103 protein-coding genes, 1 tRNA gene and 1 pseudogene (1 of these 105 running past the window's edge) are annotated in these 112,227 nt (G+C 64.5%); 53 read left to right on the forward strand and 52 right to left on the reverse strand.

The window, feature by feature from the left end:
* The first annotated feature begins 226 nt into the window (after positions 1-226).
* Complete coding sequence (locus tag QXZ85_RS26440) at positions 227-652, forward strand: hypothetical protein (protein ID WP_316175135.1); 426 nt, start codon at positions 227-229, stop codon at positions 650-652.
* On the opposite strand, the gene QXZ85_RS26445 is transcribed toward QXZ85_RS26440, so the two are convergent.
* From QXZ85_RS26445 to QXZ85_RS26480, 8 genes and pseudogenes are all read right to left on the reverse strand, one after another.
* On the reverse strand, positions 638-1,219 hold the full coding sequence (locus QXZ85_RS26445; RefSeq protein ID WP_316175137.1) for an ATP-binding protein: 582 nt from the start codon (positions 1,217-1,219) through the stop codon (positions 638-640). The two genes, QXZ85_RS26440 and QXZ85_RS26445, sit on opposite strands and share 15 nt — an antisense overlap.
* A gap of 216 nt (positions 1,220-1,435) precedes the next feature.
* Positions 1,436-1,667 (reverse strand): annotated as a pseudogene (locus QXZ85_RS26450) (cytochrome P450); the annotation flags it as partial.
* 110 nt (positions 1,668-1,777) lie between these two features.
* Positions 1,778-2,251 (reverse strand): hypothetical protein, encoded by a 474-nt coding sequence (locus QXZ85_RS26455; protein WP_316175139.1) that lies wholly within the window; start codon positions 2,249-2,251, stop codon positions 1,778-1,780.
* A 440-nt stretch (positions 2,252-2,691) separates the two neighbouring features.
* Positions 2,692-3,222 (reverse strand): ParB N-terminal domain-containing protein, encoded by a 531-nt coding sequence (locus QXZ85_RS26460; RefSeq protein ID WP_316175142.1) that lies wholly within the window; start codon positions 3,220-3,222, stop codon positions 2,692-2,694.
* A gap of 264 nt (positions 3,223-3,486) precedes the next feature.
* Positions 3,487-3,705, reverse strand: a complete 219-nt coding sequence (locus QXZ85_RS26465) for a hypothetical protein (protein WP_315701399.1) — start codon at positions 3,703-3,705, stop codon at positions 3,487-3,489.
* Positions 3,706-4,291: 586 nt separating this feature from the next.
* A complete protein-coding gene (locus tag QXZ85_RS26470; protein WP_315730297.1) occupies positions 4,292-4,900 on the reverse strand; it encodes a hypothetical protein in 609 nt (202 codons plus the stop codon).
* Positions 4,901-5,046: 146 nt separating this feature from the next.
* Entirely contained in the window at positions 5,047-6,483 is a 1,437-nt protein-coding gene (locus tag QXZ85_RS26475; RefSeq protein ID WP_315701397.1) for a glutamine synthetase family protein, read from the reverse strand.
* A gap of 172 nt (positions 6,484-6,655) precedes the next feature.
* Positions 6,656-8,014, reverse strand: a complete 1,359-nt coding sequence (locus QXZ85_RS26480; protein ID WP_316168600.1) for an aromatic ring-hydroxylating dioxygenase subunit alpha — start codon at positions 8,012-8,014, stop codon at positions 6,656-6,658.
* Between the two features lie 123 nt (positions 8,015-8,137).
* On the opposite strand from QXZ85_RS26480, the gene QXZ85_RS26485 reads away from it, so the two are divergent.
* Both QXZ85_RS26485 and QXZ85_RS26490 read left to right on the forward strand, forming a co-directional pair.
* A complete protein-coding gene (locus QXZ85_RS26485; protein ID WP_316175145.1) occupies positions 8,138-8,923 on the forward strand; it encodes an IclR family transcriptional regulator C-terminal domain-containing protein in 786 nt (261 codons plus the stop codon).
* Between the two features lie 157 nt (positions 8,924-9,080).
* Positions 9,081-10,253, forward strand: a complete 1,173-nt coding sequence (locus tag QXZ85_RS26490; protein ID WP_316175146.1) for a GGDEF domain-containing protein — start codon at positions 9,081-9,083, stop codon at positions 10,251-10,253.
* Positions 10,254-10,311: 58 nt separating this feature from the next.
* Here the strand turns inward: QXZ85_RS26490 and QXZ85_RS26495 are convergent, their stop codons facing one another.
* The 5 genes from QXZ85_RS26495 to QXZ85_RS26515 form a co-directional block, all read right to left on the reverse strand.
* Positions 10,312-11,262: an ABC transporter substrate-binding protein gene (locus tag QXZ85_RS26495; protein WP_315767155.1), complete on the reverse strand. Its 951-nt coding sequence runs from the start codon at positions 11,260-11,262 to the stop codon at positions 10,312-10,314.
* 105 nt (positions 11,263-11,367) lie between these two features.
* The gene (locus QXZ85_RS26500) at positions 11,368-12,408 is read right to left on the reverse strand and encodes an ABC transporter permease subunit (protein WP_315701392.1); all 1,041 of its coding nucleotides are present in this window, start codon (positions 12,406-12,408) and stop codon (positions 11,368-11,370) included.
* A complete protein-coding gene (locus QXZ85_RS26505) occupies positions 12,401-13,924 on the reverse strand; it encodes a sugar ABC transporter ATP-binding protein (protein ID WP_315701391.1) in 1,524 nt (507 codons plus the stop codon). Before QXZ85_RS26505 ends, QXZ85_RS26500 begins: the two co-directional genes overlap by 8 nt.
* 157 nt (positions 13,925-14,081) lie before the next feature.
* Positions 14,082-15,527, reverse strand: coding sequence for a xylulokinase (gene xylB, locus QXZ85_RS26510; RefSeq protein WP_315701390.1), 1,446 nt, complete (start codon positions 15,525-15,527; stop codon positions 14,082-14,084).
* A 3-nt stretch (positions 15,528-15,530) separates the two neighbouring features.
* Positions 15,531-16,487, reverse strand: coding sequence for a LysR family transcriptional regulator (locus tag QXZ85_RS26515; protein ID WP_315701389.1), 957 nt, complete (start codon positions 16,485-16,487; stop codon positions 15,531-15,533).
* A gap of 117 nt (positions 16,488-16,604) precedes the next feature.
* Between QXZ85_RS26515 and QXZ85_RS26520 the strand changes: the two genes are divergently transcribed.
* From QXZ85_RS26520 to QXZ85_RS26570, 11 genes are all read left to right on the forward strand, one after another.
* Positions 16,605-17,906: a citrate:proton symporter gene (locus QXZ85_RS26520; protein ID WP_315744896.1), complete on the forward strand. Its 1,302-nt coding sequence runs from the start codon at positions 16,605-16,607 to the stop codon at positions 17,904-17,906.
* Positions 17,907-17,920: 14 nt separating this feature from the next.
* Positions 17,921-19,255: an acyclic terpene utilization AtuA family protein gene (locus QXZ85_RS26525; RefSeq protein WP_315730293.1), complete on the forward strand. Its 1,335-nt coding sequence runs from the start codon at positions 17,921-17,923 to the stop codon at positions 19,253-19,255.
* A gap of 2 nt (positions 19,256-19,257) precedes the next feature.
* On the forward strand, positions 19,258-19,575 hold the full coding sequence (locus QXZ85_RS26530; protein WP_315701386.1) for a hypothetical protein: 318 nt from the start codon (positions 19,258-19,260) through the stop codon (positions 19,573-19,575).
* Positions 19,576-19,623: 48 nt separating this feature from the next.
* On the forward strand, positions 19,624-21,282 hold the full coding sequence (locus QXZ85_RS26535; protein ID WP_316175148.1) for a tannase/feruloyl esterase family alpha/beta hydrolase: 1,659 nt from the start codon (positions 19,624-19,626) through the stop codon (positions 21,280-21,282).
* Positions 21,283-21,476: 194 nt separating this feature from the next.
* Positions 21,477-23,027, forward strand: a complete 1,551-nt coding sequence (locus QXZ85_RS26540) for a GMC family oxidoreductase (RefSeq protein WP_315701384.1) — start codon at positions 21,477-21,479, stop codon at positions 23,025-23,027.
* Positions 23,028-23,102: 75 nt separating this feature from the next.
* Positions 23,103-23,834 carry a class I SAM-dependent methyltransferase gene (locus QXZ85_RS26545; RefSeq protein WP_315701383.1) on the forward strand — a complete coding sequence of 244 codons (732 nt, stop codon included), beginning with the start codon at positions 23,103-23,105 and terminating at the stop codon, positions 23,832-23,834.
* Positions 23,835-23,972: 138 nt separating this feature from the next.
* Positions 23,973-25,466 (forward strand): amidohydrolase family protein, encoded by a 1,494-nt coding sequence (locus QXZ85_RS26550; protein WP_316175150.1) that lies wholly within the window; start codon positions 23,973-23,975, stop codon positions 25,464-25,466.
* Complete coding sequence (locus QXZ85_RS26555; RefSeq protein WP_315730291.1) at positions 25,463-26,392, forward strand: GTP-binding protein; 930 nt, start codon at positions 25,463-25,465, stop codon at positions 26,390-26,392. The genes QXZ85_RS26550 and QXZ85_RS26555 overlap by 4 nt, the downstream gene beginning before the upstream one ends.
* A gap of 111 nt (positions 26,393-26,503) precedes the next feature.
* Positions 26,504-27,928 (forward strand): 3-isopropylmalate dehydratase large subunit, encoded by a 1,425-nt coding sequence (gene leuC, locus QXZ85_RS26560; protein WP_315767158.1) that lies wholly within the window; start codon positions 26,504-26,506, stop codon positions 27,926-27,928.
* 1 nt (position 27,929) lies between these two features.
* Positions 27,930-28,535, forward strand: a complete 606-nt coding sequence (leuD, locus tag QXZ85_RS26565; protein WP_315730289.1) for a 3-isopropylmalate dehydratase small subunit — start codon at positions 27,930-27,932, stop codon at positions 28,533-28,535.
* Positions 28,523-29,452: an alpha/beta hydrolase gene (locus QXZ85_RS26570; RefSeq protein WP_315730287.1), complete on the forward strand. Its 930-nt coding sequence runs from the start codon at positions 28,523-28,525 to the stop codon at positions 29,450-29,452. The genes leuD and QXZ85_RS26570 overlap by 13 nt, the downstream gene beginning before the upstream one ends.
* On the opposite strand, the gene QXZ85_RS26575 is transcribed toward QXZ85_RS26570, so the two are convergent.
* The 4 genes from QXZ85_RS26575 to QXZ85_RS26590 all read right to left on the reverse strand — a co-directional run bounded on the left by QXZ85_RS26575 (position 29,449) and on the right by QXZ85_RS26590 (position 34,075).
* Positions 29,449-30,336 carry a LysR family transcriptional regulator gene (locus QXZ85_RS26575; RefSeq protein WP_315744880.1) on the reverse strand — a complete coding sequence of 296 codons (888 nt, stop codon included), beginning with the start codon at positions 30,334-30,336 and terminating at the stop codon, positions 29,449-29,451. The genes QXZ85_RS26570 and QXZ85_RS26575 overlap by 4 nt on opposite strands.
* A 134-nt stretch (positions 30,337-30,470) precedes the next feature.
* Positions 30,471-31,694, reverse strand: a complete 1,224-nt coding sequence (locus QXZ85_RS26580; protein WP_316175151.1) for an ABC transporter substrate-binding protein — start codon at positions 31,692-31,694, stop codon at positions 30,471-30,473.
* Between the two features lie 154 nt (positions 31,695-31,848).
* Complete coding sequence (locus QXZ85_RS26585; RefSeq protein ID WP_315701379.1) at positions 31,849-32,997, reverse strand: diguanylate cyclase domain-containing protein; 1,149 nt, start codon at positions 32,995-32,997, stop codon at positions 31,849-31,851.
* A gap of 106 nt (positions 32,998-33,103) precedes the next feature.
* Positions 33,104-34,075, reverse strand: coding sequence for a DnaJ domain-containing protein (locus tag QXZ85_RS26590; RefSeq protein ID WP_315701378.1), 972 nt, complete (start codon positions 34,073-34,075; stop codon positions 33,104-33,106).
* Between the two features lie 651 nt (positions 34,076-34,726).
* On the opposite strand from QXZ85_RS26590, the gene QXZ85_RS26595 reads away from it, so the two are divergent.
* Positions 34,727-35,602, forward strand: coding sequence for a dihydrodipicolinate synthase family protein (locus QXZ85_RS26595; RefSeq protein WP_315730283.1), 876 nt, complete (start codon positions 34,727-34,729; stop codon positions 35,600-35,602).
* 255 nt (positions 35,603-35,857) lie between these two features.
* Entirely contained in the window at positions 35,858-38,194 is a 2,337-nt protein-coding gene (locus QXZ85_RS26600) for a xanthine dehydrogenase family protein molybdopterin-binding subunit (protein ID WP_315728855.1), read from the forward strand.
* 433 nt (positions 38,195-38,627) lie between these two features.
* Here QXZ85_RS26600 and QXZ85_RS26605 read toward each other — a convergent pair whose 3' ends face one another.
* Both QXZ85_RS26605 and QXZ85_RS26610 read right to left on the reverse strand, forming a co-directional pair.
* The gene (locus QXZ85_RS26605; protein WP_315730282.1) at positions 38,628-40,016 is read right to left on the reverse strand and encodes a sensor histidine kinase; all 1,389 of its coding nucleotides are present in this window, start codon (positions 40,014-40,016) and stop codon (positions 38,628-38,630) included.
* Positions 39,991-40,656, reverse strand: coding sequence for a response regulator transcription factor (locus tag QXZ85_RS26610; protein ID WP_315728853.1), 666 nt, complete (start codon positions 40,654-40,656; stop codon positions 39,991-39,993). The genes QXZ85_RS26605 and QXZ85_RS26610 overlap by 26 nt, the downstream gene beginning before the upstream one ends.
* Positions 40,657-40,766: 110 nt before the next feature.
* Here QXZ85_RS26610 and QXZ85_RS26615 point away from each other — a divergent pair, with 110 nt between their 5' ends.
* The 6 genes from QXZ85_RS26615 (at position 40,767) to QXZ85_RS26640 (ending at position 45,690) form a co-directional block, all read left to right on the forward strand.
* Entirely contained in the window at positions 40,767-41,546 is a 780-nt protein-coding gene (locus QXZ85_RS26615) for an ABC transporter ATP-binding protein (RefSeq protein WP_316175153.1), read from the forward strand.
* 26 nt (positions 41,547-41,572) lie between these two features.
* On the forward strand, positions 41,573-42,439 hold the full coding sequence (locus QXZ85_RS26620; protein WP_315728851.1) for an ABC transporter permease: 867 nt from the start codon (positions 41,573-41,575) through the stop codon (positions 42,437-42,439).
* Between the two features lie 40 nt (positions 42,440-42,479).
* Positions 42,480-43,496 (forward strand): ABC transporter substrate-binding protein, encoded by a 1,017-nt coding sequence (locus QXZ85_RS26625; protein WP_316175155.1) that lies wholly within the window; start codon positions 42,480-42,482, stop codon positions 43,494-43,496.
* Positions 43,497-43,640: 144 nt separating this feature from the next.
* The gene (locus QXZ85_RS26630; RefSeq protein ID WP_316175157.1) at positions 43,641-44,252 is read left to right on the forward strand and encodes a LemA family protein; all 612 of its coding nucleotides are present in this window, start codon (positions 43,641-43,643) and stop codon (positions 44,250-44,252) included.
* Between the two features lie 16 nt (positions 44,253-44,268).
* On the forward strand, positions 44,269-45,174 hold the full coding sequence (locus QXZ85_RS26635) for a TPM domain-containing protein (protein WP_316175159.1): 906 nt from the start codon (positions 44,269-44,271) through the stop codon (positions 45,172-45,174).
* 18 nt (positions 45,175-45,192) lie between these two features.
* The gene (locus QXZ85_RS26640; RefSeq protein WP_315767160.1) at positions 45,193-45,690 is read left to right on the forward strand and encodes a TPM domain-containing protein; all 498 of its coding nucleotides are present in this window, start codon (positions 45,193-45,195) and stop codon (positions 45,688-45,690) included.
* 13 nt (positions 45,691-45,703) lie between these two features.
* Here the strand turns inward: QXZ85_RS26640 and QXZ85_RS26645 are convergent, their stop codons facing one another.
* Complete coding sequence (locus QXZ85_RS26645; protein ID WP_315728846.1) at positions 45,704-45,955, reverse strand: hypothetical protein; 252 nt, start codon at positions 45,953-45,955, stop codon at positions 45,704-45,706.
* A 334-nt stretch (positions 45,956-46,289) separates the two neighbouring features.
* Positions 46,290-47,255 carry a YafY family protein gene (locus QXZ85_RS26650; protein ID WP_316175161.1) on the reverse strand — a complete coding sequence of 322 codons (966 nt, stop codon included), beginning with the start codon at positions 47,253-47,255 and terminating at the stop codon, positions 46,290-46,292.
* An 84-nt stretch (positions 47,256-47,339) separates the two neighbouring features.
* Between QXZ85_RS26650 and QXZ85_RS26655 the strand changes: the two genes are divergently transcribed.
* Positions 47,340-47,984 carry a glutathione S-transferase family protein gene (locus tag QXZ85_RS26655; protein ID WP_316175163.1) on the forward strand — a complete coding sequence of 215 codons (645 nt, stop codon included), beginning with the start codon at positions 47,340-47,342 and terminating at the stop codon, positions 47,982-47,984.
* Positions 47,985-48,254: 270 nt separating this feature from the next.
* Positions 48,255-50,693: a mechanosensitive ion channel family protein gene (locus QXZ85_RS26660; protein WP_315701364.1), complete on the forward strand. Its 2,439-nt coding sequence runs from the start codon at positions 48,255-48,257 to the stop codon at positions 50,691-50,693.
* A 112-nt stretch (positions 50,694-50,805) separates the two neighbouring features.
* Here the strand turns inward: QXZ85_RS26660 and QXZ85_RS26665 are convergent, their stop codons facing one another.
* The 3 genes from QXZ85_RS26665 to murI form a co-directional block, all read right to left on the reverse strand.
* The gene (locus tag QXZ85_RS26665) at positions 50,806-51,183 is read right to left on the reverse strand and encodes a protease inhibitor I42 family protein (RefSeq protein ID WP_316175165.1); all 378 of its coding nucleotides are present in this window, start codon (positions 51,181-51,183) and stop codon (positions 50,806-50,808) included.
* 242 nt (positions 51,184-51,425) lie between these two features.
* Entirely contained in the window at positions 51,426-51,833 is a 408-nt protein-coding gene (locus tag QXZ85_RS26670; protein ID WP_316175167.1) for a PaaI family thioesterase, read from the reverse strand.
* Positions 51,834-51,988: 155 nt separating this feature from the next.
* Entirely contained in the window at positions 51,989-52,837 is an 849-nt protein-coding gene (gene murI / locus QXZ85_RS26675; RefSeq protein ID WP_316175169.1) for a glutamate racemase, read from the reverse strand.
* 279 nt (positions 52,838-53,116) lie between these two features.
* On the opposite strand from murI, the gene QXZ85_RS26680 reads away from it, so the two are divergent.
* The 5 genes from QXZ85_RS26680 to QXZ85_RS26700 all read left to right on the forward strand — a co-directional run bounded on the left by QXZ85_RS26680 (position 53,117) and on the right by QXZ85_RS26700 (position 58,882).
* Positions 53,117-53,596: a GNAT family N-acetyltransferase gene (locus tag QXZ85_RS26680; RefSeq protein ID WP_315701360.1), complete on the forward strand. Its 480-nt coding sequence runs from the start codon at positions 53,117-53,119 to the stop codon at positions 53,594-53,596.
* A gap of 350 nt (positions 53,597-53,946) precedes the next feature.
* Complete coding sequence (locus QXZ85_RS26685; protein ID WP_315701358.1) at positions 53,947-54,594, forward strand: HAD family hydrolase; 648 nt, start codon at positions 53,947-53,949, stop codon at positions 54,592-54,594.
* Between the two features lie 911 nt (positions 54,595-55,505).
* Positions 55,506-56,900 carry a hypothetical protein gene (locus QXZ85_RS26690; RefSeq protein ID WP_316175171.1) on the forward strand — a complete coding sequence of 465 codons (1,395 nt, stop codon included), beginning with the start codon at positions 55,506-55,508 and terminating at the stop codon, positions 56,898-56,900.
* A gap of 215 nt (positions 56,901-57,115) precedes the next feature.
* Positions 57,116-58,639 carry a hypothetical protein gene (locus QXZ85_RS26695; RefSeq protein ID WP_316175208.1) on the forward strand — a complete coding sequence of 508 codons (1,524 nt, stop codon included), beginning with the start codon at positions 57,116-57,118 and terminating at the stop codon, positions 58,637-58,639.
* Between the two features lie 75 nt (positions 58,640-58,714).
* On the forward strand, positions 58,715-58,882 hold the full coding sequence (locus QXZ85_RS26700; RefSeq protein WP_315701356.1) for a hypothetical protein: 168 nt from the start codon (positions 58,715-58,717) through the stop codon (positions 58,880-58,882).
* Between the two features lie 2 nt (positions 58,883-58,884).
* Here the strand turns inward: QXZ85_RS26700 and QXZ85_RS26705 are convergent, their stop codons facing one another.
* The 3 genes from QXZ85_RS26705 to QXZ85_RS26715 all read right to left on the reverse strand — a co-directional run bounded on the left by QXZ85_RS26705 (position 58,885) and on the right by QXZ85_RS26715 (position 62,522).
* Positions 58,885-60,093 carry a CoA transferase gene (locus QXZ85_RS26705; protein ID WP_315730274.1) on the reverse strand — a complete coding sequence of 403 codons (1,209 nt, stop codon included), beginning with the start codon at positions 60,091-60,093 and terminating at the stop codon, positions 58,885-58,887.
* A 230-nt stretch (positions 60,094-60,323) separates the two neighbouring features.
* A complete protein-coding gene (locus tag QXZ85_RS26710; protein WP_006609369.1) occupies positions 60,324-60,524 on the reverse strand; it encodes a cold-shock protein in 201 nt (66 codons plus the stop codon).
* 249 nt (positions 60,525-60,773) lie between these two features.
* Positions 60,774-62,522, reverse strand: coding sequence for an adenylate/guanylate cyclase domain-containing protein (locus QXZ85_RS26715; protein WP_316175173.1), 1,749 nt, complete (start codon positions 62,520-62,522; stop codon positions 60,774-60,776).
* 224 nt (positions 62,523-62,746) lie between these two features.
* Between QXZ85_RS26715 and QXZ85_RS26720 the strand changes: the two genes are divergently transcribed.
* Positions 62,747-64,285, forward strand: coding sequence for a glycosyltransferase family 39 protein (locus QXZ85_RS26720; RefSeq protein WP_316175210.1), 1,539 nt, complete (start codon positions 62,747-62,749; stop codon positions 64,283-64,285).
* A gap of 3 nt (positions 64,286-64,288) precedes the next feature.
* Here QXZ85_RS26720 and QXZ85_RS26725 read toward each other — a convergent pair whose 3' ends face one another.
* Positions 64,289-65,317 carry a TIGR01620 family protein gene (locus QXZ85_RS26725; protein ID WP_315730272.1) on the reverse strand — a complete coding sequence of 343 codons (1,029 nt, stop codon included), beginning with the start codon at positions 65,315-65,317 and terminating at the stop codon, positions 64,289-64,291.
* Entirely contained in the window at positions 65,314-66,780 is a 1,467-nt protein-coding gene (locus QXZ85_RS26730) for a YcjX family protein (protein ID WP_315701352.1), read from the reverse strand. Before QXZ85_RS26730 ends, QXZ85_RS26725 begins: the two co-directional genes overlap by 4 nt.
* A gap of 186 nt (positions 66,781-66,966) precedes the next feature.
* Between QXZ85_RS26730 and trhA the strand changes: the two genes are divergently transcribed.
* The 4 genes from trhA to QXZ85_RS26750 all read left to right on the forward strand — a co-directional run bounded on the left by trhA (position 66,967) and on the right by QXZ85_RS26750 (position 71,477).
* Positions 66,967-67,662, forward strand: coding sequence for a PAQR family membrane homeostasis protein TrhA (gene trhA / locus QXZ85_RS26735; RefSeq protein ID WP_315701351.1), 696 nt, complete (start codon positions 66,967-66,969; stop codon positions 67,660-67,662).
* Between the two features lie 21 nt (positions 67,663-67,683).
* A complete protein-coding gene (locus QXZ85_RS26740; protein ID WP_315701350.1) occupies positions 67,684-68,478 on the forward strand; it encodes an SDR family oxidoreductase in 795 nt (264 codons plus the stop codon).
* 296 nt (positions 68,479-68,774) lie between these two features.
* Complete coding sequence (locus QXZ85_RS26745; protein WP_315701243.1) at positions 68,775-69,875, forward strand: IS4 family transposase; 1,101 nt, start codon at positions 68,775-68,777, stop codon at positions 69,873-69,875.
* Between the two features lie 831 nt (positions 69,876-70,706).
* Positions 70,707-71,477: a class I SAM-dependent methyltransferase gene (locus QXZ85_RS26750; protein WP_315764368.1), complete on the forward strand. Its 771-nt coding sequence runs from the start codon at positions 70,707-70,709 to the stop codon at positions 71,475-71,477.
* On the opposite strand, the gene QXZ85_RS26755 is transcribed toward QXZ85_RS26750, so the two are convergent.
* On the reverse strand, positions 71,469-71,939 hold the full coding sequence (locus tag QXZ85_RS26755) for a MarR family winged helix-turn-helix transcriptional regulator (RefSeq protein ID WP_315767165.1): 471 nt from the start codon (positions 71,937-71,939) through the stop codon (positions 71,469-71,471). The two genes, QXZ85_RS26750 and QXZ85_RS26755, sit on opposite strands and share 9 nt — an antisense overlap.
* An 81-nt stretch (positions 71,940-72,020) precedes the next feature.
* On the opposite strand from QXZ85_RS26755, the gene QXZ85_RS26760 reads away from it, so the two are divergent.
* Positions 72,021-72,818, forward strand: coding sequence for a glucose 1-dehydrogenase (locus QXZ85_RS26760; RefSeq protein ID WP_315767166.1), 798 nt, complete (start codon positions 72,021-72,023; stop codon positions 72,816-72,818).
* A gap of 181 nt (positions 72,819-72,999) precedes the next feature.
* Here QXZ85_RS26760 and mdlC read toward each other — a convergent pair whose 3' ends face one another.
* From mdlC to QXZ85_RS26800, 8 genes are all read right to left on the reverse strand, one after another.
* Positions 73,000-74,622, reverse strand: a complete 1,623-nt coding sequence (gene mdlC, locus QXZ85_RS26765) for a benzoylformate decarboxylase (RefSeq protein ID WP_410052144.1) — start codon at positions 74,620-74,622, stop codon at positions 73,000-73,002.
* 130 nt (positions 74,623-74,752) lie between these two features.
* Complete coding sequence (locus tag QXZ85_RS26770) at positions 74,753-75,601, reverse strand: MaoC family dehydratase N-terminal domain-containing protein (RefSeq protein ID WP_316175180.1); 849 nt, start codon at positions 75,599-75,601, stop codon at positions 74,753-74,755.
* Positions 75,601-76,716 carry a CaiB/BaiF CoA-transferase family protein gene (locus QXZ85_RS26775; RefSeq protein ID WP_316175182.1) on the reverse strand — a complete coding sequence of 372 codons (1,116 nt, stop codon included), beginning with the start codon at positions 76,714-76,716 and terminating at the stop codon, positions 75,601-75,603. The genes QXZ85_RS26770 and QXZ85_RS26775 overlap by 1 nt, the downstream gene beginning before the upstream one ends.
* A gap of 8 nt (positions 76,717-76,724) precedes the next feature.
* Positions 76,725-77,891 (reverse strand): acyl-CoA dehydrogenase family protein, encoded by a 1,167-nt coding sequence (locus tag QXZ85_RS26780; protein WP_315701344.1) that lies wholly within the window; start codon positions 77,889-77,891, stop codon positions 76,725-76,727.
* Positions 77,892-78,027: 136 nt separating this feature from the next.
* Complete coding sequence (locus QXZ85_RS26785) at positions 78,028-78,609, reverse strand: thiamine pyrophosphate-dependent enzyme (protein WP_316168348.1); 582 nt, start codon at positions 78,607-78,609, stop codon at positions 78,028-78,030.
* Positions 78,609-79,154 carry a thiamine pyrophosphate-binding protein gene (locus tag QXZ85_RS26790; RefSeq protein ID WP_315767170.1) on the reverse strand — a complete coding sequence of 182 codons (546 nt, stop codon included), beginning with the start codon at positions 79,152-79,154 and terminating at the stop codon, positions 78,609-78,611. The genes QXZ85_RS26785 and QXZ85_RS26790 overlap by 1 nt, the downstream gene beginning before the upstream one ends.
* A 308-nt stretch (positions 79,155-79,462) precedes the next feature.
* On the reverse strand, positions 79,463-80,737 hold the full coding sequence (locus tag QXZ85_RS26795; RefSeq protein WP_316175212.1) for a cytochrome P450: 1,275 nt from the start codon (positions 80,735-80,737) through the stop codon (positions 79,463-79,465).
* Positions 80,738-81,050: 313 nt separating this feature from the next.
* Positions 81,051-82,331: a cytochrome P450 gene (locus QXZ85_RS26800; RefSeq protein WP_316175184.1), complete on the reverse strand. Its 1,281-nt coding sequence runs from the start codon at positions 82,329-82,331 to the stop codon at positions 81,051-81,053.
* A 252-nt stretch (positions 82,332-82,583) separates the two neighbouring features.
* Between QXZ85_RS26800 and QXZ85_RS26805 the strand changes: the two genes are divergently transcribed.
* The 3 genes from QXZ85_RS26805 to QXZ85_RS26815 all read left to right on the forward strand — a co-directional run bounded on the left by QXZ85_RS26805 (position 82,584) and on the right by QXZ85_RS26815 (position 86,136).
* Entirely contained in the window at positions 82,584-83,756 is a 1,173-nt protein-coding gene (locus QXZ85_RS26805) for an isovaleryl-CoA dehydrogenase (RefSeq protein ID WP_315701340.1), read from the forward strand.
* Between the two features lie 118 nt (positions 83,757-83,874).
* Complete coding sequence (locus QXZ85_RS26810) at positions 83,875-85,008, forward strand: DUF898 family protein (protein ID WP_315767451.1); 1,134 nt, start codon at positions 83,875-83,877, stop codon at positions 85,006-85,008.
* A 33-nt stretch (positions 85,009-85,041) separates the two neighbouring features.
* A complete protein-coding gene (locus QXZ85_RS26815; RefSeq protein WP_316168347.1) occupies positions 85,042-86,136 on the forward strand; it encodes a M48 family metallopeptidase in 1,095 nt (364 codons plus the stop codon).
* 211 nt (positions 86,137-86,347) lie between these two features.
* Here the strand turns inward: QXZ85_RS26815 and QXZ85_RS26820 are convergent, their stop codons facing one another.
* Together QXZ85_RS26820 and QXZ85_RS26825 are read right to left on the reverse strand one after the other, a co-directional pair.
* Positions 86,348-87,127, reverse strand: a complete 780-nt coding sequence (locus QXZ85_RS26820) for a DUF2927 domain-containing protein (protein ID WP_315701338.1) — start codon at positions 87,125-87,127, stop codon at positions 86,348-86,350.
* 51 nt (positions 87,128-87,178) lie between these two features.
* Positions 87,179-87,766: a L,D-transpeptidase gene (locus QXZ85_RS26825; RefSeq protein ID WP_315701337.1), complete on the reverse strand. Its 588-nt coding sequence runs from the start codon at positions 87,764-87,766 to the stop codon at positions 87,179-87,181.
* 283 nt (positions 87,767-88,049) lie between these two features.
* Between QXZ85_RS26825 and QXZ85_RS26830 the strand changes: the two genes are divergently transcribed.
* Together QXZ85_RS26830 and QXZ85_RS26835 are read left to right on the forward strand one after the other, a co-directional pair.
* Positions 88,050-89,597, forward strand: a complete 1,548-nt coding sequence (locus tag QXZ85_RS26830; protein ID WP_316175186.1) for an acetolactate synthase large subunit — start codon at positions 88,050-88,052, stop codon at positions 89,595-89,597.
* 135 nt (positions 89,598-89,732) lie between these two features.
* Complete coding sequence (locus QXZ85_RS26835; protein ID WP_315701335.1) at positions 89,733-90,248, forward strand: hypothetical protein; 516 nt, start codon at positions 89,733-89,735, stop codon at positions 90,246-90,248.
* Between the two features lie 202 nt (positions 90,249-90,450).
* On the opposite strand, the gene QXZ85_RS26840 is transcribed toward QXZ85_RS26835, so the two are convergent.
* Positions 90,451-90,651, reverse strand: coding sequence for a hypothetical protein (locus QXZ85_RS26840; RefSeq protein ID WP_315701334.1), 201 nt, complete (start codon positions 90,649-90,651; stop codon positions 90,451-90,453).
* A gap of 198 nt (positions 90,652-90,849) precedes the next feature.
* Between QXZ85_RS26840 and QXZ85_RS26845 the strand changes: the two genes are divergently transcribed.
* Positions 90,850-90,990, forward strand: a complete 141-nt coding sequence (locus tag QXZ85_RS26845; RefSeq protein ID WP_315701333.1) for a hypothetical protein — start codon at positions 90,850-90,852, stop codon at positions 90,988-90,990.
* Positions 90,991-91,880: 890 nt separating this feature from the next.
* Here QXZ85_RS26845 and QXZ85_RS26850 read toward each other — a convergent pair.
* Positions 91,881-92,402 carry a GNAT family N-acetyltransferase gene (locus tag QXZ85_RS26850; RefSeq protein WP_315767174.1) on the reverse strand — a complete coding sequence of 174 codons (522 nt, stop codon included), beginning with the start codon at positions 92,400-92,402 and terminating at the stop codon, positions 91,881-91,883.
* Positions 92,403-92,557: 155 nt separating this feature from the next.
* Between QXZ85_RS26850 and QXZ85_RS26855 the strand changes: the two genes are divergently transcribed.
* Both QXZ85_RS26855 and QXZ85_RS26860 read left to right on the forward strand, forming a co-directional pair.
* A complete protein-coding gene (locus QXZ85_RS26855; protein WP_315701330.1) occupies positions 92,558-93,385 on the forward strand; it encodes a cysteine hydrolase in 828 nt (275 codons plus the stop codon).
* 48 nt (positions 93,386-93,433) lie between these two features.
* Positions 93,434-93,994, forward strand: a complete 561-nt coding sequence (locus tag QXZ85_RS26860) for a helix-turn-helix domain-containing protein (RefSeq protein WP_409977732.1) — start codon at positions 93,434-93,436, stop codon at positions 93,992-93,994.
* Positions 93,995-94,076: 82 nt separating this feature from the next.
* Here the strand turns inward: QXZ85_RS26860 and QXZ85_RS26865 are convergent, their stop codons facing one another.
* The 4 genes from QXZ85_RS26865 to QXZ85_RS26880 form a co-directional block, all read right to left on the reverse strand.
* A complete protein-coding gene (locus QXZ85_RS26865; protein ID WP_315701329.1) occupies positions 94,077-94,463 on the reverse strand; it encodes a hypothetical protein in 387 nt (128 codons plus the stop codon).
* Between the two features lie 515 nt (positions 94,464-94,978).
* Positions 94,979-95,053 (reverse strand) — tRNA-Val (locus tag QXZ85_RS26870).
* A 176-nt stretch (positions 95,054-95,229) separates the two neighbouring features.
* Positions 95,230-96,513: a hypothetical protein gene (locus tag QXZ85_RS26875; RefSeq protein WP_316171579.1), complete on the reverse strand. Its 1,284-nt coding sequence runs from the start codon at positions 96,511-96,513 to the stop codon at positions 95,230-95,232.
* 280 nt (positions 96,514-96,793) lie between these two features.
* A complete protein-coding gene (locus tag QXZ85_RS26880; protein ID WP_315701270.1) occupies positions 96,794-97,402 on the reverse strand; it encodes a DUF1134 domain-containing protein in 609 nt (202 codons plus the stop codon).
* A 117-nt stretch (positions 97,403-97,519) separates the two neighbouring features.
* Here QXZ85_RS26880 and QXZ85_RS26885 point away from each other — a divergent pair, with 117 nt between their 5' ends.
* Complete coding sequence (locus QXZ85_RS26885; protein ID WP_315701269.1) at positions 97,520-98,035, forward strand: YHS domain-containing (seleno)protein; 516 nt, start codon at positions 97,520-97,522, stop codon at positions 98,033-98,035.
* Between the two features lie 16 nt (positions 98,036-98,051).
* On the opposite strand, the gene cysQ is transcribed toward QXZ85_RS26885, so the two are convergent.
* A complete protein-coding gene (gene cysQ, locus QXZ85_RS26890; protein WP_316175189.1) occupies positions 98,052-98,894 on the reverse strand; it encodes a 3'(2'),5'-bisphosphate nucleotidase CysQ in 843 nt (280 codons plus the stop codon).
* Between the two features lie 277 nt (positions 98,895-99,171).
* Here cysQ and chpT point away from each other — a divergent pair, with 277 nt between their 5' ends.
* The 9 genes from chpT to QXZ85_RS26935 all read left to right on the forward strand — a co-directional run bounded on the left by chpT (position 99,172) and on the right by QXZ85_RS26935 (position 109,670).
* Entirely contained in the window at positions 99,172-99,834 is a 663-nt protein-coding gene (chpT, locus tag QXZ85_RS26895; protein ID WP_316175191.1) for a histidine phosphotransferase ChpT, read from the forward strand.
* Positions 99,835-100,047: 213 nt separating this feature from the next.
* On the forward strand, positions 100,048-102,792 hold the full coding sequence (locus QXZ85_RS26900; RefSeq protein WP_316190343.1) for a hybrid sensor histidine kinase/response regulator: 2,745 nt from the start codon (positions 100,048-100,050) through the stop codon (positions 102,790-102,792).
* A gap of 28 nt (positions 102,793-102,820) precedes the next feature.
* On the forward strand, positions 102,821-103,291 hold the full coding sequence (locus tag QXZ85_RS26905) for a chemotaxis protein CheW (RefSeq protein ID WP_315732722.1): 471 nt from the start codon (positions 102,821-102,823) through the stop codon (positions 103,289-103,291).
* Between the two features lie 158 nt (positions 103,292-103,449).
* A complete protein-coding gene (locus QXZ85_RS26910; protein ID WP_315701264.1) occupies positions 103,450-103,815 on the forward strand; it encodes a response regulator in 366 nt (121 codons plus the stop codon).
* Between the two features lie 86 nt (positions 103,816-103,901).
* Positions 103,902-105,095, forward strand: a complete 1,194-nt coding sequence (locus tag QXZ85_RS26915; RefSeq protein ID WP_315701263.1) for a chemotaxis response regulator protein-glutamate methylesterase — start codon at positions 103,902-103,904, stop codon at positions 105,093-105,095.
* On the forward strand, positions 105,092-105,964 hold the full coding sequence (locus tag QXZ85_RS26920; RefSeq protein ID WP_315730259.1) for a protein-glutamate O-methyltransferase CheR: 873 nt from the start codon (positions 105,092-105,094) through the stop codon (positions 105,962-105,964). The genes QXZ85_RS26915 and QXZ85_RS26920 overlap by 4 nt, the downstream gene beginning before the upstream one ends.
* A gap of 157 nt (positions 105,965-106,121) precedes the next feature.
* Positions 106,122-107,876: a circadian clock protein KaiC gene (gene kaiC, locus QXZ85_RS26925; RefSeq protein WP_315730258.1), complete on the forward strand. Its 1,755-nt coding sequence runs from the start codon at positions 106,122-106,124 to the stop codon at positions 107,874-107,876.
* The gene (locus QXZ85_RS26930; protein ID WP_315701261.1) at positions 107,873-108,169 is read left to right on the forward strand and encodes a circadian clock KaiB family protein; all 297 of its coding nucleotides are present in this window, start codon (positions 107,873-107,875) and stop codon (positions 108,167-108,169) included. Before kaiC ends, QXZ85_RS26930 begins: the two co-directional genes overlap by 4 nt.
* Before the next feature lie 10 nt (positions 108,170-108,179).
* Positions 108,180-109,670, forward strand: a complete 1,491-nt coding sequence (locus QXZ85_RS26935; protein ID WP_316175192.1) for an HWE histidine kinase domain-containing protein — start codon at positions 108,180-108,182, stop codon at positions 109,668-109,670.
* A 16-nt stretch (positions 109,671-109,686) separates the two neighbouring features.
* Here the strand turns inward: QXZ85_RS26935 and QXZ85_RS26940 are convergent, their stop codons facing one another.
* From QXZ85_RS26940 to QXZ85_RS26960, 5 genes are all read right to left on the reverse strand, one after another.
* Positions 109,687-110,067, reverse strand: coding sequence for a hypothetical protein (locus QXZ85_RS26940; RefSeq protein ID WP_315701259.1), 381 nt, complete (start codon positions 110,065-110,067; stop codon positions 109,687-109,689).
* A 131-nt stretch (positions 110,068-110,198) separates the two neighbouring features.
* Positions 110,199-111,356, reverse strand: a complete 1,158-nt coding sequence (locus tag QXZ85_RS26945; protein WP_315701258.1) for a glutathionylspermidine synthase family protein — start codon at positions 111,354-111,356, stop codon at positions 110,199-110,201.
* Positions 111,357-111,364: 8 nt separating this feature from the next.
* Positions 111,365-111,616 carry a hypothetical protein gene (locus QXZ85_RS26950; RefSeq protein ID WP_315701257.1) on the reverse strand — a complete coding sequence of 84 codons (252 nt, stop codon included), beginning with the start codon at positions 111,614-111,616 and terminating at the stop codon, positions 111,365-111,367.
* 153 nt (positions 111,617-111,769) lie between these two features.
* The gene (locus tag QXZ85_RS26955) at positions 111,770-112,159 is read right to left on the reverse strand and encodes a hypothetical protein (protein WP_315701256.1); all 390 of its coding nucleotides are present in this window, start codon (positions 112,157-112,159) and stop codon (positions 111,770-111,772) included.
* A 2-nt stretch (positions 112,160-112,161) separates the two neighbouring features.
* Positions 112,162-112,227, reverse strand: partial view of a DUF350 domain-containing protein gene (locus QXZ85_RS26960; protein WP_316168359.1) — the 3' end only. 339 nt of this gene lie beyond the right edge of the window; only the last 66 of its 405 coding nucleotides appear in the window; its start codon lies beyond the right edge, outside the window; it ends in the stop codon at positions 112,162-112,164.

Here is a 112,227-nt window from a genome sequence, read left to right on the forward strand (position 1 = left end):
ATTCTTCCCAAGACCGTAAACTCCGGACAAGCAAGACGCAAACGCCGTACGGTGACATTCCCGCCAAGTTCCATGTATAGATGTGTTGAAAGCCGGTGGAAATCCTGTTGTTCAATTTTTCCCATATCGTCCCATGAGCGCTGGTCGCGAGCCAAACTGGAACCCGGTGTCACGGGTGCATCCTTCGGTCTGGACGGAGGTCGTGGGGCTGTCTTCGAAAGATCGGGTGTCGATTCCGCTGATGGCCCGGCGACGTGTGGAATGGCTGTCGACTGGGACGACCGAGCTCCTGGCGATCCTCGAAGCCAACGGATCGGCCGAGGTCGTGTCGTGGAAGGGGGAGGGAGCGGACCGGATCGCCCAGATCGAAGCGGTCCTGCAAGGTCTCACCGAGCCGGACCGAAGCGAAGTCGCGCTGGCGGCGATGGACCGGTACATCCGGCTCCACCTCGACGGCACAGGACGTATGGTCCTGCCGACGACGCTGCTCTCGCACCTCGAAGCGGTCGATCCGCCCGCTCTCCGGCTGGTGGTGCGCGATGGCAGATTGTGGTTCTGGTCGGAACGACGGTGGCGCGCAGGCCAGCTGAAGCGATACCTGCAGATGGCGAAAGCCATCGAGGATCGCAGCCGCAATTCAGGAGCGCGATAGTCTCGCGACGAGTTGAGATGCCAATTGCTCGCTTGGCACGGCGGAGTCGAAGAAGTGTATCGCCGTCCCGAGGTGCATTCCGTAGGTGATGGCGACGCTGGCCTGAAGTTGCGTGTGGAAGCGCGCTTCCTCTTCCGTGATCTGCGGTCGCCCCTGTGCGTTGGCAGCGATGCGTTGGAGCGCCACCTCCGGTTCGGTGTAGAGCACCCAGATCTGGGTAGGCCCGAGATTCTCGAATTCCTTGAGGCTATAGGGCGTTACCCGATAGCCGTAGTTTTCCTTGGTGACCGCGTGGCTGTCGATAATAACGGGGCACGTCGCCCTGTGCATCGCCACGAAATCTAGTAGCTCACGATCCACTGCCCGTACATCGTCGAGGGTTATCGCTCGCGCCGATTGGGACCGGAGTTCAGCCTGATCGCTCACCCGGCCTGAGCCCAGAAGCCTTGCCGTCAGTCGTTCGCCAAACTCGAAGATCTGTAAATCCTGAATCTGAGCTTTCAAAGCCCGAGTCAGAGTACTCTTGCCTGTAGCCGGTGCCCCAGTGAGGTAGACCACTTCAGCCATTCGAACTCCGAGCGAAGTAACAAAGGTAGTAACTTAATTTTTCTGATTCCCCATTGCCGCACGAGCGCCGGAGATCCGAAGCGATAAATGACGTGCCGCGACAGTGCACTAAACATTTGCGCGTCGTGCGGCGACTTGAAAAGCATGGTCTCAACGAACTCGCGGCTGGATCAAGTGTACCGGAGCAACACGCAGTCGAACGATGCCCTCGCGCCGCTACTGTAGCCTCACCACCAACCCCAGCGGCCCCCGAAACCCGAGCCCGTGCCACCGCACGCTCGCCGCATCCACCAGCTCCATCTTCGGAAACCGCTCGAACAGCATCGGCAGCAGGATCGTGCCGACGGTGCGGCGGGAGAGGTGGGCGCCGGCGCAGTGGTTGGGCGCGCAGCGCGTCGTGTTCGCTGTCTTCGAACAGGTGCTCGTCGCGACTGGCCGACGGTGATAGTGCGCGAAATAGCGAGACTTGGCGCCGTCTCCATTCGGAGTTGGATCGCAGCGCGGGATGGATCGCTGAAGTGCACGTTCACCGTAACAAGTTGGGGTGGCGCGCTCGTTTCAGTCCCTGGGAATCACCCGTGGCTGTTCACAAAGCGGAAATCCGGCCTCCGCGGCTTCCGGCCATGTTGCTTTCTGGCCGTACATAAGATGCGCGCCGCCGCCGCGAGGATCGTAACAAGATACGGCGTGAATGGCTGCCTCCCACATGTCTCCTGATGTGCATTCGGCTGCCGCCTGCTCAGCTTTGCTGCCACTCATGTATTTTTGTGCACCGCTATAAAACCAGCCGATCCCTTTGCGATCTTTTTTCTTTACAAGAGCAGTAAGCATTTTTACTCGCTCTTCTCGAGATACGTCGGCTTTCTCACATTTGGTTGTCAGTACGTCACTGGTTCCCCAACAGGATTGGTATGCTCCTTCACCTGCGTACCAATTCCAAACCATGTGCGTTTGCATTTCAGTATAGTTGCAGGCTGCGAATGACACATTTGTGCCCGCCAAGATAAGCAAAATAACAATCAAATTTCTCATGGCACTACCCTCCAGCTCCTTTAGCAACAAGTTAGCTACAACAAAATTAACTGACAAGTAGTCCGTGCTGATGCATAAAAATGTCCCCTGGACGTGGCGCGGTCTAATGTCCACGTGCTAAGCGACAGCACTCAGGCGAAGAAGAGTAGCAGCTCCTCGTGCCTTTCGTCTACTGCAGCTTCACCCCCAAATTCAGCGGGCCCCGAAACCCGAACCCATGGGTGGTTACGGTGACAGTGCACTTAATTGCTGGGTATGGGCGTCGGCGCTGGGGGCAACAATCATGATCGGGTCGCGCCGGATTAAGCACACTGTCAACGTAATTCCGGTATTCCACAAGAATATCGCGGTGGATCATGCTGCGCTGCTCCGCCCTTCGGGCTGCTGCCGACTGGAACTTCGCGGGCGAGTCAGGGCCGGCCGGTCGTGCGGTTAGACGCTCAATATCGACCGCCACTGCGCTCTTGTTGCTTGATCCAGTCCGACAACGTCCGCGGTGCTGATCCGGAACGCGTAGGACGCGATTGTTTCGACGTTGCGGTGGGCTTGCTCCGCATCGTCGTCTCCAGGTACGCGCGCTGACGCCTCGCAGCGTCCGCCTCTGCACCAGCTCTTGATGCATGGGCGAGCTGCTCCGCAGCCTCTTTTTCGAGACGGAGTTTCCTCAGTCGCTCCATCTTCTCGCGTTCTGCGTCTAAAGCTTGAGACGGTTGCGTCCTCTCGCGGGCCGCCTCGGCCGAGACCAGCCGTCCGAGGATCGCGCGTTCCCCGAGCGCCTTGCACGCTTCCAGCCGATGAAGTCCCTCGACCAGGACGAAGTGGTCCTTCTCGCGCCGAATCAGGATCGCATCCTGCTGTCCGATGTCCAGAATGCTCTCCGCGATGTCTTGCACCACCTCGGGGTTGAGAGCGCTCCGTTTCTTCTCGGGAACGCGGATCTTTTCGATGGGGAAGCTTTCCGGCTCGGACACAGTTGATGCTCCCTGGTGATCGCGCCCGATCCGACGGACCGGTCGGAATGTGTCGCGGATCCCAAGTCGGAACGAGCATCGCGCAAGCGATGGAGACACGGGGCACGCGCATCCACAATAGGGACATTGCGCTTCGGATCGCAAGCGTGGCGATCGGGGCGTGCCTTGCTTGCGCGACGGCACCATCGCGACGTCATTGAATGCAGCTGCGGCGCTCAGGTGCGGGACACCCGCGAACTCGCGCGGGACGTTGAGCCGCAACGCTCAGACGGAGCGGCGCGGGGAGCCGCGAAAATCCGCCAGCGCCTTGCGGGCGACGATGCCGAGTTCCCCGAGCGTCGTCCTCCGGCTCTGGGCGGCGTCTGCCAGGCGCTGGGCGATGAAGGCGCGGACCTCATGATCGCCGCCATTCGGCAGCACGCGGCAGGTCTCTTCCAGCGCTCGTTCCATGTAGGTTTTGATGGGATCGGTCAGCTCGTACACGTTACCCTCTCGCCGAACTCGCTGAGCTCAAAGCTTCCATGCCGTCAGCATTCGCCTCGGAATGCACGCCGACTGGCCCTGAATCACATGAGCTAACCGCCGCCGGTTTGGAATCCGTTAGCCTACGGGGCAGGCATGCAACGGAGCATGCGTGCCGGCGCTGGCAGCTTCTCAAATTTGCGTGCGCCAAAATTGCGCCGCAATGCTGCATTGCGACGCGATCGTCGCGACGTGAAGACGTTGCGATCGCGGGAAGCGCGCAGGGCTTGGGAAAACAGGCCGACGATGTCTCGCGCGGCCATCCTTCGAGACGCTCGTCTCCGGTGCGTTCCTCAGGACGAGGGCGACTTCGCGGCATAATGGCGGATCCTCACCATGAGGGTCTACGATTCACCGCGGAAAATGTCCTCATCCTGAGGAGCCCGCCGCAGGCGGGCGTCTCGAAGGATGGCCGCAAAGAAGGCTGCCCGAAGCTATTCAAGCCATAGGCGATTGCCCTGCGGCAGAAGGGAAGGCCTGCTGCCGGCGCGTGCACAGTCGGGTGCCGGGTGGAAGTCGCATCGATCCGATCGCCCGGCGCGGGCACTTATTTCTTCGAGCTTGCGCCTTTCAGCGCATCCCACGCGGCCTGGTTGGCCTGGTCGAAGGTCTTGCGGGTGTCGGCGAGCGCTGCGCTCAACACGGCCCAGGAGTCCGTGCCGGCCTTCTTCAAAGTCTGCAGCCTCGCCTCGGCCTCCGCCGCATCCGACTTCATCTGCGCGATCGCGGCTTCGACATTGGCCTGGCCGGTGGCTGCGATCTTCGCGGCGGCGTCATGGAATGTCGCGGCCGCCTCGCGCCACGCCTTGGCTTGCGCCGCGGCGACGTCCTTGAAGGTGGCCTGCTGCTGCTCGATCTGCTGGCCGAGGCCGTCGAAATAGGTCTTCACCTGCGCTTCGAAGCCGTCCCACTGCGTTTCCATATCCGCCTTGGCGCGCTGCCAGGCGGCCTCGCCGGCGTCACCTTGCGATTTCAGCGCGGCCTTGAACTCGTCGCGGCGCTGCTTCAGATCCGCGATCAGCTGATCGACTTTCGGCTTCATCTCGGCGGCCGACTGGCTCGCCTTGACTTCGAACGAGGCCAAAGCGGCATCCATCTCGTCGATGCGCTCCTTGGCCCAATTCAGATAGACATGCACACTGCTCTGCTCGGGCATCCTTGCCTCCATGCGTTGATCTCGCGGGATCATCGCCGGATCGGTGCCTGCTCATATTGACGTGAGTCAACGGACCGGAACGCAACGGTTTTGTGGCGGCGCGGGTCTTTGAAGCGAGTCTTTGAAGATCGCCGGTCCCGGTGTGTTCAAAACATCTCGAAATATTCGCGCTGCTCCCAGTCCGACACCTCGGCCTGGAAACGCTCGATCTCCGCGGTCTTGATGTGCACGTAATAGTCGATGAACTGCGCGCCGAACTTCTCGCGGAAGAACGGATCGTCATGCAGCGCGAACACCGCCTCGCGCAGCGACTTCGGCAACAGCTCGGCCTTGGTCTCGTACGGCGTATCCGCCGATGGACCGGGATCGAGTGCGCGGTCGACGCCGTCGAGGCCGGAGAGGATCTGCGAGGCCATGTAGAGATAGGGATTGGCGGCCGGCTCGCCGATCCGGTTCTCCAGCCGTGTCGCAGAATCGCCGGCGCCGCCGAGCACGCGGATCATCACGCCGCGGTTGTCGCGGCCCCAGATCGCGCGGTCCGGCGCCAGCGAATAGGAGCGGTAGCGCTTGTAGCCGTTGATGGTCGGCGTCGTGAACACGGTGGAGGCGCGGGCATGCGTGAGCAGGCCGGCGAGATAGTTGCGGCCGAACGCGGAGAGCGGCTCGCCGCCCGCACTCGCCATGAAGGCGTTGCTGCCATCGGCGCGCGAGACCAGCGATTGGTGCAGATGCCAGCCGGAGGCGAACACGTTCGGCAGCTTCGGCCGGCACATGAAGGTGGCATGATAGCCGTGGCGGCGCGCGATCTGTTTGATCGCCGAGCGGAACAGCACCATGGTGTCGGCGGGCTCGAGCCCCTTGCGCGGCTGGAACGTGAACTCGCATTGGCTCGGGCCGAACTCGACCTCGACCGAGCGCAACGGCAGGCCGAGCGCGAGGATGTCGCGGCGCAAGATCTCCAGCACCGGCTCCATCTGATCGAAGCGTTGCTCGGTGAGATATTGATAGCCGTGCGAGAGCAGGCTGACGGACGGCGGCTGTCCCGGCTGGCCGGCATCTTCGACCGCCATCCTGGCGTCCTCGAGCTTGAAGACGTGAAACTCGACCTCCAGCCCCGCGACATAGTCGTAGCCGCGCTGGGCGAGATCGCCGAGCACGTTGCGATAGATCTGGCGGGTGGCGAACGGCACCGGCCGGCCGTCGCTGAAATAGACGTCGCACAGCACCCAGCCCGTGGTCGGCGCCCACGGCAGCACGCGGAAGGTTGTGGGATCCGGCACCATCACGACGTCGGCGGCGCCCTCCATTTCGCTCATGCCGAAGCCGCCGCCCTTGGTGAACACCGGGAACACCGTGCGGTGCGAGGTGTCCTTGGCCAGCATCGTGGTCGTGATCGAGCAGCCGCTCTCCAGCGAGGCGACCGCCTCAGTCGCGATCAGCGTCTTGCCGCGCAGGATGCCGTGCTGATCAGGGAACGAGAGCCTGATCACTTCGAGGTTCTTCTCCTCGACGATGCGGGCAAGCCTCTGCGCCGCTTCCCGCTGCTCGTCAGTCCACAGGCCATGGCGGCTTACGAAGGTCACGCGATCCTCTTAAGTATCTTGAATGGAAAACGAGCCACATAGTCGGTCATTCCGGGGCGATGCGCACGACAAAATGGCGAAGCCATTTTGCCGGAGCATCGAACCCGGAATCTCGAGATTCCGGGTCTGGCGCTTACGCGCCATCCCGGAATGACGGGAGTCGAAAGCGCCACTACTCCGCCGCGGTGAGATGCGTCACCTTGCCGGCGATGTCCTTCGGCACCGGGGCCGCCCAGGGCGCGCCGCGCCGGCGCTTGACGTCGACCTCCATCCAATAGAGCTCCCAGCCCTTGGTCGGGCCGATGCCGTCCATCGTCGCCGGGCCCTGGATGCTGCGCGCGGTCTCCGCGTCCAGGCACAGGATCGGCTTCTCGCCGCGCGCGACCTTCTCGATCTCGCCCCGCAGCAGGCGGCGATATTGCACGATCGCCTTGTCGCTGGTGCCGAGATGCTCCTTGGTGCGATCCTGGATCGGCCCCATCGATTCCACCGCCCACTGGTCGTGCACGTTGATGTCGTGGCCCATGCCGGTATAGGTCGCGGTCTGCTGCTCGCTGGCGTCGAAGCCGTAGTTATTTGCCTTGTTCCGGCGCGAGATGTAGTCCGGCAGCTCGTACATCTGGAGGCGCTGGTCGCGCATCTTCTGCTTGTCGACCGGCGCGCCATAGCTGGTGAAGATCGAATACCAGTAGCAGTTCTCGTCGTCGATCGGCACGTGATACTGCGTGATCGTCATCTCCGTGCTCATCGGAATCACGAAGGCATGCGGGAACAGCTGGTTGGTGACACGCACATGGGTGCTGACGTCATCGATCTCGCGCAGCGTGATCAGCCGCAGTCCATACTCGGTGTGCTCGACATTGATGATCGGGCGATCATATTCGCGCAGGATCTTGGTCATCGGCAGGTCGGTGCCGGCGGAGGCTCCGCGGAACTGGCGGCCATAGGCCGTCGAAGTGTCCTCGTCCTCGAAGAACCGATGCAGATACGAGGCGTGCGACGGATCGATGCCGACCTCGAGCGCCTGCAGCCAGTTGCAGGCCCAGTGGCCCTTGAAGGCGAAGACGTGCGTGTCGGGCGCGCTGAAGCAGTCGAGTTCGGGGAAGGCGGGCGGGGTGCCTTCGCCGAGATAGGCCCAGAGGATGCCGCTCTTCTCGACCACCGGATAAGAGCGCTGCCTGATGTTGGCGCAGAGGTTGGAGCCCGCAGGCTCCGCCGGCGTCTCCAGGCATTGGCCGCTGACGTCGAACAGCCAGCCGTGGAACGAGCAGCGCAGGCCGCCGCCTTCGAGCCGGCCGAAGGCCAGATCGGCGCCGCGATGCGCACACTGGCGGTCGATCAACCCGTAGCGGCCCTGCGGGTCGCGAAACAGCACGAGATTTTCGCCGAGCAGCCGCACCGGGCGCACCGGCCGCTCGCCGCTGAGCTCATCGACCAGCGCCGCCGGCTGCCAGTACTGGCGCATCAGCCTGCCGCAAGGGTCCTTGGGCCCAACGCGGGTGATCAGGTCGTTCTGCTCCTGGCTCATCATGGTGGGGCGTTCCTTCCGTGGCTGCAGCTCTTGTTCGGCTATTGAACATATGGGCGAATTATGCCATGTCCGGACAGGGCCGCAAGCACGAGTTTTCACCGCGTTGCGGCGCGGAACGAGGCAATGCCGAAGCTGAAGCGCGAGGACGGCGGCGAGGCCGCCACCGATTACGTCGAGAGCCTCGATCGCGGCTTGCGGCTCTTGCAGGTGTTCGGCACGCGCCCGGGCGCGATGACATTGAGCGATATCGCGCGCGCATCCGATTTGCCGCGGGCGACTGCGCGCCGCATCCTGCTGACCCTGCAGCGGGGCGGTTTCGTCACGAGCGACGGCAAGCTGTTCGCGCTGACGCCGCAGGTGCTGACGCTCGCCTCATCCTTCCTGCGCTCGAGCCAGCTCGTCAGCGTGCTGCAGCCGGTGCTGGATCGTGTGGCCGAGCGCGCCAGGGAGATCGCCTCGCTGGCGGTGCTCGACGGCCAGGAGGTGGTCTTCATCGCCCGCGGCGGTCCGGTGCGCGTGTTCTCCGGCGGGCTGGAGATCGGCTATCGCCTGCCGGCGTTCTGCACCTCGGTCGGCCGCGCGATGCTCGGCCAGTTCAGCGACGCCGAGCTTCGCGAGCGGCTCAAGTCAGCGCCGTTGCAGGCGCTGACGCCGCAGACGGTGACCGATCCGCGGCGGCTCGTGGCCATGATCGCTGCCGATCGCAACAACGGCTACTCGCTGGTCGATCGCGAGGCCGAGCCGCATTTCCGCTCGATCTCGGTGCCGGTGCGGCGCTATGACGACGTCATCGTCGCCGCCATCAATATCGGCAGCCATGTCGACCGCATCTCTGTCGACGAGATGATCGCGCGCTTCCTGCCGCTGCTGCAGGACGCCGCCGCATCGGTGCGGCCGCAGCTGCTTTGATCCGACGAGCGGGCGCTTCATGCGGCAGGCAATTCACCGCCGCGGCCGATTGATACACCCTTAATCATGATCATCGCATGGCTGCCTCGCCGCGGCATGGCGATGTTTCATTAAGGCCGGCGCCTGATAGTGCGCGCCTTGATGCAATGAGGCAGTCATGGAGCGGCAAGACCCGGATACGCGACGCGAGCTGGTTCATCTGCTGTACGGATCGATGCTGCTGGTCGGGACCATCTCGGTGGCGGCCGTGGTGATCGGCGCGGGGATGGCCGTCGTGGCGCGCGATCCCGGCTACGCCGTGCTGACCCTGCTGCTGTTCGTCGTCGGCGCCGCCCGCATCATCAAGCTTCACCTGTTCGCTGTTCGGTTCGATCGCTTCAATGGCGCCGACATCGTCCACTGGGAGCGGCTCTATGGCGTCGGTGCCGCCGCTTTTGCTCTTGCAGTGGGGGCCTTGTCGGCGCGCGCCTTCCAGATCGGCGATGCCCCGGGCATCTGGATTTGCTTCGGCCTGTCGATGGCCTTCTGCGTCGGCATCGTCTCGCGGGTCAGCCCGTGGATCGTCATGTCGTCGTCGGCCTTGCTGCTGATCCCGACTGCACTTTCCTGCCTGCTGCAGCCCGAGCCGATCTATCGCATGGGCGCCGGCATGTTGGTGCTGTTCTGGATCACCCTGCGCGGCACGTCGTATCGGTTGACGGCCGCCTTCACCGAGCGGATCGAGGCCAAACAGGCGCTCGCCCGCCAAGCGAACCAGGATTTCCTCACCGGCCTGCCGAACCGCGCGGCATTTCTTGCCGCACTCGACCGCCTCGATTGTCGCGCGGCGATCGTTGCGATCGATCTCGACGGCTTCAAGCCGGTCAATGATCGCTTCGGACATCTGGCCGGCGACGAACTGCTTCGGCAGGTCGCCATGCGCTTGCGCGGCTGTGTCGGTGCAGGGCTGGCGGCGCGCTTCGGCGGCGACGAGTTCATGCTGTTGCAGGAGGTCCCGGACGGACCGGCCGGGCGGGAGGCGGCGCTTGCGCTGACCCGCGCCGCGGTCGGGGGATTGTCACGTCCGTTCCTGCTGGCGGGCGAGAGCGTGCTGATCGGCGCCAGCGCCGGCATCCTGATCACGCACGAGCCCGGCCGCATCGGCGCCGATGCGTTGCTCGACCGCGCCGACCGCGCCCTCTATGCGGCCAAGCACGCCGGTGGCCGCCGATGGTGCTGGGCCGACGAGATTGCACCAGCTGCGGCTGATGCCGCAGCTGCGCTGTCGCTCGCGAGCCCTCCGATTCAGCCTGCGGCCGACGCTCGCTTGGTCGCAGGGTCCGTCGTGTGAGACGGCGTGGACGCCGGGCGCGCGGCGTCCGCACGAGATATCGTGACGGCAGGCCGACTTACTCCTTCCGCTCGGACGTCCAACCCTTGTACTCGCCGACATTGTCGCGGGTGATGAGTTTCGACGGCAGGAGCTCGACGGTGGAGGCCGGCTTCTGACCGTTGAGGATGCCGACGCCGACCTGCACGGCGCGGCGCGCCATGAAGAACGGGTCCTGCGACGCGGACGCCTGGATCTGCTTCGCGGCGGGATCCTTCAGCGCGGCCTCGATATCGGGCGCGCCGTCGACCGACGTGATGACGATGCCGGTGCGCTGCTGCTGCCGCGCGGCGAGATCGGTGCCGATCGCCTGCGGATCGTTGATGGCGAAGATGGCGTCGATCTTCGGGAAACGCGTCAGGTAGCCCTGCGCCACCGTCAGGCCGCCCTCGCGTGAGCCCTTGCCGTCCTGATCGCTGGAGAGCACCTTGATGCCCGGTGCCTTGGCGAACACGCTCTTGCAGCCAGTGACGCGGTCGATCACCGCCGAGACCTGCGGCCCGTTCTCGATGATGACGTCGCCTTTGCCGCCGAGCTTGTCGACGATGTACTGGCAGGAAATCTCGCCAGCCTGGACGTTGTTGGTGGTGATGGTGGCGTCGGCGCCTTCGGCCGCAGTGTCGACCGCGACGACGATGACGCCCGCGGCCTGCGCCTTCTTGATCGCCGGCCCGATCGCCTTGGGATCGCCGGGGTTCAAGAGGATGAGGTCGACACCGGCGGCGATGAAATTGTCGATCTGCGTCACCTGCTTGCCGAGATCATATTCGAAGCCGACAGTGGTGATCTTGACGTTCGGGTTGGCTTTCTTGGCCTCGAACTCGGCGCCCTTCGACAGCGCAACGAAGAACGGGTTGCCGAGCGAGCCCAGCGAGATGCCGATCGATTTCAGCTCCTTGGCCGATGACGGCGCGGGGCTCAGCGCGAGCGCGACGGCGGCAACGCCGCAAAGCAAGACAGTCTTCAACATAGGTTTCCTCCCTGGTCCTTTCATCACTTCTCGGCACGGTGGACCAGATGCCGTGAGAAAATCGATGGAGTGGCGCGGACGCTCGCTCCTCTGTGCAGAGATGGTTCAAGTCCGCGCCGAGCCTTGCAGCCGGTAGCGGTCGAGCGCGACGGCGCCGATGATGACGAGGCCCTTGATCACATATTGCCAGATGTCGGAGACGCCGGTGAGAATGAGGCCGTTCGACAACACGGCGATGATCAGCGCGCCGACCAGCGTGCCCCAGATCGAGCCGATGCCGCCGACAAAGGATGTGCCGCCGAGGATCACCGCGGTGATCGCGTCGAGCTCGTAGGACTGGCCGAGCTGCAGCCCGTTGGCCGCATAGAGCCGCGCCGCCTGCATCGCGCCGCCGAGGCCGGCGAGCAGCCCGGAGATGCCGTAGACGAAGATCAGCACCGCCCACACCTTGATGCCGGCGAGCCGCGCCGCGCTCTCATTGCCGCCGACCGCGTAGATGTGCACGCCGAGCACGGTGCGGCGCAGGACCAGCCACGACACCAGGATCACCAGCAGCGCGATCACCGAGAGCCAGGGAAGCGAGATCACGCCGGGAATGAGCGGCAGCGAGGCATTGCCGATGAAAGCATAAGGGATCGACGGATTGAACACAGTCGTGTCGGCACCCATCAGCCGCGCGAGCCCGCGCACCGCCGTAAGCGAACCGAGCGTGACGATGAAGGGCGGCAGGCGCAGCAGCGCAATCAGCGCGCCATTGATGACACCGAAGCCGAGGCCGGTGAGCACGGCCGCCGGCAGCCACAGCGAGCCGAGATCGGGAAGCTTTGAGACGGTGAGACCGGCCATGGCGGCCGCCGCGAGGATCGAGCCGACCGACAGGTCGATGCCGCCGGTCAGGATCACGAAGGTCATGCCGGCGGCGAGCACCGTGTTCACCGCAGCCTGCTGCAACACGATGCCGAGATTCTGTCCGCTGAAGAAGCGGCCGTCCGAGAGGAAGTGAAAGCCGATGCAGAGGATCAGCAGCACAGGCAGCATGCCGACGGCGCGGATGACCATGCGGATGCGCTGACGCTTTGTCTCCTGTGCGGCTGCGAAGCCGGGAGCAGGGGCGGCCTTCGCCTGAACTGAACTGTTGTCAGGCATCGACGTGCTCCGTTCCGGTGGCCAAGGCCATGATATCCTCCTGACTGATAGATGATGTCGCGCTGCGCCGGACCTCGCCGGCGATATGGCCTACGCGCATCACGAGCACGCGGTCGCAGATGCCGATGATCTCTGGCAAATCGGAGGAGATGACCAGGATCGCAGTGCCGGACTTGGCGAGATTGTCGATGATCGCATAGATCTCCGACTTCGCGCCGACATCGACGCCGCGCGTCGGCTCGTCCAGGATCAAGACCTTCGGCGTCGTCGCCAAGAGGCGCGACAGCAGCACCTTCTGCTGGTTGCCGCCGGAGAGGCCACCGACGGGAACACCAACGCTGGCCGCGCGAATGCCGAGCGCGCTGAAAGCTTTTTCCGCGCGGTCGCGCGCCTTGTCGCGATCGAGAAAGCCGGCGAGCTTGGCGTCGCGGCCGATCACGGCGAGGTTGATGTTGTCGAGGCAGGACATGTCCAGAAACAGGCCGAGCGCCTTCCTGTCCTCGGTCAGATAGGCGATGCCGGCGTCGAGCGCCTCACCGGGCGTGCGGATCGCGACGGGGCGGCCGTCGAGCTCGACATGACCTGAAATCTTCGGTGCCGCGCCGATGATGAGATGCGCAAGCTCGGTGCGGCCGGCGCCGATGAGGCCGGCAAGCCCGACCACCTCGCCCGCGTGGACGGTGAGCGAACAACCCCGGACGCGCTGCCCGTCAGCCATGTCGGTGGCCGTGAGCACGGGCCGGCCTGCGGTCGCATTCGGATCGTGTTCTTTCTTATAGAATGAGGACACCTCGCGCCCCACCATCAGCCGCACGATGGTGTCGGCGCGGATCTCCGGCTTGTCGAGCGAGCCTACGAGGCGACCGTCGCGCAACACGGTGACGCGGTCGCCGAGCGCATAGACCTCGTCCATGCGATGCGAGATGTAGATGATGGCGAGGCCCTCGCTGCGCAGCTGCCGGATCAGCGTGAACAGCCGTTCGCTTTCGGCCGCCGACAGCGAGGTGGTCGGCTCGTCCATGATCAGGATCTTCGAGCGCGCGTGCAGGGCTCGGGCGATCTCGACCAGCTGGCGCTGGCCCATCGACAGCTCCGCCACCAGGGTCGACGGCGTGAAATCGGCGCCGAGCCGGTCGAGGATCGGGCCGACGCGCTCGCGCATGGTGCCGCGTGCGAGCAGCCCGGACTGCGAGACCTCGCGCCCGAGATAGATATTCTCCGCGACCGTCAGGTTCGGCGCGAGCGACAACTCCTGGTAGATGATCGCGATGCCGGCCGCGCGGCCGCCGAGCGGTCCCTCGATGCGGACCTGATGGCCATCGATGCGGATCTCGCCGCCGGGATCGGGACGATAGGCGCCCGAGAGGATCTTCATCAATGTCGATTTGCCGGCGCCATTTTCGCCCATCAGGGCGTGAATCTCACCGGCATAGACGGTCAGGTCGACCTTGTGCAGCGCCTTGATGCCGAAGAAAGACTTTGAGACCCCACGCATCTCAAGGATCGGACCGCTCATCGTGCCTCCCGGCGCACGTCGTCTTTTATGTTCCACGTCTCGTTTGCAGGCGACGCAGAACGCACATTAAACTAGAGGCTGTCGCCGAGAGCAATACTGAAGAGGTATGTGTTGACGGATCGAGGTCGGCTGCAGATTGCGGCGTTGCGCAGGACTCTCAGCGGCCGGGCCGGTACAGCTTCCGCCAATGGGGCAGCCGTTCGGCATAGGCTTCCGCGAGCGCAGGCTCCGGCGCGAAGGTCTCGATTCGTCGCGGCGGCGTGCATACGACTTCGATGGCCTCGCCCGTGACTGCCAGGCGTCCCAGCCGTGCGGCGCCAAAGGCCGCACCGGTTTCGCCTTCGGCGAAGCGATGGATGGGAACATCGAGCACATTCGCGAGCACCGACAGCCAGAACGGCGAGCGTGAACCGCCGCCGATGGCGTCGGCTTGCGTCATCGCGATGCCGGCGCTTGCGAGCGCATCGCGGCAATCGGCGAGCGCGAAGGCCACGCCTTCCAGCACGGCCTGCACCAGCGCGGGCCGGTCGGTGGCGTGGCTCAGTCCATCGAGCAGGCCGCGCGCATCGGGATCGTCATGCGGCGTCCGTTCGCCGGCGAGATAAGGCAGGAAGCTGACGGGCGAGGGCGCCTTTGGCCGCGCCCCGAGCGGCGCCAGCAGTTCGGCCTCGGAGGCACCAAGCAGCCGCGCCAGCCAGGCTAGGCACGATGCCGCCGAGAGGATCGCGCCGGCCTGGATCCACATCTTTGGGATCGCGTGACAGAAGGTGTGGACCACACGCTCGGGATTGGCGGCAACGTGATCGGTCGGTGTCAGCACCGCGCCGGAGGTTCCGAGCGTGATGAAGGCGGAGCCAGGCCGGATCGCGCCGATCCCGACCGCGCCGGCCGGATTGTCGCCGCCACCGCCGGCGATGATCGGGTGCTTGCGCATGCCCCAGCGCTGCGCCAGTTCGCTGCGCAGCCGGCCAGCTGGCGACGAGCCCTCGACGAGACGCGGCATCTGCGCGCGCGACAGGCCGCTGGCGGCGAGGCCGTCATCCGACCAGTCCCGCTCGTGGACATCGAGCCATAATGATCCGGATGCGTCAGAGACATCCTCGATCGCCTCGCCCGACAGGATCAGGCGGAGATAGGCTTTCGGAAGCAAGACCAGTTTGGTCGCCGCAAAGATCTCCGGCTCGTGCACGGCGATCCACAGGAGCTTCGGCGCGGCAAAGCCGGGCATCGCCTTGTTGCCGGTCACCGCGCGTAAGCCCGGCCAGCGCTGCTCCAGCAGCCTGCATTCCGCCGCCGATCGCCCATCGTTCCAGAGGATGCAGGGCCGCAACGGTGTGAAGCTGCTGTCGAGCAGCACCGGGCCATGCATCTGCCCTGACAGGCCGATGCCCTCGACCTCGGCCAGCTCGCGCGGATGCTCCGCCTGCAATGCGTCCAGCGTCGCAAAGGCGGCATCGATCCAGTGCGCAGGATCCTGCTCCGAATAGCCGGGCCTGGGCGTGCTGATGGTCAAGGCGTGGCTGCGGCTTGCGACCACCCGTTGCGCCTCATCGACGAGGATGGTCTTGACCGCCGAGGTGCCGAGATCGATCCCGAGATACATGTCTTATTCGCCCGACGGCTTCGATGTCTTTGCGCGACCAGTGTGCGTCTTGATCTTGCGATGGTTCAGGCTCGTCTTCAACTCGCCGATCAAATGTTTTGCAAAGGCCTCGCTGAGCGGCGGCAAGGTGCGCCCGGCGCGCTTGATGACGCTGAGGCGTCGGGCAAAGGCGGGATCATCGATCGGCCGCGACCGCACATCGCGTTCGGCGCGGATCTCGCGCGCCGAGCCCGGCAGGATCGCCAGGCCCAGGCCGGCGCGGACCATCGCGACCGCCGTCATCATATAGGTCGCTTCGCAGGCCGGATGCGGGATCAGGCCGCGCTGATGGAAGGCGCGCTCGACCACCGCGCGCACGCTGGTGTCCGACGCCATCATGATCAGCGGATATTGCGCCAGATGCTCGGGCGTCACCATCGCCTCGCGCCCGATCCGGTGCCGCGAGGGATAGATGACATGCATCTGGTCCTGCAGGCTGAAGATGACCTCGATGCCGGGCTGCGCGACCTCGTCGCCGGCCACGCCGAAATCGACGTCTTCGTTGCGCACGAGATCGAGCACCTGCTTTGCGACCACGTCGCGCAGCGCGAAATAGACGTTCGGCTTGTCGCTGCGGAACGATTGGATCGCGTCGGGCAGCAGCCCCGAGGCGATCGAGGGCAAGGCCGCGAGGCGGACGGTGCCGCGTTGCCTGGTGCTTCCGCCGCGTAGGTCGTGCACCAGCGTCTCGATGTCCTGCAGCAGTTTCTCGAAACCCGGCAGCGCCTCGGCGCCGGTGCGTGTCAGCTCGACCGAGCGGCTGGTGCGGTCGAGCAGCCGTGCGCTCAGCGTTTCCTCGAGCCGGCGGATCTGCACGGTCAGCGCCGGTTGCGACAGGTGCAGCAGCTTTGCCGCGCGCGTGAAGCTCTTCAGGCGCGCGACGGTGACGAAGGAGCGGATATGGGCGAGGGCAACATCCATAAGAAGAGACTATTGCTGCGATAAATTCATTTCAATTGTTTAATCACCAACCCGATGGCAAGCAGCGGCAAAACGGAACTAAACGCTTGCGCGACTAGAGACGCGCCGGGGGGAAACATGCTGCCGCTGCTTGGCCTCATCACCATCGCGATCCTGCTGCTCGTCATCATGACGAAGCGGATGTCGCCCCTGATCGCACTGATCGTCATTCCCATCTTGGCGGCGCTGATCGGCGGCTTCGGCTGGGACACCTCCAAGTTCATCGTTTCCGGCCTGCAAAGTCTCGCGCCCGTCGTCGGCATGTTCGTGTTCGCGATCCTGTTCTTCGGCATCGTCAGCGACGCCGGCATGCTCGACCCGATCATCGATCGCATCCTGCGCACCGTCGGCACCCGCCCGACCCGGATCGTGATGGGCACCACGCTGCTTGCGCTGCTGATCCATCTCGACGGCTCCGGCGCGGTGACCTTCCTGGTCACGATTCCCGCGATGCTGCCGCTCTACGAGCGGCTCGGCATCGACAAGCGCATCCTGGCCTGTGCGGCCTCGATGGCCGCGGGTGTGAATTTCCTGCCCTGGACCGGCCCGATGATCCGCGCCTCGGCCTCCCTCAAGCTGCCGATTCCGGAGATATTCAATCCGCTGGTGCCGGTGCAGATCGTGGGCATCGTTTTCATCTTTGCCGTCGCCTGGTGGCTCGGCCGCCGCGAGGAGCGCCGGCTCGGCCTTGGCGCGGGCACCACCGTCGAAGCGCCGCAGCGCGTCCTCACCGACGCCGAGAAAGAGCTGCGTCGGCCGAACAATTTCTGGATCAACATCGTGCTCACCGTCGTCGTGCTCGGCAGCATGGTGATCCTGGGCGAAAAGCTCGCACCTGCGATCGTCTTCATGGTCGGCACGTGTGTGGCGCTGCTGATCAACTATCCCGACGTGGACATGCAGCGCCGCCGCATCGATGCGCATGCGAAGGCCGCGCTGCTGATGGCCTCGATCCTGATCGCCGCCGGCGTCTTCGCGGGCATCATGCAGGGTACCGGCATGCTGAAGGCGATGGCGCAGACCGCGGTCAGCTTCGTGCCGGCGGATGCTGCGAAGTTCATTCCGGTCGCGCTCGGCGTCGTGTCGATGCCGCTGAGCCTGCTGTTCGATCCGGATTCCTTCTATTTCGGCGTGCTGCCGGTCGTCGCCGAAGTCGGCGCGCAACTCGGGGTGCAGAAAGTCCAGGTGGCGCAGGCTGCCTTGCTCGGCCAGATGACGACGGGCTTTCCGGTCTCACCGCTGACGCCTGCGACCTTCCTGGTGGTGGGATTGTCGGGGATCGATCTGGCGGATCACCAGAAATTCACGATACCCTTCCTGTTCGGCGCCTCGGTCGTCATGACCACCGCCTGCGTGCTATTCGGATTATTTCCCATTTGAGCCGGAGGACCGCCATGCGGAGCATCAGGATCGGCGCCGGTGCCGGCTATTCCGGCGATCGCATCGAGCCCGCGGTCGAGCTCGCCCAGCACGGCGAGCTCGATTATCTCGTGTTCGAATGCCTTGCCGAGCGCACCATTGCGCTGGCGCAGCAGGCGCGGATGAAGGATCCGGCCGGCGGTTACGATCCGCTGCTCACGGCCCGCATGCAGGCGGTGCTGCCGATCTGCCGCGCGAAGAACATTCGCGTCATCACCAACATGGGCGCTGCCAATCCGCTCGGCGCCGCGGAGGCGACGCGACACGTGGCGCGCAAGCTCGGCCTTGCCGGCCTGAAGATCGCGGCCGTGACCGGCGACGACGTGCTCGCGGCGGCGAAGGCGAATAATCTCGCGCTCGACAATGGCGAGACCATTTCCGGCCTCGGCAACCGCCTCGTCTCGGCGAACGCCTATACAGGCGCGCGTGCGATCGCCGACGCGCTGGCCGCCGGCGCCGATGTCGTGATCACCGGCCGCGCGGCCGATCCGGCCCTGTTTCTCGGCTGTCTCGTGCATGAGTTCGGGTGGGCGATGGACGATTGGGACCGGCTCGGCCAGGGCACCGTGGTCGGCCATCTGCTGGAATGTGCGGGCCAGATCACCGGCGGCTATTTCGCCGATCCCGGCGTGAAGGACGTGCCCGGCCTTGCGCGGCTCGGCTTTCCGATCGGCGAGGTACGCGAGGACGGCGATCTCGTCGTGACCAAGGTCGCCGGCTCCGGCGGCTGCGTGACGCCGGCGACCGTCAAGGAGCAGCTGCTCTACGAGATCCACGATCCCGCGCAATATTTCCAGCCCGACGTGGTCGCCGACTTCTCGCAAGTGCGCGTGGCAGAGGTTGGCCCCGATCGCGTCCATGTCAGCGGCGGGCGTGGCAGGCCCAAGTCGGGCCTGCTGAAGACGTCGATCGGCTATGTCGACAGCTATGTCGGCGAGGGTCAGCTGTCCTATGCCGGGCCCGGTGCCGTCGCGCGTGGCCGGCTCGCGCTCGACATCGTGCGCGAGCGGCTGGCGCTGACAGGCGTGCAGACGAGCGAGCTGCGCTGCGATCTGATCGGGGTGAATGCGTTGCACGGCGAGGCGAGTTCGCAGGGTAGCGAACCGTACGAGGTGCGAATCCGCGTGGCCGCACGTACTGAGAGTCTGGCCGAAGCCGTCAGGATCGGCAACGAGGTGGAGACGCTCTACACCAATGGACCGGCCGGCGGCGGCGGCGCCTGGAAATCGGCGCGCGAGGTGGTCGCGGTCGCCTCCTGCCTTATGCCGGAAAGTGCGACGCAGATGCAGTTGGCGCTGCTGGAGGTCTAGAGATGAAGCTGCGCGACATTGCTCATTCCCGCACTGGCGATAAGGGCGACATCTGCAATATCTCGGTGATCGCCTATCGGCCCGAGGACTACGCGTTTCTGTGCGCAACCGTCACCGCTGCCCGCGTGAAGGCGCATTTTGGTGACATCGTGCAGGGTGAGGTGCTTCGATTCGAGATGCCCGGCATCGCTGCGCTCAACTTCGTTCTGAAGGATGCGCTTGGCGGTGGCGTCACCCGCTCGCTGCGGCTCGATGCGCACGGCAAATCGCTGAGCTCGCGCCTGCTCGATCTGGAGATTCCATCCGCTGACGACTCGTGACGGGCTTCGACTCAACCACGTCACGCAGAAGAACATTCAGGAGGCTTGATGATGATGATTGCGAGCCGACTGCCTGGCTGTACATCCCGGTCCGGTCATGCCGCACGCGAGGCCTTCGCCGGTGCGCTGGCGGTGATGTTGCTGTCCGCCTCGCCAGGGGTTGCCGCGCCGTGCGAGCAACTGCTGATCCTGCAGATCGCGGACACGACGATGTCGGGCGCGGAGGCGCGGCCGGCCGGATCGTTCGCACCGCCCACTGGGGCCGAAATTTCCGAACTTCCTGCATTCTGTCGCGTACGCGGCGTCATCTCGCCGGTGCCGGGCTCGCGGGTCGGATTCGAACTCTGGCTGCCGCAGGCCGGCTGGAACGGCAAGCTCGAGATGGTCGGCAATGGCGGTTACAGTTCGGCGATCGCCTACAAGGCGATGGGGCCGCTGCTCCGCCGCGGCTATGCGACGGTGGCCACCGATACCGGGCACACCGGAGATGACCCGGGCTTTGCGATCGATCGCCCCGAGGCGATCGTCGACTGGGGATACCGCGCGGTGCATGTCTCGATCGGTGTTGCGAAGTCGGTGGTCGCGGAGTTCTACGGCGAAGCGCCGAAGCACAGCTATTTCGCGGGTTGCTCCACGGGCGGCCATCAGGCGCTGATGGAAGCACAACGTTACCCGGCCGACTTCGACGGCATCATTGCCGGCGATCCCGGCAACAACCGCACGCATCTGAATGCCGGCTTCCTCTGGCAGTTCGTCAAAAATCATCGGCCAGATCTCAGCCTGATCATTCCGCCGCTGAAGCTCGCGGCGATCACCGATGCTGTCGTGAAAACCTGTCGCGGCAAGGACGGTGGTCTGCCGGCGGACAATTTCCTGACCGATCCGGAAGCTTGTGACTTCCGCGCCGAGCAGATGCTCTGCAAGCAGGATGATGCTGACGATTGCCTGACGCAGGAGCAGGCCAACGCGCTGAATGCGATGTATGACGGCGCGCGCGATTCCCGCAATGGTGCGCAGGTCTATTACGGCTGGCCGAAGGGCAGCGAGAATTCCGCTCGCGTGCTCGCGGCGCTTCCCGGCTGGAGCCTGTATTGGGCCGATCCGATCCATCCCGAGCGACCGGCGCGGCTCAACTTCTGGAAGGTGTGGGCGTTTCCGGACACGAATTGGGACTGGCACAGGTTCGATTTCGGTTCGGCCATGAAGGCCGTCGACGATCGGCTCGCATCTGAGATCAACGCCATGAGTCCGGACCTCTCCGCCTTCAAGGCGGCGGGCGGCAAGCTCATTCACTATCACGGCCTCGCCGATCCCGTGGTGCCGCCGCGGGACTCGATCGACTATTACGAACGGGTGGAGGCGATGGTGAGCGCCGACAAGCGCGCTGACGCCGGCGCGGATTTCTACCGGCTGTTCCTTGCGCCGGGACTCTATCATTGCGAGGGCGGCCCGGGGCCGAACGTGCTGGACACGCAGGTGGCGCTCGAGGCCTGGGTCGAAAACGGCGAGGCGCCCGAGACGATCGGTGCCACCAAGTTCCGCAATGATAGACCATCCGACGGCATCGAGATGAGCCGCCCGCTTTGCCCTTACCCGAAGATGGCGCGCTACAGGGGGGAAGGTGATCCGGCCGATGCCGCGAACTACGCCTGCGCTGACGGGCACCGCTATCCGACGCCGCTACCGGCCGCGGCTTATTTGCGATAGGCGCGCCCGTGCGGACCATCAGGTCGGCGCACTGCCGGCCGTTCCGGCGATCGCGCCGAAGTCTGGTCACGGAAAGCTCGGCCCAGCTCTGCGTATCGCTGCTGGAGGTTTGAGCTGGGCGGCACTTCACGGATCGCGCCGGACAGCGCAAGGTGATGCCGGCCGCTTACCTCCGGAAGTCGAGAAATAAGCTTATGCATGATATCATTGTCGTCGGCGGCGGTTCTGCCGGCGCCGCGGTTGCCGCCAGGCTGTCCGAGAGCCCCGAGAAGCGGGTGCTGCTGCTCGAGGCCGGCGCGGATTGGCGCGCCGATCAGGCGCCCTGGGAGATCACGACACCGAACCCGATCCCGATCATCCACAACCGCGAATTCCAGGAGAAATGGCAGTGGCCACATCTGCTGACGCGTCGGGTGGCGGGTCAGGATGCGCGCTTCTACTGGCGCGGCAAGGGACTGGGCGGCAGCTCGATGATGAACGGCCAGATCGCCATTCGCGGCGTGGCCGCTGCGTTCGACGAATGGGCTGAGAATGGCTGCACCGGATGGTCGGCCCGCGAGGTGATGCCGCTGTTCTCCGTGATCGAGGACGATCTCGCATTTGGTGATCGCGAAGGGCACAGCCGCGGCGGCCCGCTGCCGGTCTATCGCGCGCCGCTGGACCATTGGGGCCCGATCGATCGCGGCCTGCGCGATGCGGCGCTCGCCAGCGGTTATCCCTGGTGTGCCGACGTCAACGGGCCGGATGGCGAGGGCGTTGCATGTTACCCGATCAACAGCCGCAACGGCCGGCGCATCTCGACCAACGAAGGCTATCTGGAGCCGGCGCGCGGTCGCGCGAACCTGGAAATCCGCGGGCGCACGCTGGTCGATCGCCTTGTCATCAGGGATGGCCGCGCCACCGGCGTGCGGGTCCAGATCGAAGGCCAGGGCTTCAGCGAGATTTTTGCCCGCGACATCGTGCTGTGCGCAGGCGCGATCCACAGCCCGGCGATCCTGCTGCGCTCCGGCATCGGTCCTGCCGACGATCTGCAGGCGATGGGGATCGCGGTTGAACGTGACCTGCCGGTGGGCCGGAATTTCTTCGACCATCCGCTGTTCCGCACCACCATTCAGTTGCGCGAAGCCATTCGCCCGACCGACCGCGACACCCGTCATACCAATTGCTGCGTTACCTATTCGTCGGAGCTGGCCGACGGCGGCAAGCGCGACATGATCCTGATCGCCTTCAATCATCGCGGCGTCGGCATTGCCGGTGCGATCGGTGCGGGCCTGTTCAACGCGTTTTCTCGTGGTACCGTGAAGCTCGCCTCGGTCGATCCGGAGATCGACCCTGTCGTCGAGGAGAACATGCTGTCCGATCCGCGCGACATCGCGCGGATGAGGGATGCGGTGAAACGGCTTTCCGTGCTGACGTCGCAGCCGGCGCTTTGCGATATCGCCGACTGGATCCGCCTCGCCGATACGGATCTCAGCTTGCCGCAGGCCGCCGCGCTGCCGGATGCCGAACTCGACGCGCTGCTGCGTCGGATCACCGGCGACATCCAGCACGCGGCCGGCAGCTGCCGCATGAGCGGCTTCAAGGACGCCAGCGGCGTGGTCAATCCAGACGGCACGGTCAAGGGGATCGCGGGCCTGCGCGTCGTCGACGCCTCGATCATGCCGTCGGACTGCCGCGCCAACACCCATTTCACCACGGTGGTGATCGGCGAGGCGATTGCGCGGATGATGCTGCGGCAGAGTTGAGACGCATACAGAACCGATCGGCGGTAGAGTTGTCGTTTGCAGTTGGTCGAGTCGAGCGCGCGAGGGAGGTCAGCGGTGGCGCAGAATATCTACGACACGCCGGAGTTCTTTGCCGGCTATCAGCGCTTGAACCGTTCGGTCCATGGCCTCGACGGCGCGCCGGAATGGCCGGCGCTCCGAGCCATGCTGCCCGAGCTCAAAGGCAAGCGCATCGTCGATCTCGGTTGCGGCTTTGGCTGGTTCGCGCGCTGGGCGCGAGACCAGGGAGCGGTCGAGGTCCTCGGCATCGATCTCTCGGAGAACATGCTGGCGCGGGCGCGGGCGGAAACCGACGATCAGGCGATCCGCTACATACAGGCGGACATGGAAGCGCTGGAACTGCCCGAGGCCGGCTTCGATCTCGCCTACAGTTCGCTCGCCTTCCACTACATCAAGGACCTCGGTCGGCTGTTTGGCGCCGTGCAGCGCGCGCTGCTGCCGGGCGCCCAATTCGTGTTTTCGATCGAACATCCGATCTACATGGCGCCGACGCAGGCACGCTGGCAGGTCGCCGACGACGGCCGCAAGGTCTGGCCGGTCGACAGCTACGCCATCGAGGGCAGGCGCGTGACCGACTGGCTCGCCAAGGGGGTGGTGAAGCAGCATCGCAAGCTGAGCACGACGTTGAACAGCTTGATTGGTGCCGGCTTCCGAATCGATCACGTCGACGAGTGGGCACCCACGGCCGAGCAGATCGCGAAACAGCCGGCGCTCAGGGACGAAGTCGAGCGTCCCATGATGGTCCTCATTGCTGCACGCAGCACTTAGGACGCGAAATTGCAGAGCAGTTGCCACCTTAATGGTGTTGAGCCGATTGCTTGGGCATGCGACGTTTTTCATCACGACGTATCCCGATCGTTTTTGATCTCCGGTATTCCCGGTTTCTGGAACTGGCTGCAGATTGCAATGGACCAATACGACCTGATCATTCGCGGAGGACGCGTCCTCGATCCCGAAACCAACTTCGATGCGACAGCCGATGTCGCGATCAAGGACGGCGTGATCGCGGCCGTCGGCGACATCGCCGGATCGGCGGCGCGGACCATCAATGCCGAGGGCCTCGTCGTCAGCCCTGGCTTCATCGATCTGCACGCCCATGGCCAATCGCTGCCGGCCGACCGGATGCAGGCTTTCGACGGCGTCACCACCACGCTCGAACTCGAGGTCGGCGTGCTGCCGGTCGCGCGCTGGTATGACGAGCAGGCCGCGCTCGGCCGCGTGCTGAATTACGGCGCCTCGGCCGGCTGGGTGTTCGCGCGCATCGCGACCATGACCACGCAGCAGGCCGCGTCGAGCGTGGCGGGCATGGGCGAGGCCATGCGCGACAAACGCTGGGTGGAGGAGGTCGCAACATCAGCGGAGGTTGCCGAGATCGTCGAGCGTGTGCAGGTCGGGCTGGAGCAGGGCGGGATCGGGATCGCCTTTCCCAACGCCTATGCGCCGGGCACCGGCGTCAAGGAGTTGTCGGAGCTATGCAGCCTCGCCGCGCGGCATGGCGTGCCGACCTACACGCACATCGCCTACATGTCGAATGTCGATCCGCGCAGCTCGGTCGATGCCTATGTCAGGCTGATCGGCCTGGCTGGCGCGACCGGCGCGCACATGCATATTTGTCACTTCAACAGCACCAGCCTGCAGGATGTCGAGCGCTGCGCCGAACTGGTGCAGACAGCGCAAGCCCAGGGCCTGAAGGTGACCGTGGAGGCCTATCCCTACGGCACCGGCTCGACCGTGGTCGGCGCCGACTTCTTCGCCGATCCCGCCTTCTGTCAACGCATGGGCACCGGCTACGATGCGATCGAGATGGTCGCCGAGCGCCACAGGCTGGCGAACCGCGAGGAACTGCTGGCGCGGCAGCAGAGCGAGCCCGGCGCTCTCGTGCTGATCCATTTCCTCGATGTCGCCGTCAACCAGCGTCATCGCGATCTGCTGGATGTTTCGGTGATGTATCCCGGCGGCGCGATCGCCTCCGACGCGATGCCGTGGATCCTGTCGAACGGCACGCTCTACACCGGAGACGCCTGGCCGCTGCCGGATGATGCGGTCTCGCATCCGCGCTCGTCGGCGACCTTCACCAAGTACCTGCGCGGCTGGGTGATCGAACGCCAGACCGCGTCGCTGCTCGACGGCATCGCCAAATGCACGCTGATTCCGGCGCAGATCCTGGAGGCGAGCACGCCGTCGATGTGCAAGAAGGGCCGGCTGCAGGCCGGCTGCGATGCCGACATCGTCGTGTTCGATCTGGAGACCCTGAGGGACCGCGCCGACTTCCTCAACATGAACCGGCCGTCCGAGGGCGTGAAGCACCTGCTGGTCAACGGCCAGGCGGTGATCGCCGACGGTGCGCTCAGACGCGACGCGCGGCCCGGTCGCCCGGTGCGTCGCGCCGAGACGCAATGATCGTCCCGGTCCTCCTGGTTGCCGGTTATCTCGGCGCGGGCAAGACCACGCTGCTCAATCATCTGCTGGCCAATCCCGGCGGGCGCCGGATTGCAGCCATCGTCAATGATTTCGGCGCCATCGACATCGACGCGCAACTGCTCGGCCAGATATCCGATGGCGTGGTCAGCCTGAAGAACGGCTGCATCTGCTGCTCGTTGCAGGGCGACCTGTTGCGCACGCTGTCATCCGTCATCAAGCGCGACCCGGCCCCCGATGTGATCGTGATCGAGACATCCGGCATTTCCGATCCGGCCGAGATCATCCGCAACCTGATGGACCCGGTGATCTTCAAGGTGGCGCCGCTGGAGACCGTGGTGACGCTGGTCGATGCGCGCCGCGTTCTGGACCAGCCTGAGCTGGCGCAGGATGCGCTGTGGCGCTCGCAGCTGCGTGCCGCGGATTTCGTGCTGCTGACCAAGGCGGATCTGCTGCAGACCGGGGAGCGCGCCGATGTCGCGGACGTGATCGGCCGCACCAAGCCGAAGGCCGCGATCTTCGACGTGATCGACGGCGCCGCCCCGCCCGACCTGCTGTTCAGCCGTCGCTCCGGCGAGCCGCGCGCAGTAGCAAGTGCGGTGCCATCGGCGTCCGAGCCGTTCGCGGCGGTGAACTGGACCTCGCGGGCGCCGCTGTCATTGGCGCGGTTTCAGCAGGTGATCGGTCCGCTCGCCGCGCGCACGCTGCGGATGAAGGGCATTCTCGTCTTCACCGAGCAGCCACGAGAGCCGTTGCTGTTTCAATGCGTCGGCACGCGCGCGACGTTTGCGCCGGCGCCACTGCCGCCGCCCGACGGCCTCACCGCGCAACTGGTGCTGATCGGACGAGAAGGCGAGATCAGCGCTCGCGACATCGAGGAGACGTTGCAGACCATCATCGTGCCCTGAGCGCGGGCGCCTACAGGATTTGCGGATCAATTCATCGAAACATTGCATGACCCTGCCAGCCGCCGCGCCGCTATAGCTCGTCCAGAACGACTGACGACGGAGACGTGGTCCTTGGCTCAAGCGCGCACATTGTACGACAAGCTGGTCGACAGCCACACTGTCCGCCGGCTGAACGCGGATGGCGAGCGGGTGCTGCTTTACGTCGATCGCACTGTGCTCAACGAATATACCTCGCCGCAGGCCTTCACCGGATTGCGCGAGGCCGGGCGGCCGGTGTGGCGCCCGCAGGCGGCCTTGGGCACGATCGACCATGTCAATCCGACCTCAGCGTCACGAACGACCGACATGGCCGACAAGGCGGCAGCCGCGCAGATCGATTATTTCGTCAGGAATTGCCGGGATTTCGGCATCGAGCTGTTCGACATGCTGCATCCCCTGCAGGGCATCGAGCACGTCGTGATGCCGGAGATCGGTCTGGTGCTGCCGGGAATGGTCATTGCCGCCGGCGACAGTCACACCACGACCTATGGCGCGTTCGGCGCGCTCGGCTTCGGCATCGGCACCTCCGACATCGAGCACTATCTCGCGACGCAGACGCTGATCTACAAGCGGCTGAAGACGATGCGGGTGTGCGTGGACGGCCCGCTGGCACCCGGCGTCCGCTCCAAGGACGTCGTGATGGCCTTGATCGAGCGGATCGGCGCGTCCGGCGCCACCGGCTACGCGATCGAATTCCAGGGCTCGACCATCGAAGGCCTCAGCGTCGAGGCACGCATGACCCTGTGCAACATGGCCGTCGAATGCGGCGCGCGGGGCGCTTTGATCGCGCCTGAGGACAAGGTGTTCTCTTATCTCGAAGGACGCCCCCGCGCACCGGCGGGCGAAAACTGGCAGGCCGCGTTGACCGCCTGGCGAGATCTGCACAGCGATGCGGATGCCATCTTCGATACGGAGGTCAGACTTGTCGCAGCCGAGATTGCGCCCATGGTCACCTGGGGCACCAGTCCGGATCAGGCGGTGAAGATCACGGCGCGGGTCCCGGACCCCGCCAGTGAGCCCGATTCTGGCCGCCGCCGCGATCTGGAGCGGGCGCTGGCCTATATGGGGCTCGCGGCCGGCCAGCCGGTGGAGACGATTGCGATTCAGCGCGCCTTCATCGGCTCCTGCACCAATGCCAGAATCGAGGACCTGCGCGACGCCGCGCGAGTCCTGAGAGGGCGCAAGGTGGCCGATGGCGTCAAGGCGATGGTGGTGCCCGGCTCGAGCTCGGTGCGGCGGCAGGCCGAGCAGGAAGGTCTCGATCGCATCTTTCTCGCGGCCGGTTTCGAATGGCGGCAATCCGGCTGCTCGATGTGCCTAGCCATGAATGACGACATCCTTGGCAGCGGTGAACGCTGCGCCTCCAGCACCAACCGCAATTTCGAGGGACGGCAGGGGCTCGGCGGGCGCACGCATCTGATGAGCCCGGCAATGGTCGCGGCCTCCGCCGTGGCCGGCCGCCTCGCCGACAGCCGCATGTTCGCGGAGGAGGAGTAGCATGCAAGCCTTCATTCGCGTTCGTGGGGCGGCAGCGGCGATGCCGGCCGCCAACATCGACACCGACGTGATCATGCCGAAGCAGTTCCTGAAAGGCGTCGATCGCAGCGGGCTCGACCGCGGCCTGTTTCACGATCTGCGCTTCGACGGCCATGGCCGTGAGCGCCCGGATTTCGTGCTCAACCAGCCCAGCTGGCGCAACGCCGCCTTTCTGGTGGTCGGGCCCAATTTCGGCTGCGGCTCCAGCCGCGAGCACGCCGTCTGGGGCCTGATGCAATACGGCATCCGGGCGCTGATCGGCACCAGCTTCGCCGGGATCTTCTTCGACAATTGTGCGCGCAACGGCCTGCTTGCGATCACTTTGGATGATCAGACGCATGCGGAAGTGAGCCGCGCGGCCGCAGCTGCGGAGCGCTGCGAGCTCGATGTCGATCTGGATCGGCAAGTCATTTCGGGCTCTGCGCTGGAGATCGGCTTCGCGATCGATCCGATGCGCCGGCATGCGCTGTTGACTGGCCTCGACGCCATCGGCCAGACTCTATTGGCGCGCGATGAGATCGCAGCTTTCGAGCAGCGCTATTTGCGAGAGACGCCATGGCTGAGCTGAGCCTTCTATCGTCGCGATTTGCGTCCGTCGGCACGTCGGATTTCCTGCGCGGATTTGCGCTGCATGATTTCCAGACCGACAGCGAAGTCCGGATCCGATTCGCGATCGCCGGGGAGGGGCCGCCGCTGCTGCTGCTGCATGGTCATCCGCAGACCCATGCCACCTGGCGCAAGATCGCGCCTGCGCTGGCAGAGCGATACACTGTGGTCGCAGCCGACCTGCGCGGCTATGGCGACAGCAGCAAGCCGGAGGGCGGCGAGGACCACGTCAACTATTCGAAGCGCGCGATGGCGCGCGACCAGGTCGAACTGATGCGTGCGCTCGGGCATGATCGCTTCTTCGTGGTGGGTCACGACCGCGGCGGCCGCGTCGCGCACCGGATGGCGCTCGATCATCCGGATGCCGTGGCGCGGCTGGCACTGTTCGACATCGCCCCGACCGCGACGGTGTATGCACGCACTGACAAGGCGTTTGCGACGCGCTATTTCTGGTGGTTCTTCCTGATCCAGCCTTTTCCGCTGCCGGAGAAGCTGATCGCGGCCGATCCGGAGTTCTTCCTGCGGCGGCATATCGATGGGCAGAACAAGATCGCCGGTGCCACCGAGCCGGACGCGTTGGCCGAATATCTGCGCTGCTATCTCGATCCGATGACCCGTCACGCCATCTGCGAGGATTACCGTGCCGCTGCCGGCATCGACCTCGTCCATGACGAGGCGGACAAGGAGAAGCGCATACTGGCGCCGCTGCTGGCGCTGTGGGGCGGTCGCGGCACGGTCGGCGCGCTCTACGATGTGCTGCAGACCTGGCGCGAGAAGGCGGTCGACGTGCGCGGCCATGCGCTGGATTGCGGCCACACGCTTCAGGAAGAGCTACCCGAGGCCGTCATCGCCGAGCTGCTCGCGTTCTTCTCGGGCTAAATCATCCGCGCGCTGATGCGGCTCCAGAACTGCTCCGCGGCCTGGGTCTGCCGCGCCTTTGGCCGGAACAGATGGATGGCGATGCGGACCTGGTCGGCGGGCGCGCCGATCTGGACCAGTTGGCCGGCGGCGAGCTGGTCGGCGACCAGGCTGAGCGGCGACCAGACCAGGCCGCGCCCGTCGCGCGCCATCATCGCCAGCACGGTCGCCAGATGGGACGAGAATACCGGCTCCGGCGGCGGCCGCCGTCCGGCCTCGCTCCAGGTCGCAGCCAGGATTCGTCCCATGCCCGACTCGGCCGAATAAGCGAGATAGGGGCCTTGCTCCAACAGATCGGGCGCGGCGAGCGCAGGTGCTGCGACCGGCACCAGCACGTCCTCGCCGAGCGCGATCGAGCGGAAACGGTCGCTGGTCAGCCGGGTCGATGCGGCCGGATGGTGATGGCAGAGCAGGAACTGCGCATGGCCCTCAATCATCAGCCGCTCGCAGGCCGCCATGCTGTCGGCGGTCAGCTGGATCGCGGTCATCAGCGGCTGTTCGCGCTCCAGCAGGCGCAGCCAGGGCGGAAAGAAGGTCAGCGACAGCGCATGGGTGGAGGCGAACAGCAGCGTCTCGGTTGCGGCCGTGGCGGCGCTCTGGGCGTCCCGCCGGCCGGTTTCAAGCTGCCGCAGCACCTCTTCGGCGAAAGGCCGCAAGCGCTCGCCGGCGGACGTGAGTTCGACCGCATGGGTGGTGCGATCGAACAAGGGGGCGCCGACCCATTCCTCCAGGCACTTGATGCGGCGGCTGAACGCCGGCTGGCTGATGGACCGGCGTTCGGCGGCACGTGAGAAGCCACCCTCGCTGATGACGGTCAGAAAGTCCTCGAGCCAGACCGTGTCCATATCCGATGCACCCTCATGAAGTGCGACACCGGGCCGGCGCGCCGATCGGCGACGGCGTTCAGCATCCCACCAGAATCCCGACTGCAAGTCTAAGAGACCGGCAGCCGGGAGTCATGAGGTCGGAAGACGCGAGGTTACTGCGCTTTTGTGAGATAGGGACAACCGCCCTCGGCCATCGGGCGGAACGCCTGGTCGCCGGGCACGGTGGTTTGATACTCGTAGAGATCCCATTTGCTCTTGGACTCTTCCGGCTTCTTGATCCGCATCAAGTACATGTCGTGCACCATGCGGCCGTCCTCGCGCACCACGCCGTTCTGTGCGAAGAAGTCGTTGACCGGCGTCTTGCGCATCTGAGCCATCACGGTGTCCGATTCGACCGAATTGGTCGCGGCAACCGCTTTGAAGTAGTGGCGCAGCGCCGAATTGACGCCGGCCTGATAGGCGGTCGGCATCGCGCCATGGCGCTTGAAGAATTCCTGGGCGAAAACCCGCGTCTCCGGCGTCCGGTCCCAGTAGAACGAATCGGTGAACAGCAGGTCGTGCGCATGCGCAAGTCCCAGCGCCGGCACGTCGGTGAGCGTCACCTGCAGCGCGACGACCTGCATGCCCTGACGGACGTTGAATTCGTCCGACTGCGCCACCGCGTTGCGGAAGTCGGAGCCGGCATTGGCGAGCGCCAGCACCTTGGCGCCGGACGATTGCGCCTGCAGCAGGAAGGACGAGAAGTCGGCGGTGTCGAACGGGTGCCTGACCGCGCCGAGCACTTTGCCTCCGGCCGCGATCACGGCCTTGCTGGCATCGCGCTCCAGCGCCTGGCCGAACGCGTAATCGGCGGTCAGGAAGAACCAGGGCGTGCCGCCGCGTGCAACGACCGCCTTTGCGGTCGCATTCGAGGAGGCATAGGTGTCGTAGGTCCATTGCACCGAGGTCGGCGAACATTGCTTGCCGGTGAGGTCGGAGGAGCCCGCGCCGGAGATCAGGAAGATCTTCTTGCGTTCGCGCGTCAGGTTCTGGATCGCGAGCGCGACCGCCGAGTTGACGCCTTCGGCGACCACGTCCACACCCTTGTTGTCGATCCAGTTGCGGACGATGCCGACAGCGACGTCTGGCTTGTTCTGATGATCGGCCGAAATGATCTCGATCTTGCGGCCGGCGACGGTGCCGCCGATCTCCTCGGCCGCCATCTGCGCCGATATCACCGAGCCCATGCCGTTGCCGTCGGAATATTGGCCGCTCATGTCGGTAATGATGCCGACGCGCAGGACGCCGTCTTCCGCATGCGCCGCCGCATTGGCCAGCAATGTCGCCAAGCTGAATGTGAACAACGCCTTCAGCGCTGAACGCGCAACTCTCTGCATTTCGCCTCCCGGAATTTTTATTAGTTATCGTCAGCCTGACCTGAAGGATCGGCACACCGCTGGCAAGGTCATGCGAAGCATGGCCGCCCTGCGACGGCGAGGCCAGGACGTGGATGGCAGACGCAAGACGTGCGATGCGAACGCGCTCGCTCGATCAGGCGGTCTGGCGCAGTTCGGCTTCGTGTTGCTCGGCCCAGGCCCAATTGCCGCCGCCGGCGCGCTTGGCGGCATAGAGCGCGGCGTCGACCCGCTGCAGAATGTCGGCCACCTCGCTCTCCGAGAGCGGTTCGTCGCTGACGAGCAGCCCGGCGCTGGCCCCGATCACCACGGGAATGTCGGACAACAGGAACGGCATCGACAGCGCGCGAATTGCGTCGCGCGTCAGGGCCAGGGCTTCCTCGCGTCCATTGGCTCCCTCGGCGACCGGCTTCAGCAGCATGAATTCGTCACCGCCAAAGCGCGCAGCCATGCCGCTGCTTCCGATGCAGTCCGACAGCCGTGTCGCGACCTGGCGCAACAGATCATCGCCGGCGTGGTGGCCGTGGCGGTCGTTCACCGGCTTGAAGCCGTCGAGATCGATGGCGACGATCGAAACGCTGCCGGCAATGGTTTCCAATGCGTTGAGAAACGCGGCGCGGTTGGGCAGTCCGGTCAGGAAGTCGTGGTTGGCTTGCCGCGCGAGCGCATGCTTGGCCTCCAGCCGCTCGATGAAGGCCTTGCTTAGATGGCGCGAGGCCTCGCGGATGGTGAACCAGAACAACACCAGCATGCCGGCGCCGAGCCGGTAGGATATTTCGGGGCGTATCAACCCGGCGATCAGCGTCGGCGCCAGCAGCACCGCGGTGGTGCTCAGTACCACCCAGGGGCGGATCGCCGCCCGCGATACCATGCCGACGCAATAGGACATCGACAGCCCGAAGGCGAGCCAGGCGCCGGGCTGGTCGTCGAGCTGAAAGGCACGAAATGACAAGGCGCCGAGTGCAAGGCCGAACGAAGCCGCGCCCGCGGCATAGATGCGCTCCCAGTGAATGACATCCTTGTCCGAGAGTCGCGCAGCCCGCCGCTTGTAGCGCAGGAGGCTCACCATCCGGCCGATCGCATTGATCACGATCGCACAGGTAATCGCGATGTAGCCGGGGTCACGATGCGCGGCCGCCAGTGCGACCGAGCCGGTGATCGAGGCGGCATTGATGGCCGTGACCTGCGGCAGCGAAGTGTAAAGCAGATCGACGAGCTCGCGGCGGATCGCCGGATTCGGATGTAAAAATCTTGAAAACAGCCCTGGTCCCATGGTGGGCACCATGGGGCAGCTTTCCTAACAAGACGTGGCCGCGGAGGTGCCGCGCCGGGAAGGCTTCTTACTACCTTAAACTTTAGTCAATGACAGTTCTGTGGAGCCGAAACCAGGCTCAATCCGCGACGCCTGCCGTATGCCGCTGCGAGACCCGCGTCATCCGCGGCGGGTCGAGCTTGAGCGGCCGCAAAGGCTGCTTCTTCGCCATGGCATCCATGACCGCGCGGTCGGCCTTCTCGATCCGTTTTGCGGCAGCCGCATCGGCGAAGGCGCGATCGAATTTGTGCAACCGATAAAACACGATGCCACGGTCGATATAGGCTTCCTTCAGCCGCGGGTCGATCTGAATGGCCTGGTTCAGGTCGGCGATCGCAGCCGCCAGATCGCCCTTCCGATACGCGGCCATGCCACGTTCTCGGTAGAATTTGGCGTCGTTGATTGGCGCCGACGCCGGCAGCGCCGCCGTGACGTCTGCATTGCAGGAACCCGCATGCGGCTGCGTGCAGGACGTGCGATCCTCGTCGGAAGCATAGACGTCATCGATCTTTTCGACCGGTAACGGCAGCTGCTCGGGCGAAGCGCTGACCATCGTCGTCGCGGAGGAGGCCGAAGCCAATTCGGCGGACGCAGCGGCGGCCTCCGACCCGGCCGCTGCGCTGTCGGCCAGCTTGGCCGGCAGAGATCCGCCCTTGATCCTGTCGACCGCAACGAGGGTCGGCCTGAGCGGTGCGACTGCAGCCGCCGACATATGCATGAACAGCAGGTAGCCGCCGACCGCAGCCGCCGACGCGACGGTCAGCGCCATCACGCCCGATGCCACCCGATGCACCTTGGCGGCGACGGCGAGCTTAGAATCCTGCTCCTGCTCTTCGTGCGCAAGCGTCAACAGATGATCGTAGGCGGCGCGCTGTTCGCGATCGCTCAGGATGTCGTGGGCACGGACGATCTGCCGGAACTTCAGCGCCGCTTCGGGATCGCCAGGATTGACGTCGGGATGGACGCCCTTGACGGCCTTGCGGAATGCGGCTCGGATCTCTTCGGCATCGTCGTTTGGAAGAGCACCGAGCAAATCGTAAAGCGTCGTCATCGTCGCTCTCGCTGCAGGGCTCCCTCGTCTCCGATCGAAATTCCCGCCGCGAATTTACGCTGGAGCACTCGTACTAACTCTTTCACACGCTGGATGATGCTCATCCAGTACGGCGGAAAAATGACTGAATTACGCGGAGTTGGGACCATTTCGTCGTCGCATCGTCGTTAACGTTCCGGACCCTTATGGTTCCCTTGTCCGCGCACCCATGCCGATCGCCGAGCGAACATCCTGAAGGACAGTCCGCTTGCAATCAGGTCGCGAGGCGACGTCTCTCGCGTGAGAGGCGCCCCTCGCCACACATGGTGAATGGAAAGTTTGAAGCAGGTTCTAACGATTAAGGTTAAGGTTTTCTTTCCTGCGCGCCTGTTGCGAGACGGCCACGCTCATCGCCGCCTTGGTTTCTTCCCTGGCCGGAGCCGGTGAGTTGAGTTGTTGCGTGTAACGCAATCAAAGGGTGTTGCGTTTCAAGTCGATGAAAGAAGCGATCCGGCACGCTCCAGCCGAAGAGGCCGGTCGCTGCGAAACCGGCGGCTGCCGCCGCGGGCAAGCTGCGTCGCTCGCGCCGCTGCGCCGCGACCTGGCGCGACGCGCTTTCTTCGTGGCGTCAGATGAGTTAGCAGTTCTCGAGCCATGTCGAGAGCTGCCTGCATGTCCGATTTCCACGGTGTGTTTCCTTATCTTGTCTCGCCCATCGATTCGGACGGCAGTATTCGCGCCGGGGTGCTCGGGCGGCTCTGCGATGATTTGATTCATGCCGGCGTGCACGGGCTGACGCCGCTCGGCTCGACCGGCGAATTCGCCTACCTCAATGCGGCCCAGCGCATGACCGTGGTGGAGGCCACGATCGAGGCGGCTGACGGCCGCGTGCCGGTGGTGGCCGGCGTCGCTTCGACGGCAACCGCGGATGCCGTGGCGCAGGCCAAGGCGTATCAGAAGCGCGGTGCCGATGGCATCCTCGCCGTGCTGGAGGCCTATTTCCCGCTCACCGATGCTGGTGTGGAAGCCTATTTCCGTGCGATCGCGGATGCGGTCGACATTCCCGTCGTCATCTACACCAACCCGCAATTCCAGCGCTCCGATCTCTCGCTCGACGTGATCGCGCGCCTCGCCGAGCATCCGCGCATCGGCTACATCAAGGACGCCTCAACCAACACCGGCCGATTGCTGTCGATCATCAACCGCTGCGGTGACGCGATCAAAGTATTCGCCGCCTCTTCGCACATCCCGGCGGCCGTGATGCTGATCGGCGGTCACGGTTGGATGGCCGGACCCGCCTGCATCATTCCACGGCAGAGTGTCGAACTCTACAATCTCTGTCAGGCTGCATGCTGGGACGATGCGCTCAAGTTGCAGAAGCGGCTGTGGCGCGTGAACGAGGCGTTCGCGAGGTTCAATCTCGCCGCCTGCATCAAGGCGGGACTTGCGATCCAGGGCTATGACGTGGGCGATCCCGTCCCGCCCCAGGCCGCGCTCACGGCCGAGCAGCGCAAGGTGGTGGAAGAGGTGCTGCAGGGACTGGGGTGAGGTTTGGCTTCGGCTTCGCTCGCACTCTCTCCACATCGTCATTCCGAGGCAGCCCGAAGGGCTGAGCCCGGAATCCATACTCCCTGGCCGGTGTGCCGAAGCACGCGGGCAACGATCGGCCGTCAAACTTCTGTTCGTGGTTATGGATTCCGGGCCCATCGCTTCGCGACGTCCCGGAATGACGGCGACTGTTGTTTCGGTCGGCAGATCGGCTAAAACGCCTGCCATATTTCGACGTAATGTGAAGGACGACGAATGAACATTCTTCCCGGCAATATGCGGTTCGGCGCAGGACAGCCCGTCAAGCGGCTGGAGGATCAGAGGCTGCTCACCGGGAAGGGGCAGTTCATCGACGACAGGTCGGAGGAGGGCGCGCTCTGGCTCTACGTGCTGCGCTCGCCGCATGCCCATGCGAAGATTGCCTCCATCGACGCGACAGCGGCGCGTCAAATGCCCGGCGTCGAAGCCGTGTTCACCGGCGAGGATCTGATCGCGGACAACATCGGCACGATCCCGACGCTCGCCATTTTCAAGCGGCCCGACGGCAAGCCGATGACGGTGCCGCCGCGGCGGCTGCTCGCGCACGATCTGGTGCGCTTCACCGGCGAGCCGGTCGCGGCCGTGGTCGCCACCTCGCGCACGATCGCACAAGAGGCAGCCGAAGCCATCAGCATCGACTACAAGGTGATGCCGGCGGTGGTCGACCCGGTCGGTGCCATCAAGCCCGGCGCGCCGGTGGTGTGGGCCGAGGCGCCCGACAACATCGTGGCCGCGATGAGCTATGGGGATGCCGCCAAGGTCGAGGAGGCCTTTGCCGGCGCCGCGCACAAGGTCTCGCTCGAGATCGCCAGCCAGCGGTTGATTCCGTCCGCGATGGAGCCGCGCTCGACCATCGCCGAGATCGAGAAGAAGACCGGCCGTCTCATCCTGCACGTGCAGTCGCAGACGCCGGGCTCGACCCGCGACGTGCTGGCCGATATCTTGAAACGGCCGAAGGAGAATGTGCGCGTGCTGGTTGGCGACATCGGCGGCGGCTTCGGGCAGAAGACCAATCTCTATCCGGAAGACGGCATCGTGGCCTATGCCGCGACCAAGCTGAACCGCAGGATTCGCTGGCGCGCCGAGCGCACCGATGAATTCGTCGGCGGCACCCATGGCCGCGATCTCACCTCGACCGCCGAATTCGCGCTGGACGCCAAGGGCAAGGTGCTGGCCTATCGCGTGCGCTCGATCGGCGCGACGGGCGCCTACTCCTCAGGTGCCGGCAACATCATTCCGCTGGTGCTCGGACCCTTCGTGCAGACCGGCGTCTACGATCTGCCGCTGGTGCATTTCGAGGTCAAGACGGTGATGACGCACACCGCGCCTGTGGGTGCTTATCGCGGCGCGGGCCGACCCGAGGCGGTGTTCATCGTCGAGCGGCTGTTCGATGCCGCAGCGCGCCAGATTGGCATCGATCCGCGCGCAATCCGCAAGGCCAACTACATCAAGCCGGCGCAGCTGCCCTACACCAACGCTGTCGGGCAGGTGTACGATTCCGGCGCCTTCGCCCACATGCTGGAGCGCGCCTCCAAGCTCGCCGACTGGGATGGTTTCAATGCCCGCAAGCGCGAGGCGAAGAAACGCGGCATGCTCTATGGCCGCGGCCTCACCAGCTATATCGAGTGGACCGGCGGCCGCGCCCACACCGAGAAGGTCTCGCTGCACGCGACCGCCGAGGGCCGCGTCATCCTGCATTCCGGCACCATGGCGATGGGGCAGGGTCTGCAGACCACTTACACCCAGATGATCTCGGACACGCTCGGCATTCCGCTGGACAAGATCGATGTCGTGCAGGGCGACACCGATCTCGCCACCGGCTTCGGCAGCGTCGGCTCGCGCTCGCTGTTCGTCGGTGGCACGGCGGTCGCGGTTTCCTCCAACGACCTGATCACGAAGGCGCGCGAGAAGGCCTCAAACCTGCTGGAAACCTCGGTCGAGGACATCGAATATCGCGACGGCGTCCTCAGCGTGGTCGGCACCGACCGCCGCATCAGCCTGTTCGAGCTCGCGCAGAAGGAGCAGGGCGCCAAGCTCTCGGTCGACAGCGAAGGCGAGGTCGATGGGCCGAGCTGGCCCAACGGCACCCATATCTGCGAGGTCGAGATCGATCCGGAGACCGGCGTCACCCGCGTGGTGCGCTACACCACGGTCGATGACGTTGGCGTCGCCGTCAATCCGATGCTGGTCGCAGGCCAGATCCACGGTGGCGTGGCACAGGGCATCGGACAGGCGCTCTACGAGGGCGTCGCTTATGATGCCGACGGCCAGCTTCTGACCGCGACCTATCAGGACTATTGCATCCCGCGCGCGGACGACGTGCCGCCGATCGCGGTCACGCTCGACGATTCCGCGCCGTGCAAGACCAATCCGCTGGGCTCCAAGGGCTGCGGCGAGTCGGGTGCGATCGGCGGTCCGCCCTGCGTCACCAACGGCGTGATGGACGCGCTGTTCGAGCTCGGCATCACCAATCTGCAGACACCGCTGACGCCGCAGAAGGTCTGGCAGGCGATCCGCGATGCCAAGGCCGCGAAGGTGCAGGCCGCGGTTTGACGCCGCCATTACGGAGACTCCAGTGATCTTCCAATCTCCGTAGTTGGAGCCGGCCTCTCATCACAGCGACGGTGCGCTCCCCTCCCCCTTGCGGGGAGGGGTTGGGGGTGGGGGTCCACGAGTCCTTCTCTAAATTTGAGAGTTCGAGTCCCAGAGACATCAGCGATCATTGTGGTTCTAGCAACTGCAACCGAGCGCATGCTCTGACCTGCGCGTGGCGGGAAGCGGCCCGATGTCCTATTCCGCCTTTCCTGGAAATACTGAAAGCGAACTCAACTAAGTTAAGCGCGCGTGGACCCCCACCCCCGCTCCCCTCCCCGCAAGGGGGAGGGGAGCGCACGGTTGTTGCGGTGAGAGCTCGAACCGCTTTCCGGGAGAGTGCGCACGCGGGGAGGACGAATTTTGATCTCGTGCCGCGCTTCCGATCAACTGGCTAAGAAGGCCTACCTGTATCCCCTGCGGGTAGCTCCATCAGCACACTGAAATCGCCATCGCCTCCGCTGAAGCGCAAGCTTCCGCCATGCGCTTGCGCGACTTCGCTGGCGATCGCCAGTCCAAGCCCGGAGCCGCGTGAGGTCTCACCCTTTTGAAAAGGTACCACAAGGCGCGCCTGCGCCTCGGGCGGAATGCCCGGACCATCATCCCGGATGCAGATCGCAAGACCAGCGCCGCTCGGCTCGACGATCACCGTCAAGCTGCTTCGCGCGCCATGAACGAGCGCATTGTGGATCAGATTGGCCAGTGCTTCGCGCAGGCTGATCGCGTCGGCCTCGATCACGGCGTCAGCGTCGCACGGCACGAAGCCGATCGAAACTTCACGGTCGAGTGTCAGCGGCACTGCTTGCGATAGCACCGATTTGGCCAAGGCATTGATATCAGTCGGAGCAAGCCGCGGCGCCTGCGCCCGGTGCAGCACCATCGCGTGGTCCAAGAGCTGGTTGGTCAGCCGTCCGAGATCGGCGATCCGTTCCCGCAAAGCCTCCAGCGCCTTGGGCTCCTCGCCATCGGCCGCGAGAAGCTCGGCTTGTGCATCGATGGCGGCGAGCGGCGTCCGCAATTGATGCGTGGCGTCGGCGATGAAGCGCTGCATGATCTTGATGCGCTCGTCGAGCCGCTGCATGAAGCCGTCGATGGCGCCGACCAGCGCCCGCACCTCCGATGGCGGCGTGACCGCGATCGGGCTCAGGTCATCCGGCTTTCGCCGCGCGATCTCGGCCTCGATCCGCGTCAGCGGCGAGAACACCAGCCGCAGGCAGAGCGCGGTGGCGGTGAGTGCGAGCACGCTCATCGCGGCGATGATGCCGATTGCTTTGGAAGCCAGGTCCCAGGTCAGCGCCTCGCGCGCGGCAAGGGTCTGCGCCAGGACGATCTCGGCCCAGCCATCGCCCGGCGCCCCGTCGATCTTGCGGGCCACCGCGGCGATGCGCACCTTCTGGCCGCGGAAGGTGCCATCGCTCAAGCGCACGCCTTTGCGCAACGCGGCCGGCGGTATGTTCGCTGCGAGGTCGTCATAGCCGGCAACCACCACGCCACGCGGATCGGTGACGCGGTAGAAGACAAGATCGTAGGCCGAAAGCGTGGAAAACGCGGCAGCGGGCGGGTCCAGCGTCACCACGCCGCCCTGCAGGTAGACATTCTCGGCGATTTGCACCGCGCCGCCGACCAGAAGCTTGTCATAGGCATCGCGCGCCGCGGTGGCAGCATATTGCCATGCCGCGAAGCTGAGAACGAGGGCGCCGACCGCGAGGATCGCGCCGATCGCAACGAGCAGCCGCGCGCGGAGCGAGCCGCTGAGCTTACGAAGCTGAGAGCTGATAGCCAAGGCCGCGCTCGGTTCGGATTTCGACTGACGTGCCCGCGAGCTTGCGGCGCAGCCGCGCCACGAACTGCTCGACCGCATTGGGGCTCGGGTCCTGTTCGAAGCTGAACAGCTGTTCGACCAGTTCCTCCTTGCCGACATAGCGGCCCGGCCGCGCGGCCAGGATCTCCAGCACGGTCAGCTCGCGGCGCGTGAGATCGAGCGGCTGGCCCGATACGCTTGCCGTCCGGCCGGCGCGATCGATCGTCAGCGGTCCGATCGTCAAGGTGTTGTCCGACAGCCCGCAGGCACGCCGCAGCAGGGCGCGGGCGCGCGCTTCCAGCTCGCGATAATCGAACGGCTTGACCAGATAATCGTCGGCGCCGAGATCGAGCGCGCTGATGCGGTCGTCGACGGCGGAGCGGGCGGTGAGCACCAGCACCGGCGTCCGCAATCCCTTGCGGCGCAGATGTTTCAGGATGGCGAAGCCGTCCATGTTCGGCAGCATCACGTCGAGCACGATCAGATCGTAGGATTGCACCTCGACCAGCTCGCTGGCGGTGCGGCCGTCCTTCTCCCAATCGACCGCATAGCCGATGCGCTCGAAGCGGTTCACGACGGCGCAGCCGATCTCTGGCGTGTCCTCGACCAATAGGATGCGCAACGGCGTCTCAGCTCCGAGTCAGTTTGGGGTCAGTTCGCCCGTCTATCATCTCCGCCAAGGTTGCCGAAGTGCGCCACGTAAAATTTCGCACTGCAACATGGGGAGGATCGATGACAGTGCATCAGCCGCAGACCCAATTTGCGCCCCTGCTCACCGTCGAGCGCGTGACGCTGCAATATAAGACGCCCGATACGCTCGTCACCGCGACCTACCGCGTCGATTTCAACGTCTACAATTCCGACCGCTTTGTTCTGCTCGGGCCGTCCGGCTGCGGCAAATCCACGCTGTTGAAGGCGATCGGCGGCTATTTGCGTCCGACCGAGGGCCGCATTCAGCTCAAGGGTCGCGACGTCACCGAGCCCGGGCCGGATCGGATGATGGTATTCCAGGAGTTCGACCAATTGCTGCCCTGGAAGACGGTCGGCGAGAACGTCGTCTTCGCGCTCACCGCGAGCGGACGCGTCGCCCCGGCGGAGGCGCGCGAGCGGGCGCGGGCCTATATCGACAAGGTCGGGCTGTCGAAGTTCATCGACAGCTATCCGCACACGCTGTCCGGCGGCATGAAGCAGCGCGTTGCGATCGCGCGCGGCATGGCGATGGAGCCGGACATTCTCCTGATGGATGAGCCGTTCGCCGCGCTGGATGCGTTGACCCGCCGCAAGATGCAGGACGAATTGCTGCAACTGTGGGACGACACCCGCTTCACGGTGCTGTTCGTGACGCATTCGATCGAGGAGGCGATCAAGATCGGGTCGCGCATCCTGTTGCTGTCGCCGCATCCGGGCCGTGTCCGGGCCGAACTCAACAGCATTCCATCGGACATGATGGGCTCGCCGCAGCAGGTCGCGCTCGAAGGGCGCATCAACGACATGCTGTTCGGTCACCACTGATCGGCCATCGCCAAGAGGACACGTCCATGACCGAAACGCTGGCTCTCCGTGCCGAAATCGTCAATCCGGAAACCCCGCTCGGCGACGTCCAAGTCGAAGCGGGCCTGTCCTGGTTCGAGCGGATCTATCGCCTGGGCGCGGTGCGCAAGGCCTTCATTCTGCTGGTGCTGGCGGGCATCTGGCAGGCCTATGGAACCTGGCTCGGCAATCCGCTGCTGTTTCCGACCTTCACCGACACGCTCGCCGCCTTCTTCGACAACATCCGCAATGGCGTGATTCCGGCGCGCACGCTGGTGTCGATGGAGACGCTGTTGATCGGCTACGGCATCGGCATCGCCCTCGCCGCGGCACTGACGACGATCGCAATCGGGTCGCGCCTTGGCGCCGATCTGTTGGAAGCGCTGACCTCGATGTTCAATCCCTTGCCGGCGATCGCACTGCTGCCGCTGGCGCTGATCTGGTTCGGGCTCGGCAAGGGCAGCGTCGTCTTCGTGCTCGTGCATTCAGTGTTGTGGGCGATCGCGCTCAACACCCATTCGGGCTTCCGCTCGGTCTCGAACACGCTGCGGATGGTCGGCATGAACTATGGTCTGCGCGGGCTGAAGCTCGTGCGCTTCATCCTGATCCCGGCCGCGTTTCCCGCCATCCTGACCGGGCTCAAGGTCGGCTGGGCCTTCGCGTGGCGCACCTTGATCGCAGCGGAGCTGGTGTTCGGTGTCTCCTCAGGCTCGGGCGGTCTCGGCTGGTTCATTTTCGAGAACCGCAATCAGCTCGAGACGGCGAACGTGTTCGCCGGACTGTTCACGGTGATCTTCATCGGCCTCGTCGTCGAGAATCTCGTCTTCGCCACCATCGAGCGCAAGACGGTGCGGCGCTGGGGCATGCAGCATTAATTCCGGCTACAACAACAAGTCTGACATGAGGGAGGGAATTATGTCCTGGAAGGCATCACTTGGCGCGGCTGCTCTCGGGCTTTTCGCGCTGCTCGGCAGCGGCGGCGCATCGCAGGCCGAGGTCAAGGAAGTCAGGATCTCCAAGGGTTACGGCATCCTCTATCTGCCGCTGATCGTGATGGAGGACCAGAAGCTTCTGGAGAAGCAGGCCGAGAAGGCCGGGATCGGTCCGCTCAAGGTCAACTGGCTGATGCTCGACGGCGGCAACATCATCAACGACGCCATGATGGCGGGCTCGCTCGACATCGCCGGCACCGGCGCGCCTGGCTTCATCACGCTGTGGGCCAAGGCCAAGGGCATTCCGAGCGTCGAGGTCGTCGGCGTCAGCGGCTTGAGCTCGACGTCGTTGTGGATGAACACCAACAATCCCGAGATCAAATCGCTGAAGGACTTCAAGCCGAGCGACAAGATCGCGCTGCCCGGCATCAAGACCTCGCTGTCGGCGGTGATGCTGCAGATGATGGCGGCCCATGAGTTCGGTCGCGAGAACTACGCCAAGCTCGATCCGATGACGGTGGGCCTGCCGCACCCCGAGGCCCTGGCGGCGCTCACCTCCGGCAGGACGGAGATCTCGGCGCATTTCACCTCGCCGCCGTTCGCTTATCTGGAGCTGAAGGATTCGAAGGTCCATCGCGTCGCCAACTCGGCCGACGTGCTCGGACGCATGACCATGGACGTGACCTTCGCGCCGAAGCGTTTCGTCGACGCGAATCCGAAGGTCGTCCAGGCGTTTCTCGACGCGCTGGACGAGGCAGACGCCTTCATCGCCCGCGACAAGGCGGCTGCGGCGGAGATCTACGCGCGGACCGCGAAGGTGAAGACCACGAAGGAAGAGATGCTGGAGATGTTGCAGGATAAGGACACCTGGTTCTCCACGACGCCGGAGGGCATGCTGAAGATCGCCGACTTCATGCATGGCGCCGGTTCCATCAAGGTCAAGCCGGCGGCCTGGCAGGACCTGTTCATCTCGCCGCTACGGGAGCGCAACGGCAGCTGAGCGCAGCTCGCGAACCACGCCGGTCGGTCGGACCGGCCATTGGCCCGACGCCCGCGCGGCCTCGAAAGACCGTGCGGCCCGTCATTGCGTCTTCACTCAACCTGTGCTGTGAGAGCTTGAGCACCGGGAGAAGGGGAGAGCGCGATGCGCAGATTTTGGACCGTGCTGGCGGCGCTGGCCACGTTGAGCCTGACCAATTGCGGCTACAACGCCATCCAGACCAATGACGAGCAGGTGAAGGCCAACTGGTCGGAGGTCGTCAATCAGTACCAGCGCCGCGCCGATCTCGTTCCCAATCTCGTCAATTCGGTCAAAGGCTTCGCCCAGCAGGAGAAGGATGTCCTGCTCGGCGTCACCAATGCGCGGGCCAAGGTCGGCAGCATCCAGGCGACGCCGGAGCTCATCAACGATCCGGCCGCCTTCCAGAAGTTCCAGCAGGCGCAGGGCGAGCTGACCAGCGCACTGTCGAAGCTGCTTGTGGTGACTGAGAATTATCCGCAACTGAAGTCGGACGCGCTGTTCCGCGACCTGATGTCCCAGCTCGAGGGCACCGAAAACCGGATCACGGTGGCGCGCAACCGTTATATCAAGGCGGTGCAGGACTATAACGTCTCGATCCGCACCTTCCCGAACAATCTCACCGCCATGATGTTCGGCTACAAGGAGAAGGCGAACTTCACGGTCGAGAATGAGCGCGAGATCTCGGTCGCGCCGAAGGTCGATTTCAACGTACCAGCGCCTGCACCGGCGAAGTAGTCTGGAGCGCCCGACCTTGCGCGCGATCTCGGCAGCGAGAGCAATCGTCCCGGCGCTCGTTTTGTGCGTGGCACTTCTTGCATCGGCCTTCGCCGACGTCGCTGTCCCTCCGCTCACCGGCCGTGTGGTCGATCAGACCGGTACGCTGGCGCCGGCTGATATCGCGAGCCTGAACCAGAAGCTGAAGGACCTGGAGACGCGGAAGGGCAGCCAGGTCGCGGTGCTGATGGTGCCGACCACGCAGCCTGAGAGCATCGAGCAGTTCACGATCCGCGTCGCGGACGCCTGGAAGATCGGCCGCAAGAAGATCGACGACGGCGCGCTGCTGGTGGTGGCCAAGAACGACCGGCGGGTGCGGATCGAGGTCGGCTACGGCCTGGAGGGCAGCCTGACGGACGTCACGTCGCGGCGGATCATCGATGAGGACATCACGCCGAAATTCAGGCGCGGCGATTTCGCCGGTGGCATCGCCGCGGGCGTCGATCGCATCATTGGCGTGATCGACGGCGAGCCCTTGCCGGCACCGGAGCCGCAGGCCTCGCACGGGCAGGATCTGGACTTCGAAACGATCGGATCGTTCGCCCCGTTCGTGCTGTTCGGCGCCATCATGGCTGGCGGCATCCTGCGGGCGCTGTTCGGCCGGCTGCTTGGTTCGGCCGCCACCGGCGCGGTGGTTGGCGGGTTGGCGTGGCTGGTCGTTGGCTCACTCGCCGCAGCCCTGTTGTCCGGCATGGTCGGCTTCTTCATCGCGCTGATTGCCGACAGCTTTGCCGCATTCGGGCCGCCGGGGCGCGGCCGCTATGGCGGTGGCTGGTCAGGTGGGTCGTCGGGCGGCTGGAGCAGCGGTGGCAGCCGGTCGGATGGCGGATTCTCAGGAGGCGGCGGCAGCTTCGGTGGTGGCGGCGCCTCAGGAAACTGGTGACGCAATGGGCTGGCACAGATGAGCGTCAAACGGATCGCCAGGCATCTTCTGCATCACCGCTGGCTGCAGCGGCGGATCTTCACGCCGGCCGTGCTGGCGCGGATCGAACAGGCCATCAGGAGCGGCGAGGCGACCCATGCGGGCCAACTGCGGTTCGTCGTCGAAGGCGCGCTCGATGGCGCGCCGCTATTCCGCAACCAGCCGGCACGCGAGCGCGCACTCGATCTGTTCTCGCATCTGCGGATCTGGGACACCGCTCACAACAACGGCGTCCTCATCTATCTGCTGCTCGCCGACCGCGACGTCGAGATCGTCGCCGATCGCGGCATCCACGCCAAGGTCGGCAAGGATGGCTGGGAGAGCATCTGCCGCGCCATGGAGGCAGACTTCCGCGACGGCCGGTTCGAGCAAGGTGTGCTCGCCGGCATCGCTAAGGTGTCGCGCGAACTGGCCAAGCATTTCCCGCCGCAAGCCGGCACGCCCAATGAACTGCCGGACCGGCCGGTGATGATGTAGGCGGGCCGAAGCCTCACCACTGCGCGGGCTGGGCCGGTGGCCTGCCGGTCTCGAACAGATTGACCGGTGGCGGGACCGGCTCGCGCGCGGTCTCCATCCTGTCGTTGCTCCATCGCCAGGAAGCCGGTGCCGGATGTTTGACGCGCATCGGTCTCGTAACTCTCGCGCCGTCGGAGGCCGCTGGGCCGTGTGCGCGGGCCACCGAGATCGCAGCAAGTGAAATCGCAACGGCGCCGACGGTCGCAAGAATGGATTGTCGGATCATGTTGATGCTCGAAGGATGCGTGAAGGATGCGTACAGGAACTCGTGAATAAGGGGACCACGAGCGGCCTGGAGCTCTGTCCAAGGTGCGGCGCAACCGGCTCGTGTTTCCCCTCATTCGGCTTTCAGATGCATCTCGAACCCCCACGCGATTAGGGGCGAAAAGCCGAAAGGACCTTTCGGCTGAAGCCAACATTCGGACCGCTCGTCGGTTTCAGGAAGGGGGAGGATCGCGCGCACGCCATGCTGCTCGCACCGCTGTGAGCGGTGATGAGCTGACCGGCGGCTGGCGGCGCCGATGCGCCGGGACCGAGCCGCATCGGTCCTGCCGTGTGCGTCAGCGATAACGCTCCGCCATCGCGCGCGCGAGCTCGGCCATCATGGCACGCAGCTCGGCAGGCTCCAGCACTTCGGCGTCAGCGCCGAACCGCAAGAGTTCGGTCGCGGCATGCCATGCCGTCGTGCCGATCGGAATGGTGGCGATGCGCCAGCCGTCGGCGTCGGCCGCGTCCGAGATGCGCGTGCGCGCCCTGACATAAGGCTGGCTCACGACCTCCAACAGCCTGACCCCGCGAGGCGAGAGCCGCACCCTGGCTTCGTTGGGATGCATCTCGGCCTCGAGCCGTTCGGTGGCGGCCTGCCAATAGGTGGCGAGATCGAAATCCGCCGGCCGCGCGAACGTCTCCTCGCGCAGGCTGCAATCGAGGATGCGCGCGACCCGGTAGGTGCGCACGCTGCCGTCGATCTGGCCGGCGAGATACCAGCTGCCGCCTTTGAGCACGAGCCCGAGCGGGGCGATGCGGCGGCGCTTTTCCGCGCGCCAGCTCTGGTAGCGGATGTCGATCATCCGGTCGGCGAGCAGCGCATCGGCGATCCTGCGCAGGTGCTGCGGCTCCTCCGCTTCGCCGAACCATGCCGGGGCATCGAGATGAAACCGCGCCTGCATCCGCGCAGCGTTCGGGCGCAGGCTGGCCGGCAGCGCCGCGATCAGCTTGGCTTGCGCTGCGCTCATCGCGCCGTCGAGCCCGAGTGCGGCCGCGGGCCCCGGCAGGCCCGCCATGAACAGCGCATCGGCCTCCACCGGCGACAATCCGTTCAGGCGTACGCGATAGCCGTCGAGCAGGCGGAAGCCGCCTTCGGCGCCGCGTTCGGCATAGACCGGGATGCCCGCCGCCGAGAGCGCATCGATGTCGCGATAGATCGTACGCACGGAGACCTCGCAAGCCTCGGCCAGCTCAGGCGCGGTGACCCGGCCCCGCGCCTGCAGGGTGGTGAGGATGGAGAGCAGCCGGCTCGCGCGCATGACGCGTTAAACCATACCTGACACAGGATGTCAGGTATGGGGTGGCACAACGGGTCTGCCTTCAAAAACGAGAGGAAGCAGCCCATGAGTTCAGCCGACCGCATTACCCTGTATTATTCGCCGCAGACCCGAGCCACCGGCACCCGCGTGCTGCTGGAGGAGCTTGGCGCGCCCTATGATCTGCACGTCCTCAACATGAAGGCGGGCGAGCAGCGCCAGCCGGCCTATCTCGCCATCAACCCGCTCGGCAAGGTGCCGGCGATCCGCCATCGTGGCCAGTTCGTCACCGAGCAGGTCGCGGTCTACATCTATCTCGCCGACCTGTTCCCGGAGGCGGGATTGACGCCCGCGCTCGATGATCCGCTGCGCGGACCGTATCTGCGCTGGATCGCCTATTACGGCTCTTCGTTCGAGCCGGCGCTGATCGACCATTTCATGCAGCGTCCGCCGGCGCCGATCACGCAGTCGCCCTATGCCGATTACGAGACGATGCTGGGCGCGCTGGAGGCGCAGCTCGCCAACGGGCCTTATCTGCTCGGCGAGCGCATGACCGCGGCCGACATCCTCTGGGGCACCGCCTTCAACTGGACCTTGACGTTCGGTATCGTGCCGAAGCGCGATGTGTTCGTGAACTACGCGGAGCGAATGACCGCGCGTCCGGCCTTCCAGCGCGTGACGGCGGAGGATGTCGAGATGGCCGCCCGCCAGGCCGCGGCTATTGGCGGTTGAATGCTGCGCGGCCGCGCAGCTGCGGGCCGGCAATCACGCGCCGTTCGATTGCTGGCCCGTCGCGCGCCGCGCACGCGGCTGAGAGGAAGCAGGTAGCACCCGGGCTCTACAGACAGGGGTACGGCCGCCGTTCAGCGGTGGTCGCTCACATCGCTGCGAGCTGTGATTGAAATATGGCCGCCGCGCTGCGTCGGGCGGCGATTTCCAACAGAAAGCCGCGCCACCAGCAAACTTCCGACACAGGATTGCGGCGAAACGGCGCGCTCCCGCATGGCGCGAGCGGCCGGTTTCGCATCGGTCCTCGCGCGTCACCTCGAAGGGGCCTTCGTGTCGCAGCGATTTCTTTGCACGCTCGTTTTCAGCTTCATCCTGATCGCGCATCCGGCCTTCGCCGAGAGTCGAACTGCACCGGCAGCGCCGGCCCTGCCGTCCGCCGGAGCCTTGACCCCGGAACAGGCGCGGCGTGCGCTCGACACGCTGCAGGACGCCTCCAAGCGCGCGCAGATGATCGAGACCTTGCGTGCGATCGCCAACGCGACGCCGCCGGCACAGGCGGGCGCCGCGGTGCCGGTTCCGGCTGCGGGCCAGCCGGCGCAGCCTGCGCCCGAGGAGAAGCCTGCGATCCCGCTCAGCGCCGACAGTCTGGGCGCGCAACTGCTGCTCGCGGTGTCGGAGCAGGTGACCGAGATATCCCAGGACGTCGCCGACGTCGTTCGCACGCTGACCCATTTCCAGGCGTTCTACTGGTGGATCATCCGCACCGCCAACGATCCGTTGGCCTACAATCAGCTGCTCGACATCGCCTGGAAGCTCGCGCTGGTGCTTGGCTGCGCGCTGGCGGCCGAATGGGTGAGCTTGCGCCTGATCCGGCGGCCGCTCGCCTATCTCGAGCAGCGCCTTCCGCAGGCGGCGCGGGCTCCGGCCCAGGCGGTGATGATCGCGGACCCGCCATCCTCAATTGCCGATATCCTCACGCAACCTGAGCCGCGGCGCCGCCATTTGTCGCTGGTCCGGCTGTGGCAGTCGGTCGTCCGGCTGCCCTTCGTGCTCGGGCGTTTGTTGCTCGAACTCCTGCCGGTGCTCGTCTTCGTCGCGGTCGCCACCTCGCTGCTCGGCACCGGGATCGGCGACCAGACGACCGTGCGCCTCGTGATCCTTGCGGTCGTCAATGCCTATGCCCTGTCGCGCGGCATGATCTGCGCTGTGCGCGCGCTGTTCGGCCCCTTCGGCCTGATCCGGATCCGCGGCGAAACCGCGGCCTATATCGAGATATGGGCGCGCCGCATCGTCGCGGTGGCCGTGTCGGGCATATGCTTCGCCAATGTCGCGCTGCTGCTTGGGCTGCACCGTGCCGGATATTGGGGGCTGTTACGGCTGGTCATGCTGGTCGTGCATCTCTTCATCGCCATCATCATCCTGCAATGCCGCCGGCAGGTGGCGGACGTGATCCGGGCACCGTTCGGCCAGGGCGGGCTTGCGGCGCGGGCGCGCAGCCGTGCCGCGTCGCTGTGGCATTATTTCGCGATCGCGCTCGACATGGCGCTGTGGGCGGTGTGGGCGCTCAATATCCGCAACGGCTATTCGCTGATGCTGCAATATTTCGTCGGCACCATCGCGGTGATCCTGGTCGCCCGCGTCCTGACGATGGTCGTGCTCAGCGTGATCGATCGCGGCTTTTCGATCCGGCCCGAGATCCTGGAGCGGTTTCCGGGGCTGGAGACGCGCGCCAACCGCTATCTGCCCCTGCTGCGCCGGATCGTCGCCACCATCATCGCCTTTGCCGGCTTCGTTGCCGTGCTCGAGGTCTGGGGCGTCGACGCCGTGGTGTGGTTCTATGGCGGCCAGATCGGCAGCCGTCTGCTGTCCGCGCTCGCCACCATCGCCATCGCGGCGCTGGCGGCCGCTAGCATCTGGGAAATCAGCAATGCCCTGATGGAGCGCCAGATCGATGTGCTGTCGCGCGAAGGGCATTATGTGCGGGCCGCGCGCTTGCGCACCTTCCAGCCGATGCTGCGGACGGCGCTGTTCTGTTTGATCGTCACCGTCGTCGGCCTCACCGCGCTGAGCGAGATCGGCGTCAATGTCGCGCCCCTGCTTGCCGGCGCCGGGATCGTCGGCATCGCCATCGGCTTCGGCTCGCAGAAGCTGGTGCAGGATCTGATCACCGGGCTGTTCCTGCTGATCGAGAATGGCGTGCAGGTCGGCGACGTCGTCAGCGTCGCCGGGCTGTCCGGCACGGTCGAGAACGTCTCGATCCGCACCATCCGCCTGCGCGCCGCCGACGGCGCCGTGCACATCGTGCCGTTCAGTGCGGTGACGACGATCACCAATTCCAGCCGCGGCGCCGGCAATGCGGCGGTCAGCGTCAGCATCGCCTACAAGGAGGATACCGACCGCGCCGGCGAGATACTCAAGGAGATCGTCGCCGAGATGCGCCGCGAGCCCGAATATCGCGGGGTGATCCGCAGCGATCTCGAATTGTGGGGCGTCGACAAGGTGGACGGTTCGATGGTGACGCTGGTCGGCCAGATCCGCTGCACCGATTCCGGCCGCTGGCCGGTGCAGCGCGAGTTCAACCGCCGCATGAAGCGGCGCTTCCAGGAGCGTGGCATCGAGATCGCGTCCAACGGCCAGATCATCGTGATGCCGATGCCGCAGGCCACCGATGACGCCGGCGCGGATGGCGTGCAACGCCGGGCCCTGGGGTAGGCGGAGTAGTCATGATAGGCGTGTTCTGGTCGGAGGCGCGATCGCACGCGGGCGGACGGCTGCTCCATTTTTGCCGCTCATTCGGCCGTTCTCACCATCGATCAGATGATTTTCAAGGTGCTGCGGCCTCCACCGCGACCGCGTGGCTACGGACGTGCTTGCGTTCCCATGGCCTCCGATAGATGAAGACGACATTCGCAGTGCCCGCACTTAATGCTTGAATGTCCCAGCGATGAACGCCTGGGGCGCCAACTAGACGCTTGCCGCCTTCGCGCTCCGAAAAGCCGCGGTCGGTGATGCGTACGAGCGGCAATCGGGAACTTGCTTTGGCATCAACCGCCCAGCCGTAGCCGGTTGACGGATTTTCCTCAAGTTCGACGCTTGCGGATTGACCGACCGCAAGCCTCAACGTCTGATCTGCTGCTCTCGCTTGAGCGCCAATCGCCACGATCAGAACAATCGCCACTAGATATACGAGCCGTGCATTCATTGGTTGGCTCCAGCGTTAATCTCGGCGGCAACGAGCCGACAACTAAACATATATCGGGTCGATCTGGCTGCTATTTGTTGATCCAAATCATATCGATACAGGCCGCTTCGTCCACAGGAACATAAATCGGGTTGAAAGCGGCCTATCGGCCTCCCACCGCCTACTTCCGGTCGAGGCCCGAAAGCCGACATCGCGGGCGCAGACCGCAGGGTCCGGGGCGGGCCAAGAACGTGCCTCTACCACTAGACTGCCTTACTGCGTTCCCGAACCCGCAATTCCGCGCAAGCGCGGGCCACAATTTGGCCGGAGCTATCAATGAGTTCCGCCTCCGCTATAGCTGACCGCGCATCATGCTTTACGACGCGTGCCTTAGCAGTGAGCGGTCCTAACGCTGCAGGCTTTACAAACGTCGTATCCAATCGAGTCGTGACCGCTGTTTGATTCTGCGGAAGGTCGGCCATCACGGCGTTGCCGGTTGCCGAATCGAGCATCGCGGCAAGCATCCCGCCCTGCACGGTGCCGTGACGATTGGCAAATTTCGGATCCGCAAAAAAGCGCAACTGGACTACGCCCGACTGCGGGTCCACCGCAATGATCTCGCGGCCTAGGAGGAGCGCTGCCGGCGGCGTCTCATTCAAATGGTCCGACATAGGCAGCCCCCTTCTTGGTTTCGGTCAATTGCAGAACTAGTAATCAAGAAGTGCAGTGTAACAGCGGCCTCGCGTGATCTTCCGGTGGTTCTATCCGCGCATCGGGTTCGTTCCGCCCTGCATTCGTTTCTTGTTCGATTCCGGACGGCGTCGAATTACTCTGATGACAAAAACTCGATATTGCTTCCGAAGAATCGCGAAGCGATGCGAGAAACCAACGTGGCCTCCCCCGTTGTGAGAAATCGTCGCGCTCCGGTGCTGGGTTGGTCAAACTCTGGATGGCGCCGAAAGTATTGCATCAAGCTTCGCGCGGTCACCTCGGGCTGTGACAGAATCCGCGTTCCTTGCGGAAGCGCCTGCTGGAACAATGACTCGACCAAGGGATAGTGCGTGCAGCCGAGAATGCAAACATCGGGTTCTCGGCCGGACATCCGAACTCGCAAGTCCGCTACATAATCTTCAATGTTGTTGCGGAGAACGTATTCGCAAGCCTCGGCTTCGATAAGGGGCACGAGCTTAGGACACGCTTGTTGCCATACTTCAACATGCGGCGCGCGCTTGTGAATTTCTCCGGCAAAGGCTCCGCTCTCAACCGTGTGCTGTGTGGCAAAAACGGCAACGGCGACATCAGGCTCGTGGCCGACGCGAGGGACAGCGTGCTGGTCAGCAGACCAACGCATGCCGGTTACGTCTTCGACAACGGGGACGATCACTCCCAGCACGCGCCGATCAGGATGAGCAAGCGGAAGCCATTCCCGCTGTAGTCGTCGAAGGCCGCGTGCCGCAGCAGTGTTGCAAGCGATGATAACGAGAGGACAATTCTCTTGAAACAGCCGCTCGATTCCTCTCAATGTCAACGCGTAGATTTCTTCTGGTGATCTGTCGCCATAGGGAGCGTTGCCGTGATCTCCCAGATAAACGAGGCTACGGTCTGGAAGCAGACCGTCGAGCGCGCGCATCACAGTTAGCCCGCCGCTTCCTGAGTCAAAGATGCCTATATTCACGAGCGTCCGCCATATGGGTTTACAATCTGCTTGGACGTCGCAATAGAGCACAGTTACGAAAATACCAACAGAGGATCGCGAGGGCTGGTCGGAACGATGTTCTTTCCGGGTCTTGGCTCCCGTATCGGCGAGGGAGCGACCGTATCCAGTCAAGCCTCGATAGCGGACGTGCTGGGCGCTAACCAGAAGGTCTCCGACGGGCCAAAGCGGTCGTCCTTCGTTGAAGTGCCATCGCCGATCCCCTAGTATCGATGATAAGAACATCAGGTGGAGTGCTGCATGATGCTCGGGAACATTGACTTCATGTCCGAAGATCCGAGACAGCCGGATGTGCTCAGTCTGTTGGCACAAGCGGACGCATACTTTCACGAACTCTATCCTGCCGAAAGCAATCATCTGATTGGCGCTGATGCTCTGCGAACACAAGACGCGGTGTTTCTTACAGCGCGTCGCCACGGAGAGCTTCTCGGATCAATCGCATTTCGGATGCTTGCCCCAGAACACGCCGAGATGAAGCGGATGTTCGTGCGGATTGAAGCCCGCGGATTTGGGTTGGGTAGACAATTGTTGCGCGCATTGGAAGATGTTGCGCGCGATCGCAACGTCAGACGTATCAGTCTTGAAACAGGAATAAAGCAGCCAGCGGCAATCGGACTCTATCGCGCCGCGGGTTATCGAGATTGTCCTCCCTTCGGCGATTACAAGGCCGATCCCCTCAGCCTTTTCATGACTAAACGCCTTGAGCCTAACCAGGCTTGAAGAAAGATCGACTCTGTCCGCAATGGGTCGATGCCGTCACTCCCGTAAGGACCGACATGCGTCCTCCAGTTAAAGGCACAAAACCACGCTCGGCTCGCTACCGGAGCCAATTGATAGCTATTTCCGCTGTGGGTCACGCTCGGAAGAACTCAGGTTGAGCATATCGAGTCCGCTTCACCCCCAAGGAGCCGACACCTTGCAGGCATGCCGGGTCAGCCGGTTGGGGCCAATTTCGGAAGTGATCGGGACTCGCGTCGTCGAACAACAGTTGTGCGAAGCATCGAATATACTCTACTTAACCAAATCCTCGTGCCGGTCATGCTGTGACCGTCTTTCCTGTGGGCCTAATCGTGATTGAGCTAGTCATCTTCGACTCGGATGGTGTGTTAGTCGACAGCGAGATCATTGCGCTGACTGTCTTAGCCCGAGCGGCATCCGAGGAGGGCGCTCCAATTGACGTGGAGGAGGCGATCCGGGCTTTCCGGGGGCTAAAAATGGCGGACTGTGTGCGAAAAATTGAGCGCCGGTTAGGTCGCGACGTTCCGGAAACGTTTGTGGCGGATGTCAGACAAGCAACGGCATTGGCGTTCGATGCCGAACTGAAGCCTGTCGAAGGAATCCATGCAGCTTTAGCCGAAATCTCTGTTCCCGTTTGTGTAGCGTCAAACGGGCCGATGTCGAAGCTCACGCACACGCTCGGATTGACCAAGCTTCTGGAGCGCTTCGAGGGACGTATATTTAGCGCGTATGAGGTGGGTTCGTGGAAGCCAGACCCTGGCCTGTTCCTGCACGCGGCGCAAACGTTGGGCGTTCACCCTTCACGCTGCATCGTCGTCGAGGACTCATTATCCGGAGTTTACGCAGCTCGGGCCGCGGGGATGCGGGTCCTGGGTTTTACCGGCGGCGATCCCGGAGTTGACCAGGAATTGCGAGCGATCTGCGAAGATCTCTTTCATCGGATGAGCGACCTTCCAGATTTGCTGCAACGAGCGCATTGAATGATCGTGACCTTAACCGGTTTCCGAGTCGGGTCAAAAGCGTCGGTTCGCGCTCGCAAGGGGGGCTTCCGGTCTGGTCCAGTCAGCAGACGTTCTCAACGCTTGCGTGTTGTGGCAGCCCTTCTCGTCGCTCTTGCGAGTTCGCCGATACTGAGCGTGCCCGTCGGGCAATCCGAGCATGCACGCCATGCAGATATTGCCCGTCGTGCCACCGTGTCGCACATGCGCGCGCTTGTGTTGTCGGGCAAATCAGGACGATCCTATCCCACGTCCCGCGCTCTTCAGGAGGGGCGTTTCGCGATCGTCACGATACGTGGAGTGCGGGATGCGATGGCCGCGACAACGTCAGGCGCTTTGCGCAAGACGACTGACGATGTAGCGGACGATGAAGTCGTGTGGTCCTGATATCCCGACGCTGATATCAAATTCGCGACGTGCGTCTCGATATCGCTTTGCGATGCGAGGGCATGGCGCGGATGACGGTGGCCAAAAAGCCCGGTGCACCGAGGAGATCACGTATAAGTCGTAAGCCCATCGCGCAGGGAAGGCCGGGTCGTCCGGCTGATCCTGTGGTACCTGCCGCCTGCATTTTTTTCCGCAGGCGGGCCACGGGCCTCAGTCGAGGTCCGGCCTTCCCTGTGCCCTCCATTTGAAAGAGGGCGATCGGAAGCGCAAAGCTCGGACGCCTGCTGCGCCGCGAGAAGGCGAGCCCGTGCAGGCTTTCGTGGGAGGTGGACCGGCCGAACTGCCGGGCGTTTCCAATTGCGGCAGTTTTGCCACATATGGACCTTGTTCTCGGCCCAAAACTGCCCCGGAGAAATCCCTAAAATTTCGGTAAGCCGAGCCAAAGTAAGAATTTGGCAAGCAATCGAAAGTTACCAAAGGCTCAACGTGTTCTGGAGAATTCGAACGTGAGCGAACAGGCCGAACAGACAAGCGCTGGCGCCGTCGTGACCGAGCCGGCTGCATCCCCGACGTCTCCCGCCCAGCCGACCATGACGGATGCGACGGGGCCCGCGGCCCATATGCTCGTATCTCCGAGGATCGCGCCCGATCATGAGGCGCCGACGGCCGATGCGGCCAAGGCTGAGGTTAAGGCTGAGGTTAAGCCGGAGGCCAAGCTTGACATCCGTCCCGACGCGGCACCGGCGGAGATCGCCAAGCCGGAAGCGGCGAAAATTGACCACAGAGTTGAAACGATCACCCCCGCGGTCGGTGCGGCGAAGCCGACGTTGACCATCTTGGACCTGACCAAGCCCGAGCCGCGCAAGGTCGAACCTGCCAAAATCGAACTCATCAAGGCCGAAGCCCCGACGAACGAACCGCCAAAGGCGGACGTGCCGAAGCTTTCGGCCCTCGGTGTGACGGCGCCGAAAATCGGGGCAACGGGTTCGGTACCGCCCAAATTGGAAGCGCCCGCCAAGCGGCTGATCATGTCGAGCGCGAACGATGGTGGCGCCGGCGAGGCCGCGGCGTCTGTCGCCGCGCGCGTGGCTGCCGCCGCGAAGGCGAGGCTCAAGCTCGAGCCCTTCAAGTTCGACGGATCCGACAAGACTGCCGCCGCCTCCGCCGCTGCGGCTCCGAAGCCGGAGAAGGAGAAGCCGGAGAAGGAAACGCCCGCGGCTTTCATGGTCGCCGGTCGGCGCGGCACGCCGGCCCTGGCTGCCATGTTGCTGGCCGCGGTGTTGGCCGGCGGCATCGGGGGAGCGTTCGCGACCATGGCCTTCTTGCATGGCTCCACGGCGCAGCCGACCGCTGCGGCGACCGAGAATGATCCGGCGCTGTCGGCGTCGGTGGCGCGGATCGATTCCGACGTTGCCACGCTGAAGGCGGGTCTCGAGCAAACCAACCAGACCAGCCTGGTTGAGCTCAACAAGGCCGCCGATCGCCTCGACAAGCTCGAGAAGGCGCAAGGCGAACTGGCCGCCAAGATCACCAAGCCGACCGAATTGCAGAAGCTCAGCGACGCCGTGGAGCGGCTGCGCTCCGCCCAGGCTTCGGCGGCCGCCCAGGCCACGGCAAAGGAGACGACGAACTCGATCGCGCCTGCGCACGTTGCCTCCGTCGCGCCCGCTGCGCCGGTGCAAACGGCCGCCCCCAGGCCCGATGTCAGCAAGCCGAAGATCGTCGAAGGCTGGGTATTGCGCAATGTCGGCCGGGGTGGCGCGCTGATCGAAGGCCGCGATGGCCTTTACGAGGTCTATGCCGGAGATCCGGTGCCGGGGCTCGGCAAGATCGACGCCATCCGCCGGCAGGACGGCCGTTGGGTAGTGGTAACGTCAAGGGGCCTTGTGGTCTCGCGCTGATTGTCGATCTGAGAACTTGGCAGCAACTCGGCAGCGAGGCGCTTCACCCCGACGTGAAGCGCCTCTTTTCATGCTTGCCCGCAGCTCTCCGCTTTTCGGCTACTTTCGGCGGCTACGACAGGCCTGCGCGGCAAGCGTTGGGAATAGATCGTGCTCCGCGCTGTTCATTTCGGTGAGGGAGGCGTGTCTTGCGATTGTCGGTTCTGGGTCTTGCGATGCTGGTTCTTGCGCCATTTGCGCATGCCGGCGACACCGCACCTTTGGAGCGCGGCGCCGCCGTCACCGAACCTTATGCGCTGCGCGAGCTCGATCGCACCACGTTCGGCCTCAACCGCATGATCGTGGGGGAGCGGATCAGCGAGGCGCCGCTGACGGCCGCCGACCTGTTCGCGCTGCCTGCGATGCAGCCATTGCGCAAGTCGCTCGATGCCGAAATCGATCGCTATGTCGCGCAGCACAAGGCGACGTTGCCGGACGAGAGCATCGGCGTCGGTCCGTCCTTTGCATTTGAGCTGTTCGATCGCGCGGTGCTGGATTCGAAGGACACGCGATTCGTGTTGTCGGGCGTCGTCAATCGAATGGATCGCGCCTTCGTCGATCCGGCCCATTGCGGCGAGGTTCGGCTGCTTTACCGGCTGGTCCGGACCAATCAGCCCGAGACCGCCGAGGACGCCGTCTCACCGCGGCTGCCGATGACGCTCAATCTGGTTTTCAAGGCGCGCGGCGACGATGTCGTGCGAAGCGGTACGCCTTCCTGCGCCGAGATCGCCAAGCGCTGGCTCGATACGGCGGACATCGAACTCACGGGCAGCGAGCTCGCGGCAAAGCTGACCGGGGCAGATGGTCCGCTTGCCCTGATCAGGCCTGAGAACATCCTGCGCATCGAGACCAATCTGCAGATCGCGCATGCGCCGAAATCGGCGATACGCGATTTTCGCACCGATTACATGATGAAGGTGTTCGACTATCACGCCGAGACCGGTTCGTTCGAGGAGGCGGTCATGGAAGACCAGATCGATCGCGATCGGCTCCTCGCCGATCCGGCACTGGCCGCGGCGTTCAAGGCGTGGCTTCTGGAGCCGACCCATCTTGCCGAGTTCGATCACGGCACGGTGCTGATCCCCGATCAGTTCCTGGCCAAGGTCGCGGTGGCGCCGACGCCGGTGGGCTTCGTCAATTCGGCGCTGCAGCCGGCCTTCGGCCTGATGCAGGGCGAAGACACCACGCACGCCCCGGTATTCAGCGAAGCTGATGTCGTCGGTGCGCTGGAGAAGGCCGCCGCCAACGGAGTCCAGTTGCAGAACATCCGCTCGGTTGCCGGCTTCGAGCGCCGTCTCAACGACATCGGTTGTGGTGGTTGCCACCAGACCCGGGGAATCGGCGGCTTCCATTTCCCGGGTGTCGACTGGATGGCGGCCAAGCCGTCGAACGCAACGACAGTCCCGGGCTCGCCGCATTTCTTCGGCGATCAGGTGCGTCGGCGCGACATCCTGACCGCGTTCGCGGAGGGGCGCGAGCCGGATTTCACCCGGGGCTTTGCCAGCCGGCCGCAGGAACGAGCCAGCCACGAGCTTGCCGGCACCGTCTATGATGACGGCTGGGGCGGGCATTGCTATGTGAACCGGCCGGATCAGGCCGAGAACGACAAGAGCTTTTCGGCCTGGACCTGCGCTTCGGGCCTGTCCTGCCAGGCCACAGGCAATACACGGATGGGGATGTGCTTCATCTCTACCCGATAGGGTAAAGGGCGATGCATGAACGCCCGACATGTTCGGGCGTTAGGCTCCTGCAGGCGAAAGCGAAAGGAGCGGCTGATGGCCACACAGGCGGAGATCAACAAGCAGCGCAATCGGGCGATCGCCGAGAACGAGGAGCGGCAGCAGGTCGCGGGCAACATCCGCGTCAGCGGCTGGACTATCTTTTTTGCCATCGTCGCAGGCGTGATCCTGTTCTTCATCGGCTGGGCCGGGCTGCACCGATAGGCTCAGCCCACCGCGCCGCGTTCGCGGAGGGTTTGGATGGCCATCTCGTCGAAGCCGGCATCGCGTAGGATCTGGTCGCTGTGCTCGCCAATGCCCGGAGGTTTGCGCGGCCGGACCTTGCGGGCGCCCTCGATCCAGATCGGGCTGTTGATGGTCAGCATGGTGTCGTTCTCGAACTGCACCAGGACCTCGTTCTCGAGCATTTGCTGATCGGTCGGGATGTCGTCGAGGATGCCGACGACACCGAACACGAGGCCGTTGCCGTCGAGGGTCTTGCGCCATTCGGCCAGCGGTCTGGTGGCGAAGACCCGATCGAACTCGGCGATCAGCTCGACCGAGTGCGCATGCCGGTCGGCCTTGCTGACAAAGCGAGGGTCGTTGATCAGGTCTTCGCGACCGAGACAGCGGGCCAGCACCGGGAACTGCTTTTCCTCGTTGAGCAGCGACAGCATGAGCCAGCGGCCGTCCTGGCATTTGTAGTGATTGGCGACGGCATTCAGCGCGCGTTCGCGGGGCCGCCGCTCGATGAATTTGGCGCCGCAGAGTTTGGCCTGTGCCAGCACCGAGGCGGCCCAGACCCCGTTCGCCATCAGGTTGGAGGCGACGTGGCAGCCCTTTTCGGTACGCTCGCGCTGATAGAGCGCGGTCACGATCGCGCCATAGAAGGCCATCGCGCAGGGGTGGTCTCCCATCCCGGCCACCGAGCGCGCCGGCGTGGTGGTCTCGTCGGCGCGCACCAGATCCATCAATCCGGAGCGGGCCCAATAGGCGTTACTGTCGAAGCCCGGCTTGTCGGCTTCCTCGCCTTTCTCGCCATAGCCGGTGAACGAGGCATAGATCAGCCGTGCATTGAGCGGCGCAAGCATCTCGTAGGTCAGGCCGAGCTTGTTGCGGACCGCCGGCGGGAAGTTGGTGATGAAGACATCGGCCTCCGCCACCAGGCGCTGCAGCACGGTCTGTGCTTCGGGCTTGGTCAGGTCGAGCGCGAGGCTGCGCTTGTTGCGCGCTTCGAGGCACCAGGCGTAGTTGTGCTCGCTGCGGGGATAGCCGGGCAGGTTCGGCAGGTTGCGATAGGGATCGCCGGCGCCGGGCGGCTCGATCTTGATCACGTCGGCGCCGAAATCCGACAGCACGGTCGCGGCCGCGGGCGCGGCGATGAAGCTCGCGCAGTCCAGGACCTTCAGGCCATGGAAAATGCCCTTGTCGTTCATGAGGCGTCGCTCCCGTGCTCGCTTATTGTTTCCGCGCGCTGGAATTTTTCCTGCGCGCGTCGGAGGTTAGGCGAGCATTTGACTCATCTTGGGGGAGCAAGGCAATGCGATCTGTGGCGGGCAGACCTCGTATGACGAGGAGCGTGGTGTCTCGCTCCTGTCAGGTGCTGCGCCGGCTATCATCGCTTAGAAGTTCGCGCGCGCCGGACGAAAGTCCTGCGCGTCGTCCGCTACACTTTCAGGTTCTCGGCCGAGCTTCTGCCGCGGTTGGCGATCTCCTCATACTCGATCGTCTGCCCCTCGTTGAGCGTGGTGAGACCAGCCTTCTGCACTGCAGAAATGTGAACGAAAATGTCCTTGCCGCCTGCCGCGGGCTGGATGAAACCATAGCCCTTGGTCGGGTTGAACCACTTGACCGTACCTTTAGCCATACGTTGCCTCCGCGGGATACAAACAAGTCGGGCAAGGCGGTCCCCGCGAACCGCCATGTCCGGACGATCAGGATACGCCGGTTGCGGCAGGCGTGGTAGCGCAAACAGCGGGCGGTTTTGGCCTGAAATGACCGACATCGTGGCGGCTTTGCGGCTTTTCACCGCCTCGCCCAAACTCCCGCCAACGCTGCGCGCTCCCGCCGCATCGGGTGTAGGTAGGACGGTCCTGCATGCTTGGAGGTTCAACGGTCAGCCAAGTCCGGCCTCTATGACCTTCTCTCGTTGCGCCAAGGCGGCCAGGATTTTTGCATCGGTGGCGATCCGCACGTGCATCGGCTCGGTGCGGCCGCGAATGTCGAGGTCCTGCGCAGGCAGTTCATCCCCGGCAAGTCCTGCCGTCGTGCACACGCTCTCCGAGATGATCGCCTCGCAGCCAAGATTTTTAGTCATGTCCTGCAGCCTTGCCGCGACGTTGACGGCATCGCCGAGCGCCGTGAACACCATGTGGTCGCGATAGCCGATCTCGCCGACGATCACTTCGCCACCATGGATGCCGATACCGAAGCGGATCGGTTCGCGCAGATCGTGGCCGAGCGAGGTGTTGAGTTCGTCGACATTGACGGCAATTCTCCCCGCCGCCTGGACTGCCTGCCGGCAGGCGGTCTTCGGATCGACAGCGAGACCGAACAAGGCCAGCATGCCGTCGCCGATGAACTGATTGGGCTGGCCGCCGCACGCAATCACCGCTTGCGACACCGCGCCAAGAAACCGGTTGACGATGAACACCGTGTCGAACGGCAGCCGCTTCTCGGCAAGCCTGGTCGAACCGCGCATATCCACGAACAGGCTGACCAGATAGCGCTCCTGTCCGATGCCTGCGGCCTGCGTAGCCGCCGCTCCCGAAGTCGGAATGGGGATGAACAGCTGAAAGAAGGAGACGTCGCTGACCGGGCGGAGCTGACAGGCAAGCCGGATCGAGGGATCCGTCGCGCCGACTTGCGCAAGTACGAAAGCCTCGCGCGGCGAAGCCGCCGGCAGGTCGCCGCAGTCGCCGATCACACGAATGCGGCAGGTCGAGCAGCGCGCGCGGCCGCCGCAGACACTGGCATGCGGCACATTATAACGCAGGCTCGCCTCGAGAACGCTGAGCCCTTTCGGCACTCGCAAAGTGCGGCCGTTGTTATAGGACAGCGTGATGATGCCACCGCGTCGTTCATGCAAGGCACGGGCACCGCGCGCCAGCAGCACGGCGCCGAGCAGGCCCAGATAGGCGACGATGAAGCCATTAATGATCTGATCGATGGCCGCCTGTTCGCCCAGAGTGCCCATGTGGCGTGCGGACAGATTCTCTGCAACCCAATGCGGCTCGGAGGCCGCCGACATGACGTCGCGGCCGCCGCGATAGAAGCCGAGCAGAGCCAGGGTCGGAATCAGCACGGCGCATGCCAGCAGCCAAGGGGCGGCGCGCTTGTAGAACGGCTTCATGCGCAGCCACATGTGGAGTCCAATGCAACCATGGATCCAGGAGACCACGAGCGTTACGGTCATCAGCCAGATGCGCCACGAGGCGCCAGCCCAATAGGCGTAGAGCACCTGCGGGTAGAGCTTCTCATGCCCATAGAGCGCTTCCGCTATTCGGACGCCGGCGATATGGGAGAAGATCAGCGCCGGGATGCTCAGGCCGAGCACCAGCTGGAGCGGTTCCATCGTCTTCCAGCTGAACTCTCGGCGCTGATAGAGGGCCCAGATGCCGAGCCCGGCATGGACCAGCGCGGCGGTATAGAACGTGACTGCGACCGGCAGGAATTGCCAGAACATGGTGTGATAGTACACGCCGGACGCGAGCGCCGGCAGCGAGACGTTGCCGAGCGCATGATTGAGGAAATGGCTGAGCAGATAGCTGAACAGCACGAGCCCGCAGGCGAGCCGCACCTGCCGCACGCCGATGCCACGAATTTGTCCGCGCGTGGGATGAGACGGGGGTTTCATGCGGTCCATGGCTGAGTGAACCGCAATCCTAGATGTTTATTCCGGCCGCGAATAGGGCGGCGGGTGAGGGCGCTCTCGCGACGCAGAAGGAAGCTCGAGTTCTCCGTCGATGTCGCGACCGCGAGGTCCGGGCCGGCGTTGACTTGCCGGGAGGAGTCGGGGAAAAGCGCGCCGTGACGACGATCTCTCCCAAAAGCGCGACACTGACGTCCGGCCGATTCGTGCATCGGCCGATGCTGATCGCAGCCGCGGTGATTGCGGCCATGACCGTGGTCCGCATCGTCTATGCCAGCGTGCTCGATCTGCGCACCGACGAGGCCTATTACTGGACCTGGTCGAAGGAGCTGCCGCAGCTCTGTTTCCTCGATCATCCGCCTGTCATCGCGTGGTTCATCAGGCTGGGAACGTCGATCTTCGGCGATACCAATTTCGGCGTCCGCTTCGGCGGTATCCTGGCGATGGTGGCGAGCCAGCTGCTGCTCGCCGATATCGTCCGTCGCGTCACGCACAATGTACGCGCGGTCGTGCTTGCCGTGCTGCTGCCGGAGGCCGCGCTCTATTACGGGTTGCTGATGGCCAAGGTCGCGCCCGACATCGCCGCGATCCCGTTTGCGCTCGCGATGGTCTGGGCGCTGGTCCGGCTGGTGCAAAGCGGCGACGGCCGCTGGTGGCTTGCTGCGGGCCTGTTCGGCGGTCTCGCGCTGCTGTCGAAGTTCACCGTCGTGCTGCTGCTGCCGGCCGTCGCGGCCTTCCTGCTGGTGCCGGATTGGCGCCGCCGCTGGATTGTCAGTCCCTATCCGTGGCTTGCTGTGCTGATCGCGATTGCCGTGTTCTCGCCGGTCTTGATCTGGAACCTGCAGCACGATTGGGCCTCGGTCAAATTCCAGCTGGTGCGCGCCACTGCGCCGCATGAGATGTCGCTGCGCACTGTCGGCGACTATCTCGGTCTGCAGTTCGGATTGGTTGGCTCCGTGCTGTTGCCGGTGACGCTGTCGGCGCTGATCCTGACCGCGTGGCGCGGCTATCGGGCGCGCGAGCCGGTGGCGATCCTGCTGTCGACCGCGGTGTTGGTGCCGTTCCTGTATTTCCTCTGGAAGTCGCTGACCCTGCGGATCGGCGATACCTGGCCGATGTTCATGTGGCCGATCGGCTTTGCCGCCGTGGCGATCAACATCGCGATGCTGCCGCGCGAGGGCTGGCCGCTCTGGATGGTCCGCTCGACCGTCAGTTGGGCGCGGACGGCGGTCATTGTCGGCGTCGCCACGGTCGTGGTGGTTTTCCTCTACTACACCGTCGCGCCGTGGAATCTCATCGGCAGGGCCGATCCGATCGGCGGCGAGGCCGGCTACGAGCAGGTGGTCGCGCGCGCCGAGGCGGAGCTCGCGAAGACCGGTGCGACCTGGATCGCGACCACGGATTACCGCACCTATGCGATGCTGCGCTGGTTCTTCAACGGCCGCGTGCCGGTGATCCAGATCAACGAGCGCGCGCGCTTCCTGGGTTTTCGCGATCCCGGCATGACGCAGATTGCGGGACATACCGGCCTCTATGTCGGGCGCGAGCCGGACCATACCGTCGCAATCTGGGCCCAGACCACCGCGACGCGTGAGCCGTTGGAGCGGGTGCAGCGGATCTGGCGCGGGGTCGTCATGGACACCTATGCGCTGGAAAAGCTGACCGGCTGGACACCTGAACTGTCGCCGCCACCGGATTCGCCCTTCTACCAATGGCGCTGGCTTGCGGGCGAATTCGACCGCGTGGCACGCGGCTGAGCCTCACTCGTCCTCCTCGCGCTTGCGCAGGAGGTCCTTGGCGAGATCGGCGAGCACCGGGCGCGGCAGCGCCGTGAAGGGCAGGGGTCGGGTGACGTCGATCGCCGCCAGGCCTAACCTTGCAGTCAACAGTCCGTTGAGTACGCCTTCGCCGAGCCGCTGCGACAGCTTGGCTGCGATGCCATGGCCGAGCACCTGCTGGATCAGGCTGTCGCTTGCGGCCATGCCGCCGGTGATGGCGAGGTGGGCGATGACATGGCGCAGCAGGCTGATCATGCCGAGCGCACCGGGCCGGCCGCCATAAAGCCGCGCCAACTGCCGGATCAGCCGCAGCGAGGCGACGAACACGAACAGCACGTCGACCAGGGCGCGCGGCGAGACGGCCGTCACCACGGAGACCCGCTGCGCGGCAACCGAGACCATCCGGCGCGCCTCCGCGTCGAGCGGGGTCATCAGTTCGCGTTCGGCCAGCTTGATCATGTCGGCGCCGTCGATGATCTCGTCGGTGTGGCTGGTCAGCGCGGCGCGGGCCCGGGCAAGCCGCGGATTCTGGTGTGCGATCTTCAGGAGATCGACAACGACGGCGCGGCTCTCGGCGCGATCGTCGGACAGCAGCACCTCGGCAGCACGGCGGTGCAGCTTCTCGATCGTCGCAAGCCGCGCCAAGCCATGGATCTCGCGCGCGATCACCGCGGCGAGTGCAACGGCGGCTGCAGCAGCAAGCGCAGCGCCGAAATAGCCGAGCCCTTCACTGCGGGCGAACAGATCCTCGATCAGATGGGTGACGCTGAGACCCACGCCCAACAGGACCAAGCCAGCGACCGAGGTCCAGAACAGCGCGCCCCAGCGAAAGCCGCGCCGCTCCAGGACGGGGGCCCCGATCGGCACCGGCAGTTGAACCGGCTCGGCCTCAGGCGTGATCTGGACGGTGCCGCGGGCCGGGCGTCCGGCCTCATCGCTGTCGACCACGACGACGCCGGGATCGTCGAGCCGGAAGGTGGCGGGACGGCGCTGCTTGGATCGTTCGCTCATAGCAGTCGGTCTCCGATCAGGAACTGAAGCGCACGGTCGAGCCTGATATGGGGAAGCATGGGGGCGCCGCCATCGGTATCGAGCAGGGGCGGCCGAAAGCGCAGGAAACGGAAATCGGTGGTTTCCGCCGAAGCGCTCGAAAGGCCACGATAGGCCTCGCCGCCGCTGAACAGCTCCGCGGCGTCGGCCGGCAGGTCGCCCGGAAAGGTCGCGACCTCGGTGCCGCCGTCGAAGATCTCGCCATTGGCGCTTTCGCCCGCCGCCGGCGTTCCCAACAGCGACGGCAGCTTGTCGCGGCCGCGCGCGACCATTGCCTCGCGGGTGGCCCTGACGGCGGCCAGCGCAACCACATCGATCGCCGCTCCCGTGCTCTCGGCCCTTGCGACCGCCTGGTCCACCGCCCGCCGCAGCACCGCTTCCAGCCGGTCGTGGCTGGTGTGATGCAGATGGTCGGCTTTGGTCGCCGCGAACAGGATGCGGTCGATGCGCGGCCGGAACAGGGGCGACAGCAATGTGCCGCGGCCGACGCGATAGCAGGCGAGAATGCCCGACAGCGCGGCTTCCAGATCGTGCAGCGCCTCGGGGCCGGCGTTGAACGCGGCGAGCGCGTCGACCAGCACGATCTGGCGGTCGAGCCGGGCGAAATGTTCACGGAAGAACGGCCTGACGACGATGTCTTTGTAGGCCTCGTAGCGGCGGACCATCATCGCCCACAGCGAACCGTCCTTCGCGCTGCCTTCTGCAGGCAAGTCGAGTGGTGCGAAGGTGAGGGCCGGCGAGCCCGCGAGATTGCCCGGCATCAGGAAGCGGCCGGGCGGCAACAGGCTCATCGCAAAGCGTTCGTCGCGGCAGGCCCGCAGATAATCGGTGAACAGGCGCGCCGCCTCCAATGTCGCCTGCTCGTCCGCAGGTGCCTCAGGTGACAGTGTCGCCAGATGCGCCTGCCACTCCTTGGCCAGATGCGCCCGCGGCGCCTCGCGCGACAAAGTGACGCTCTCGCGCGCCCATTGTTCGTAGCTCTTGTCGAGCAGCGGCAGATCGAGCAGCCACTCGCCGGGATAATCGACGATGTCTAGCGTCAGCGTTCGCTCGGCGCCGTTCGGACGCTGGTAATCGATCACAAGCCGGAGCTCGCTGATATCGACGGTCGAGCTCGGCCAGCGCCGCTCCTCGATCAGCGCGCGCAGATGGTTTTCATAGGCAAAGCGCGGCACCGCGTCGTCGGGCTGAGGCGAAAGGTGGGCGCGGGCAATGCGGCCCGACGCCAAGGCCTCGAAAACCGGAAAGCGGCCGCCCCGGATCAGCCCGTGGATCAGCGCGGTGATGAAGACCGTCTTGCCGGCCCGTGACAACCCAGTGACGCCGAGCCGGACCGTGGGGTTGAACAGGCTCTCGCCATAATCGCGCAGGGCGCGCGCTGACAGCCGCGCTTCCTCGACGATTTCGGAGAAAAAAGGGGGCATGCGCGAAGCGTGAATCCGCGGTTAAAATGCGTGTGAACGACTTGTGAAAAGTGGCGATTGAAACAGCAGAATCAAGCTCATATTTCCGGCGCGTTTCCGGGCAAGACCGGGTAAGACGGGGCTTGAACGGATCGTTGACCATCTGGCACTCATAGTTGCCGCGTTAAGACTTGCGACGGGTTCCGCATGAGCGTGTTCAAACTGAAGCAGTTCGCCTCCACCTCCGTGCACGCCGCCACCGGCGCGATCCGGTGGAATTACGACAAGGTTGAATTGATCGCCGACGGCATCGTGCACGCGGTCGGCGTCAGCAGCGGCCTGGTCGCTGCGACGGTTCTGGTCGTGCTGACGTCGATCTATGCGCGCGCGCTCGATATCGTCGTGGTGTCGGTCTATGTCGCGGGTCTGCTGTCGATGCTGGTGCTGTCGGCCACCTACAATCTCTGGCCGGTGTCGCCGACCAAATGGGTGCTGCGGCGCTTCGACCATTCCGCGATCTATGTGCTGATTGCCGCGACCTACACGCCGTTCATCGCCGCGATGCAGAACGGCGCGCTGGCGATCGCGCTGCTGGTCGGCGTCTGGGGCGTCGCCATCTTCGGCATCGTCCTGAAGCTGCGCTGGCCCGGCCGGTTCGACACCGTGGCCGTCGGGCTTTATCTGGCGCTCGGCTGGAGCGGCATCATGATGTACGACCATGTCGTCACCATCATGCCGAAGACGGTGCTCGGTTGCGTGCTCGCCGGCGGCATCCTCTACAGCTTCGGGGTCATCTTTCATTCCTGGCGGCGCTTGCGTTTCCAGAATGCGATCTGGCATTGTTTCGTGCTGCTGGGTGCCGGCTGTCATTACACGGCGGTGCTCGACCTGGTTCTGACATAACGAATTGCTTGGAGGCGACGCATGCAGGTGACCGGCAAGAATGTGGTGGTCACCGGCGGCGCCAAGGGGATCGGCAAGGCGCTGTGCGAGGCGTTCGCCCGTGCCGGCGCCGCCAAGGTAGTGGTGGCCGATCTCGATGTCGCGGGCGCCCGCGCCGTGGCGGAGACGATCGGCGGCGCGGCCTTCCGCTGCGACGTGTCGCAGGAAAAGGACATCCTCCACGTCATCGAGGAGACCGAACGCCAGTTCGGCCCGATCGCTTTGTTCTGCTCCAATGCCGGGATCGGCGGCGGCTTCGATCCGCTGTCGGTCAATGTTGGCGGCGCCTCGGACGAGCCGTGGATGCGGAGCTGGGCGATCCATGTCATGGCCCATGTCTATGCGGCGCGCCACATGATCCCGCGCTACAAGGCACGCGGCGGCGGCTATTTCCTCAACACCATCTCGGCGGCGGGCCTGCTGTCGCAGGTCGGCAGCGCGCCTTATTCGACCACCAAGCACGCGGCCGTCGGCTTTGCCGAGAACCTCGCGATCTCGCACAAGGCTGATAACATCAAGGTCTCGATCCTGTGTCCGCAGGGTGTCGAGACCGACATGCTGCGCTCGATCCCCAAGGGCCCGCAATCCGGCGACGGCGACCTCGCACCCGAGCAGGTCGCGCAGGATGCGCTGAAAGGCCTCGATGAGGAGAGCTTCCTGATCCTGCCGCATCCGCAAGTCCTGGGCTACATGCGCAAGAAGACCGAGAACTACGACCGCTGGCTCGCCGGCATGGCCAAGATCCAGGCGAAGATGCGCGAGGAGTTTGGAAAGTAGTCGCGGCGCCATATCAGTGCCGCCTCGCCGTCGTCCTCGCGAACGCGAGGACCCATACCGCGCGATCTCTCTTTGGTCCGTGTGGCGGACATATCATTCGACAATTTCACTCTGTGGGTATGGGTCCCGGCTTTCGCCGGGACGACAGAGAAGCAGACGAGGCGTTTCCTCCTCGCGACGCATCGCGCCCGAGTTTTGCTTCAGGTCCGCCCTCAAAAACGAGAGGGCGCAGGGAAGGCCGCATAGGCGTTAAGTTTATGCTTGAGTGTTGGAATCCGCCGTGATTCGAACAGGGGATGGCAGACGAATCGCTCCTGAACGAGGACTGGACGAGAGTGGTTGCGCAGCTGGGCGGGGCTGCGCAGCTCGAGAAAACTGCGCGCCAGACGAAGGCCTTCGCGCGTCGGCGGCAGATTCCAGATGCGGTGACGTTACTTCGGCTGATGCTGGCCTATTGTTTGGGTGAAAGAGGGCTGAGATCGACAGCCGCATGGGCGGCTTCTGTTGGCCTTGCCGACCTCACCAGCGTGGCGTTGTTCTATCGGCTGCGTCAATGTGGTGATTGGTTTGCGGTGCTGGTGGAGGGCTTGCTCGCTGCGGCAGCTCCGAAGGCGAGCCAAGGCCGCCTGATCCGCATCATCGATGCGACGACAGTGCCTCAGGCGGGACCGGCTGCGCGCAAGAACAGTGAGCTTTGGCGCGTTCATAGCGCATTTGATCTGCCCTATGAGCGCTTTGGTCACTTCGAGCTGACAGATCAGCAAGAGGGCGAAACGTTTGACCGGATACCAGTGGTCAAGAACGAGATCCGCATTGCTGACCGCGCTTATCTGCAACCTGACCGCATTGCGGCCGTCCGCGAAGCCGGGGCCGACGTTTTGATCCGAGCGGGCTGGAAGAACGCACGTTGGCTTGACGCCAAAGGCCTTCCGTTCGATCTGATGGCCCAATTGCGTGCCGCGAAGGCGCGCGGACTGGTCGATCGGGAGATTTGGATCAAGCGCAAGGGCGGCGCGCCTCTGGCTATGCGTCTGGTCGCAATCAAGAAGCCCACCGGTGCGGCTGCTGCTTCTCGGCGTAAAGCCCGGCAAGACGCAAAAGATGAAAACCGCATCATCTCCAAAGAAACTTTGGAGGCTGCGGATTGGGTCATTCTGATCACGTCGCTCGCGCGGGACGAGTTCTCCACCAAAGATGTGCTTGCGCTCTATCGATTGCGATGGCGGATCGAGCTTGGGTTCAAGCGACTGAAGAGTCTGATTGGCCTCAAGACGCCGCCAGGAACCGATCCGCGCTCTGCCAAGCCCTACCTGCTGGCCCACCTCCTGATCATCCTGTTGCTCGAGCCGCTTGCCAGCGACTTCGAGGACTCTCCCCACTGGACGCAGGCCGCTTAACGACGCCTGGCGCTTGGCGGGTCCTGCAGCAGCTCGTTGCATCCTTGCTGCAAGCAATCATTCCACAACCAACCATCCGTTGCTTGCGCCGCAGAAAACGCGCGTTGGGGCGCCACCTTCGCGAGCCTCCTCGAAAACGCAAGTATCAATCGATGCTCGCGCTACCTTAACGCCTATGGGGAAGGCCGGGTGTTGGCTCACACCCATGGCCCGCCTGCAGAAAAAAATGCAGGCGGCAGTCACCACAGGTACGAGCCGGACAACCGGCCTTCCCTGCGCGGTGGGGGAACGGCTTATACGTACTCTCCCCGGTGAACGGGCTTTCTTGCCACCGTCGTCGGCGCGATGCCCTCGCATCGCTAAGCGATGTCGAGTTGCATCGTGCCAACTTAGCGCCAGCGTCGCGGCGCCAGGACCATACGATTTCGCCGTCCATCACCCTGCCAGTCGTCTTGCGCAAAGCGCCTGACAGGACAATGGCCACCGCATCCCGCACTCCACGTATCGTGACGACGCGCACGCCCCTCTTCGACGAGGCGGGACGTGCGGAAAGATCGTCCTGATTTGCCCGACACGGCAAGCCCACGCGCATGCGGCATGATGGCACGACGGGCAATTGCCGCTTGGCTTGCGTGCTGCAAACTGCCTGTCGGGCAATGAGCTGCCTCTGTCAGGTCGCCATTTCTCCATCCGTCATTGCGAGGAGCGAAGCGACGAAGCAATCCAGTATCCTTGCGGGGCTCTGGATTGCTTCGCTTCGCTCGCAATGACGGATAGGTTGCACAGATATCGCAAACGAGCTGTACTCAGGGGAGCAGAACGGAGCTCGTCATGGAGCAGCGCTTCACCTTCAATCAGGTTGCTGATGTCTACCAGGCATCTCGTCCGGGCTATCCCGATGCGCTGATCGATGACGTTATCGCCTATGCGGCGATCGGGCCGGACGATAGCATGCTGGAGGTTGGTTGCGGCACGGGCCAAGCGACCATCAGCTTCGCAAAGAAAGGCTGTGCGATCCTAGCCACCGACCCGGGCGCGGAGATGCTGCGCGGCGCGCGCGAGTATCTGCGCGAGTTCGGCAATGTCGACTACCTGCAAACCACATTCGAGGCGCTGCCTGACACATACACGGGCTGCTTCCGCCTCATCGTCGCGGCGCAGTGCTGGCACTGGGTTGCGCCTGACGTACGATTTACGAAAGCCGCCAAGGTGCTGTCGCCCAACGGCGCCCTTGCGGTGTTCGGACATGTCCCGGTGCGGCTGCCCGAGCGCCTACGTGACGTGTTTCGTCATGTCTATCTGGAGTGGGTCGGACGTTGGTTGCCGCCGCCGGAAGTCTGGTATTTTCCGGATGGTCCATTCAAGAGCTGGTTTGATGAGTCAGGTTTGTTCCAGCCGGTCGCGCATCGATCCTATCCTTGGGTCTGGCGGCATACGACCGCGTCCTATCTTGCCTTCTTGCAGACGCGATCGGACCACCGCATGCTGGCGGCGGAGCAGCGCGAGCATCTTCTGGCCGATCTCGCGCAAGCGATCGACGCCGAAGGTGGTCGGCTAGATATCGACTATGAGACGCATCTCTATATGTCGAGGTTAGTCTGACGCCTCCATCTCCTCCTCCGCCGTCCGCCACGTCTTCAGCGCGCGCGCATAGAGCATCATGCCCTCCCGCACCACGCGCCGTTCGCGCTCCGACAATGGGGCCAGCGCGCTTGTGACCTGATGCCGGCCGAACGCATGCAGTGCGGCCAGCGTGCGCCGGCCCTTTGCGGTCAGGGACAGCGGCTTGATGCGGGCGTCGTCCGGGTCGGCCGTCTCATTCAATTCGCCGCTCTCGATCAGCTTGCGGACCATGCGGCTGATGCTGGATTTTTCCAGATGCAGGATCTCGCCGAGCTGCATCGCGGTCAGCGGGCCACGGATGCCGATCTCGATGATGGTGTGAACCGCCGATGGCGGATAGTCGGTCGCGGCGACGGTTGCCTCCATGAAGCCGAGCTCGCGCACCATCAGGCGCGATGCGGCGCGGATATCGTCGATCAGGCCGAGATCTGAATTGCTCATCTTGACTCCCCGCATATAGTTGTATCATACAACTATTGTCAGGCGCAACGGTGCGCCCGACCTGCTTCCGGAGGACTGCGCATGAGCGACATCCTGCACGCGAACGAGCCTGGCAGGTCGTCTGGCAACCGGATGCAAGGGCTGGTCTGCCTCGTGACCGGCGGCGGAACCGGGATCGGGCGCGCCACCGCCCTGAAGATGGCGGCCGAAGGCGCGGATGCGGTGTTGATCGCTGGCCGCCGTGAGGCCGAGCTGGAGGCAACGGCGGCACAATGCCGGAGTTTCGGCGTCGATGCCGTCGCGGTGCGCACCGACGTGACGCGCCAGGATGAGGTTGAGCGTCTGGTACAGACCGCGCTCGACCGTCATGGCCGGCTCGACATCGCCTTCAACAATGCGGGTTATCAGGAGCGGCGCGCGCCGCTCCAGCAGCAGGACGTTGCGGTGTACGATTCCGTGTTCGACGCCAATGTGCGTTCGATGTTCTTTTGCCTGCGCGCGCAAATGGCGGCCATGGTCGCGCGCGGGCAAGGGCGGATCGTGATCAACGCCTCCGTCAGCGGCGTGCGCAATCCGAATCCCGGCTTCTCCCTGTATTCAGCGTCGAAAGCTGCGGTGATCTCGCTGACACGATCAGCCGCCATGGAAGCGGCGCCGCACGGCGTCAGGATCAATGCCGTCGCGCCAGGTCGCGTCGTGACCGACATGATGCTGCGGGCCGGCGTCGGTGACGTCGCAACCGTCGCGGCGGGCCTGCCGTTGCGGCGGATGGGCGAGCCTGAAGATATCGCCGAGGCGGTGGTGTGGCTGGCCTCCGATGCGTCAGCCTATGTGGTCGGCCACGTGCTGGCCGCGGATGGCGGATTTTTGGCCTCGTAGTTCGGGCTGGATCGAACCCGTGGCTGCGATCGATGAGATTTGCAGGCCTTCCGACGAAGGCTGCCGCTCGTCAGGCCGCCGTAGGGTGGGCAAAGCGCGAGCGTGCCCACCATCTTCGTCAGCGCTCTCCGAGCGGCGGTGGGCACGGCGCTTTGCGCCTTTGTCCGCCCTACGCAATCTTTCAATGCTTCTGCGCGTACAGGAGCGGCACGGCGGAATCGACCATCACCTCGACCAGGCTGGCGCCGCCATGCGCGAGGCTGCGGGACAGGGCGGAAGCAAGCTCGGACGCCTTGGTGACGCGCACCGCATCGCAGCCCATGCCTTCGGCGAGCTTGACGAAATCGAGGCCCGGCAGATCGAGCCCGGGGACGTTGCGCACCTGCATGACCTGGCTGAACGAGCGCATGGCGCCATAGCCTGAATTGTTGATGACGACGATTGTGAGCGGCAGCTTGCGCTGCGCCGCGGTCCACAACGCCTGGATCGAATACATCGCCGAGCCATCGCCGATCAGGCAGACCGTGCGGCGCTGCGGCCGGCCCAACGCCATCCCGACCGACGCCGGCAGGCTGTAGCCGAGCCCGCCGCTCGCCATCGTGTAGAAAGAGTCCTGGCCCCGCATCGGCATGAATTTCTGCATCGCCGGCCGATGTGACGGTGCTTCCTCGACCAGCGCGGCATCCTCCGGCATGGCGCTGGACAGCGTATGCAGCAGGTAATCGACCGGGATCGGGTCGGCCGGCTTCGGTGCTTCCGGCGCCGGGCGGGCCTGCGGCACGGTGCGCTCGATCTCCGGCAGCAACTCCAAGAGCGTCGTGAGCGCCGAGGTCATCGTTGCGATGATGCTGGTGCCGACCGGCGTGATGGATGCGGCATCGGGATCGTCGGTGAGCTGATAGATGGCCGTCGTGCCGTCGAAGATCGCTGCATGACCCTCGACATGGAAGGTGAAGACCGGGGCGCCGATGACGACCACGAGGTCGTGCGCATTCAGCGCATCCGACAGCTGTGCCGGCGAGGCATGTAGGAAGCCGGAAAATTGCGGATGCCGTTCCGGGAACGAGCAGCGCGCCGAAAACGGGCTGGCCCACACGGCCGCCTTGGCCTTCTCCGCCACTTTCACCATCAATTCGACGGCGCCGGCGCGATCGACGCCGGGGCCGACGACGATGGCGGGATTCTTGGCGGCGGCGAGTGCCGCCGCGAGCTCCTGCATCGCCTGCCGATCGGGGCCGAACTCACGGCTGACCTTGCGCGCGCCGATGATCCCGGCCGCCGGATGCGCCCAGTCGTCGATCGGCACCGAGACGAAGGTCGGTCCGCAGGGCGGCTGCATCGCGACATAGTAGGCGCGGGCGATTGCTCCGGGAACGTCCTCGGCGCGTGCCGGCTCGACGCTGTATTTCACATAAGGCCGCGGGAATTCGCTGGCACGCTCGGCATAGAGGAATGGATGCAGCGGCATGATCGACCGCGCCTGCTGGCCGGCGGTGATTACCAGCGGCGTCTGGTTGCGATAGGCATTGTAGATGTTGCCGAGTGCATTGCCGACGCCCGCCGCCGAATGCAGGTTGACGAAACCGGCATTGCGCTTGGCCTGCGCATAGCCGTCGGCCATGGCGACCGCGCTCGCCTCCTGCAGCGCCAGCACGTAATCGATGTCGTCGGGCCAGTCGCTCAGGAACGGCAACTCGGTCGAGCCGGGATTGCCGAACACCTTGTCGATGCCGAAGGCGCGGAGCAGGTCCAGCGTGGCGTGCTTGACGGTGAGCGGTTTTGTTTTGGACGACTTGCCGGACAAGGCATTTCCTCGGGTGCGGTGCTTGTTGTTTTCCGTCATTGCGAGGAGCGAAGCGGCGAAGCAATCCAGACCTCGTCCTTTGCGGCAGTTCTGGATTGCGTCACTTCGCTCGCAATGACAGCGAGAGATCTCACCACGTCGCGGTGCCCTTCATGGTCGGCTGCCGCTCCGCATTCGCGGTCCACACGTCCAGGCCGGCATCGGTGGGATTGGCATTGACCGAGAACTCGCTGCCCTCGAACAGCGGCTGCACGCCGCGATAGCTGAACTTGCCCGGCACCTTGCCCTTCAGCTTGGCGGCGAACTCGACCAGCAGGGCGGCCTGCAAGGGACCGTGGAAGATCAGCCCCGGATAGCCTTCGACCTTGGTGACGTAGTCGCGGTCATAATGGATACGGTGGCCGTTGAAGGTCAGCGCGGAATAACGGAACAGCAGTACGGGATCGGAGACGTGGCTCTCGCGGTGCTGCGCGACCGGTGGAGGCGGCGGCGCTTTGGCGGGCGCGGCCGGCGTGCCGCCCATGTCGCGATAGACGATGTCGTGGCGCTCGCGGATCGCCACTCCCCGCGGCGTCGTGATGGTGTGTTCCACCGAGACGAAGCAGAGCTGTCCGGTCGAGCCGGCCTTGACCGCAATGTCGGAGATACGCGAGACGCGCGTGGCGAGATCGCCGACGCGCAACGGATCGATGAAGTTGAGCTCGCCGCCGGCCCACATCCGGCGTGGCAGTGGTACCGGCGGCAGGAAACCGCCGCGCGTCGGATGGCCGTCAGGTCCGAGCTGATCGTGCGGAAACACCGGCTGCGCCAGGCACCAATGCACCGTGTAGGGCGCGATCTCGCCGGTGACGGGATCGCCGATCTCCTGGAACAGCGTGGCGCGCAGGCCCTTGGTCAGTTGCGCGGTGACGATGTCGGACGCCTCGGTGGTGCGGCCGATCCATTGCTTGAGATGATCGAGATCGAGCTGTTCGGCCATCACGAACTCCGCTTTTGTGCGAGCGATGCGCTTTCGCCGATGGAAGGCACCGCACCATAATGACGCTCCTCGCCGACGACGATCGCGGCCGGCGCGGGATAGGTGACGACGCCCTTGGGCGTCGCGACTTCGATCCGGCGCAGATGCGGATGGACCGACAGATCGGCCATGCTGTTGACCTCCGCGAAGGCGATGTCGGCGGTTGTCAGCCTATCGAGCAGTTCGTCGCGCGTCATCGCGCCGAAGCGGTCGGCGACGATCCGGTCGGTGAGGGCGCGGTTGCGCACGCGCTCGACCATGTTGCAGAACCGCGGATCGTCCGGCAATGCCGGCTGGTCCAACACCTTGGCGCACAGCGTCTTCCACTCGCGCTCGCTCTGGATCGAGATCAGGATGTCCTTGCCGTCCTTGGAGGTGAAGACGCCGTAAGGCGCGATCGAGGGATGCGCCAGCCCGATGCGCTTGGGCGGATTGCCGGCCTCGGAATTGAGCAGCGGCACCGTGAGCCAGTCGGCCATGACGTCGAACATCGAGATCCGGATGTCGGCGCCCTGGCCGGTGCGGCCGCGGCCGATCAGCGCTTCCAGGATCGCGGCATGCGCGGTCGCGCCGGTCGCGATGTCGACGATCGACAGGCCGACGCGCGAGGGACCGTCGGGGCCGCCGGTGATCGAGGCCAGCCCGCTCTCGGCCTGGATCAGGAGGTCATAGGCCTTGCGATCGGCGTAGGGGCCGCTGTCGCCATAGCCTGAGATGGTGCAACAGATCAGCTTCGGATAGTCCTTGCGCAACCGCTCGCGCGCAAAGCCGAGCCTGTCCATCGAGCCGGGCTTGAGATTTTGCAGCAGCACGTCGGCGCCGGCGATCAGCTTCTCCAGCTCGGCACGCCCCTCTTGCGTCGCGAGGTCGACGACCACCGAATCCTTGCCGCGGTTGAGCCAGACGAAATAGCTGCTCTGGCCCTTGGCAGCGGCATCGTAGCCGCGGGCGAAATCGCCCTCGGGGCGTTCGATCTTGATGACGTGGGCGCCGGCGTCCGCCAGCCGCGACGAGCAGAACGGCGCAGCCACCGCCTGTTCGACGGCGATGACGGTGATCCCTTCAAGCGGCAGCATCGCTGACCTCAATAAGACCGCGGCATGCCGAGGACGTGCTCGGCGACATAGGACAGGATGAGATTGGTCGAGATCGGCGCGACCTGATAGAGCCGGGTCTCGCGGAACTTGCGCTCGACGTCATACTCTTCGGCGAAGCCGAAACCGCCATGGGTCTGGATGCAGGCGTTGGCCGCTTCGAACGAGGCGTCCGCGGCCAGCATCTTGGCCATGTTGGCCTCGGCGCCGCAATCGAGCCCGGCTTCGTATTTGCGCGTCGCTTCCGTCACCATCAGCTCGGCCGCGCGCATCGACGCATAGGCTTTCGCGATCGGAAACTGGATGCCTTGATTCTGGCCGATCGGCCGGCCGAACACGACGCGCTCCTTGGCGTAGTTGGTCGCCTTGGCGATGAACCATTTGGCATCGCCAACGCATTCGGCCGCGATCAGGATGCGCTCGGCATTCATGCCGGAGAGGATGTAGCGGAAGCCCTTGCCTTCCTCGCCGATCAGGTTTTCCGCCGGCACCCGCATGTCCGTGAAGAACACTTCGGTGGTGGCGTGATTCATCATCGTGCGGATCGGGCGGATCGTGAGTCCCGCCTGCTTCGCCTCACGCATGTCGACGATGAAGACGGAGAGCCCGTCGGTGCGCTTCTGCACCTGCTCCTTCGGCGTCGTGCGCGCGAGCAGGATCATCAGGTCGGAATATTCGGCGCGGCTGGTCCAGATCTTCTGGCCGTTGACGATGTAGCTGTCGCCGTCGCGCCTGGCGAATGTCTTGAGCGAGGATGTGTCGGTGCCGGAGGTTGGCTCGGTGACGCCGAAGGCTTGCAGCCGCAATTCGCCGCTCGCGACCTTGGGCAGCCACTTGGCCTTCTGCTCGGCGCTGCCGTGGCGCAGCAAGGTGCCCATCGTGTACATCTGCGCATGACAACCGCCGCCATTGCAGCCGGCACGCTGAATCTCTTCCAGGATCGCGGCGGCCGCGGACAGCTTCAGCCCGGCGCCGCCATATTCCTCGGGGATCAGCACGGAGAGATAGCCGGCCTGGGTCAGCGCATCGACGAAGGCGGAGGGATAGGCCATCTCGCGATCGAGCTTGCGCCAATATTCGCCGGGAAACTGGGCGCAGAGTTTCGCCACCGCCTCGCGGATATCGGCGTGATCGTCCGCCTGATGCTGTTCAGTCATTCGTCGCTCCGCGGTGCGTCCGTGTCGTCCGCGGCCTCCCTATCTCGTTGTTCATAGCCTATGGCGAAGCCGTCCAGCCTTGGCAAGCTTCGATTTCTGCATGGCCGGGCACGAGGCCAGCAGGCGAACGATTGGCTCACATGGTTTGAAAGCCGAGATGCGCGCGAAAGCGGTTCTTCAGGAACACGCCGTCGCGCGGCGGCAGCGCCCGCTCGACATGTGCGGTGCTGATTGCGATCCGGGCGAAATGCGGGCCGCTCATATCCCGCAGCATGGGACGGAACGCGTCGAGTGCATCGAGATCCCTGATCTCGGTCACGGACGGAAAGCCAGCCCCGGAGGCGATCAGTTCGAGCTTCGCACCCAGCGCGGAATGGCTCTGCTGCATGCCGGTTTCGCCGAAATGGGCGTTGTCGAGCACCACGATCGAGAGATTCGTCGGCTTCTTGGCGGCAATGGTCGCGAGGCTGCCCAGGCCCATCAATTGCTCGCCATCCCCGGTGATCACGGCGACCGGGCGCGCAGGTTGCGCCAGCGCAAGGCCGAGGCCGACCATCGCCGCCCCGCCCATCGCGCCCCAGAGATAGAAGTTGGCCGGATGATCGCCGGCATCGAACACGTCGTAGGAGGACGAGCCGAGGCCGGTGACGACGAGCAGATCGCCGCGATCCTTGAGCAGCGCCTTCACCGCCGAACGGCGATCGAGAGCGTTCATCATCACTTCGTCTCCGTCCACTTCTTGGCGCCGATCATGCGCTGCGAAATCAGCACCGCGATCGGCTGATCGCTGTCGAAGGCGAGCGCTGCGGCGGCGGAGGCGACCTCGCCGGCGTCCTCAGGCCGCTCCAGCCGGAACACGGTTACGCCCATGATCTCGAAGGCCGCTGGCGTCGCCTTGCCCATCGGGACCTGCCACGGATTGAACTCGGCCCATTCGCCACGCATGGTCACGAAGGTCAGGAACGGGAAGCGGCAGCTCGCGAGCAGCGACAGCATGTTGACGCAATTGCCGACGCCGCTCGACTGCATCAGCAGCACCGCGCGTTGGCCGCCAAGCCAGGCGCCGGCCGACAGCGCCACGCCTTCCTCTTCCGTCGTCAGCACCGTGGTCTGGATCGCCTCGTCGCCATGGGCGAGCTGGATCAGGCGGGAATGGCCGGCGTCGGGCACGTAGCACACCTGCGCGACGTCGGCCGCCTTCAGCGCGTTGTAGATGGCGAGCGGCCAGTCGGGGCGATTGTCGTTCAGAGCGGGGTCGGCCATGGCATCCTGCAATCGGTGTCACGCCGGAAAGGGCGCGTCCCAGCTTTAGCGAAAAGCCGGCCGGCTTCCCACCTCATCCGGTTCAACCCGCTATACCGGAATTGTATGGGGGCAGAGGGAAGCGGGCCTCACGGTTCGAGACGCAGCGACGCGGCTCCTCACCATGAGGATCGAATTTTGCCGCTCGACACCCCTCATCCCGAGGAACTCGCCGGAGGCGAGCGTCGCGAAGGTCGGCCGCGAGAGAGATCGTCGGCCGTGTTTTCGCATATGCGATAGCCCTGCCGCTTGCGGAGAGGGACAGGAGCTCACCCCGGAATGCGCACCGGCAGTGTCTCGTAGCCGCGCACGAAGCTGGAATAGACCCGCTTCGGTTCGCCCACCACCTCGATGCGCTCGAAGCGCTTCAGGATCTCCTCCCAGACGATGCGCAGCTGCAGTTCTGCCAGGCGCATGCCGACGCAGCGATGGATGCCGAAGCCGAAGGAGAGGTGGATGCGCGGCCGCTTGCGATCGATGATGAAGGCGTCGGGATTCTCGATCACCTCGTCGTCGCGGTTGCCGGAGACGTACCACATCACGACGCGGTCGCCCTTCTTGATCTTCTGGCCGCCGAGCTCGGTATCGACCAAGGCGGTGCGGCGCATATGCGCCAGCGGCGTCTGCCAGCGGATTACCTCCGGCACCATGGTCTCGATCAGGGCCGGGTTGTCGCGCAGCTTCTGGTATTCGCCGGGGTTCTCGTTCAGCGCCAGCACGGAGGCGGTCATGGTGTTGCGGGTGGTGTCGTTGCCGCCGACAATCAACAGGATCAGATTGCCCATCAGATTGTCGGGCGTCATATGGCGGGTCGCTTCGCTATGCGCCATCATCGAAATCAGGTCGTTGCGCGGCTCGGCCTTGGCACGTTCCTTCCATAGCTTGGCGAAGGTAGCCGCGCATTCCTCCAGCTCGCGCCGGCGCTGCTCCTCGGATTCGACGATGCCGCTCTTTGGCAGCGCGGTCGAGACATCCGACCAGCGCGTCAGCTTGCGCCGCTCCTCGAACGGGAAATCGAACAAGGTCGCCAGCATCTGGGTGGTCAGCTCGATCGAGACCTTCTCGACCCAGTTGAAGGTCTCGTTGCGGGGCAGGGAGTCCAGCACGCGCGCCGAGCGCTGGCGGATCAGCCCGGCGAGTTCGTCGAGATGATCCGGCGTGAACATCGGCGACACCGTCTTGCGCTGCTCGCCGTGAACGGGCTCGTCCATGGCGATGAAGCTCGGCCATTCGTAGCCCGGCGCGACGTCGCGGATCATGATCCCGCCATGGCTCACGTCCGAGGAGAAGATCGCATGGTTGGTGTCGACATGCATGATGTCGTGATAGCGCGTGACCGACCAATAAGGCTCGATCGGCGCCTTGGTGCAGTAATGCACCGGCGCTTCCTTGCGTAGCCGTTCGAACCAGGGCCACAGCGTGTCGTTCTGGAACAGCCGCGGTGCGCCGGGATGGAAATCCTCGATCGGTGTGGAATAGGCATCGAGCCGGGCCTGCTGCAGCAGCTCAGCCTTTTCGGGACGGATCGCGGTCTGGACGTTCATCGGCATCCTTTGCTCAAAGGCGGTTCGAGTGCGTAGGGCGGGTAAAGGCGCGGAGCGCCGTGCCCACCGTCTACCTGATCATAGTCCATTGGTGGGCACGCTTCGCTTTGCCCACCCTACATCTCTCCGTCATTGCGAGGAGCGGAGCGACGAGGCAATCCAAAGCAGCGTGTCTGGATTGCTTCCGCCTTCGCTCTGTGAGCTTCGGCGGACAGGTCGCTTCGCTCGCAGCCCAAGATCTCGCCCCGAAGGCCGCCATGCTCCTACGGACAGTTTCGCCCAAACCAAGCCCGCCGTCTTGCGAATACACGCTTCAGGCGGCGATCCGTACCGGCAACTTCTCGTAGCCCTTGACGAAACTGGAATAGACCCGCTTCGGCTCGCCCATCACCTCGATATGATCGAAGCGCTTCAGGATCTCCTCCCAGATGATCTTGAGCTGCAGTTCGGCCAGCCGCAGGCCGACGCAGCGATGGATGCCGAAGCCGAACGACAGATGCTGACGCGGCCGGGCGCGGTCGATGATGAATTCGTAAGGCCGCTCGATCGCGTCCTCGTCGCGATTGCCGGACACATACCACATCACGACCTTGTCGCCCTTGCGGATGGTCTTGCCGTGGAACTCGACGTCCACCAGCGCGGTGCGGCGCATATGCGCGAGCGGCGTCTGCCAGCGGATCACTTCGGGCACGAAACTGTCGATCAGCGCCGGGTTATCCTTGAGCTTGCGGTACTGGTCGGGGTTCTGGCTCAGCGCATAGATGCTGCCGGACATCGTGTTGCGGGTGGTGTCGTTGCCGCCCACGATCAGGAGGACCATGTTGCCGAGGAAGTTCTTCGGGTCCATGTCGCGCGTGGCCTCGCTATGGGCCATCATCGACAGCAGGTCGCTCTTCGGCGGCTGCTTGATGCGCTCGTTCCAGAGCCGGGAAAAGTAGCGCGCGCAATCCATCAGTTCGGCCTGCCGCTCGTCCTCGCTCGCAACCAGCCCGCCGGGACCGGGAATCGTGGTCGCGATATCGGACCAGCGGGTCAGTTTGCGGCGGTCCTCCCAGGGAAAGTCGAACAGCACCGCCAGCATCTGCGTGGTCAGCTCGACCGAGACGCGGTCCACCCAATCGAACACTTCGCCGCGCGGCAAATTGTCGAGAACTTCGGCCGAGCGCTTGCGGATGTTGATGGCCAACTCATCGAGATGCGCCGGTGTGAACATCGGCATCACGGTCTTGCGCTGCGCGGCATGGCGCGGCGGATCCATGGCGATGAAGCTTTCGCGGCGAAGATCGGGCGGGACGTCGCGGATGGTGATGCCGCCGAGCACGGACGCGGACGAGAATGCCGCGTGGTTGGTCTCGATCTCCATGATGTCGTTGTATTTGGTCACCGACCAATACGGACCGAACATCGAGTCCCTGCAGTAGTGCACCGGCGCTTCCTGCCGCAGCCGGTCGAAATAGGGCCAGTGCGTGTCGGTGCGAAACAGCTCGGGGTCGCCGGGATCGAACTCGTCGAGCGGTAAAGCTCGCGCGCGCTCGCGTGCGGCGTCCTGCCGATCCTTCTGAGGATCCTCGGCGCGGTCGATGGTGCCGTGCATTGGTGTCTCCCCTCGGTATCTCCCGTTGGCCGCTCGGCGCTGTACGCCCGGCGGCATTTGTCGCGATTACATCCCGCTTAGGGTGCAGGAGCAAGCGGGAGTTTTGCCGCGGGCAGGATCGAGGCTCGGCCGGCCAGCCGCCACGCCGCCATGCTAGCCGTGCTTCGGGGCGCTTTCCGGTCGTGACAACGCATGGATCAGGGAATATGGCTACGACCGTAACATCGACAGGACTGCTGGGAGGCCGTTGAGATGATCCCGAACGCGCGAGCCATCTTCAATTTCGATCTGGGCGAGACCGCGGATGCCATTCGCGAGACCGTGGCCAATTTTTCGCAGAACGAAATCGCCCCGCGCGCTGCCGAGATCGACCGCTCCAACCAGTTTCCGCGCGATCTCTGGCCCCAGATCGGCGCGCTCGGCCTGCACGGCATCACGGTCGAGGAGGAGTATGGCGGCTCAGGCCTCGGCTACCTCGAACATTGCATTGCCATGGAGGAGATCTCGCGCGCCTCGGCCTCGGTCGGCCTGTCCTATGGCGCCCATTCCAATCTCTGCGTCAACCAGATCCGCCGCAACGGCAATGTTGCGCAGAAGTACAAATATCTGCCGAAGCTGATCTCCGGCGAGCATGTCGGGTCGCTGGCGATGTCGGAGCCGCAGGCCGGCTCTGACGTCGTCTCGATGAAAACCCGCGCCGACAAGAAGGGCGATCGCTTCGTTCTCAACGGCAGCAAGATGTGGATCACCAACGGCCCGGTCGCGGACACGCTCGTGGTCTATGCCAAGACCGATCCGAATGGCGGCCCGCGCGGCATCACTGCCTTCATCATCGAGAAGGGCATGAAGGGCTTCTCGACGGCGCAGAAGCTCGACAAGTTCGGCATGCGCGGCTCCGACACCTGCGAGCTCGTCTTCGAGGATTGCGAGGTGCCCGAGGAGAACGTGCTGGGCGAGGTCGGCCGCGGCGTCAACGTGTTGATGAGCGGATTGGATTACGAGCGCGCGGTGCTTGCGGCAGGACCGCTCGGCATCATGCAGGCCTGCATGGATGTGGTGCTGCCCTATGTGCACGAGCGCAAGCAGTTCGGCCAGCCGATCGGCACCTTCCAGCTGGTGCAGGGCAAGCTCGCCGACATGTATACCACGATGAATGCTTCGCGGGCCTATGTCTATGCGGTGGCGAAAGCCTGCGACCGCGGCGAGACCACGCGCGAGGATGCGGCCGGCGCGATCCTCTATGCCGCGGAGAAGGCGACGCAATGCGCGCTGGATGCGATCCAGCTCCTCGGCGGCAATGGCTATATCAACGACTATCCGACCGGACGGCTGCTGCGCGACGCCAAGCTTTACGAGATCGGCGCCGGCACCAGCGAGATCCGCCGCATGCTGATCGGACGGGAATTGTTCGAGAAAACCGCCTGACGCCGCGGTTGCACGAAAAATCGCCGGGCGGATCGAACCCCGGCGTCGTGGCGCCGACAAACGACAGGGGTATAGTTGTATTGTCCGTGCGTCGTCGGAGATCAATTCCGTGAATCAGATGAATTTCATCCCGCAGCCGCCTCCGCCGCTGCCGGGGACACCGGTTACTTTTGCGGGTGAGCGGGGCGAGTTTTTCGACCTGGTCGGCCGTGGGGCGCTGCTCGAACTGGTCACACTGGGCTTCTACCGGTTCTGGCTTGCCACCGACATTCGCCGGCACCTGTGGGTGAACACGGCGGTGGATGGCGATGCCGCCGAATATACCGGCCGCGGCAAGGAGCTGCTGATCGGCTTCCTGTTCGCGATGGCGATCCTGGTGCCGATCTATCTCGCTTATTTCATCGTCAGCGTCGAAGCCGAGCGCCTCAAAGGCTTTGCGAGCGTGCCGCTGGTCATCGCGTTCTATGCGTTCGGCCAGTTCGCGATCTATCGCGCGCGGCGCTACCGGCTCACGCGCACGGTGTGGCGCGGCGTCCGCTTCTGGATGGACGGCTCGGGCTGGGCCTATGCCGGACGCGCGATGCTCTGGACGTTGCTGGTCGTCGTCACGCTGGGGCTGGCCTGGCCCTGGCGCGAGGCCGCGCTCGAACGCTACAAGATGCAGCATTCGCATTATGGCGATCTGCGGGGTGATTTCGCTGGCAGCGGCTGGGAGTTCTTCAAGCGCGCCTGGTATCTCTGGCTTTGTGCGCCATTCGCGCTGGTCTTGTTTCCGCTGTTTCCGTTCCTTTACGCGCAGTTCAAAGCGGTCGAATGGCGCTGGTGGCTGTCGGGCATCCGTTTCGGCGGCGTGCGGTTGCAGTCGAGCTTGAGCCCAGGCGCACTTTACGGGCTCTATTGGAAGGTGATCGGCTGGTTCGTTGTGTTGTGGCTGGCCACCGGAGCCTATCTTATCGGCGTCACATGGCTGGCCTTGAAGCTCGGCGGTGCGCCTATCGCGGAGGCGAAGGTCGCAGAGGCGCTCGCCAACAATATCCCGATGCTGATCATGATGGCGCTCGGCTACGTGGCGGTGATCCTGGCGATCAATGTCGTGATGCGGCTCTATTTGTTGCGGGACGTCTGGGCGCAGCTGCTAGCGTCGGTCGAGCTGCATGGTATCGAGGCAATTGCTGACATCTCGGCCAAGGGCGATCTTGCCAGCGCGCTGGGCGAGGGCTTTGCTGACGGCCTCGACGTCGCCGGATTTTGATTCGGGCGCATTCTCCGCATAGGCGCTTGCGATATGGATGAGACGGAGCAGGATCAGTCGGCGCAGGCCGGAGACGGACAGGCGATCTATTTCGACGGACTGTCGAACCGACGGCAGACGGTCACGGTCGTCCTTGCCAACCAGCTCGTGCTGCGCAGCGCCGACAATTTCGTCTCATGGCCGTATCCGGATATCCGGCGGGTCGATGCGCCGAGCGGCATTCTGCGCGTGAGCTGCCTGTCGGCGTCGCCGCTCGCGCGCCTGGAGATTCGCGACCCTGCGCTCGCGTCCGGGATTGTGGCGCGCTGCAGCCGGCTCGACGAGAACAGGCTGACCTCCGGCGCGATCGCGCGGATCATCGGCTGGTCGCTGGCGGCTGCGGCGTCCATCGTCGTGATGGTTCTCTTCGTCGTGCCCTTTGCCGCCGATCGCCTCACGCCGTTGGTGCCGCAGGCGATGGAGCGGCACCTCGGCGAAGCCGCCGAGGTTCAGCTGCAGGCCGTCTTCGGCAACAAGATGTGCCGAGCCGCCGCCGGGCAGGCCGCGTTCGCCAAGCTGGTCGAGGCGCTCCGTGGTCCGGCCGGGCTTGATGCGGACCTAGCGGCACAGGTTCTAGACACGCCGATCCCAAATGCGTTCGCGCTTCCCGGCGGCCGCTTCTTCCTCCTGAGCGGCCTGTTGGCCAAGGCGAATGACCCCGACGAGATCGCCGGCGTTCTGGCGCATGAGCTCGGGCATCTCAAACATCGCGACAATCTGCGGCAGGCGATTCACAATGGCGGCAGCTCGTTCCTGATCGGGCTGTTGTTCGGCGACATCACCGGCGCGGGCGCGGTGATCTTCGCCTCGCGCACGATCGTCACGGCTTCCTATTCGCGCGAAGCCGAGCACGATGCCGACAGTTTCGCGATCGAGGTGATGCACAAGCTGGGACGTCCGGCCGCGCCGATGGGCGAGTTGATGTTCCGTGTCACCGGCAAGGAGGGCGACAAACAGCCGTCGCTGCTCGCAAGTCATCCGCTGACCGAAGACCGGCTCGCGCGCATGCGCGCCGAAGACCAGCCGCCGAGCGGCCCGCCGCTGCTGACTGTGGAGGAGTGGAGTGCGCTGAAGGGGATTTGCAGGTAGTTGTCGAGTCGTATTGGTGATATGCTCTGGTAGACAAATACTCAACGTCGTCCCGGCGAACGCCGGGACCCATAATCACTGAGCACAGTTGTTTTCGGCGAGCGTTGCGCAGTTTGCCTGCTTGCAGCGCCGCGGCGTATGGGTCCCGGCGTTCGCCGGGACGACTGCGGAGTTTGGCTCTGCGCCAAGGCTCCCACGGCGAGCATATCCGTCAATCCGCCAGGTGGTTCACCTGCTTCACCCAGGCGCGGACGTCGGTCAGCACCTCCGGCAGCACGGCCTTGACCTCGGCGAACGTCATGCCCGCCTTGATGCGGGGATCGTACAGCACATTGAGGATGTACTGGTCGTAGACGTCGAAATAGCCCATCGAGACATTGTCGTTGAACATGGTCCACGGCACGCTCGATGTATCGTTGATCGGGCCGAGCGACTGCAACAGCTCTTCATAGGCGCAATCGAGGAAGACGAAATCGCCGTTGTCCACGGTCAGGATCACGTCGGAATGCTCGATCTCGAAGGCATCGTTCTTGTGGAAGCCGGAGAGGCATTGCGGATCGAGCGAGGTCTTGATCTCGCGCGCCCGTTCGCTGCCATAGTCCTGGCTGATGGTGCGGTAGAGATCGCGGTCGCGCACCAGCTTGACCCGGACATTGGCATCCTCGCCGTTGTCGGTCATCGCAATGTCGAGATGCTGGACCCGTTTGCCGATGTCGCTGACGACCCTGGCGAGCTGCGTCTTGCGATCGGCGCGGTGGCCGTCCGCGAACACGCGCACCGGCGCGTTGTATTTTCTGATGCGATCGACCCGCCCGGCCAGATGGTATTCGGCTCCGAACGCGGTCTTGAAAAAGCCCTCGATGATCTCGGCATCGGTGAAGGTCTTCTTCTCGATCCGCTGCCGCGAGACAATAGCCGGAATGTCCCCGGTCGCCGCGGGGGCGGCCGTGACCGGGACAAGGAGGATGGCGAGCGCTGCCGTCCGAAACATCCACCAGTTTCGGCCGCGCCTCGGCGCGGCACTTCGGCTTTGACCCATGTGTTAGTTCTTGACGATCACCGTGGCGCCGACCGAGACCCGATTGTAGAGGTCGGTGACGTCCTCATTGGTCATCCGGAAGCAGCCTGAGGACACCGCCTGGCCGATGGTTTCCGGTTCGTTGGAGCCGTGGATCCGGTACAGCGTCGATCCCAGATAGAGCGCGCGGGCGCCCAGCGGATTTTCGATGCCCCCGCGCATGTGGCGCGGCAGGTCCGGCCGGCGCCGCAGCATCTGGGAGGGCGGAGTCCAATCCGGCCATTCCTTCTTGGCCGTGATGCGGTGCACACCGCCCCAGCGGAAGCCGTCGCGGCCCACGCCAATGCCATAGCGCAGTGCCTGGCCGCTCGACAGCACGAGATAGAGCCGGCGCTCGGCGGTGTTTATCACGATGGTGCCGGGCGCGTAGTTGGTCGGGTACATCACGGTTTCGCGCGGGATCGGGCTGGCTCCGCTCTGGTAATAGTTCGGCCCGCTGCCGAACAACTCGCGCGTGTCGAAGAATTCCGCCCGGGCCAAGCCGCTGCTGGCGAGCAGCGTCGCCCCGGCCATCGTGACAGCCGCAATCGCCATACCCAATGAACGCGTCATTTCAATCCCCCGGCAAGCTATCGAATTATGCGAAAAGACAGGCCACAACCGGCCGTTTTTCGCAACCCACGGACCCGTGACAAACGGCGTTTCGCTGGCCGCCGTAACCTAAATTCCACGTCCCGAGCATGCGCGATCGGATCTTCCAACAAAGGCGTTAGCCAATCCTTTGCGTTGTTCGTGGTGCCATGGCTGCAATGCAGCTCTGCCCTTTGACTGAGCCGGCGAACAATGATTGATCTCAAATTCCTTGTGGTAAAGCGCGGTGTGAACGGAGCGGATGATGAACGGTGCGGAAAGTCTGGTGCGGACCCTGGTCGCCGGCGGTGTTGACGTCTGCTTCACCAATCCCGGCACCTCGGAGATGCATTTCGTCGCCGCGCTGGACCGGGTCGAAGGCATGCGCTGCGTGCTCGGCCTGTTCGAGGGCGTGGTGACCGGCGCCGCCGACGGCTATTTCCGCATGAAGGGCACCCCGGCCTCGACGCTGCTGCATCTCGGGCCCGGCCTCGCCAACGGCCTTGCCAACCTGCACAACGCCAAGAAGGCGCGCTCCGGTATCGTCAACATCGTCGGCCAGCACGCGACCTACCACATCGGCTTCAACGCGCCGCTCACCTCGGACATCGAAGGGCTGGCGCGGCCGATGTCGGACTGGGTGCGGACCTCGCCGAGCGCCAAGGCGGTGGCGGCGGACGGCGCTGCGGCAATTGCTGCTGCGAAGAGCGCGCCGCCGCAGATCGCGACCCTGATCCTGCCGGCCGATACCGCCTGGAACGAAGCCGATGGCATCGCGACGGTCCCGGCTGAGACCCAGCGTCCGAGCTATTCGGCTGACGCGGTCGAGAAGGCGGCCAAGATCCTGCACGCTCATGGTCCGGAGACGCTGGTGCTGATGACCGCCAGTGCGCTGACCGAGCAGGGGCTTGCCTTCGCGCAGCGGATCGCCGGCAAGACCGGCTGCCGCGTCATGGGCCAGACCTATCATCCACGGATGGCGCGCGGCGCCAGCCGCTTCTCGATCGACCGCATCCCTTACGTGATCGAACAGGCGCTGCCGATCCTGAAGAACTACAAGCATATCGTGCTGGTCGATGCCAACGATCCCGTCGCCTTCTTCGCCTATCCGAACAAGCCGAGCATGTTGAAGGCCGAGGGCACCGAGGTGCACCGGATGACGGCGTGGGGCGAGAATTCCGTCGCCGCGCTGGAAGCGCTGGCCGGCCATCTCGGCGCCAAGGCTTCCGATGTGCAGCCGCAGAAGCTCGCCGAGCTGGTCAAGCCGACCGGCGCGCTGAACCACACCACGATCGCGCAGGCGATCGCTTACGCGATCCCGGAGAACGCGATCGTCGTCGATGAGTCCATCACCACGGGCCGCGGCTTCTTCCCGCCGACCGCGGCCGCCGCCCCGCACGACTGGCTGCAGAACATGGGCGGCTCGATCGGATTCTCGACGCCCGTTGCGACCGGCGCGGCAGTTGCCTGTCCCGACCGCAAGGTGATGTGCCTGGTCGGCGACGGCAGCGCCATGTACACGATCCAGTCGCTGTGGACCCAGGCGCGCGAGAACCTGAACGTCGTGACCGTCGTGTTCGCCAACCGCATCTATCAGATCCTGCGCGGCGAGTTCGATGGCGTCGGCGCCGGCGAGCCGGGGCAGCGCGCCCAGGACATGCTCAAGATCGACCGGCCGACGCTGGATTTCGTCGCCATGGCCAAGGGCATGGGCGTCCCCGGCCGCGCGGTCACGACCGCCGACGAGTTCAACAAGGCGCTGGCCGAGGCGAACGCGGAAGCCGGGCCGCGCCTGATCGAAGTGCAGATGTAACCCCGCTCGCCCCGCGCGTGGCGGCCGCAAAACGGCCGCCGGTTGATGGCAGCGTCATGACCTCATTATGCGGTTGGCGACTCAGGCCGATTGCGTGTTGTTGGTGACGTCTCCATCCTTTGCTTCTTGGGCAGCATGCACAGTGAATTGAACCGATTGATCTCCGCGCTGCAGGAGTTCTATGCGCGCGAGCGCTTCATTCTTGACCGCGACGTCGGCGAACGCGCGCTGACGCATCGGTTCGCGGTGCATCTGGAGCGCAACTTCCTCGGCTGGGACATCGACTGCGACTACAACCGGCTCGGCGAACGCAGGATGATCCTGCCGCGCGGCAGCATCGTCTCGACCGACGATACGCTCGGCAAGTCCATCTATCCCGACATTGTCGTGCACCGGCGCGCCGTTCCGGAAAACCTGCTGGCGATCGAGGTCCGCAAGGCAAGCAATCACCAGCCGATCGAACATGATCGCCACAAGCTGATGGCGCTGACCGACCCGCATCTCTGGTTCGCCTATTGGATCGGGGTGCTGCTGGTGCTGGATCGGACCGGGGTGAGGGGCGCGGAAGTCTTTGCCGGCGCGCGGCTGGATCAACAGATGACGGCTTGGCTTGCCGTCCGCCTCGTGCATATGGGCCTGCTCGCATCCTGAGCGATGGAGCCGAGGCCCGGCCGCTCGACCTGAGCAAACAGACGGTCGCCCAGCGCTCGGGCGCGGACAAGATCGACGCGCGTCAGCAAACAGGGGGCTTGCGGGTTGTGGCATCCCGCAATGAGCTGCCGCGCTTCGCCTCGGACAGCGCGGCAGATCGATGGCCGCTCCGGCAACGGAGCGGCCGGGCGTCTCGAAATGCTTACTGCTTCATCGTGTCGCTGGACGACTTGGTCGACTTCTTCGATTTCTTCTTGGTCTTGCTCATCTTCATGCCGTCGCCCTTGCTCATGGTGTCGCCGCTCTGGGCTGTAGGAGCGGTAGAGCCGCCGGCCTTGTCCTGGGCGAAAGCGGTAGACGACATCAAGGCAACTGCGGCCGTGGCGATGATCAGTTTGCGCATTGCGAAAAAACCTCCATGGGGTTTGGAACCGGCGCACCATAACGGAACTTGCGCCGCGTCGTTCCGTCGCAGGGATCAGTTATTCGTGAGAGTTCCGCCATCCAAAAGCCGCTTTACGCCCTCGCCGCGCGGGAACTGCGCTGGTTCTGTGGCGATTGTCTCGCGTGCAGATACCCATGCGCAGACGAGGAGGCGGACATGGACTGGCAAACGGCAATGATCGCCCACGAGCCGCCGCACGACATGCAGGAAGATGATTTCGGCTACGCCGCTGGCTGGACCATCAGCGGCCTGGCGACGCTCGGCACCATCGTCGCGGTCTGGCTGTTCGCGATCTGATCGAGCATTCAGCACACTGACCAAGCGAAGCGATCGCGGCCACGGCGGATGCCAGAGGCGAGCGAGTGAGGAGCCGCGCGAACGGCTTGAGGTCGGCCAGGCACCGCACCCATATTGGTTGCGGGTAGGATCAGAAGGAGGCCGTCATGCTGATTTGCGATCCGAGACATTTCGCTGCCGCCTTGCTGATAGCCACGCTGCCTATGGGATTTGCCTCCGCCGCCGGGCCCGGCGGTGGCGCGACGTCCGGCGGAATAGGCGCCGGCGTGGGTGCAGGAGGCACGGGAAGTGCCGCCGTCGGAGGCGGAGCACCGACGGGAGCCGTTGGGGGCGGCATCGGTCGGGTGGGGGGCGGATCACCGGGTTCAAGCAATCCAGCCGGTAATGGATCAGCCGGAACAGGAAACCCCAGCACGAATGCCCGCGGACTCGTCGGAAGTGGTACCAATGCGTCATCGGGAGTCACGACCCCCGCGACCAGGAGCGGCACCATCGGTGGTTTGGGTGGTGCTACGGGCGTCGCGCCCGCACCCGCCGACTTGCGTGGCGGCGCCTCGCCGGCCGCATCGAACCCAGAAGGTGCATCAGCAGCAAATAAGACGGTGCCAGAAGCCGTCCACGGTGCGGCGGAGGAGCAGATGCAAGTATCGTCCACTGGACTGTCTCGGCCGGGACCAGACGGATCGACGATCACAGTTCCCGCGCGGCCGTGCGGCCTCGCCGCTCACGAAACGGACGGAACGACAACCTGCATCGGAATTCCGGTTCCGAAGAGAAGCCGCCGATGACTGGCACTGCTGCCGTCGGCTGATCATGGCGTCGATCGCGGTGCTTCGCGGCCGGCGCGCCGCATGGTTGCCGGTGGCCGAGAACGGCGTTGCGCGATCGCCTTATCCCTGGAGTTCGTCTTCCAGCGTCAGCTGCATGAAGACAAGATCGAGCCACTTGTCGAACTTTCGACCAACCGATCGAAGCTGGCCAGCCGTGGAAAAACCGAGCCGTGCATGCAGCTGCAAGGACGGCTCGTTCGTCGCTTCGATCCCGGCGACCATGACGTGCTTGTTCATGGTGCGTGCGCGCGAGACCAGTTCGCTCACCAGCGCATAGCCGACACCAAGTCGTCGTGCGGCGCGATCGACATAAACGGAGTGCTCGACAGTGTGGCGATAGCCGTCCCACGGCCTGAAGGCACCGAACGACGCATAGCCCAGTAACCTGGAACGATCTGAAGCGACCAAGACCGGATAGCCGCTCTGTCTGCGCTCGGCCAGCCAGGCCATCCGCGCCTCAAGATCGGAAGGCCGATCATTCCAGATCGCCGTCGTATGCAGCACCGCATCGTTGTAGATCGATAGGATGGAAGCCGCATCAGCTTCTGTCGCGTCGCGGATTTGCAGTTCATCTATCGGCATCGGCGGCCTCTCGGGATCGACATCCGACTATTGCATCTCTGAGAAGCGCTCAGCAATTCTCAAAGCAGCACCGCGCGAATTCTCATATATTGACCGATCGTCAGCTCCGGTTGGTACATGCGTTGCTCTTGGAGAGGACGGTCGCACGATCGGCAATGAGCCAAATTTTGCGGCTATGTCATCGATACCCACAGGAGCTACAAATGAATTATCCTCTCACGACGCGCCGCGGCGCGCTCGTCGGCGCAGTTGCGGTCGCCGCAACCTCGACGCTTGCTGCTGATAAGGCAGCGGCATCGGGAGTCGGCGGGATCAACGCTGTTCCGCCGCTCGCGGCGCACTGGAATGAGCTCGACCTCGTTGAGATCCTGTCGCGGCCGGCGGCCTACATGTCTGTGAGCCAGAACAAGTCCGTGTACGATCCCGGCGGCGTGCAAGCATCTGAAGGTCACCGCGAACGCGGAAGCCTCGAAGCAACCGTCAAGGTTGTCAACGCGGCGCGAAAGGTGAAAAATTTCGTGTCGTTCAACTGGATCGGCTATGAGGTGTTTCGCGGGAATTATCCGCAATCGGACTTCGATCGCGTGCAATATGCGAGCTGGACCAAGGGGTTGAATTTCAGTTCGGAAATGAAACGGCGAGACAATGAACTCGTCGGGGAATTGCGGGCGCTGGTTCGGCCTGGCGACAATGAGTTCAACGAGCTTGCGCTTCAGACGGCTTTCGCCGGAACGCAATTGCCGCTGGAGCTTGCGCGCAAGCGCATCCAGACGATCGTGCTTACCGGCATTCACCTTGACTGGTGTATCGAGGGAAATGCGCGCGCGGCGCGCGACGCGGGTTACCTTCCGATCGTCATCGGCGACGCCTGCGGTTGCCAGAAGCCCGAACAGGAGGCGGCTGCCATGCAGCGCATCAACAACTTCTTCGCGCCGGTTATCTCCGCGGACCGGTTCGTGGAACTTCTTTCCCAGCGGGCCTAGGATCGATCCGAAGCGTCGCCGCTGGGCGACGCTTCGGAGGGCGCGCTGATGACAGAAGAACTGGACAAAGCGATCGGGACTCGCCTCAAGCAGCTGCGAGTGAAGGCAGGTCTCAGCCTGAACGAACTCGCAGCCCGGTCAGGCGTCAGCCGTGCCATGATCGGGCGAATAGAACGTGCGGAGAGCAGTGCAACGGCGGCACTTCTCGGAAAACTGTGTGCGGCACTCGACGTCACGTTGAGCGCGGTGATCGGCCTTTCGGATCGGCCTCCCGAACGTCTCACCCGGAAGGCGGATCAACCGGTCTGGCGGGATCCGGAAACCGGATATCGTCGCCGTCATGCATCCGCGCTCGATGCGGCCAGCGGCATCGAGATCATCAGTGTCGAGCTGCCTGAAGGGCAGCGCGTGTCCTATAGTCCTTGGGGCAGGCGCGCCTACACGCAGCAACTGCTTCTGCTCGAAGGTCGATTGACGGTCTTCGTCGGAGAAAAGCGCTTTGACCTCGACGAGGGAGACTGTCTCGATTTCGACGTCATGCGACCTGTCGCGTTCGAGAATGCCGGCCACGTGCCGGCAAACTACATCGTGATCGTCAGGCATTCCTAGGCAAGTTGGGCGCATCTGTTCGTCATTTGACGCCCAGGAACGTGACGTGCAGTTCGGCCCTCTCTCAGGGCTCACAGCAAATTTAATGCTTCGGGCGCCCGGCTTGCCGGCGAAACTGCTCAAGTTGCGCTTCCAACAGCGCTTCCGTCGCGGCCCGAGCTTTTGGATCACTATCAATCAGGCTGAAATGGAGCTCGGCTCTTTGAGCAACACGCTCCCATATCTTACTTACGCGATCGAACGGTGGGTCGATCCGCCTCAGCATCATCTCAGATTCGCAGTCGTCCATGTCTTGGGACGTGAACTCGGTGGAGCCATTGGCCCAATGGTTCATCGTAAGTACCCAGAAATCGATCAACTCGGTATCTGGCAGAAGTTGGAACCGTCTCCCTCGCTTCGTGTAACCTTGGACTTTTTCGAGACGTTCATGCTTCAGCAGAGCTTCTAGCTCGTCGCGCCGGTCAATCACTATGCATTCCTTAAAGCATAAAGGCGGTATTAATATGTGAATCGCCTATCTGGTTACCGCATTCGCAGTATAGTTTCCAGCCTAGGTTGAGCGTTTTTGCTGCGGCGTCTTTCTCCCTCCTTGTCGAGAGAGCCGCGCCTGGCGCGCCAGTACCGCACGGGCAGCCACGTAGGCTGTCCGTCGGGGATCGAGCCCGTTGCTTCGTCAATTCTTCCGGCAAGCCTGCTGCAAAATCCGCTTCAGTGCTTCCGCGATCTCTTCCTGCTCGCTTCAGGTCGCGCGCATCGAGCGCATGTAGGAAGAGACCCGCAAGTTCGTCGCCGAGCAGCATAAGCGCGCGCGATGCCGCTCTCGCGAAGCCGGAACGCGTGCAGCGATGACGGCATGGGCTCGGTGGCGATCATGTCGAGGCAGTCGACATCGTCTGCCGCATCACGGGGGTTCACTTGCCGCTGCTCGTTCCGCGAGCCCGATGGCCGGTCCGCAGCTGAAAAGGATCGCGCGTGGTCGGAGAATGGTGGGCGCACAAGGGATCGAACCTTGGACCTCTCCCGTGTGAAGGGAACGCTCTCCCGCTGAGCTATGCGCCCGGATTTCGATGGCGGGGCGGCGATGAAGCCGGCCAGCACCCGAAGCAGTCCGTCGGAGGCTGCGATTTACGAAGTGCAGGCTACCGGTGTCAAGGTTTGCACGGTCTTTCGAGGCGGAATTCCTCGGGTCAAGCCGCAAGAATCGAGCAAGTCGGCCGCATGCGTGTCGCAGGGCGCTAGCTAGCCCCGATCTGGCGGGCGCGCGAGGCGTGGGCCTGCAGGGCGCGGATGCGCTCGGCCAGGGTGCCGCCCTGGATGCCATTCGGGCCGGTGGCGGCCGTGCCGCTCGCATTGCCGTTGGCGGGATGGGGCGGCGCCGGCTCGGCCTCCAGCATCGCCTCGATGGCCGAGTTCGGCCCCTCCAGCTGCATGGCGAGCTTGGCGACCTCCGCGGCGATGTCGTTGATCCGCTCGCGCAACAGGGCGTTCTCCATCCGCTCCTGGGCCCAGGTGCTCTCCGCCTGCTGCTGGATCGTGTTCATCTCGCGCTGCAGCTTGGCGCGTTCGTCGCGGGCGATCCGGAGCTGCTCTTCCAGCGCCGCCTTCTCGCCCTTAAGCTTCTCCACGGCCGAGGATTTGCCGCCGGAGAAGCCAGCGAGCTCCTCGCGCAGCTCCTGCATGCTGCGCTCGGCGGCCGCGTTGGCCTGGCGGAGCTGATTGGTCTCGAAATCGCGCTCGGCCAATAGCTTGCCCTGCGTTGCCAGCCGCGTCTCCAGGTCGGCGGCCCGGCCCGCCAGCATCTCGGCCTCCTTGACCTGAACGATGAGCTGGCGATCGAGGTCGGTGACGCGCTGGCTGAGATTTTCGACCCGGCCGCGCGCGTCGGTCAGCTCGCGCGAGGTCGCCTCCTGCTCGCCGCGCTCCTGCGTCAGCCGCGCCTGCGTCGCGGCAAGGTCGGTCCCGGCCTCGCCGACCCGTGCCTTCAGCTCCTCGATCTGGGTCCGCACCGTGACCAGCTCGATCTGGCGGCTGTCTGCCAGCATGGCCCGGTCGTTCAGTTCGGTTGAGAGGCGGGTGAGTTCACTCTGCTTGTTCTTCAGGGCCTGCTCGGCGGCGCGCAAGCCATCGGCCTTGGCGATCACTTCCTCCTCGGTGGCGCGGAGCTGGTCCTTCAGCGCCTTCTCCCGGGCTTCGAGCGCAAAGATCGTGGCGTTCTTCTCGCCGAGTTCGATCTTCATGCGGTTGATCGCATCGGTCTTCTTGCCGAGTTCGGCAAGCTGGTTGGTGGTCTTGCTTTTGAGGGTCTCGAGGCTGAGCTCAAGCCGCCGCGCCGACATGGCGAATTCGGCGCGGAGCTGGTCCTTATCGGCCTGGATCTCGGCCATCGACAGCGGTGTGGCGGCCTCGAGGCGGCGCGTGGTCAGCCGCACCGCCCGGCTGTGCACCAGGGGCACCAGCATCAAGGCGCACAGCATCGCGACCAGAAAACCGATCGCGAAATAAATGATCGGCTCGACCATGACACGCAACTCCAGGCCAGCTCGCGTAGCGGAGTTGGCGTTCGCAACCCGCTCGCCGCGAGTCCTGATGCGAACGTTACGACCGAAACGTCACGAGCATTACGTTCGCTCGTGGTTCTCTGGTGCCGACATCCGCAAAAGTAGTTCCCAGACGGGATACGTATGTCAGCCTCAAAACCACGAGGCTTGATAGAATCACATTGCCACGCCAGCAGGGGCTAACGCCAGCATGTCGCCGCGCCAATGTCGATCCGTCAGTGCAAAATGTGTCTGATCGGTATCAGAACGGGTTCCAGGTCGGACTCGGAGTGTATTTGAGATAGCCGACATTGGCCCCGAGCCTCAGGCCGATACCGGAGCGGATCGGCACCAGCACGATGTTGTTGGCGGTGAGCGCGGTCATGCCGAAGCCGCCGACGATATAGGCCGAGCCGTCGATGCCGACGAAGCGCTGATAGATCGCGCTGGTCGCGGGCAGGTTATAGACCAGCGTCATCGTGCGCGCGCCGTCGCCGCCCCAGTCGAAGCCGACCGAGGGGCCCTGCCAATAGACACGCAGGTCGCCGGCGTTCTTGGTGTAGAGCGTGCCCTCGCCGTAGCGCAGGCCGGCCACGAACGCGCCCGAGCCTTCTTCGCCGAGCACGTAGCCGTTCGGCAGCCCCCATTGGCTGACCGCGCGCTCGATCACCGAGGCGAGGCCGCGCGAGACGTTGCCGAAGAAGTGATGGCCGGCGGTGACCAACTCGTCAGGTCCGTAATTGTCCGGCCCGGGCGCGCGCTGTGGCGGTGGCGCGCTCGGGGGGGGCGGCGCCTGCTGCGCACTCGCCGGCAGAGCCAGCGCGAGACAGGCCGCAAGCGTCGCGGCAACAACGCGGGAAACGAAGCTCATGAAAGGATCCCCTGCAATCGAATGTCCGACCGTCGCTTAACCTGACGCCAACCACCCGCGAGCGATGATCAGAGAAGGGCATGGCCCCCTTCGACTAGCATCTTATCGGCACCAACTATGACCGGACAACGGCAACAACGAAACCTCGGAGGGGCAACGTCGCGGTTTTGCCTGGGAATAGTCGCGATTCTGTTTCTGGCGGCTGCCTCCGCCGCCGTCGTCGGAGCCCGGGCCGCCACCACCGAACGCGTCATCACCAACCGCTTCAGTGGGCTTGCCATCGACGGCTACGACCCGGTGGCCTATTTCGTCAATGGTAAGCCGATGCAGGGCCTGCAGGAGTTCGAGGCCTGGCAGGGCGGGGTGGTCTGGCGCTTCCACAATGAAGGCAACCGGGCGTCCTTCCTGGCCCATCCGGAAATCTATGGCCCGCAATTCGGCGGCTATGACCCGACCGATGTCGCCCGCGGCGTCACCGTCGCTGGTAATCCGCGGCTCTGGCTCGTGGCCGATCAGCGGCTGTTCCTGTTCAGCCGCGAAGACAATCGCGACAGCTTCGCGGCCGATCCCGACCGCTATTTACGCCAGGCCGCCGAGCGCTGGCCGGCGCTCATGCAGGATCTTCCGGAATAGGAACGGCGCAATCGCTTCAGGCTGCCGGCGTGACGGCGGCCGGATCTCCCCAGGCGATGAACGCGGGGATGATGAAGCCCTCGCGCCCTTCGCCGAAGCGCAAGGGGGCGCCGGTTGCGGTGGTGACCGCGCCGCCGGCCGCAGTCACCACCGCATGGCCCGCGGCCACGTCCCATTCGGAGGTCGGCGCCAGTCGCGGATAGATGTCGACCGTCCCTTCTGCGAGCCGTCCGAATTTCACCGCCGAGCCGAGCGGCAGCTTGACCGCTCCGGGGCGGCTTTCAATGAACGCCTCGGTCCGGGGATCCCCATGCGACCTGCTGACGGCCGCAACCCAGCGGTCGCCGGCTTTCGGCAAGGGACGCGTGTGGATCGGCGTTGGCGGCCCGATCCGATCATCCTCGAACGTCAGCCGCTCAGCGCCACGGCCGACCAGTCCCCGCCACAGCAATCCCAGCGCCGGTGCGCAGACAATCCCGAGCAGGGGGGTGGCCGCTGTGACCAGCGCGAGATTGACGGTGAACTCGCTGCGGCCGGCGACGAACTCCTTGGTGCCGTCGAGCGGATCGACCAGGAAGAAGCTGCCGCGAAATGGGCTAGCTGCCGCGCTGGCCCGTTCTTCCGACAGGGTCGGAATTTCAGGCGCAATCCGCGCAAGACCCTTGGCGATCACCCGGTCGGCGGCAAGGTCAGCTTCCGTGACCGGAGAGCCGTCCGTTTTTTCGGTGACCGCCATCGCCCGGCGGTTGACGGCGAGAATGGCCTCCCCGGCCTCCACGACCAGCTGGGTCAGTGGCTCCATCAGCGCCGCGGCAGCCTCGAGGTCGACGATGGGTTCTTTAGCTGCCCCGGGGGTCATGGCGATTTCGTCCTCTGGAATGACACGAGCAGGCGACACAGGATTGGCGAGGGCCCGCGTTCTGCCATGTGTCACGATTTCGGGTCTTCGCGCGAGTCTTGCGCGGCCGGTATTCGATTGTTCGGGTGTGAAAGCGATGTGGGAGCGCAACGTCTGCCCGCAAAAACCTATACGCGGTTTTGCGGATCGGTCCTAAGCTCAGGTGGCCGTTCATGCGCTCGCAGTGTATCAAGCCTGAAAGGCTCCATGATTCGTCCGGTTTTTTCAGGAACTTCGAATGTCAAGCACATCGTCTCCCGCTCCTGCGTCTCAGAATCCTGCCCCCGATACGCTCGAACTGGCAGCATTGCTCTGCTCCAAGGTGTGCCACGATCTGATCAGTCCGGTCGGCGCCATCGTCAATGGGCTCGAGGTTCTCGACGACAATCCGAAACCTGAGGATCGCGATTTCGCGCTCGAGCTGATCCGCAAGAGCGCCAAGACGGCGTCGGCCCGGCTGCAGTTCTGCCGGCTTGCCTTCGGCGCGGCGGGCTCCTCCGGCGCGCAAATCGATCTCGGCGATGCCCAGACCATGGCGCGCGGCCAGATCGAGGATGCCAAGACCTCGATCGTCTGGAATCTGCCGCGGCTGCTGCTGCCGAAGAACAGGGTCAAGCTGCTGCTCAACATGATGGTCATTGCGCAGCAGACGATTCCGCGCGGCGGCGTCCTGACCGTCGATCCGGTCGGAGAAGGCGAAGCCATCAGCTTCCGCGTGTCCGCCACCGGCCTCAACGCCCGTCTGCCGCAGAACATCGTCAATCTTCTCGGCGCAACTCATGAGGGGGCGATCGATGCGCATGCGGTGCAGCCTTATTATACGCGTCTGCTGGCGGAAGCTTGCGGGCTGAAGGTGACGCTGGTGGCCGAAGGCGAGGCGATGGTGGTTTCCGCCTCTTGATGTCCGAAGCCGCGCGCGGCCTCGCGTGCGTTATGGTTAATCAAAGCTTGCGACGGTTCTCCGGCGATCGTTGAATCGGCGGAGGCATCTTATCTCTTTGTTGAGCCCATTCATTTCCGCTTACTCAACCAATATTAAACGGTTTGCATCGAAACTGGCCACGGTTTGAAGGCGCGTCATGTCGCGTGCCGCTGCGTGCGAAGGCCTGGTTTCATGGATGATCTGTTGCGTGAGTTTTTGACGGAGACCAGCGAAAGCCTGGACACTGTCGACAATCAGCTGGTGCGGTTCGAGCAGGAGCCGAACAACGCCAAGATCCTGGATAACATTTTCCGTTTGGTGCACACGATCAAGGGGACCTGCGGCTTCCTCGGCCTGCCGCGGCTGGAAGCGCTGGCGCACGCCGCCGAGACCTTGATGGGCAAGTTCCGCGACGGCATGCCGGTGACCGGCGAGGCCGTGACCTTGATCCTGACCACGATCGACCGGATCAAGGACATTCTGGGACAGCTCGAGGCGACCGAGGCCGAGCCCGAAGGCGCCGATCGCGACCTCATCGATGAGCTCGAGGCGATGGTCGAGCGCGGCATGGCGGCCATGGCGGCGGGCGGAGCGCCAGCCGAGGCGGCGGCACCCGAACCGGCGGTTGCGAAGGGCACGCTGATCGATCAGACCTTGGAGCGGCCGCTGCGTCCGGGCGAAGTCTCGCTCGACGAATTGGAGCGCGCCTTCCGCGAGACCGCGATCGAAGTGCCGGCCGCGCATGAGCAGGCGAAGCCCGCCGCCCCGGCACCCGCCGGCAAGACCGAGGCCGCCAAGGCCGAGCCGAAGAAGGACGCCAAGCCCTCGCGGCTCAGCAAGGCCGCCGCCGAAACCGAGGTTCAGGAGAGCGACAAGGTCGCCAACCAGTCGATCCGCGTCAATGTCGACACGCTCGAACATCTGATGACGATGGTCTCCGAGCTGGTCCTGACCCGCAACCAATTGCTCGAGATCGCCCGCCGCAACGAGGACACCGAGTTCAAGGTGCCGCTGCAGCGGCTGTCCAACGTCACCGCCGAGCTGCAGGAAGGCGTCATGAAGACGCGCATGCAGCCGATCGGCAATGCCTGGCAGAAGCTGCCGCGCATCGTGCGCGACCTCGCCACCGAGCTCGGCAAGCAGATCGAGCTCGAGATGCACGGCGCCGACACCGAGCTCGACCGCCAGGTGCTCGACCTGATCAAGGATCCGCTCACCCACATGGTGCGCAACTCCGCCGACCATGGCCTGGAGACCACCGCCGAGCGTGCCGCCGCGGGCAAGCCGGAGCAGGGCACGATCCGCCTCTCCGCCTATCATGAAGGCGGCCACATCATCATCTGCATCGCCGACAATGGCCGCGGGCTCAACACCGAGCGGATCAAGGCCAAGGCGCTCGGCAACGGCCTCGTCAGCGAGGCCGAGCTCGAGAAGATGACGGAAGCCCAGATCCACAAATTCATCTTCGAGCCGGGCTTCTCGACCGCCGCCGCCATCACCTCGGTGTCGGGCCGCGGCGTCGGCATGGACGTGGTGCGCACCAATATCGACCAGATCGGCGGCACCATCGACATCAAGTCGGTGGCCGGCGAGGGCACCTCGGTCACCATCAAGATCCCGCTGACGCTCGCGATCGTCTCGGCGCTGATCGTCGAGGCCGGCGGCGACCGTTTCGCGATCCCGCAATTGGCGGTGGTCGAACTGGTGCGGGCGCGCGCCAATTCCGAGCACCGCATCGAGCGCATCAAGGACACCGCGGTCTTGCGCCTGCGCAACAAGCTGCTGCCCTTGATGCACCTGAAGAAGCTGCTGCGGATCGACGACGGCTCGTCCTCGGATCCGGAGAACGGCTTCATCGTGGTGACCCAGGTCGGCAGCCAGACCTTCGGCATCGTGGTCGACGGCGTGTTCCACACCGAGGAGATCGTGGTCAAGCCGATGTCGACCAAGCTGCGCCACATCGACATGTTCTCCGGCAACACCATCCTCGGCGACGGCGCCGTGATCATGATCATCGATCCGAACGGCATTGCGAAAGCGCTCGGCGCCGCCGGCTCGGCCTCGCAAGGCGTCGCCGACGAGCATGCGCTGCATCACGCCACCACCGGCGAGCAGCTCACCTCGCTGTTGGTGTTCCGCGCCGGCACGGCGCAGCCCAAGGCGGTGCCGCTGGCGCTGGTCACGCGCCTGGAAGAGATCGCGGCCGACAAGATCGAGATCAGTAACGGCCGCTACATGGTGCAGTACCGCGATCAGCTGATGCCGCTGGTGCAGATGGAGGGCGTCTCGGTCCAGACCTCGGGCTCGCAGCCGATCCTGGTGTTCGCCGACGAGACCCGCGCCATGGGCCTCGTGGTCGACGAGATCATCGACATCGTCGAGGAGCGCCTCCACATCCAGGTCTCCGGCTCCCGCGACGGCATTCTCGGCTCCGCGGTGATCAAGGGCCAGGCCACCGAAGTGATCGACGTCGGCCACTTCCTGCCGATGGCGTTCGCCGACTGGTTCATCCGCAAGGAGATGGCGACCGAGGCGCAGACGCAGTCGGTGCTCTTGGTCGACGACTCGCCGTTCTTCCGCAACATGCTGGCGCCGGTGCTGAAGTCGGCGGGCTACAAGGTGCGCACCGCAAGCTCGGCGATCGAGGGGCTGGCGGCGCTGCGCTCGGGCCAGAGCTACAACATCGTCGTGACCGACATCGAGATGCCGGAGATGAACGGCTTCGAGTTCGCCGAGACCATCCGCGCCGATCAGCACCTGCACCATCTGCCTGTGATCGCGGTGTCCTCGCTGGTGTCGCCGGCGGCGATCGAGCGCGGCCGCCAGGCCGGGTTCTACGACTACATCGCCAAGTTCGACCGTCCGGGGCTGATCGCGGCGCTGAAGGAACAGGTCGAAGAGCAGGCCCGCGCCGAAGCCGCCAAGCAGGCCGCCTAACCGCAGCCGTTTCAGGAGTAGCGTTAAGATGAGCATCAAGACCGAAACCAGCGACGGCGCGGTTGCCGAATATGTCACCGCCGTGATCGGCGGCCAGCTGTTCGGATTGCCGATCTCGCGGGTGCAGGACGTGTTCATGCCGGAACGGCTGACGCGGGTGCCGCTGTCCTCGGTGGAGATCGCGGGCGTCCTGAACCTGCGCGGCCGCATCGTCACCGTGATCGACATGCGCGCGCGGCTCGGCCTTGCCAAGGCCGACGACGGCAAGCCGCCGATGGCGGTCGGCGTCGACCTGCGCGGCGAGTCCTATGGCCTCCTGATCGACCAGATCGGCGAGGTGCTGCGGCTGCCCGAGGACGGCCGCGAGGAGAACCCGGTCAATCTCGATCCGCGCATGGCCAAGCTCGCTGGCGGCGTTCATCGCCTCGACGGCCAGCTCATGGTCATCCTCGATGTCGATCGCGTGCTCGAGCTCGCACAAGACAAGATGGCTGCCTAGTGCGGCGCATTCGGAGCGCCGATCGATTCCTCTGCGTATTCTCGATCGGAACTTCGATTCAAAGCCGCGCTAGATTCACAGTTGCTGGTAGCACCAGGCCCTCGATGACGAGGCGATATGCACGAGAGTATTGGGTCGGAAAAACCTGAGGGGCTGACATGAGAACATGCCTTGTAGTCGACGATTCGAGCGTCATTCGAAAGGTTGCGCGACGTATCCTGGAAGGGTTGGATTTCCAGATCCTGGAGGCCGAGGACGGCGAGCAGGCGCTGGAGATCTGCAAGCGCGGCCTGCCCGACGCCGTCCTGCTCGACTGGAACATGCCGGTGATGGACGGCTACGAGTTTCTCGGCGCCCTCAGGCGCATGCCCGGAGGCGACGCGCCGAAAGTGGTGTTCTGCACCACGGAGAACGACGTCGCTCACATCGCCCGCGCACTGCATGCGGGCGCCAACGAATACATCATGAAGCCGTTCGACAAGGACATCGTGACGGCCAAATTCATGGAAGTTGGATTGATCTGAAGCGTTTCCTCCGGGACGAACAGACGCCGTTCAGTATTGCGTTCGGCGTCGTCGTTCCGGTTCGGCCCTGGCCTGTTTGGTGAACAATGAGCGTCGCGTTAGCAAGTTCCTCGATCCCGGGCTCGAGCAGCCAGGAGCCGCTGCGGGTGATGGTCGTCGACGATTCCGTCGTGATCCGCGGAATGATCTCCCGTTGGATCGGGTCCGAGCCGGACATGGTCGTGGTCGCCTCGCTCAGGACAGGACTTGAAGCGGTCAACCAGCTCGATCGCGCCAATCCCGATGTTGCCGTGCTCGATATCGAAATGCCGGAGCTCGACGGCATCGCGGCATTGCCGCGAATGCTGGCCAAGAAGCGCAACCTCGCCGTGATCATGGCCTCGACGCTGACGCGCCGCAACGCGGAGATCAGCTTCAAGGCGCTGTCGCTGGGCGCCGCCGATTACATCCCGAAGCCGGAAAGCACGCGTCAGCCGGACGCCGCCGACACCTTCCACCACGATCTGATTCAGAAGATCCGCACCTTGGGCGGCAAGGCGCGCCGCGCCGGACATGGAGCGCCGCTGCATGCGCCGACGCTGGTGCCGCTGCCGGAGCACAGGCCGGCCACCGTGCGTCCGCTCATCGCGCCCGTGTCCTCGCACGCGATGCCTGCCGCGCCGATGGCGCTGGCACGCCGTCCCTTCAGCTCGCAGACGCCGCGTGTGCTGCTGATCGGCTCCTCCACGGGCGGGCCGCAGGCGCTGATGTCGCTGGTGACGGACCTCGGCCCGGTGATCGATCGTGTCCCGGTCCTGATCACCCAGCACATGCCGCCGACCTTCACCACCATTCTGGCCGAGCATCTGGCGCGCGCAAGCCGGCGACCGGCGCATGAAGCGATCGACGGCGAAACGATCAAGGCAGGCCAGATCTATCTGGCTCCGGGCGGGCGCCACATGCGTGTCGCGCGCCACGGTGCCGATGTCGTGATCGCGCTCGATAACGGGCCGCCGGTCAATTTCTGCAAGCCGGCCGTCGATCCGCTGTTCACCTCCGCGATCGACATCTGGCAGGGCACCACGCTCGCCGTCATCCTGACCGGCATGGGCTCCGACGGCATGCGCGGCGGCAAGGACATCGTCGCGGCCGGCGGCAGCGTGATCGCACAGGACGAGGCCACCAGCGTCGTCTGGGGCATGCCGGGTGCAGCTGCCAATGCCGGCATCTGTGCCGCCATCCTTCCCTTGAATCAGATCGCACCGAAGCTGGTCCGATTGTTCGCAGGAGACCGTTCGTGACGCCTCTGGACTATGAGTATTTGCGTAAGCTCCTGAAGGAACGTTCCGGGCTCGACCTGTCGTCCGACAAGCAGTATCTGGTCGAGAGCCGTCTGCTGCCCGTGGCTCGCCGCACCGGCTTTGCCGGGATATCCGAACTCGTGCAGAAGATGCGAAACGGTTCGGAAACACTGACCACCGAGGTGGTCGAGGCGATGACCACCAACGAGACGTTCTTCTTCCGCGACAAGATTCCATACGATCATCTGCGCGACACGATCCTGCCCGGGCTGATCAAGTCGCGCGCCGCGCGGCGCTCGATCCGCATCTGGTCGGCGGCAAGCTCGACCGGCCAGGAGCCCTATTCGATCGCGATGTGCCTGCGTGAATATGGACCGGCGCTGTCGGGCTGGCGCATCGAGATCGTGGCCACCGATCTGTCGCAGGAGGTGCTGGAGAAGTCCAAGGCGGGCCTGTACAGCCAGTTCGAGGTGCAGCGCGGCCTGCCGATCCAGCTGCTGGTGAAATACTTCACCCAGCTCGGCGAGTTCTGGCAGCTCAGCGCCGACATCCGCGGCATGGTCCAGCACCGGCAGCTCAATCTGCTGCAGGACTTCTCCCATCTCGGCAAGTTCGACATCATCTTCTGCCGCAACGTGCTGATCTATTTCGATCAGGAGACCAAGGCTCGGATCTTCGAGCGCCTCGCCAAGGTGCTCGAGCCCGACGGCACGCTGATCCTCGGTGCGGCGGAGTCCGTGGTCGGGATCACCGATATCTTCCGGCCGAGCCAGGAGCGGCGCGGCCTCTACCAGCTCAATCCGGCGCGCGGCGCGCGACCGGGGTCTGCAACCCTGCCGCCGGGGCTGAAGGTGGTGGCCGCGCGCTGATTTCTCCGCCCGGGTTCGGACCGCCGCGTTCGTCCTTGCCTCGCCGTCCACTCGCATTCGTCGCAGAATGAATCGCGAGGGCCGGGAACTTTGCCTCTTGCTGCGCGTTGGCGCCGGTTATGTCCGGGGTAGACCGCGCATCGATGCAGGGGGCTGAATGAAGGCGGGTCTGCGTCCCAAGATCGTGGCGGGGGAGCTTCCCGTCATCGCAAAGTCCCCGACGGGCATCGACGGGCTGGACGAGGTCACCTTCGGGGGGCTGCCCAAGGGGCGGCCAACTCTGCTGTGCGGCGCCGCCGGCTGCGGCAAGACGCTGTTTGCGATGACCTTCCTGTATAACGGCGCGGTTCAATTCGGCGAACCCGGCGTCTTCATCGCGTTCGAGGAGCACCCCGAAGACCTGATCAAGAATGTCGGCTCGCTCAGCTACGACATCGAGAAGCTCATCGGCGACAAGAAGATCGCCGTCGACCACATTCATCTCGACCGCAACGAGGTCGAGGAGGCCGGCGAATACGATCTCGAAGGCCTGTTCATCCGCATCGGTTTTGCGATCGACGCGATCGGGGCCAAGCGTGTCATCATCGACACGATCGAGACGCTGTTCGGCGGCCTGGACAACCAGGCCGTGTTGCGCTCCGAGCTGCGCCGCCTGTTCGAGTGGCTGAAGTCCAAGGGCGTGACCGCCATCATCACCGGCGAGCGCGGTGACGGCACGCTGACGCGCTACGGGCTTGAGGAATATGTCGCCGATTGCGTGATCCTGCTCGACAACCGGGTTCACGACCAATTGTCGACCCGTCGGTTGCGCGTAGTAAAATATCGCGGCACCGCCCACGGTACTAACGAATACCCCTTCATCATCGACCAGGATGGCGTGACGGTGATGCCGATCACCTCGTCAGGCCTGGCGCATGACGCGTCCACCGAGCGCGTTTCCACCGGAATTCCCGATCTTGACGCGATGCTGGAGAGCAAGGGCTATTACAAGGGCTCCAGCATCCTGATTTCAGGCATGGCCGGCTCTGGCAAGTCGACGGTAGCCGCGCATTTCGCCGACTCGATCTGCGGCTCCGGTCAGCGCTGCATCTATTTCGCGCTGGAGGAATCGCCCCAGCAGATCGTGCGCAACATGCGCTCCGTCGGCCTCGATCTCCAGAGATGGGTCGATCGCGGCTTGCTGCGCTTCTCGGCGCGCCGGCCGAACCTCTACGGGCTGGAGACGCACCTCGCCGCCATGCATCGCGAGGTCAAGGAGTTTGATCCCGCCGCCGTGGTGGTCGATCCGATCTCGGCGTTGATGGGGGCTGGGGTGGCAGGCGATGTGCATTCGATGACCCTGCGGCTGATCGATTTCCTCAAGTCGCGCGCCATCACAGCGGTGTTGACCAATCTGGGCGGCGGGGCTGCGGACAGTGCGACCACCGAAATGCAGATCTCCTCGCTGACGGACACCTGGCTCCTGCTCTACAATCGCGAAAGCAATGGTGAGCACAACCGCCAGCTCTATTTGTTGAAGTCGCGTGGCATGGCGCATTCCAACCAGGTGCGGGAGTTTCTGATGACCTCCGACGGCATTCGCTTGCGGGAGGTCTATGTCGGGCCGGAGGGGGTGCTGACCGGCTCGGCGCGGCTGGTCCAGGAGGCCAAGGATCGCGCCGATCGTCGGCTGCGCGAACAGGAGATCGAGCGCCGCGCCCGGGAGGTGGAACGTCGCCGCCACGAGATCAGCTTGCAGATCGAGGCGCTCAAGGCTCAGCTCGCGAGCGAAGAGAGCGAAATTTCGTACTTGAATCGCGACGTCCACGCGCGGGAGGGTCAGCTCTCCGCTGACCGGGCCGCGATGGTGATCAGCCGCACATCCAACCGTGGGGCCAGCCGGCCTTCCGATACCAGGACATCCAGGAAGTGACGGCCGCAATGACCGAAAATGACGGCTACAATCTCCGCCTTTACGTGGCGGGACAGACTCCCAAATCGGTTGCGGCGATCGCCAACCTGAAAAAGCTATGTGAGACCCATCTGCCGGGGCGCTACACGATCGAGGTGATCGACCTGATGAGGGATCCGGCGCTGGCGCAGCGCGACCAGATCGTGGCGATCCCGACCCTGATCCGGCAGCTGCCGGAGCCGTTGAAGCGGATCATCGGTGACCTCTCGAATGCCGAGAAGGTGCTGGTCGGTCTCGATATCGCACCGAGTTGATGGAGCGGGCGTGATCTCGCCGACCACGACAACGCAGGCAGACCGGCCGCGCAACGAGGCGGAAGAGACCGTCGAGGCGATCCACCGCGGCAAGGTCGATGCCGTGGTGGTGCAAGGTCCGGAAGGTCCGCAAGTCCTGATGCTGCAGGGGGCGGATGCTCCCTATCACATCCTGGTCGAGCGCATGAGCGATGGCGCGTTGACGCTCGATGGCACCGGCAGCATCGTCTATGTCAATTCCAGGCTCTGCTCGCTGACGGCGCAGAACGCGGCCCAGCTGGTGGGCCGAAGCTTTGCCTCGCTGTTTGCAGGTACCGTGCCGGAGCAGAGCGCGGGCGACACGGCAAGCGAAGCCCAGCTCAAGCGCGCCGGCGGCGATTGCCTGCCGGTCTCGGTGTGGATGCGGCAGATGGTCATGGGGGGCGTCGTCGCGACGCTCGTCACCTTGACCGATCTGTCGATCCATCGCCGCGCCGAGGAGGTCGCGAGCGCCGAGCGCTTCGCGCGATCGATCCTGGAGCAGGCCACCGATGCGATCGTGGTTCTGGCGCTGGACGGGCGCATCACCCATGCGAGCGGCGTTGCGGAGCAGCTCGCAGGCAGCTCGCCGGTCGGGCAGCCGTTCTCGGAGGCGTTTCCGCTCGACGCGCTGAGCGCACGGCATCAGGGCGCGTTGGCGCGCTTCTCGCGCGAGAGTCTCGATCATGCGCTGGCGACCAAGCCGTTTCATGGGCTCGAAGTGAAATTGCGCAAGGAGGGGCTGGCAGGGCGTTCGTTCCTGCTCAGCGCAGGGCCGCTGGTGAACGAGACCAAGGATGTGGTGGGCTCGATCGTCACCTTGACCGACATCACCGAGCGCAAGCGGGCCGAAGAGCAACAGACAGTGCTCGTCGCCGAGCTCAATCATCGCGTCAAGAACATCCTGGCGATCGTTCAGTCGGTGGCCGGCCAGACCTTGCGCACCGCGCCATCCCTGCCGGCCTTCAACAAGGCGTTCTCCGGCCGTATCCAGGCCGTCTCGATCGCCCACGACATCCTCACCCAGACGCGTTGGATCGGCATCGGCCTCAATGAATTGCTGGGGACCGTGCTCGCGCCCTACGGCCTCAGCGAGGGGCGGCTGACGACGGACGGCGCCTCCGTGCTGCTCGGGGCGCGTCTGGTGCTTCCGCTCTCGATGGTTTTGCACGAGCTTGCCACCAATGCTTCGAAATATGGTGCGCTGTCCAAGTCGTTCGGAAAGGTCGCGATCTCCTGGCGCCTGCTCGACGACCGCCACAGGCTCGAATTGACTTGGCTGGAGCGCGGCGGACCGCCGGTCGAGCGTCGCGGCGCGCGCGGCTTTGGCACCAAGCTGATCGACCGCGTGGTGCGGTTTGACCTGGATGGCGAGGCCATCTTTGATTTCGCGCCGGAAGGTCTTTGCTGTGTACTCGGCTTTGCCCTCAGCGCCGAGACCTCGCCGCAGGAGCTGCCGGCTTCGGCCGTGCAGTCCGACTAATCAGCTCTTTCCAAAGCTAGCTCCTGGAAAAGGTCTCCTCGCAGATCCGCCGCAGCGCCTTCTCGCCGAACGGCTTTGCGAGGCGCGGCAGCGAGCGGAATGCAGGCGGATACAGCGTGGCGTCGTCGTAGCCCGAGGTGATGACCAGCTTGAGCCTCTGCTCGATCAGGCGCGGCAGGACCGCGAAGATCTGTTCGCCGCGCAAGTTGACGTCCAGCAGCGCGCCGTCGAGCCCGCCGCGTTCGGCCTCCTCCAGCACCTCTGATACCCGCGACACCGGGCCGACCACCTCGCAGCCAAAGCTCTGCAGGATCGTCTCGAGTTCGAGCGCGATCAGCCCCTCGTCCTCGGCAACCAGGATGCGCAGTCCGGCCAGGGAGGAATTTGTCGTCGCCATGGGGATACGGGGGCTAGTTGCCGAAACTCGGTCGCGGTCAGGTTCGCGCCTGCCTTTCTAGCGCTCCCCGGAGCGGAGTCGAGGTGTTTTCCGGCGGCTATGCCGGAATGAGGCGCGACGATGCGTCGCCCTCAAATGATCGCATGCGGCAGGAAACGGGAGCTGTTGCCGGTGATCGGGGTCGCGTCTTCCCGGATCGACACTCCGCAGGGCTCATGCGCCACCAGCCAGCTGCCGACCACCGGGAACACGCCGCCGAAATCCGGCAGCGGCGCGAGGGCCTGGCGGATGAACCCTTCGGCCCCATAGGGGCCATCCTGCGCGCTCACCGCGACCCCGTCGGAGACCAGGCTGACATTGGCGCCCTCGCGGGAAAACAACGGCTTGCGGACGAAGCTGGGGCCGATGCCGGCCGCCTTCGGATCGTCCTCGAAAAAGGCCGGCAGAAGATTGGGATGCCCTTCGAACATCTCCCAGAGCAGCGGCAGGATTCCCTTGTTGGACAGGATCGCTTTCCACGGCGGCTCGACCCAGCGCGTCGCAGCCTGCTCGAGCCGCGCGCCGAATGTATCCTGAAACATCCATTCCCAGGGATAGAGCTTGAACACCAGCCCGATCGCAGTGCCGTCGAGATCGACGAAGCCGCCGCCCTCGCGCCAGCCGATGTCTTCGATGTCGAGGACCGTGGTCGCGAGCCCGGCTTGGCTTGCGGTGTCGGCAAGATAGGTAAGCGTCCCGGCATCCTCGCTATCGCCGGTGAGGCCGGTCAGATGCAGATGATGGCTGCCGCCAAGTTCTTGCCAGCGTGCGATCAGTCGTTCGTGGATCGAATTATACTGGTCGGCCCGCGGCGGGATGATCCGCCGCTCGATCGCCTGTTCGAGCCAGGTCCATTGGAACACCGCCGCCTCGAAGATCGAGGTCGGGGTGTCCGCATTGTATTCGAGCAGCTTCGCCGCACCGCGACTGCCATAGCTGAGATCCAGCCGGCCATAGAGACTCTTGTCGTCGCGCTGCCAGCTTTCGGCGAGCAGCGGCCAGAAGGCTTGCGGGATTTTCAGCCGGCGCAGCAGGCGTTCGTCTTCGAGAATGCGGCCGATAGCTTCGAGGCACATCTCCTCGATCTCGGCCGTCGGAGTCTCGATGTCGCGCTCGATCTCCTCGAGTGTGAACGCGTAGTAGGCGCGCTCGTCCCAGTAGCGTTCGCCGTCGATCGTGTGGAAGTCAAATCCACATTGCACGGCGGTGTCTTGCCAGTCGTTACGTTCCGGACAGGCGATGCGCCGCATATGATCATCTAGCCGCCGGCGTGACCGCCGTGACCATGCGCGCCATGGCCATGCCCATAACCGCCATGACCATGACCATGGAAGCGATGCATGGCGCCGCCGAAGCCGCCATGGACCGCGCGACAATAAAGCATCCCATCCGGCCCGGGCACCGCTTCGAGCCCGGGGCCGCAGCGCCGCGCAGGTGTGAAGCCCATGGAGACGGCGCCAACCGCCGCAGTCCCCATCATCGTCAGCACCACCCGGCGCGACCGTTTCATCGCTGGCTTGATCCCAAAGAGTCAGATCCCAAAAGAGGGAGATCCCAAAGAGTCAGAAGAGTCTTTTGTTATGATTTTGTAGTCTGTGTCAAAGATCCATGCTCGATTCACCACATAATCGCGGAGATTTCACGGCGATCGCGCGACAAAATCTCAGCCGCCACCGGAAAAGCCGAATGCATGCGCAAAGGAGCCGAAGCCGCCGCGCGTGACATGGCTCGACGCAGCGTCAGCCGTTGGCGCCGTGCTTCGGTGACCGTCGCTATCACTGTCGAAGAAGCTGTAGTGCGAGGCGTGTCCGGACCCGCCGCTGCCGCCGCCGGATCGTCGCGTGCAATCAGTCCTGACATCATCGGCTTGCCTCGGTATGTTTGGCTGAGGATCACAGGTCCGCTCGCTCGGCATCAGCGCATAAGCGCTGCCGCCGACCGCAAGCGTGCCCATCAGCAGCAATGCGACATGACCGGAACGTTTGGCGGGCGGCGCAGAGACCTGCGACCGACGCGGCCTGCGCTTGCCGAACTCGGTGCGATGCTCGGTCATGATCAGGTGATCATCGATGCGGCGTTGAGCGCACCGGCCGAGAGCGAGGCGAGACCGAGCCAGATCGC

It is taken from the genome of Bradyrhizobium sp. SZCCHNGR1005, from assembly GCF_032489995.1.
Taxonomy (GTDB): Bacteria; Pseudomonadota; Alphaproteobacteria; order Rhizobiales; family Xanthobacteraceae; genus Bradyrhizobium.

What these genes read in the sequence shown, in the direction of transcription:
- QXZ85_RS26445 (WP_316175137.1), bottom strand. Translation starts at nt 1,219, where the DNA reads ATGGCTGAAGTGGTCTACCTCACTGGGGCACCGGCTACAGGCAAGAGT.
- QXZ85_RS26455 (WP_316175139.1), bottom strand. Translation starts at nt 2,251, where the DNA reads ATGAGAAATTTGATTGTTATTTTGCTTATCTTGGCGGGCACAAATGTG.
- QXZ85_RS26470 (WP_315730297.1), bottom strand. Translation starts at nt 4,900, where the DNA reads ATGCCCGAGCAGAGCAGTGTGCATGTCTATCTGAATTGGGCCAAGGAG.
- QXZ85_RS26480 (WP_316168600.1), bottom strand. Translation starts at nt 8,014, where the DNA reads ATGATGAGCCAGGAGCAGAACGACCTGATCACCCGCGTTGGGCCCAAG.
- QXZ85_RS26485 (WP_316175145.1), top strand. Translation starts at nt 8,138, where the DNA reads ATGCCGAAGCTGAAGCGCGAGGACGGCGGCGAGGCCGCCACCGATTAC.
- QXZ85_RS26490 (WP_316175146.1), top strand. Translation starts at nt 9,081, where the DNA reads ATGGAGCGGCAAGACCCGGATACGCGACGCGAGCTGGTTCATCTGCTG.
- QXZ85_RS26495 (WP_315767155.1), bottom strand. Translation starts at nt 11,262, where the DNA reads ATGTTGAAGACTGTCTTGCTTTGCGGCGTTGCCGCCGTCGCGCTCGCG.
- QXZ85_RS26500 (WP_315701392.1), bottom strand. Translation starts at nt 12,408, where the DNA reads ATGCCTGACAACAGTTCAGTTCAGGCGAAGGCCGCCCCTGCTCCCGGC.
- QXZ85_RS26505 (WP_315701391.1), bottom strand. Translation starts at nt 13,924, where the DNA reads ATGAGCGGTCCGATCCTTGAGATGCGTGGGGTCTCAAAGTCTTTCTTC.
- xylB (WP_315701390.1), bottom strand. Translation starts at nt 15,527, where the DNA reads ATGTATCTCGGGATCGATCTCGGCACCTCGGCGGTCAAGACCATCCTC.
- QXZ85_RS26515 (WP_315701389.1), bottom strand. Translation starts at nt 16,487, where the DNA reads ATGGATGTTGCCCTCGCCCATATCCGCTCCTTCGTCACCGTCGCGCGC.
- QXZ85_RS26520 (WP_315744896.1), top strand. Translation starts at nt 16,605, where the DNA reads ATGCTGCCGCTGCTTGGCCTCATCACCATCGCGATCCTGCTGCTCGTC.
- QXZ85_RS26525 (WP_315730293.1), top strand. Translation starts at nt 17,921, where the DNA reads ATGCGGAGCATCAGGATCGGCGCCGGTGCCGGCTATTCCGGCGATCGC.
- QXZ85_RS26530 (WP_315701386.1), top strand. Translation starts at nt 19,258, where the DNA reads ATGAAGCTGCGCGACATTGCTCATTCCCGCACTGGCGATAAGGGCGAC.
- QXZ85_RS26535 (WP_316175148.1), top strand. Translation starts at nt 19,624, where the DNA reads ATGATGATGATTGCGAGCCGACTGCCTGGCTGTACATCCCGGTCCGGT.
- QXZ85_RS26540 (WP_315701384.1), top strand. Translation starts at nt 21,477, where the DNA reads ATGCATGATATCATTGTCGTCGGCGGCGGTTCTGCCGGCGCCGCGGTT.
- QXZ85_RS26550 (WP_316175150.1), top strand. Translation starts at nt 23,973, where the DNA reads ATGGACCAATACGACCTGATCATTCGCGGAGGACGCGTCCTCGATCCC.
- QXZ85_RS26555 (WP_315730291.1), top strand. Translation starts at nt 25,463, where the DNA reads ATGATCGTCCCGGTCCTCCTGGTTGCCGGTTATCTCGGCGCGGGCAAG.
- leuD (WP_315730289.1), top strand. Translation starts at nt 27,930, where the DNA reads ATGCAAGCCTTCATTCGCGTTCGTGGGGCGGCAGCGGCGATGCCGGCC.
- QXZ85_RS26570 (WP_315730287.1), top strand. Translation starts at nt 28,523, where the DNA reads ATGGCTGAGCTGAGCCTTCTATCGTCGCGATTTGCGTCCGTCGGCACG.
- QXZ85_RS26575 (WP_315744880.1), bottom strand. Translation starts at nt 30,336, where the DNA reads ATGGACACGGTCTGGCTCGAGGACTTTCTGACCGTCATCAGCGAGGGT.
- QXZ85_RS26580 (WP_316175151.1), bottom strand. Translation starts at nt 31,694, where the DNA reads ATGCAGAGAGTTGCGCGTTCAGCGCTGAAGGCGTTGTTCACATTCAGC.
- QXZ85_RS26585 (WP_315701379.1), bottom strand. Translation starts at nt 32,997, where the DNA reads ATGGTGCCCACCATGGGACCAGGGCTGTTTTCAAGATTTTTACATCCG.
- QXZ85_RS26590 (WP_315701378.1), bottom strand. Translation starts at nt 34,075, where the DNA reads ATGACGACGCTTTACGATTTGCTCGGTGCTCTTCCAAACGACGATGCC.
- QXZ85_RS26595 (WP_315730283.1), top strand. Translation starts at nt 34,727, where the DNA reads ATGTCCGATTTCCACGGTGTGTTTCCTTATCTTGTCTCGCCCATCGAT.
- QXZ85_RS26600 (WP_315728855.1), top strand. Translation starts at nt 35,858, where the DNA reads ATGAACATTCTTCCCGGCAATATGCGGTTCGGCGCAGGACAGCCCGTC.
- QXZ85_RS26615 (WP_316175153.1), top strand. Translation starts at nt 40,767, where the DNA reads ATGACAGTGCATCAGCCGCAGACCCAATTTGCGCCCCTGCTCACCGTC.
- QXZ85_RS26620 (WP_315728851.1), top strand. Translation starts at nt 41,573, where the DNA reads ATGACCGAAACGCTGGCTCTCCGTGCCGAAATCGTCAATCCGGAAACC.
- QXZ85_RS26625 (WP_316175155.1), top strand. Translation starts at nt 42,480, where the DNA reads ATGTCCTGGAAGGCATCACTTGGCGCGGCTGCTCTCGGGCTTTTCGCG.
- QXZ85_RS26630 (WP_316175157.1), top strand. Translation starts at nt 43,641, where the DNA reads ATGCGCAGATTTTGGACCGTGCTGGCGGCGCTGGCCACGTTGAGCCTG.
- QXZ85_RS26640 (WP_315767160.1), top strand. Translation starts at nt 45,193, where the DNA reads ATGAGCGTCAAACGGATCGCCAGGCATCTTCTGCATCACCGCTGGCTG.
- QXZ85_RS26645 (WP_315728846.1), bottom strand. Translation starts at nt 45,955, where the DNA reads ATGATCCGACAATCCATTCTTGCGACCGTCGGCGCCGTTGCGATTTCA.
- QXZ85_RS26650 (WP_316175161.1), bottom strand. Translation starts at nt 47,255, where the DNA reads ATGCGCGCGAGCCGGCTGCTCTCCATCCTCACCACCCTGCAGGCGCGG.
- QXZ85_RS26655 (WP_316175163.1), top strand. Translation starts at nt 47,340, where the DNA reads ATGAGTTCAGCCGACCGCATTACCCTGTATTATTCGCCGCAGACCCGA.
- QXZ85_RS26660 (WP_315701364.1), top strand. Translation starts at nt 48,255, where the DNA reads ATGGCGCGAGCGGCCGGTTTCGCATCGGTCCTCGCGCGTCACCTCGAA.
- QXZ85_RS26665 (WP_316175165.1), bottom strand. Translation starts at nt 51,183, where the DNA reads ATGAATGCACGGCTCGTATATCTAGTGGCGATTGTTCTGATCGTGGCG.
- QXZ85_RS26670 (WP_316175167.1), bottom strand. Translation starts at nt 51,833, where the DNA reads ATGTCGGACCATTTGAATGAGACGCCGCCGGCAGCGCTCCTCCTAGGC.
- QXZ85_RS26680 (WP_315701360.1), top strand. Translation starts at nt 53,117, where the DNA reads ATGATGCTCGGGAACATTGACTTCATGTCCGAAGATCCGAGACAGCCG.
- QXZ85_RS26695 (WP_316175208.1), top strand. Translation starts at nt 57,116, where the DNA reads ATGCTGGTTCTTGCGCCATTTGCGCATGCCGGCGACACCGCACCTTTG.
- QXZ85_RS26700 (WP_315701356.1), top strand. Translation starts at nt 58,715, where the DNA reads ATGGCCACACAGGCGGAGATCAACAAGCAGCGCAATCGGGCGATCGCC.
- QXZ85_RS26705 (WP_315730274.1), bottom strand. Translation starts at nt 60,093, where the DNA reads ATGAACGACAAGGGCATTTTCCATGGCCTGAAGGTCCTGGACTGCGCG.
- QXZ85_RS26710 (WP_006609369.1), bottom strand. Translation starts at nt 60,524, where the DNA reads ATGGCTAAAGGTACGGTCAAGTGGTTCAACCCGACCAAGGGCTATGGT.
- QXZ85_RS26715 (WP_316175173.1), bottom strand. Translation starts at nt 62,522, where the DNA reads ATGGACCGCATGAAACCCCCGTCTCATCCCACGCGCGGACAAATTCGT.
- QXZ85_RS26720 (WP_316175210.1), top strand. Translation starts at nt 62,747, where the DNA reads ATGCTGATCGCAGCCGCGGTGATTGCGGCCATGACCGTGGTCCGCATC.
- QXZ85_RS26725 (WP_315730272.1), bottom strand. Translation starts at nt 65,317, where the DNA reads ATGAGCGAACGATCCAAGCAGCGCCGTCCCGCCACCTTCCGGCTCGAC.
- QXZ85_RS26730 (WP_315701352.1), bottom strand. Translation starts at nt 66,780, where the DNA reads ATGCCCCCTTTTTTCTCCGAAATCGTCGAGGAAGCGCGGCTGTCAGCG.
- trhA (WP_315701351.1), top strand. Translation starts at nt 66,967, where the DNA reads ATGAGCGTGTTCAAACTGAAGCAGTTCGCCTCCACCTCCGTGCACGCC.
- QXZ85_RS26740 (WP_315701350.1), top strand. Translation starts at nt 67,684, where the DNA reads ATGCAGGTGACCGGCAAGAATGTGGTGGTCACCGGCGGCGCCAAGGGG.
- QXZ85_RS26745 (WP_315701243.1), top strand. Translation starts at nt 68,775, where the DNA reads ATGGCAGACGAATCGCTCCTGAACGAGGACTGGACGAGAGTGGTTGCG.
- QXZ85_RS26750 (WP_315764368.1), top strand. Translation starts at nt 70,707, where the DNA reads ATGGAGCAGCGCTTCACCTTCAATCAGGTTGCTGATGTCTACCAGGCA.
- QXZ85_RS26755 (WP_315767165.1), bottom strand. Translation starts at nt 71,939, where the DNA reads ATGAGCAATTCAGATCTCGGCCTGATCGACGATATCCGCGCCGCATCG.
- QXZ85_RS26760 (WP_315767166.1), top strand. Translation starts at nt 72,021, where the DNA reads ATGAGCGACATCCTGCACGCGAACGAGCCTGGCAGGTCGTCTGGCAAC.
- QXZ85_RS26770 (WP_316175180.1), bottom strand. Translation starts at nt 75,601, where the DNA reads ATGGCCGAACAGCTCGATCTCGATCATCTCAAGCAATGGATCGGCCGC.
- QXZ85_RS26775 (WP_316175182.1), bottom strand. Translation starts at nt 76,716, where the DNA reads ATGCTGCCGCTTGAAGGGATCACCGTCATCGCCGTCGAACAGGCGGTG.
- QXZ85_RS26780 (WP_315701344.1), bottom strand. Translation starts at nt 77,891, where the DNA reads ATGACTGAACAGCATCAGGCGGACGATCACGCCGATATCCGCGAGGCG.
- QXZ85_RS26785 (WP_316168348.1), bottom strand. Translation starts at nt 78,609, where the DNA reads ATGATGAACGCTCTCGATCGCCGTTCGGCGGTGAAGGCGCTGCTCAAG.
- QXZ85_RS26790 (WP_315767170.1), bottom strand. Translation starts at nt 79,154, where the DNA reads ATGGCCGACCCCGCTCTGAACGACAATCGCCCCGACTGGCCGCTCGCC.
- QXZ85_RS26795 (WP_316175212.1), bottom strand. Translation starts at nt 80,737, where the DNA reads ATGAACGTCCAGACCGCGATCCGTCCCGAAAAGGCTGAGCTGCTGCAG.
- QXZ85_RS26800 (WP_316175184.1), bottom strand. Translation starts at nt 82,331, where the DNA reads ATGCACGGCACCATCGACCGCGCCGAGGATCCTCAGAAGGATCGGCAG.
- QXZ85_RS26805 (WP_315701340.1), top strand. Translation starts at nt 82,584, where the DNA reads ATGATCCCGAACGCGCGAGCCATCTTCAATTTCGATCTGGGCGAGACC.
- QXZ85_RS26810 (WP_315767451.1), top strand. Translation starts at nt 83,875, where the DNA reads ATGAATTTCATCCCGCAGCCGCCTCCGCCGCTGCCGGGGACACCGGTT.
- QXZ85_RS26815 (WP_316168347.1), top strand. Translation starts at nt 85,042, where the DNA reads ATGGATGAGACGGAGCAGGATCAGTCGGCGCAGGCCGGAGACGGACAG.
- QXZ85_RS26820 (WP_315701338.1), bottom strand. Translation starts at nt 87,127, where the DNA reads ATGTTTCGGACGGCAGCGCTCGCCATCCTCCTTGTCCCGGTCACGGCC.
- QXZ85_RS26825 (WP_315701337.1), bottom strand. Translation starts at nt 87,766, where the DNA reads ATGACGCGTTCATTGGGTATGGCGATTGCGGCTGTCACGATGGCCGGG.
- QXZ85_RS26830 (WP_316175186.1), top strand. Translation starts at nt 88,050, where the DNA reads ATGAACGGTGCGGAAAGTCTGGTGCGGACCCTGGTCGCCGGCGGTGTT.
- QXZ85_RS26835 (WP_315701335.1), top strand. Translation starts at nt 89,733, where the DNA reads ATGCACAGTGAATTGAACCGATTGATCTCCGCGCTGCAGGAGTTCTAT.
- QXZ85_RS26840 (WP_315701334.1), bottom strand. Translation starts at nt 90,651, where the DNA reads ATGCGCAAACTGATCATCGCCACGGCCGCAGTTGCCTTGATGTCGTCT.
- QXZ85_RS26845 (WP_315701333.1), top strand. Translation starts at nt 90,850, where the DNA reads ATGGACTGGCAAACGGCAATGATCGCCCACGAGCCGCCGCACGACATG.
- QXZ85_RS26850 (WP_315767174.1), bottom strand. Translation starts at nt 92,402, where the DNA reads ATGCCGATAGATGAACTGCAAATCCGCGACGCGACAGAAGCTGATGCG.
- QXZ85_RS26855 (WP_315701330.1), top strand. Translation starts at nt 92,558, where the DNA reads ATGAGCCAAATTTTGCGGCTATGTCATCGATACCCACAGGAGCTACAA.
- QXZ85_RS26860 (WP_409977732.1), top strand. Translation starts at nt 93,434, where the DNA reads ATGACAGAAGAACTGGACAAAGCGATCGGGACTCGCCTCAAGCAGCTG.
- QXZ85_RS26875 (WP_316171579.1), bottom strand. Translation starts at nt 96,513, where the DNA reads ATGGTCGAGCCGATCATTTATTTCGCGATCGGTTTTCTGGTCGCGATG.
- QXZ85_RS26880 (WP_315701270.1), bottom strand. Translation starts at nt 97,402, where the DNA reads ATGAGCTTCGTTTCCCGCGTTGTTGCCGCGACGCTTGCGGCCTGTCTC.
- QXZ85_RS26885 (WP_315701269.1), top strand. Translation starts at nt 97,520, where the DNA reads ATGACCGGACAACGGCAACAACGAAACCTCGGAGGGGCAACGTCGCGG.
- cysQ (WP_316175189.1), bottom strand. Translation starts at nt 98,894, where the DNA reads ATGACCCCCGGGGCAGCTAAAGAACCCATCGTCGACCTCGAGGCTGCC.
- chpT (WP_316175191.1), top strand. Translation starts at nt 99,172, where the DNA reads ATGTCAAGCACATCGTCTCCCGCTCCTGCGTCTCAGAATCCTGCCCCC.
- QXZ85_RS26900 (WP_316190343.1), top strand. Translation starts at nt 100,048, where the DNA reads ATGGATGATCTGTTGCGTGAGTTTTTGACGGAGACCAGCGAAAGCCTG.
- QXZ85_RS26905 (WP_315732722.1), top strand. Translation starts at nt 102,821, where the DNA reads ATGAGCATCAAGACCGAAACCAGCGACGGCGCGGTTGCCGAATATGTC.
- QXZ85_RS26910 (WP_315701264.1), top strand. Translation starts at nt 103,450, where the DNA reads ATGAGAACATGCCTTGTAGTCGACGATTCGAGCGTCATTCGAAAGGTT.
- QXZ85_RS26915 (WP_315701263.1), top strand. Translation starts at nt 103,902, where the DNA reads ATGAGCGTCGCGTTAGCAAGTTCCTCGATCCCGGGCTCGAGCAGCCAG.
- kaiC (WP_315730258.1), top strand. Translation starts at nt 106,122, where the DNA reads ATGAAGGCGGGTCTGCGTCCCAAGATCGTGGCGGGGGAGCTTCCCGTC.
- QXZ85_RS26940 (WP_315701259.1), bottom strand. Translation starts at nt 110,067, where the DNA reads ATGGCGACGACAAATTCCTCCCTGGCCGGACTGCGCATCCTGGTTGCC.
- QXZ85_RS26945 (WP_315701258.1), bottom strand. Translation starts at nt 111,356, where the DNA reads ATGCGGCGCATCGCCTGTCCGGAACGTAACGACTGGCAAGACACCGCC.
- QXZ85_RS26950 (WP_315701257.1), bottom strand. Translation starts at nt 111,616, where the DNA reads ATGAAACGGTCGCGCCGGGTGGTGCTGACGATGATGGGGACTGCGGCG.
- QXZ85_RS26955 (WP_315701256.1), bottom strand. Translation starts at nt 112,159, where the DNA reads ATGACCGAGCATCGCACCGAGTTCGGCAAGCGCAGGCCGCGTCGGTCG.